The sequence below is a fragment of the Acrocarpospora pleiomorpha genome, assembly GCF_009687885.1.
Taxonomy (GTDB): Bacteria; Actinomycetota; Actinomycetes; order Streptosporangiales; family Streptosporangiaceae; genus Acrocarpospora; species Acrocarpospora pleiomorpha.
On sequence record NZ_BLAF01000011.1, the window covers coordinates 1 to 115,343 of the forward strand.

The 115,343-nt window shown below is 67.8% G+C and carries 77 protein-coding genes and 2 pseudogenes (1 of these 79 running past the window's edge); 41 read left to right on the plus strand and 38 right to left on the minus strand.

Annotated features, from left to right (window positions below; genetic code table 11):
• Positions 1-322 (plus strand): response regulator transcription factor (locus Aple_RS10730; protein ID WP_218038242.1); only part of this gene is annotated, 322 nt, incomplete at its 5' end.
• Here Aple_RS10730 and Aple_RS10735 read toward each other — a convergent pair.
• A complete protein-coding gene (locus Aple_RS10735) occupies positions 315-2,318 on the minus strand; it encodes a beta-galactosidase (protein ID WP_170321396.1) in 2,004 nt (667 codons plus the stop codon). The two genes, Aple_RS10730 and Aple_RS10735, sit on opposite strands and share 8 nt — an antisense overlap.
• 166 nt (positions 2,319-2,484) lie before the next feature.
• Between Aple_RS10735 and Aple_RS10740 the strand changes: the two genes are divergently transcribed.
• Positions 2,485-3,678: an ROK family protein gene (locus Aple_RS10740; RefSeq protein WP_155344384.1), complete on the plus strand. Its 1,194-nt coding sequence runs from the start codon at positions 2,485-2,487 to the stop codon at positions 3,676-3,678.
• A 146-nt stretch (positions 3,679-3,824) separates the two neighbouring features.
• Positions 3,825-4,052, plus strand: a complete 228-nt coding sequence (locus Aple_RS10745; protein WP_155344385.1) for a hypothetical protein — start codon at positions 3,825-3,827, stop codon at positions 4,050-4,052.
• Between the two features lie 68 nt (positions 4,053-4,120).
• On the opposite strand, the gene Aple_RS10750 is transcribed toward Aple_RS10745, so the two are convergent.
• The 8 genes from Aple_RS10750 to Aple_RS10785 all read right to left on the minus strand — a co-directional run bounded on the left by Aple_RS10750 (position 4,121) and on the right by Aple_RS10785 (position 14,663).
• Positions 4,121-5,611 carry a ricin-type beta-trefoil lectin domain protein gene (locus Aple_RS10750; RefSeq protein WP_155344386.1) on the minus strand — a complete coding sequence of 497 codons (1,491 nt, stop codon included), beginning with the start codon at positions 5,609-5,611 and terminating at the stop codon, positions 4,121-4,123.
• Between the two features lie 143 nt (positions 5,612-5,754).
• Complete coding sequence (locus Aple_RS10755; protein ID WP_155344387.1) at positions 5,755-7,032, minus strand: esterase-like activity of phytase family protein; 1,278 nt, start codon at positions 7,030-7,032, stop codon at positions 5,755-5,757.
• A gap of 90 nt (positions 7,033-7,122) precedes the next feature.
• Positions 7,123-7,746 carry a nucleoside/nucleotide kinase family protein gene (locus Aple_RS10760; protein ID WP_155344388.1) on the minus strand — a complete coding sequence of 208 codons (624 nt, stop codon included), beginning with the start codon at positions 7,744-7,746 and terminating at the stop codon, positions 7,123-7,125.
• Positions 7,747-7,753: 7 nt separating this feature from the next.
• The gene (rox, locus tag Aple_RS10765; protein WP_155344389.1) at positions 7,754-9,184 is read right to left on the minus strand and encodes a rifampin monooxygenase; all 1,431 of its coding nucleotides are present in this window, start codon (positions 9,182-9,184) and stop codon (positions 7,754-7,756) included.
• A gap of 236 nt (positions 9,185-9,420) precedes the next feature.
• Positions 9,421-9,861 (minus strand): N-acetyltransferase, encoded by a 441-nt coding sequence (locus Aple_RS10770; RefSeq protein ID WP_246264351.1) that lies wholly within the window; start codon positions 9,859-9,861, stop codon positions 9,421-9,423.
• Positions 9,862-9,906: 45 nt separating this feature from the next.
• On the minus strand, positions 9,907-12,813 hold the full coding sequence (locus Aple_RS10775; RefSeq protein ID WP_155344391.1) for a CHAT domain-containing protein: 2,907 nt from the start codon (positions 12,811-12,813) through the stop codon (positions 9,907-9,909).
• Between the two features lie 72 nt (positions 12,814-12,885).
• Positions 12,886-13,788 carry a serine hydrolase gene (locus tag Aple_RS10780; RefSeq protein ID WP_155344392.1) on the minus strand — a complete coding sequence of 301 codons (903 nt, stop codon included), beginning with the start codon at positions 13,786-13,788 and terminating at the stop codon, positions 12,886-12,888.
• Positions 13,785-14,663 carry a LysR family transcriptional regulator gene (locus tag Aple_RS10785; RefSeq protein ID WP_155344393.1) on the minus strand — a complete coding sequence of 293 codons (879 nt, stop codon included), beginning with the start codon at positions 14,661-14,663 and terminating at the stop codon, positions 13,785-13,787. Before Aple_RS10785 ends, Aple_RS10780 begins: the two co-directional genes overlap by 4 nt.
• A gap of 175 nt (positions 14,664-14,838) precedes the next feature.
• On the opposite strand from Aple_RS10785, the gene Aple_RS10790 reads away from it, so the two are divergent.
• Positions 14,839-17,034: a transglycosylase domain-containing protein gene (locus Aple_RS10790; RefSeq protein ID WP_155344394.1), complete on the plus strand. Its 2,196-nt coding sequence runs from the start codon at positions 14,839-14,841 to the stop codon at positions 17,032-17,034.
• Positions 17,035-17,215: 181 nt separating this feature from the next.
• Here Aple_RS10790 and Aple_RS10795 read toward each other — a convergent pair whose 3' ends face one another.
• Entirely contained in the window at positions 17,216-18,061 is an 846-nt protein-coding gene (locus Aple_RS10795) for a helix-turn-helix domain-containing protein (protein WP_155344395.1), read from the minus strand.
• 117 nt (positions 18,062-18,178) lie between these two features.
• Between Aple_RS10795 and Aple_RS10800 the strand changes: the two genes are divergently transcribed.
• The 5 genes from Aple_RS10800 (at position 18,179) to Aple_RS10820 (ending at position 24,190) form a co-directional block, all read left to right on the plus strand.
• Complete coding sequence (locus Aple_RS10800) at positions 18,179-18,772, plus strand: MmyB family transcriptional regulator (protein ID WP_155344396.1); 594 nt, start codon at positions 18,179-18,181, stop codon at positions 18,770-18,772.
• Positions 18,773-18,825: 53 nt separating this feature from the next.
• Entirely contained in the window at positions 18,826-19,938 is a 1,113-nt protein-coding gene (locus Aple_RS10805; protein WP_155344397.1) for a sensor histidine kinase, read from the plus strand.
• 30 nt (positions 19,939-19,968) lie between these two features.
• The gene (locus tag Aple_RS10810; RefSeq protein ID WP_155344398.1) at positions 19,969-20,817 is read left to right on the plus strand and encodes a helix-turn-helix domain-containing protein; all 849 of its coding nucleotides are present in this window, start codon (positions 19,969-19,971) and stop codon (positions 20,815-20,817) included.
• Between the two features lie 160 nt (positions 20,818-20,977).
• On the plus strand, positions 20,978-22,036 hold the full coding sequence (locus Aple_RS10815) for a hypothetical protein (RefSeq protein ID WP_155344399.1): 1,059 nt from the start codon (positions 20,978-20,980) through the stop codon (positions 22,034-22,036).
• A gap of 195 nt (positions 22,037-22,231) precedes the next feature.
• Positions 22,232-24,190, plus strand: a complete 1,959-nt coding sequence (locus tag Aple_RS10820) for an ABC1 kinase family protein (RefSeq protein ID WP_155344400.1) — start codon at positions 22,232-22,234, stop codon at positions 24,188-24,190.
• Here the strand turns inward: Aple_RS10820 and Aple_RS56710 are convergent, their stop codons facing one another.
• Both Aple_RS56710 and Aple_RS10825 read right to left on the minus strand, forming a co-directional pair.
• Entirely contained in the window at positions 24,191-24,382 is a 192-nt protein-coding gene (locus tag Aple_RS56710; RefSeq protein ID WP_507767571.1) for a hypothetical protein, read from the minus strand.
• Positions 24,291-24,821, minus strand: coding sequence for a response regulator (locus tag Aple_RS10825; RefSeq protein ID WP_507767570.1), 531 nt, complete (start codon positions 24,819-24,821; stop codon positions 24,291-24,293). The genes Aple_RS56710 and Aple_RS10825 overlap by 92 nt, the downstream gene beginning before the upstream one ends.
• Positions 24,822-25,503: 682 nt before the next feature.
• On the opposite strand from Aple_RS10825, the gene Aple_RS10830 reads away from it, so the two are divergent.
• From Aple_RS10830 to Aple_RS53165, 4 genes are all read left to right on the plus strand, one after another.
• Positions 25,504-28,764 (plus strand): hypothetical protein, encoded by a 3,261-nt coding sequence (locus Aple_RS10830; RefSeq protein ID WP_155344401.1) that lies wholly within the window; start codon positions 25,504-25,506, stop codon positions 28,762-28,764.
• Between the two features lie 763 nt (positions 28,765-29,527).
• Complete coding sequence (locus Aple_RS54340; protein ID WP_246264353.1) at positions 29,528-29,725, plus strand: hypothetical protein; 198 nt, start codon at positions 29,528-29,530, stop codon at positions 29,723-29,725.
• Between the two features lie 617 nt (positions 29,726-30,342).
• The gene (locus Aple_RS53160) at positions 30,343-31,119 is read left to right on the plus strand and encodes a DDE-type integrase/transposase/recombinase (protein WP_246264355.1); all 777 of its coding nucleotides are present in this window, start codon (positions 30,343-30,345) and stop codon (positions 31,117-31,119) included.
• Positions 31,116-31,547 carry an integrase core domain-containing protein gene (locus Aple_RS53165; protein WP_246264356.1) on the plus strand — a complete coding sequence of 144 codons (432 nt, stop codon included), beginning with the start codon at positions 31,116-31,118 and terminating at the stop codon, positions 31,545-31,547. Before Aple_RS53160 ends, Aple_RS53165 begins: the two co-directional genes overlap by 4 nt.
• Positions 31,548-31,991: 444 nt before the next feature.
• Here Aple_RS53165 and Aple_RS10845 read toward each other — a convergent pair whose 3' ends face one another.
• Positions 31,992-33,119, minus strand: coding sequence for a hypothetical protein (locus tag Aple_RS10845; RefSeq protein ID WP_155344402.1), 1,128 nt, complete (start codon positions 33,117-33,119; stop codon positions 31,992-31,994).
• Between the two features lie 757 nt (positions 33,120-33,876).
• On the opposite strand from Aple_RS10845, the gene Aple_RS10850 reads away from it, so the two are divergent.
• Positions 33,877-36,936 carry a hypothetical protein gene (locus Aple_RS10850; protein WP_155344403.1) on the plus strand — a complete coding sequence of 1,020 codons (3,060 nt, stop codon included), beginning with the start codon at positions 33,877-33,879 and terminating at the stop codon, positions 36,934-36,936.
• 167 nt (positions 36,937-37,103) lie between these two features.
• On the opposite strand, the pseudogene Aple_RS56230 reads toward Aple_RS10850, so the two are convergent.
• The 9 genes and pseudogenes from Aple_RS56230 to Aple_RS10895 all read right to left on the minus strand — a co-directional run.
• Positions 37,104-37,211: pseudogene (locus tag Aple_RS56230) on the minus strand (DUF397 domain-containing protein); the annotation flags it as partial.
• Positions 37,212-37,388: 177 nt separating this feature from the next.
• Positions 37,389-39,281 carry a DNA helicase RecQ gene (gene recQ, locus Aple_RS10860; protein WP_218038251.1) on the minus strand — a complete coding sequence of 631 codons (1,893 nt, stop codon included), beginning with the start codon at positions 39,279-39,281 and terminating at the stop codon, positions 37,389-37,391.
• Positions 39,282-39,570: 289 nt separating this feature from the next.
• Positions 39,571-41,586 (minus strand): bifunctional aldolase/short-chain dehydrogenase, encoded by a 2,016-nt coding sequence (locus Aple_RS10865; RefSeq protein ID WP_155344404.1) that lies wholly within the window; start codon positions 41,584-41,586, stop codon positions 39,571-39,573.
• Between the two features lie 223 nt (positions 41,587-41,809).
• Complete coding sequence (gene rhaI / locus Aple_RS10870; RefSeq protein ID WP_155344405.1) at positions 41,810-42,964, minus strand: L-rhamnose isomerase; 1,155 nt, start codon at positions 42,962-42,964, stop codon at positions 41,810-41,812.
• A 7-nt stretch (positions 42,965-42,971) separates the two neighbouring features.
• Positions 42,972-43,289, minus strand: coding sequence for an L-rhamnose mutarotase (locus tag Aple_RS10875; protein ID WP_155344406.1), 318 nt, complete (start codon positions 43,287-43,289; stop codon positions 42,972-42,974).
• Positions 43,290-43,329: 40 nt separating this feature from the next.
• Positions 43,330-44,412, minus strand: a complete 1,083-nt coding sequence (rhaS, locus tag Aple_RS10880; protein ID WP_155344407.1) for a rhamnose ABC transporter substrate-binding protein — start codon at positions 44,410-44,412, stop codon at positions 43,330-43,332.
• The gene (locus Aple_RS10885; protein ID WP_155344408.1) at positions 44,409-45,485 is read right to left on the minus strand and encodes an ABC transporter permease; all 1,077 of its coding nucleotides are present in this window, start codon (positions 45,483-45,485) and stop codon (positions 44,409-44,411) included. Before Aple_RS10885 ends, rhaS begins: the two co-directional genes overlap by 4 nt.
• Before the next feature lie 187 nt (positions 45,486-45,672).
• Positions 45,673-46,713 carry an ABC transporter permease gene (locus Aple_RS10890; RefSeq protein WP_246264357.1) on the minus strand — a complete coding sequence of 347 codons (1,041 nt, stop codon included), beginning with the start codon at positions 46,711-46,713 and terminating at the stop codon, positions 45,673-45,675.
• 64 nt (positions 46,714-46,777) lie between these two features.
• Complete coding sequence (locus tag Aple_RS10895) at positions 46,778-48,283, minus strand: sugar ABC transporter ATP-binding protein (RefSeq protein WP_155344410.1); 1,506 nt, start codon at positions 48,281-48,283, stop codon at positions 46,778-46,780.
• 175 nt (positions 48,284-48,458) lie between these two features.
• Between Aple_RS10895 and Aple_RS10900 the strand changes: the two genes are divergently transcribed.
• On the plus strand, positions 48,459-49,439 hold the full coding sequence (locus tag Aple_RS10900; protein ID WP_308805501.1) for a LacI family DNA-binding transcriptional regulator: 981 nt from the start codon (positions 48,459-48,461) through the stop codon (positions 49,437-49,439).
• Entirely contained in the window at positions 49,436-50,878 is a 1,443-nt protein-coding gene (locus Aple_RS10905) for a rhamnulokinase (RefSeq protein WP_373869576.1), read from the plus strand. The genes Aple_RS10900 and Aple_RS10905 overlap by 4 nt, the downstream gene beginning before the upstream one ends.
• A 207-nt stretch (positions 50,879-51,085) precedes the next feature.
• Here Aple_RS10905 and iolD read toward each other — a convergent pair whose 3' ends face one another.
• From iolD to Aple_RS10935, 6 genes are all read right to left on the minus strand, one after another.
• Positions 51,086-52,888 carry a 3D-(3,5/4)-trihydroxycyclohexane-1,2-dione acylhydrolase (decyclizing) gene (gene iolD / locus Aple_RS10910; RefSeq protein WP_155344413.1) on the minus strand — a complete coding sequence of 601 codons (1,803 nt, stop codon included), beginning with the start codon at positions 52,886-52,888 and terminating at the stop codon, positions 51,086-51,088.
• Positions 52,885-53,697, minus strand: a complete 813-nt coding sequence (gene iolB / locus Aple_RS10915; protein WP_155344414.1) for a 5-deoxy-glucuronate isomerase — start codon at positions 53,695-53,697, stop codon at positions 52,885-52,887. Before iolB ends, iolD begins: the two co-directional genes overlap by 4 nt.
• A complete protein-coding gene (locus tag Aple_RS10920) occupies positions 53,694-54,575 on the minus strand; it encodes a Cgl0159 family (beta/alpha)8-fold protein (RefSeq protein WP_155344415.1) in 882 nt (293 codons plus the stop codon). The genes iolB and Aple_RS10920 overlap by 4 nt, the downstream gene beginning before the upstream one ends.
• A complete protein-coding gene (gene iolC / locus Aple_RS10925; protein WP_218038244.1) occupies positions 54,568-55,512 on the minus strand; it encodes a 5-dehydro-2-deoxygluconokinase in 945 nt (314 codons plus the stop codon). The genes Aple_RS10920 and iolC overlap by 8 nt, the downstream gene beginning before the upstream one ends.
• A gap of 31 nt (positions 55,513-55,543) precedes the next feature.
• On the minus strand, positions 55,544-56,098 hold the full coding sequence (locus Aple_RS10930; RefSeq protein WP_246264359.1) for a sugar phosphate isomerase/epimerase family protein: 555 nt from the start codon (positions 56,096-56,098) through the stop codon (positions 55,544-55,546).
• A gap of 555 nt (positions 56,099-56,653) precedes the next feature.
• On the minus strand, positions 56,654-57,625 hold the full coding sequence (locus tag Aple_RS10935; protein WP_155344417.1) for a Gfo/Idh/MocA family protein: 972 nt from the start codon (positions 57,623-57,625) through the stop codon (positions 56,654-56,656).
• Between the two features lie 286 nt (positions 57,626-57,911).
• Between Aple_RS10935 and Aple_RS10940 the strand changes: the two are divergent.
• Positions 57,912-58,695 (plus strand): annotated as a pseudogene (locus Aple_RS10940) (transposase family protein).
• A gap of 42 nt (positions 58,696-58,737) precedes the next feature.
• On the plus strand, positions 58,738-59,340 hold the full coding sequence (locus tag Aple_RS10945) for a DUF6461 domain-containing protein (RefSeq protein ID WP_155344418.1): 603 nt from the start codon (positions 58,738-58,740) through the stop codon (positions 59,338-59,340).
• Between the two features lie 276 nt (positions 59,341-59,616).
• On the opposite strand, the gene Aple_RS10950 is transcribed toward Aple_RS10945, so the two are convergent.
• A complete protein-coding gene (locus Aple_RS10950; RefSeq protein ID WP_155344419.1) occupies positions 59,617-60,222 on the minus strand; it encodes an HAD family hydrolase in 606 nt (201 codons plus the stop codon).
• 292 nt (positions 60,223-60,514) lie between these two features.
• Positions 60,515-62,749, minus strand: a complete 2,235-nt coding sequence (locus Aple_RS10955; protein ID WP_155344420.1) for a terpene synthase family protein — start codon at positions 62,747-62,749, stop codon at positions 60,515-60,517.
• A 297-nt stretch (positions 62,750-63,046) separates the two neighbouring features.
• Here Aple_RS10955 and Aple_RS10960 point away from each other — a divergent pair, with 297 nt between their 5' ends.
• Positions 63,047-63,580, plus strand: a complete 534-nt coding sequence (locus tag Aple_RS10960) for a TIGR03086 family metal-binding protein (protein ID WP_246264361.1) — start codon at positions 63,047-63,049, stop codon at positions 63,578-63,580.
• A 150-nt stretch (positions 63,581-63,730) separates the two neighbouring features.
• On the opposite strand, the gene Aple_RS10965 is transcribed toward Aple_RS10960, so the two are convergent.
• On the minus strand, positions 63,731-64,396 hold the full coding sequence (locus Aple_RS10965) for a GntR family transcriptional regulator (RefSeq protein ID WP_246264374.1): 666 nt from the start codon (positions 64,394-64,396) through the stop codon (positions 63,731-63,733).
• 145 nt (positions 64,397-64,541) lie between these two features.
• On the opposite strand from Aple_RS10965, the gene Aple_RS10970 reads away from it, so the two are divergent.
• The 8 genes from Aple_RS10970 to Aple_RS11005 are packed head-to-tail and all read left to right on the plus strand — an operon-like array spanning position 64,542 to position 71,571.
• On the plus strand, positions 64,542-65,327 hold the full coding sequence (locus Aple_RS10970; RefSeq protein ID WP_155344423.1) for an HpcH/HpaI aldolase family protein: 786 nt from the start codon (positions 64,542-64,544) through the stop codon (positions 65,325-65,327).
• Complete coding sequence (locus Aple_RS10975) at positions 65,324-66,280, plus strand: C-terminal binding protein (protein WP_155344424.1); 957 nt, start codon at positions 65,324-65,326, stop codon at positions 66,278-66,280. The genes Aple_RS10970 and Aple_RS10975 overlap by 4 nt, the downstream gene beginning before the upstream one ends.
• A 24-nt stretch (positions 66,281-66,304) precedes the next feature.
• Complete coding sequence (locus Aple_RS10980) at positions 66,305-67,456, plus strand: ABC transporter substrate-binding protein (protein ID WP_155344425.1); 1,152 nt, start codon at positions 66,305-66,307, stop codon at positions 67,454-67,456.
• Between the two features lie 19 nt (positions 67,457-67,475).
• On the plus strand, positions 67,476-68,363 hold the full coding sequence (locus tag Aple_RS10985; RefSeq protein WP_155344426.1) for a branched-chain amino acid ABC transporter permease: 888 nt from the start codon (positions 67,476-67,478) through the stop codon (positions 68,361-68,363).
• A complete protein-coding gene (locus tag Aple_RS10990) occupies positions 68,360-69,223 on the plus strand; it encodes a branched-chain amino acid ABC transporter permease (RefSeq protein ID WP_155344427.1) in 864 nt (287 codons plus the stop codon). The genes Aple_RS10985 and Aple_RS10990 overlap by 4 nt, the downstream gene beginning before the upstream one ends.
• Positions 69,220-70,014 (plus strand): ABC transporter ATP-binding protein, encoded by a 795-nt coding sequence (locus Aple_RS10995; protein ID WP_170321397.1) that lies wholly within the window; start codon positions 69,220-69,222, stop codon positions 70,012-70,014. The genes Aple_RS10990 and Aple_RS10995 overlap by 4 nt, the downstream gene beginning before the upstream one ends.
• The gene (locus Aple_RS11000) at positions 70,007-70,711 is read left to right on the plus strand and encodes an ABC transporter ATP-binding protein (RefSeq protein WP_155344428.1); all 705 of its coding nucleotides are present in this window, start codon (positions 70,007-70,009) and stop codon (positions 70,709-70,711) included. Before Aple_RS10995 ends, Aple_RS11000 begins: the two co-directional genes overlap by 8 nt.
• 14 nt (positions 70,712-70,725) lie before the next feature.
• Positions 70,726-71,571, plus strand: coding sequence for an amidohydrolase family protein (locus Aple_RS11005; protein WP_155344429.1), 846 nt, complete (start codon positions 70,726-70,728; stop codon positions 71,569-71,571).
• Positions 71,572-71,643: 72 nt separating this feature from the next.
• Here the strand turns inward: Aple_RS11005 and Aple_RS55500 are convergent, their stop codons facing one another.
• Both Aple_RS55500 and Aple_RS54355 read right to left on the minus strand, forming a co-directional pair.
• Entirely contained in the window at positions 71,644-73,806 is a 2,163-nt protein-coding gene (locus Aple_RS55500) for an RICIN domain-containing protein (protein ID WP_155344430.1), read from the minus strand.
• A gap of 9 nt (positions 73,807-73,815) precedes the next feature.
• Positions 73,816-75,192: a chitinase gene (locus tag Aple_RS54355; RefSeq protein ID WP_155344431.1), complete on the minus strand. Its 1,377-nt coding sequence runs from the start codon at positions 75,190-75,192 to the stop codon at positions 73,816-73,818.
• A 245-nt stretch (positions 75,193-75,437) separates the two neighbouring features.
• Here Aple_RS54355 and Aple_RS11020 point away from each other — a divergent pair, with 245 nt between their 5' ends.
• From Aple_RS11020 to Aple_RS11030, 3 genes are read left to right on the plus strand one after another with little or no spacing between them, the layout of a single operon-like run.
• Positions 75,438-77,189 carry an ABC transporter ATP-binding protein gene (locus Aple_RS11020; protein ID WP_155344432.1) on the plus strand — a complete coding sequence of 584 codons (1,752 nt, stop codon included), beginning with the start codon at positions 75,438-75,440 and terminating at the stop codon, positions 77,187-77,189.
• The gene (locus Aple_RS11025; protein WP_155344433.1) at positions 77,186-78,952 is read left to right on the plus strand and encodes an ABC transporter ATP-binding protein; all 1,767 of its coding nucleotides are present in this window, start codon (positions 77,186-77,188) and stop codon (positions 78,950-78,952) included. Before Aple_RS11020 ends, Aple_RS11025 begins: the two co-directional genes overlap by 4 nt.
• Positions 78,953-78,979: 27 nt before the next feature.
• A complete protein-coding gene (locus tag Aple_RS11030) occupies positions 78,980-80,050 on the plus strand; it encodes an ABC transporter substrate-binding protein (protein WP_155344434.1) in 1,071 nt (356 codons plus the stop codon).
• A gap of 105 nt (positions 80,051-80,155) precedes the next feature.
• Here the strand turns inward: Aple_RS11030 and Aple_RS11035 are convergent, their stop codons facing one another.
• Positions 80,156-80,359: an MbtH family protein gene (locus Aple_RS11035; RefSeq protein WP_155344435.1), complete on the minus strand. Its 204-nt coding sequence runs from the start codon at positions 80,357-80,359 to the stop codon at positions 80,156-80,158.
• A gap of 14 nt (positions 80,360-80,373) precedes the next feature.
• A complete protein-coding gene (locus Aple_RS11040) occupies positions 80,374-102,555 on the minus strand; it encodes a non-ribosomal peptide synthase/polyketide synthase (RefSeq protein WP_155344436.1) in 22,182 nt (7,393 codons plus the stop codon).
• A 227-nt stretch (positions 102,556-102,782) separates the two neighbouring features.
• On the opposite strand from Aple_RS11040, the gene Aple_RS11045 reads away from it, so the two are divergent.
• From Aple_RS11045 to Aple_RS11055, 3 genes are all read left to right on the plus strand, one after another.
• Entirely contained in the window at positions 102,783-103,757 is a 975-nt protein-coding gene (locus tag Aple_RS11045; RefSeq protein WP_246264362.1) for a FecCD family ABC transporter permease, read from the plus strand.
• 146 nt (positions 103,758-103,903) lie between these two features.
• Positions 103,904-104,917 (plus strand): FecCD family ABC transporter permease, encoded by a 1,014-nt coding sequence (locus Aple_RS11050; RefSeq protein WP_246264375.1) that lies wholly within the window; start codon positions 103,904-103,906, stop codon positions 104,915-104,917.
• 5 nt (positions 104,918-104,922) lie between these two features.
• Positions 104,923-105,756, plus strand: a complete 834-nt coding sequence (locus tag Aple_RS11055; RefSeq protein ID WP_155344439.1) for an ABC transporter ATP-binding protein — start codon at positions 104,923-104,925, stop codon at positions 105,754-105,756.
• Between the two features lie 138 nt (positions 105,757-105,894).
• On the opposite strand, the gene Aple_RS11060 is transcribed toward Aple_RS11055, so the two are convergent.
• The gene (locus Aple_RS11060) at positions 105,895-106,083 is read right to left on the minus strand and encodes a hypothetical protein (RefSeq protein ID WP_155344440.1); all 189 of its coding nucleotides are present in this window, start codon (positions 106,081-106,083) and stop codon (positions 105,895-105,897) included.
• Between the two features lie 237 nt (positions 106,084-106,320).
• On the opposite strand from Aple_RS11060, the gene Aple_RS11065 reads away from it, so the two are divergent.
• The gene (locus Aple_RS11065; RefSeq protein ID WP_155344441.1) at positions 106,321-106,881 is read left to right on the plus strand and encodes an RICIN domain-containing protein; all 561 of its coding nucleotides are present in this window, start codon (positions 106,321-106,323) and stop codon (positions 106,879-106,881) included.
• Positions 106,882-106,886: 5 nt separating this feature from the next.
• Here Aple_RS11065 and Aple_RS11070 read toward each other — a convergent pair whose 3' ends face one another.
• Entirely contained in the window at positions 106,887-107,351 is a 465-nt protein-coding gene (locus tag Aple_RS11070) for a nuclear transport factor 2 family protein (RefSeq protein WP_155344442.1), read from the minus strand.
• A 96-nt stretch (positions 107,352-107,447) separates the two neighbouring features.
• Between Aple_RS11070 and Aple_RS11075 the strand changes: the two genes are divergently transcribed.
• The gene (locus Aple_RS11075; protein WP_155344443.1) at positions 107,448-107,843 is read left to right on the plus strand and encodes a VOC family protein; all 396 of its coding nucleotides are present in this window, start codon (positions 107,448-107,450) and stop codon (positions 107,841-107,843) included.
• A 13-nt stretch (positions 107,844-107,856) separates the two neighbouring features.
• Here the strand turns inward: Aple_RS11075 and Aple_RS11080 are convergent, their stop codons facing one another.
• Complete coding sequence (locus Aple_RS11080; RefSeq protein ID WP_246264364.1) at positions 107,857-108,786, minus strand: methionyl-tRNA formyltransferase; 930 nt, start codon at positions 108,784-108,786, stop codon at positions 107,857-107,859.
• 98 nt (positions 108,787-108,884) lie between these two features.
• On the opposite strand from Aple_RS11080, the gene Aple_RS11085 reads away from it, so the two are divergent.
• From Aple_RS11085 to Aple_RS11110, 6 genes are all read left to right on the plus strand, one after another.
• Complete coding sequence (locus Aple_RS11085; protein WP_155344445.1) at positions 108,885-110,198, plus strand: lysine N(6)-hydroxylase/L-ornithine N(5)-oxygenase family protein; 1,314 nt, start codon at positions 108,885-108,887, stop codon at positions 110,196-110,198.
• 250 nt (positions 110,199-110,448) lie between these two features.
• Positions 110,449-111,231 (plus strand): IclR family transcriptional regulator, encoded by a 783-nt coding sequence (locus tag Aple_RS11090; protein ID WP_155344446.1) that lies wholly within the window; start codon positions 110,449-110,451, stop codon positions 111,229-111,231.
• A 17-nt stretch (positions 111,232-111,248) separates the two neighbouring features.
• Positions 111,249-112,637, plus strand: a complete 1,389-nt coding sequence (locus Aple_RS11095; RefSeq protein ID WP_155344447.1) for an aldehyde dehydrogenase family protein — start codon at positions 111,249-111,251, stop codon at positions 112,635-112,637.
• Positions 112,634-114,103, plus strand: coding sequence for a sugar ABC transporter ATP-binding protein (locus Aple_RS11100; RefSeq protein ID WP_155344448.1), 1,470 nt, complete (start codon positions 112,634-112,636; stop codon positions 114,101-114,103). The genes Aple_RS11095 and Aple_RS11100 overlap by 4 nt, the downstream gene beginning before the upstream one ends.
• Positions 114,100-115,050, plus strand: a complete 951-nt coding sequence (locus Aple_RS11105) for an ABC transporter permease (RefSeq protein ID WP_155344449.1) — start codon at positions 114,100-114,102, stop codon at positions 115,048-115,050. Before Aple_RS11100 ends, Aple_RS11105 begins: the two co-directional genes overlap by 4 nt.
• An 18-nt stretch (positions 115,051-115,068) precedes the next feature.
• Positions 115,069-115,343, plus strand: partial view of a substrate-binding domain-containing protein gene (locus Aple_RS11110; RefSeq protein WP_155344450.1) — the beginning only. Its footprint extends 703 nt past the window's final position; 275 of the gene's 978 nt are visible here — the first part of the coding sequence; the start codon lies at positions 115,069-115,071; its stop codon lies beyond the right edge, outside the window.

Below are 115,343 nucleotides of genomic sequence, written 5' to 3' on the forward strand. Positions count from 1 at the left end.
GCGCAACGAGGCCGCCGCCCACCTGACCGTCGCGCACGCCCTCTTCGAGGAGCTGCGGGCGCTCCCGTTCCTGGAGCGGTGCGCGCAGGAGCTGACGGCCTGCGGCCGGTCGCCGGTGGTGACGCCCGGGGACCGGCACGAAGGCCTCACCGCTCAGGAGAACGTGGTGGCCAGGCTCGCGGTGGCGGGCCTGGGCAACAAGCAGATCGCCAGAGAGATGATGCTGAGCGTGAAGACCGTCGAGTACCACATGACCAACATCCTGGCCAAACTCGGCATCCCTTCCCGCGCGGCCCTCGCCGCCCGGCTGAAGCTCACTTGATCCTGAACTCGCCACCGATCCGATCGAGGTCGGCGGGATGGTCGGCGATGAGAATCTCGGCGCCGACCTTCACGCCCGCGGGGACGGCCGAGTCGAGGTAGCCGTTCACGCCCTTGACCAGGAAGTCGTCGAGTTCGCCGCCGACCAGCCTGACGATGGCCGCCCCGCCGCGCGCGGTGATGAGCTCGATCGAGCGGCCGTCGAGTTCGATCAGGACGGCCCCCTCGTGGTCGCTCATGGTGAGCACGGTCAGGTAGGAGACGTCCAGCTCCGGGTGGGTACGGAGGAAGGCGTCCGCGTGGCCGTCCACCACCCTGACGCGCGGCTCAGGGAGATCGCAGGAGGCGCCGGTGAGGGCTTCGGCGAGGATGCGGCAAGGGCGGAGGAACTCGTCCAGGGCCGGGGCCGGGCCGTCAACCTCCACCTGGTTGCCCGCTTCGATGTGGGCGGCCAGCAGGCGCTGCACCTGGCGGTGCATGAAGGCGCCGCCGGGCACGGTGAGGCGCGGATGCGCGGACAGATCGGTGGCGCTTTCGAGCTCCACGACCCGGTAGTCGCGGCCCGCCGCGCGCATCCGGTCGTGGAAGGCGCGCAGCGAGCGGCCCAGTTGAGGGCCGTCCCCCGGTCCCGACCAGGCGGCGATGCCCGCGTAGGGCAGGTAGAGGCCGTAGCTCGCGCTGGTCTCCGGCACGCATTCCAGGAACTCGGCGCCGTGCTGGGCGAGGAAGTCGGCCAGGGAGCGCACCGCGTGGGCCTTCGGGGTGACCGTGCCGTCCTCGGCGATGGGGGCAGAATCCGGATACGGGGAGTCGTGCACCGAGTCCAGGCCCTCCAGCCAGCCGGAGGTCCCGACGCCCGTGTACACGTTGAACCCGGTCGCGCCCGCCGCCATCGCCAGCAGGGACTGGTGGAAGCTGGTCGTGGCGTCGGCGTAGGCCGGGTCGTACAGCTCGGAGAAGCCCCAGTTCTCCTCCAGGTTGGGGCCGGGGGCGCGCTTGGCGGCCAGCACGTATCTGGCCTGGGAGTCGGGGTTGGCGGAGACGACGCCCATCCAGTTGGTGAAGCCGTAGTTGATGCCGTCCCAGAGTTCGGGGCGGACCCGGGCCAGCCAGTCGTCGAAGGAGTGGTGGTGCTCGGCGGGCGGGTTCAGGTTGACCACCACCGGCACCCGGCAGTTCACCGCGGCCGCCCAGCGGTGGTAGACCTCGGCCAGGTATTCGGCGTGGAACCGCCCCCAGTCGGCGTAGCCCTGCTGCTCCTCCGAACGCGCGGGCGCGCTCCACTCGCGGGGCGGCTGGATCTCCTGCCAGTCCGCTATCGCGGTGCCGTGGACGCGGTTGTACTCCTGCGGGGTGCCGTACCAGGCCCGCAGGCGGGACCGGAAGAAGCCGAGGCCCGAGGCGCTGTAGTCGTAGGCGGACAGCGGCAGCGCGCCGCTGGTGAAGATGCCCTCGTTGGCGATCTGCATGAGGATGACCGGGCCCTCCGGCCAGGTCGCCGCCTCCAGCACCTCCTTGCCGGTGGCGGCCAGCCACTGCGTCACCAGCGGGTCGAACACCGGCCCGAGCGGCGCGGGCAGCGGCTCCCCCAGCCAGGCGGACGCCTCGCCGCGCGCGTCCAGCAGCGGCTCGATGGCCGGGTTGGTGCGCGGGCAGACCCAGTCGGGCAGGCCGCCGTAGTTGGTCTCGGCGTGGATGAACGGGCCGGGCTTGGCGACGACCCGCAGCCCGAGCTCATGGCACAGGGAGAGGAATCCGACCACGTCCCGGCTGGGATGGGTCTGCCCGGAGAAGTCCGGCGGGCCGTCGGGGGTGGGCTGGTGGTGGCGCCAGGGCAGGTAGCAGCTGATCACTTGGATGCCGAGATCGTCCCGGATCGCGCGCAGCCGGTCGGCCCACACCGCCGGGTCGTCCCGGTAGTAGGGATAGTCGGCGGTGACGAGCGCCTCGGGCTCGCCTTCGATGACGGTCACCCCGTCGCGGACCTCGATGGTCACGCTCACTCCGTTTCGTCGTGGATCAACGCGTTATCAAGATTGCCCTAATACATAGTATATATCTTGAAAAAAGTCACCATTAGATCTCCTCATACCAGGTGAAGACCCCAGATGACTTATTTCAAAGCCTGAGCTAACGTGGGCCCAGACATGGGGGAGGAAGATCATGGCAAGGCCCGAGCGCAGGACGGTACGCGACCTCCGGAAGGGGAACCGGGCGGTGCTGCTGCGCGCGCTCTACTTCGTGGGGCCCACCAGCCGCCACGAACTCACCGCGCTGACCGGACTGAGCGCCGCGACGGTCAGCAACGTGACCGGAGACCTGCTCTCCGACAACGTCATCGTCGAGGCCGGCCTGGTCGACTCCGACGGCGGCCGCCCCCGGGTGCTGCTGCGGGTCAACCCGGTGTACGGCTACGCGATCGGCGTCGACGTCGGCGAGACGCACGTCCGGGTGGAGCTGTTCGACCTCGACATGAACGAGAAGGCCAAGGCCGAGTTCGCGCTGCGTCCCGGCGGGCACGAGGTCGAACTGGTGGTCGGGCACATCCTGGCCGGGATCGAGGCGGTGCTGGCCGACGGCGGGGTCGCCCCTGAGCAGGTCCTCGGCATCGGCATCGGCGTGCCGGGCATCGTCGAGAGCGGTCCCGACGCGCTGATCCACGCCCAGACCTTCGGGTGGGACTCGGTGCCGCTGGCCGCGCTGCTGCGGGAGGGGACCTCGCTCCCGCTGTACGTCGACAACGGCGCGAAGACGATGGGTCAGGCCGAGCTCTGGTTCGGCGCCGGGCGAGGATCGCGGAACGCGGTCATCGCCCTGATCGGGTCGGGTGTGGGGGCGAGCATCATCACCGACGGGGTCACCTACCGAGGGGCCAACAGCAGCGCCGGTGAGTGGGGGCATACGAAGATCGCGCTGGGCGGGCGGACCTGCCGGTGCGGGGGGCGCGGGTGCCTGGAGGCGTACATCGGGGCGGAGGCGATCCTGGAGCGTGCCGGGCTGCCCCTGGACACGGCCACCGAGCAGGCTCAGCTGGCCGAACTCGTGCGGTCGGGATCTCCGGTGATCGACGAGACGGTGGAATACCTGGGCGCGGGCCTGGCCAACCTGATCAACCTCTTCAACCCCGAGCGCATCGTCGTCGGCGGCTGGGCGGGCCTCACCCTCGGCCACCACCTGCTGACCAAAATCAAGAAGGCCGCCGCCGAGAACTGCCTCACCCAGCCCTTCTCCACGGCCTCCATCGTGCTGGGCCGCCTCGGCCCCGACGCGGTCGCCCTCGGCGCGGCCACCCTCGTGATCGAGGAATTCCTGCTCAACAACACCGCCTCCCCCGCCCGCGCGGCGGCCGCCCTTTAGCAGCGCGCGGACAGATACGGCTATTTTCGGACGCCCGCGCGATACGGCCCGTCAAGCGGTGCGGTGGTCGCCCACCCCGTCGGAGTCACCTGGTACGGTCAGTGGCCCACCCCGACGCCAAGCCGCCGCGACCCCAAGGAGCCACGTTGACGATCGACAACCTTGACCTCGCCGACAGCGCCCGCGCTCTGGCCGACAGCGAGCCCGCCGGCACCCTCGAACACGCCGCCGCGGCCTCGGTGGCCATCACCTGCGCCACCACCCGGGACGCCGACCAGGCCAGAACCGCGCTCGCGGGCATCTCCCCCGAGAACGTCCGCCAGGCGGCCCTGGCCCTGTTCGACCGGCTCTCCGCCCAGGCGCAGGCGCACTGACCCCGCCCGGCCGCCCGGCCGGGGCGGTAGTCGTGCACCGCCCCAACCGGATTCATCGGGGTTTCAGGTCAGCCGCGCCGCCACTTCTGGTTGGCGCCGCCCGAGCAGTCCCACTGCTGGAGCGGGGTGCCGGTGCCGCCCCAGCCGGTGACGTCCACGCACTTGTTCGACTGCGGGTTGACCAGGTCGCCCGCGCCGGTCAGCACGAACTGCTGGGCCGGGTTGCCGCTGCAGGTGGCCAGCTGGATCGCGGCGCCGTTGGCGGTGGAACCCCAGGCCACGTCCATGCAGAGCCCGAAGGCGCGGATGGTGCCGTCGCCTGGGAAGGTCCAGTTCTGGGCGTTGGTGCCGTTGCAGGTCCACAGCTGCAGCCGCTGCCCGTCCGCGCCGTTGGAGTTGGGCACGTCGATGCACTTGTCCTGCCACCCGATCAGGCGGCTGGTCCCGCCGCCCCCTGAGGTGGTCAGGGTCAGGCCGTACGCGCCGAGGATCTCGTTGACCGGCTGGTAGAACGTGGTGCCGCCGGTCGAGCAGTTGCCGGAGCCGCCGGAGGTGACGCCCTGGGCCTGGTTGCCCGAGATCCACGAGCCGCCCGAGTCGCCCGGCTGCGCGCAGGCGGTGGTCTGGGTGAGGCCGTGCACCAGCTGGCCCGAGTAGCTCACGGTGACGTTCTTGGCCTGGATGACCCCGCAGCGCCAGCCGGTGGTCCGCCCGGACCGGCAGATGGACGCGCCGACGACGGCCTCCTGCGAACCGGCGACGGTGACGTTGCCGCCGCTGTAGTTGTTCACCCACGGGCGCGGCGTCCAGTTGCCGTTGGTCCGCACCCAGGCGTAGTCGTTGCCGGGGAAGGATGATCCGGCGAAGGTGCCCTGGCTGACGTTGTTGTAGCCGAGCGTGGGGCTGCCGGTGCCGCCGCAGTGTCCGGCGGTGACGAAGCCGCCGTTGACCGAGAAGCCGATGGAGCAGAGGGTGTTGCCGTTGATGACGTACTGGTCGCCGCCGCGGATGTCGTACAGGGGCTGCGGGGCTTCGCCGGTCGTCACCCGCGCGGTGGCCGCGTCCAGACCGGCGGCCTTGACGAACCGCTCCCCCGATTCACGGTCGGCCGCCGTCACCGCGATGGTGTTGGTGGCGACGTCGACGTGCCAGGTGTGCACGCCCTTGCCCGCCGCTCCGAAGGACCGGTCGAGCGTGGCCTTGGCCTCGGCGAGCTGCTTCTCGCTCCGCGCGACCTGGACGGGCGCGCCGCCCGCCGCGCGGACGAGCTGGGCGTCCTGCTCGTTGAGCACGCCGACCTTGAGGCGGCCTTCGGCGACGCCGTACCAGGCGCCGCCGAACCGGTCGCCCAGGCGGGAACGGAGTTGCCGCTCCACGACGGAGGCTCCGGCTTCGTGCGCTTGCCGGACTCGGGCCTGAGGTTCCGACAGGCCGAGGTCTCTCTGCAGCGCGTCCTGCGCGGGAGTGGGGGTCGGTCCTGACTCGGCGGTCGCGCTCGCCGCGGGCACGGCGAATGCGAATGCCAGCACGGCCGCGCTGGTCAACACGGTTTTTCTCACGACTGGTCCTCTTGAGGGTAGGGGACGGGACGAGGCGTGAGAGCGCTCTCAGGAAAGAAACTTTTCATTTATGACAGTCGAAGTCAATACAGTCAGCCAGGGGGTGTGGGCCCTGCGCACGCGCAGGGCCCTGGGGCCTGGGTTCAGCGCAGGGGCTTGGGGAGGCGGATGGTGACGATCCGGGTCTTCACCCCGGAGTCGATCAGGCGGCCGTCCGTGCCGAACTCGCCGAGGCCGAAGTCGTTGTCGTTGACGACCACCAGGGTGCGGGGGTCGAGCAGGGCGATGCCCTCGACCTTGCCGGGGAGGGTGGGGGCCACCACGGAGAGGTCGACGACGAGGGACTTGGGGGCGGGCCTGACGGCGGACAGGTCGGAGAGCGCTTCCAGGGAGGGCGTGGTGTCCGCCCTGTCGTAGCGGCCGCCGAGGAGGTTCTTGGCCTTGGCCAGGTTGATCTGGTAGATCCGGGCGACGTTGTCGGTGCGCTCGTCGACGAGCAGGCGGTCGCCGCCCACGTGGACAAGACCGGAGATCTTCATCTGGCTCTGGTCGCCGTTGACCTTCGGGTCGAAGGTGGTGACATCCTCGAACTGGTAGGCGTACTCGCCGGTGACCCGGCCGCGCCGGATGTCGAAGGTGAGGATGCGGGCGACGCGTGACTTGTCGCCGACGGCCTTGGTGGGGTTCTGGAGCGGGCTCTGCACGGCGAGGTAGAGCGTGTTGCCGTTGATGGCCAGGCCCTCGAATCCGCGGTTCTGGGGGCGAGTGGCGAGGATGCCGGGAAGCACGTGCCTGACGGGGTAGTCGGCGCCGGTCAGGTTCAGCCCGGCCGGGACGTACCGGGCGATCACCACGCCCCTGGCGGAGACGTGCAGCAGCGACGGGCTGTACTCGTCGACCAGCCAGAAGTCCCCGTTCCTGGCCCGCACGATGTCCTCGGTGTCCACCCCGCTCGGGTTGTACGGCAGCGCGGTCTGGCCGTCCCAGGTGTACGGAAGCTCGTCGTGGCCCTGCTGGTTGGAGATGCCCGTGACCGGCTTGCCGGAACGGCCGACGAGCGGGATGTACTTCTTGATCTCCACACCGAACCGGGTCGCCACCTGGACGATCGCCGGCGCGAACTCGGGGATGGGGAACGTGCGGCGCTTCTCGCCGTTGACGGTGAGCTGGCCGTTGGGGCCGCGGTCGGTGACCATCCAGAAGTCACCCCTGCGGGCCGCCGGGAAGAGCCCGCTGCCGACGCCGCCCAGGTTGATGCCGCGGTCGTCCTTGATCGACCGCTGGAGTTCGCCCAGCGGCATGGTCGGGAAGGTCACGTCCTTGATCACGACCGGCTCGCGGGCGGGCTGGGCCGTGGCCGTACCGGGGATGGCGAGCGTCGCGGCGGCCAGGGCCAGACCGGCGAGGGCGGGACGGAACATCGGCGTGCCTCTCGTTCATTCAGGATGAGCGAGCCTGAACCTATCGACGGCGGGAGACCTCCAGTTGAAGCAGCGGTGAACGCTGACCCGTCACGCCTCTTCGATCAGCGCGGGGTGGCGGGGGCGGTCCATGCTGACCGCCACGTCGGCGACGCTCGCCGGGGCCACCTCCTCCTCGTAGCGCAGGAAGGCGGGGATCGTCCACGCGTCGGTCGCCCGCCGCTCCAAGGCCGCCGGTGACAGCCGCAGGTGGACGGTGAAGTCCAGTGGCAGCCAGCGGCCCAGGAGCAGCGTTCCGTCCAGGAGCAGGATCGCGCCAGGTGGCAGCACTGTGTACGGAGCACGGGTGGCGCGGTCCTTGACCGAGTCCCACAGCGTGGGCAGGACCTTGCCGGAGCCGCCCGGGTCCAGCGGGGTCAGGACCTCGCGGGTCAGGCCGTTCACGTCGAGCCAGTCGTCGTAGTAGGCGCCGGGATCCTGCTTGCCGTACTCGAAGCGCAGGGAGGCGGGGCGCAGGAAGTCCCAGGAGGAGACGCGCAGCGTCTCGCGACCGCGGGTGCGCAGCGGCTCCACCAGGGCGTCGGCCAAGTCGGCGGGGTGGGCGGCGGGGGCGCCGTCTATGGCTACCCGGACCCACTCTTGGCGGGGGTATGCGGCGATCCGATCGGCGAGGTCCTCGATGAGGCGTTCGGTGGTGATCGGTCGTGCGCGCATGTCCTCATCATGCCTGGTGCGCCCGGCCGAACCAGCGGGGCAGGTGGGCGCGCAGGTCTTGCTGATCCTCCCCGGCCCACGCCACATGGCCGTCGGGGCGCAGCAGTACGGCCGCCACGTCCAGCTCCTCGCTGCCGTCGGCGACGTGGTCGATCCGATCCGCCCAGCCGTCCACCGACAGCCCGCCGGTCCTGTCGAGGAGGAGACCGCGGCCCGCGTGCATCTGTTCGTAGAGGCGCCCCCGCTTCAGCGGCATGTCACGCAGCCTGCGGCCGAGCAGGCGGTGCCCCTCGCCGAAGTCGTACCGGACCGAGATCGAGGTGATCTTCTCGATCAGGTAGCGGTTCACCTCCTCGAAGTCCATCAGCTCCGACAGCAGCCGGCGCACCGCCTGAGGACCCGGTTTGAGGGTTGTCAGCTCGGCCTGGGCCCGGGTGCTGTTCAGCACGTCGGCGGCCACCGGGCGGCGTTCGACGCCGTAGGTGTCCAGCAGGTCCTCCGGCGCCCAGCCGTTCACCGCGGCGGCCAGCTTCCAGCCCAGGTTGAACGCGTCCTGGACGCCGAGGTTGAGACCCTGCCCGCCCAGCGGCGGGTGGACGTGCGCCGCGTCGCCGGCCAGCAGCACCCGGCCCGCCCGGTAACGCTCGGCCAGCCGGGTGGCGTCGCCGAACCGCGACAGCCAGCGCGGCGCGTGCACGCCGAAGTCGGTGCCGCCGACCTCGCGCAGCCGTCGCCTGATCTCCTCCAGGGTCGGCGGGGCCGCGCCGTCCTCGGCCACCCGCTCGGCGGGCACCACGACACGGAACACCCCGTCCCCGACCGGCCCGACGCCGTAGCCGAGCTGGGTCTCGCGGATCTCGGCGACGACGGCGGCGATCGTCGCCGGGTCCTCGGTCGCCTCCATCTCGCCCGTCAGCCATTCGCGCTGGGCGGGCTCGCCGGGGAAGCCGATGCCGAGCAGCTTCCGTACGGTGCTGCGACCGCCGTCGCACCCGACGAGATAACGCGAGCGCAGCCGGGTGCCGTCGGCCAGCTCGGCGGTCACCCCCTCGTCGTCCTGGGTCAGCCCGGCCAGTTCGGCGCCGCGCCGCAGGTCGGCGCCCAGCTCGACGGCGCGCTCGGTCAGCAGGCGATCGATGACGGGCTGCGGCATGCCCAGGATGTAGGAGTGCGCGGTGTCCAGCCGGTCGGGCCACGGCTTGCTGATCCCGGCGAAGGAGCCGGCGCGCTCGTACGTCTTCCCGTGCGCCAGGAACCGGTCCAGCAGGCCGCGCTGGTCCAGAAGCTCGATGCTGCGTACGTGCAGGCCGAGCGCGCGGACGACCTTGGTCGGTTCGGGCTCCTTGTCCAGGACGACCGCGTTCACCCCGTGCAGCCGGAGCTCCGCGGCCAGCATGACACCGGTCGGCCCGGCCCCGACGACGATCACGTCGATCATGAAAATCCCCCATCTACCAGCAGTTTTCTGGTCTCGGCCGGACATTCTGCAGTACCACCCGGGCCTTGCCGCAAGCCCTGGGGTGCGCTATAGATTGAGAGTGGCGGGGAGCGGTTATCTTGGCCGCACAGATTCCCCCGGACCCCGTATTTCAGGCGCAGCTCAACTGCGCAGACCTTGACCTTGGGATATCGCGGTGACCACGAGCCGGCGCTTCCATGTAGCAGCGCTCGGGGTCAGCGTGGGGCGTACTCGATCTTCTCGAACGGCCAGTCGGCGGCGAGCCATGCGGATACCGCTGTGTACAGCGGCTTGTCGAGTTGGGCGCGCGAGGCGGTGACCCAGGAGTGGACGCGGGTGACCTGGGGGTCGTCCTTGGCCGGGTAGATGTAGACGCAGCCGATCACGGTGTCGTCCAGGACCGTGAAAGTGAAACCGCGCCGCTCGGCGAAGTCCTTGGCGTGGCGTTCCAGGTCGCTCAGGTTCTCGGTGATCGGCATGCCGTCGGCGGGCGGCCACGTGCGGTTCTCGAAGCCGGGGGTGGCGCGGATGTGGCCGATGCTCGACGTCCACGCGGCATGGTCGGCTTCGTTGTACTGGGGTCCGAGGGGCTCCAGGCGGAAGGCGGGGGTCACCAGTTCGCGTGGCACGGCGAAGTCGTCGGGAACGAAAGGCATGGTCGCCAGCCTATGCTTCGGCGCTGGAGGGAGCCTGAGCTGGTTTCAAATGCCGCTGTGGATGTATGCCGCCCAGAGTCCGGGGCTCGCGGTGGCGGTGTCGCGGAGGCGGCGGGTGGCCAGGTGCAGGGCGAGGGCGGCCTGGCCGGTGTCCGGTGGGGTGGTCCCGTGGTCGGTGAGCCGGTCGTAGACGTCCGCGGCGACCTGCGTGGCGATCCTGTCGTTGATCGGCCATAGCGTGCCGATGACGTGCGGGTATCCGGCCAGCTGGAACGCCGCCGTGATGTGCACGGCTTCGTCGGCGAGACGCTGGTTACTCGCCGTCGTACTGCACGCCGACAGGTACGCCAGGCGAGCCCGGTTCAGCCGCAGCAGCGAGATGGCGCTCACGGTGAGCGGACGGGTGCGGTGATCGTGCAGCAGGAGCCTGCTCGCGGCCGGGGTGTCCCAGTCGCTGACCCCGTGGCAGGCCAGATGCACGATGGCATGCTCGGACAGGGCGGCGGTCACCGCGTCGTACGTGGCTTCGGGACCGTCCAGGACGAGCGAACCCGGCAGCAGCCGCGCCAGCTGCAGGGCTTCGGTCCGGGCGCCCGGCAGGTCCGGAGCCTCCGGCGTGCCCGGCATGCAGACGATCAGCGTGGACGCGTCGGCGGACTCTCCCGACGCGGAGTGGCGGGCGTAACGCAGGGCGCGGATCGTCGGCGTGTACGAGGAGATGACCCGATCCATCACCGTCAGCGGCACGCGGTCGTGGTGCCCGGCGGCGTGCAGCGGCAGGAAGGCCAGTTCCCGCTGCGGGCACCACCACACCCGCGGCCACTCCTGCCCCGGCTCCGGCGGGCCGGTGATGCCGAGATCCGCCAGCACCGGCTCGGCGATGTGGTCCCAGAGCCAGCCCAGGACGGCGTGGATCTCCCGCTGCCCCTCGACCCGCTCCCGGAGCGAGCCGCCCCCGGCCGCGGCGGTGGCGGCGAGGAAACGCTTGACCTGGTCGATCATGTCCTGCGGCGTGAGCGTACCGAGTTCGACGACCCGGACCGGCCGGTCGGGGTCATCGGTGAGGATGAGCGCGTCGCAGCGCAGCCAGCTGACGTTGATCATGACGATCGGCCCGTCGGCGGCCTGCGCGCGGAGCTGGTCGATGGTCGGCGGCAGCAGGAACCGCTCCAGGCCGGGCAGCGCGCGGATCCGCGCCAGCATGTCCTCCCAGTCCCGCGCGGAGCGCCGCCGCTGTATGGCGACCTCCTGCGCGGACTCCTGCGAGTCCGGGGTGAGCAGCCCGGCGTCGGTGAGGATCCGGCCGAGCAGGTCCAGCTGGCCGTACTCCACCACCGCGTCGGTCAGCGTGGTGTGGTCGGCGAGTTCGAGTTCCTCGCGCAGCCGCTCGAACGGCGGAGCCATCTCAGGCGCGAAGGCGCGCAGCTCGGCGAGGTCGGTGCGGGCGCCGATGAACTCGCCGAGCAGTACGCCCCGGCCCTGTTCCAGCAGTTCCAGCGCCCGCTCCGGCCGCCCGGCCGCGATCGCGGTGGAGGCCGCTTCGGCGGCCAGCCCGATCGCCTCGCTCAGGCCGTGCTCCCGATCGGCGCGGGCCAGCGAGCGCGGGGTGATCCGGGTGAGCAGGGAAAGCGCCGTCTCGTAGGCGGCGAGCGCGGTCTCGAACATGCCGGCTTGCATGGCGGCGCTGCCCAGCCGGCGGTTGGCCATCAGCCGCATGCCCTCCGAGGAGCCCGCGGCATCGGCCGCCTCCTCGAAAACCTCAACCGCCTCCGGATCCCCCATGGCGGACAAGGCGCTGCCGAGATTGAACAGGTACATGGCGCGGCTGGGGTGCTCCTCCGGCGTGAGGGCCACGGCCTCCCGGCCCAGCGCGACGGCTTCGGTCAGCGCCGCCTCGTCGTCGTCCTGCTCGGACCAGATCCGCAGCGCGTACCCGTGATTGGACAGGTACCTGGCCCGGTTGGGGTCGGTGGCGGAGGTGATCGCGACCGATTCACGGCCGAGCTCGACGGCTTCGGCCAGCACGTTCTTGTCCTTGATGGCCTCGAACAGCAGGCGCTGCGCGACCGCGAGGTTGGCCAGGCAGAGCGCACGGTCGAGGTGGCCCGGCGGAGCCACGCCGACCGCCTGCCGGCCGTAGTCGACGGCCTCGGAGAGCGTCTGTATCTGCTTGGTGCGCTCGAACAGGGCCTGTAGGTAGAAGCCGAGGTTGGACAGGTACACGACCCGGTTGCGATCGTCTTCCGCGGCCGCGGCGACGGCTCGGCGGCCGAACTCGACGGCCTCCTTGAGCTGGGCGAGTTCTCCGGTCTGCTTGGACAGCTCCTTGAGGTCGACTCCCAGGCCGGTCAGGAGATCGGGGTCGCCCTCGGGCGAGGCGTCCAGGAGCTCCCGGCCGACCTCGACGGCCAGCGCGAGCGCCTCCACCTCCCGCAGCCGCTCGTACAGCTCCAGCATGATCTCCTTGAGATCGCCCAGCATGGCGAGCCGCCGCGGATGATCGTCCGGTACGGCATGCAGGAACAACCGCACCGCCTCACGCAGCGCGGCGGCGTCAAGGGACGTCTCGTACTGATCGAGAAGTTCGAGCCCATGCCCCCAGGATTCGAGATCGACGTCCGCGTCCGGCCGGAACGACTTCTCGTAGAACTCCCGCATCTGGGCGGGCACGAGCGCGGGATCGGCGTCGTGGACGGGTGTCAGCAGCACCATCGCGGCCTCAAGCTCCGCCTCGTCCTCGGGCAGCGCCTGGGACCGCAGCCAGTACACCATGCCGGTCGCGCGAGCCACCGGCAGGTCCTGGCTGGGATCGTCGACCACGCTCAGCAGAGCCGCCACCTCGGCGAGCGCGTCCGCGCCCAGCACCGGACCGGGACCACCACCGGCTTCGACCGCCCTGACCCGCGCCTCGATACCGGCCAGCAACATCTTCCGCGCGAGCCTGGCCCGCATTCCCCGCCACATCATGTCCCAGGCATTTCACCACGAATGCCTGCCGTTCTCATTCGGGTTATCCCTACAGCATTACCGGTGCCGTAGGTGATCGCGGAGTGTGCGGGCGACCTCCGCCATGAGCGCCTCGGCCCCGGGCTGGCTGATGGCCGGGACGCGCGACTCGGTGAGCACGGCGACTCCGAAGGTCTGGCCGTCGGCGTGCTCGACGACTCCGACCTCGTGGCGGAGGTTGAGCAGCGTCCCGGTCTTGGACGACCACCTCGACGCGTCGGAGCTGAAATCGGGCGCCAGCCGATGCCGCAGGACGTTCTCGCCCATGAGGGTCCGCACCCGTTCGGCGACGCCCGCGTCGATCGGGGACGGCGTCCACAGCGCCTGCAGGAGGTCGAGGAACGCGCGCGCGGTCCCCGAGTTCGCGCGGGTCACGTCTAGCTGCGGGACCCGGTGGCCCCGGCCTGCCGTACCCGCTTCGATGGCGAGGACGTGGGCGAGGTGGCTGTCGGCGGGGTCGAGGCGTTCCACCGGGGTCTCGACCAGTTCCTGCATGGTGTGGCGTACGGTGATGCCGCGCAGGCCCAGTCCGAGCAGGATCGCCGAGACCTCGGCCGGTGGGGTGAGGGCGAACAGGGCGTCCGCCGCCGTGCTGTCGCTCACGGCGGTGCTGAGGTAGAGCAGGTCGTCGACGGCGATGTGGGCCGGGTGCCGGAACTTGCTCAGCCCGGTCGGCCCCGGCGTGGTGATCCCGCCTGGTCGTACGAGAATGCTCGTGGCGCCGTCGAGTTCGCCTCTGCGGATACGGTCGAGTGTCGCGACGGCGAGCGGGACCTTGACGAGCGAGGCGACCGGGAACTCGAGGTCCGGCTCGATGCCGAGTTCGTCGCCCGAGCGCAGGTCCCGGACCAGGAACGAGCCGCGCAGCCCGGCGTCGTCGAGCGTACGCCGGAGTTCGCGGATCAGTTTCTGCGTGCTCACGCCGTCTCCTGGGAGTCCGCTCCGAGGCAGCGGGCGATCGCGTGCCACAGCCGGTCCCGGATACGCTCCGCGTCGTCCCCCGCGACGTCGAAGCCGCGGACGAGCGGGATCTCGCCGAGGGGACGCCAGTGCAGCCCCAGTTCGCTGGCCTGCCCCGGCGAGCACAGCAGGAGGTCCGCGAAGGCGAAGACCTCCGCTGTCGCGGCGGTGAGCGTGGCCGAGACGCCGACCTGCGCGGGCTGGAGACCGACGGCGTCCCGGATGCGGAACATCCGGTCGCGGATGTGCGGGACGTCGTCCTCGGGCTGGAGCCAGATCCGGCTCCGTCGCGATGACCGCGCGGCGCGGCCGGCGCGGAGGGTTTCGACGTAGACGGTTCGCACTGGGAGGTCCGCGGTGCCGGCGAGGCCGAGCCGTACCGACCAGGTCGCGTCGCTGGGCGGGACGGCCACCAGCGCGGCGCGGACTTCGCGGGAGCGGACGAGTTCCGCCCGCTCGGCCGGTGGGGCGGCATGGAAGTCGAGGTAGACACCGTTCTGGCGGGCCTCGGCGGCGAGCCGGGCGAGGTCGCGAACGGCGCAGACCTCGGGTACGGCGAGGCGGAGGGGATTGAGCCTGGCCTGCTCCGCCTCGTGCTCCATGTCGTCGGCCAGGCGGACCAGGCGCTTCGCCGACGGAAGCAGGTCGCGGCCGAACTGGGTGAGTATGGCTCCGCGCGACGACCGGTCGAACAACCGCTCGCCGAGATGTTTCTCCAGGGCGGCGATCCGCCGGCTCGCGACCGACTGCGGGACCCGGGTGGCCGCCGCGCCCTCGGTGAAGCTGCCCCGCTCGCTCACGTTGACGAACGCCCGCCAGGCTCCGAGGAGGTCCATGAGGGGAAACTTTATGCCATTTCAGCATGGACCCCCCTATATCTGTCTTTGACGGCATTGGGCGGTGGCGCGAGACTTCCCGCCGTATCTGATCCTTGAGGGGAAGGTTCCGGTCAATGTCCATTCACGCCGCGTTCTCGGCACTCATGTCGCTCCCGCTGACGAGCGAAATCTGATGGCGGACCGGCGGCGGACCCGCTCGTCGGCGGGTAGAAGCGTGCTGGGCCTGGCCGGAGCGGCGGTGGCGGCCGGGCTGGTGGCCGCCGGGCTCGGGCTCCCGGCCGTGGGCGGCACCGGCGCGGCGATCGTGGCCGCCTCCGACGAGCTGAACCTCAACCCCGCCGAGCTCATCGAACCCCCGCTGGCGGAGAAGACGACGATCCTGGACGCCCGGGGTAGGCGCATCGCCCAGTTCTACGACCAATACCGCGAGGTCGTCCCGCTCGACCAGGTGGCCGAGGTGATGAAGACCGCGATCATCTCGATCGAGGACTCCCGCTTCTACGAGCACGGCGCGATCGATCTGGAGGGCACGCTGCGTGCGCTGGCCAGGAACCTGCAGTCGGGCGGGGTGAGCGAGGGCGGTTCCAGCATCACCCAGCAGTACGTCAAGCAGGTGCTGCTGAACGCCGCCACCACCAGGGAGGACCAGGAGAAGGCGCTGGAGGCCAGCTACGGCCGCAAGCTCAACGAGCTGCGCTACGCGATGGCGGTGGAGGAGAAGTACACCAAGGACCAGATCCTGGAGAAATACCTGAACATCGCCTACTTCGGCGCCGGGGCCAACGGCGTACAGGCCGCGGCCAAACGGTTCTTCGGGGTCTCGGCGGCCCGGCTGAACCTGCCGCAGGCGGCCACCCTGGCGGCTGCGGTGCAGCTGCCGACCAGCACCGATCCCGAGGGTGGCCGGGAGAACCGCGCGCGACTGCTGGAGCGGCGCAATGTCGTGTTGGACCGGATGGCCGAACTCGGCAAGATCACCACGGCGAAAGCGGCCAAGGCCAAGACCGCCAAGCTCGGCTACAAGGGCGTCCCGCAGCCCGGGGGGTGCGAGGCCAGCCCGTACCCCTATTTCTGCCTGTACGTCTACAACGAGGTGCTCAATGACCCGAGCTTCGGCAAGACGAGGGCGCTGCGGGAGCGGTCGCTCAAACGCGACGGCCTGACGATCAAGACGACGCTGGACCCCCGGATGCAGGCTGCGGCCGAGCAGGGCATCGGCGACTGGGTCGGCCCCACCGACAACGCGGTCGCCGCCCAGGCGCTGGTCGAGCCCGGCACCGGCAAGATCAAGGCCATGGCCGCCAGCCGCAAGTACGGAAACTCCGCCCGTCGGCGCGAAATTTCGTACAACATCGTCGCCGACACCCACCACGGCGGCATCGGCGGCTTCCAGGCGGGCTCGACGTTCAAGACCTTCACCCTGCTCACCGCGCTGAAGCAGGGCATGAAGGCCGACGACGGCTTCACCGTGGGCAACAGCTACCGCGCCCCCGACTACGCCGCCTTCACCGACTGCGCAGGAGGACAGGTCGGCGACCCGACGCACCCTGTCACCAACGACGAGGGCTCCCCCGGCTTCAAGACGCTGCGGACCGGCACCTGGGGCTCGGTCAACACCTTCTTCATGGAGCTGGAGCGCCGGGTCGGGCTGTGCGAGACCGTGCAGACCGCCCAGTCGCTGGGCATCAAGCGCGCCGACGGCAAGAAACTCCAGGAGTACGAGACCTTCACCCTCGGCATCAATGAGATGGACCCGGTCACCGTCGCCACCGCGTACGCCGCCCTCGGCGCGCGCGGGACCTACTGCGCACCCCTGGCCATCACCCAGGTCACCGGCCGCGACGGCAAGCCGACCGACTACCGGCCGAAGTGCCGCCAGGCCCTGGAACCACAGGTCGCCGACGCCACCGCGGACATTCTCTCGGGCGTGTTCACCCAGGGGACGATGAGCTCCGTCGGCGGAATCGGCCGTGACGCGGCCGGGAAGACCGGCACCAACGACGACCAGTCCAGCGCGTGGTTCGCCGGCTTCACCCCGGACCTGGCCGGCGCGGTGAGCATCGGCGACCCCCGGGGCGCCATCGCGCACAAGCTCAACAACGTCACCATCGGCGGCAGGTACTACAGCGCCGTCTTCGGAGCCACCGTCCCCGGCCCGATCTGGCGAGACACCATGATCGCCGCCTTGCGGGGGGTCGAGCCCACCGCCTTCACCCCGATGAACTCCGAGCGCTTCGACGGCTGCGGCCGATACTGCGCACCCCTTCCACCGGTCACAGAGGAGGAACCCGACGACACGGCGACAGACCCGACCGAACCTGTCGAAGACTCCACCGAACCCGAGCCGGACCCCGTTGTGCTCCAATAGCGCCCGTCACGCCGCAGCCAGGCGGCGAAAGGTGTCAGCTTCTCGCGCAGGCTCCGTTCAACCTCGTGTGTGAGATCCCGCCGTGAGATGAGCGCCGTTCAACGTGCCGGTGCCTGGTGCGCAGACACGCGACCGCGGCCTGAGCCGGTCTCACGTCACGCACAGAGCTTCCCCCCGGAAGTCAGAAAGCTTCCCGGCAGAGCGTGTCGAGCGCGTACGCGGAGTGGGTGTCGAGGGGGGCCTGGAGGGTGATCAGTTGCTGCCCGGGTGCCCCGGCGAGGGAGAATATGTCGCAGTCGACTGTCAGCTCCCCGACGAGCTCATGGCGGAAGCGTCTGGTGTGGCTGTGTTCGGCCTGGACGTCATAACGGGCCCAGGCATGGCGGAAGTCAGCGCTTCGCTCGGACAGTTCGTCGATCAGTTGGGCCACGCGGGAGTCGTGGAGGTTCCGGCCGGCGGTGGCGCGAAAGTGGGCGACTCTGGATTGCGCGGTGGACTCCCAGTCGCCGTAGAACTCCCGTACGGCAGGATCGAGGAAGACCGCGCGAAGCGTGTTGTCGCCAACCCTCGGCTTCTGCCCCAGCCCTCGCCCGTAGAAGGCCCTGGCCGGCGGGTTCATGGCCAGCACGTCCATGCGCTGATTCATGACAAAGGCCGGCGTCTGAGGCCAGCTGTGCATCAGCCGGATCAGATGCGGGCTGACCTGGTCCACGGCGCCGTCCGGAGGGCACGACTCCGGAGCGGCCGGCAGGTCTCCGCGCGCCAGCGCGTAAAGGTGTGCCAGGGCGTCCACGCCGAGACCGAACACCTCCGCCAGGGCGCCGATCACCTGGTCGGACGGATTGCGTTCGCGTCCCTGTTCGAGACGGATGTAGTAGTCGGTGCTGACTCCGGCCAGCATCGCCACCTCCTCCCGCCGCAGGCCGGGTGTCCGGCGGAATCCGACGTCCAGCAGGTCGACCTGGGCAGGGGTGGTGGCCTCGCGCCGGGCCCGGAGGAACTCGCCGAGCATCCTCTTTTTGTCCATATATGGACCATATGACGTTTATGCCCGGCTTGACTGGGTGTGCCACTGTCAGGGTCCCGGGTGCGTGGGAGTGCCGCGGCCACCCTGCGCGAGCGGATCCGGCCTACGTTTGGCGGCATGAACAGCAGCAAGATTCTCGGCGACTTCCTCCGGGACCGCCGCTCTGGAGGCGGGTATGGGCCTCGCTGGCGAGATTGGGCCGACCCGTGCCTGCAACGGCTGATCGACGGCTGGTACGGCGTGCCCGTCCTGCTCTGCGACCCCTTGATGAACGTGTGCGCCGCCAACGATCTGGGCGCCGCGCTGCTAAGCGGGCTGCGGCACACCGACAACCTGTTCAAGCTGATCTTCCTGGACCCGGCGGCGAGGGACTTTTTCACCGAGTGGCCCCACATCGCCGCCGCCGCGACCGACGTTCTGCACTCCATCGCCGCCCAGGGCCATCATCCCGGCCTGACCGCTCTGCTCGGCGAACTCGCCGAGCAGAGCCAGGAATTCCGGCGGATGTGGGCCGGGCACGACGTGTCCTCCGACGCTCGGCGGGTCAAGCGCCTGCGCCACCCCGCGGTCGGCGAACTCACCCTCTTCTGCGACGTACTCGACGTCGTACGCCTGCCCGGGCATCACGTCCTCGCCCTGCAGGCCGAACCCGGCAGCCCTTCCGAGCAGGCGCTCGCTCTCCTGGGCAGCCTCGCCGCCACGGCCAACTGAACGAGGCGCGGGCCTCGCGAACCGCAAGACCCACTTCCTTCCGGAGGTAAATCGTGACCATCGTCCACCCGCTCCGATCCATCCGTGCGCGTTGCACCGCGGCCATCTCGCTGCTGGTCCTGGTCGTCCTGGTCATGCTGGACACGGCCGTCCTGTCCATCCGCCGCTCCTTGAGCGCCGGCGCGACCACCGGTCTGCTCCGGGGGCACAACCTGGAACTCCTCCTGACCGGCTTCGGCCTGGTCCTGACCGCCGGCGCGGCCACCTGGTGGGCCGTTGGCCGCGTACTCCGTCCCGTCCGAGCCATCCGTACCCACATAGACAAGATCACCGCGAATGATCTGGGCCGCCGCCTGCCCGTCCCGCCCGGGGACGACGAGATCGCCGAGCTGGCCCGCGCCGCCAACCACACCTTCGCCCGTCTGGAGGAGGCGATCGCCCAGCAGCGCGGCTTCGCCGCCATGGCCTCCCACGAGCTGCGCAATCCGATCGCCGGGCTGCGCGCCGAACTCGAGGACGCTCTCGAACACCCCGAGGACCCCGGCCCGGGCCACAGCTTGCGTACGGCCCTGACCACCGTCGACCGCCTGGACACCATCGTCGCCGACCTGCTCGCTCAGGCCCGCCTGGACGACGCCGGCATCGCCGCCCCGCACGAGCTCATCGACCTCACCGAGCTCCTCATCCAGGAGACGGCCCGCATGAACAAGACCATCCACGGCATCCCGGTCAGGCTCCGCGTCGAGGGCGAGTTGTGGGTCTTCGGGTCGCGCATCCAGCTCATCCGCGCCCTGACCAACCTTCTCGGCAACGCCCGCCGGCACGCCGTCTCCGCAGTCGGCCTCACCCTCACCACGGCCGGCGACCAGGCGGTCATCGCCGTCACCGACGACGGCCCCGGCATTCCCCTCGCCGACCGCCAGCGCGTCTTCGAACGCTTCACCCGCCTGGAGGACGCCCGCCGCCTGGACGCGGGCGGCAGTGGCCTCGGTCTGGCCATCACCCGTGACATCGCCCACAGCCACGGCGGCAGCCTGAACTTGGAGGACTCCGCGGTAGGCGCCCGATTCGTCCTGCGGATTCCGCAACTCGGCACATCCCGTCTCACCCCGGCAGGCCCCATTGCCGAGCCGTACACGGACGAGGGCCTCCCAGCTCTGCAGTAAGTCCAACAATTCGGGACATATGGTGATGAAATGGACAACGGCAGTAGTAACCTCCTCGGCGACTTCCTACGCGCCAGGCGTGAAGCCACCAGTCCAGCACAGGTGGGCTTCCTGCACGCCCCCTCGCGCCGTACCCCAGGGCTTCGGCGAGAGGAGGTGGCCATGCTCTCCGGAGTCAGTACCTCGTACTACATCCGGCTGGAACAGGGACGCGAACGCAATCCCTCCGCCCAGGTGCTGAGCGCCCTGGCCCGGGTGCTGCGCCTGGACCCCGACGCCGCCGCCTACCTCTACTCGCTCGCCCACCCCTGGGCACGTCCCCAAGCGGAGACCGGCGCCGCGGAGCAGGTCAGCCCCAGCCTGCTGCGCCTGGTCAACCTGCCCCGGCACGCGCCCGCACTGGTGCTGGGCCGCCGCTTCGACGTACTGGCCGTCAACCCCTTGGCCGAGGTCTTGTACGAGGGCATGACCAACCTCGACAACTGCCTGCGCATGATCTACCTCAGCCCGGGAGCGGCCGATTTCTACCCCGATTGGGAGAAGGCCGCCCGTGCCAAGACGGCCCAGCTACGCACTGCCGTGGCCGGCGACCCCGACGATCCGTACCTGCGCGGCCTGGTGGCCGAACTCACCGCCCACAGCCAGGAGTTCCGTCGCATCTGGCCCCTGCACGAGGTTCAGGTACGCGGCAACGAGCTCAAGGAGCTACGTCATCCCCGGATGGGCCACCTCACCTTGTCCTGGGAGGTACTCTCAGTCAGCGGCACCGGCCAGAAATTCGTCTCCCTGGCCGCCGAGCCCGGCAGCCACTCCGAACAGGCCCTACGGGAACTGGCGGACACACTCGCCCACCAGACCACTCCGTCACTGCACAGATGAGGCCGCTTGAGCCGCGTGTGTATAGCAGGACGCCCGCGTTCAACCACCTCCACGCAGAGCGGACGGCATGGCGATCGATGTCGCGCGACAGGTCCGGATCTCTCCATCGCCTCCCCTGCCGCATGCAAACTTTTCCCCTGAACGGCGCGTCTCACCCTTTGTGGGAATACTGTTTCGCGGCACCGCTGCAGCCGTCGCCTTTTTCGTCGCTGCGGGGCCGGCCGCCGCCCACGCCGTGGCGCCGGCCGGTCAGTGGAGTGTCGTCCATGACGACCGCCGTGACTCCTACGACGCGGTGACGGTGACGCCGGGTGGGGCGGTCTGGGTCGCCGGGACGAGGCGCCCGGATCGCGGCGGCACCGAGTCGCTCCTGCTCAAGGGCGGCCGCTCCACCTTCAAGCGTGTCACCGGGCCGGGCTTCCGGGTGAAGCGGCTGACGTCGGCGTCCGACACCAGGGTCTGGGCGTTCGGCGCGTCGCGGTACGCCCGGTGGGATGGCAAGCGCTGGCAGGTCAAGCCATGGCGTTATGGCCGAGTGGATCGGGCGTACTCCATCGGCAGGAATCTGTGGGTCATCGAGAACTCGAATGCGTTCCCCGCGGCCGGTGCCGCCGGGTGGAAGGCGCGGTCCACGCTGCGGCGCCTGGACGGGTCGGTGTGGCGCAAGGTCCACACGCCGATCGTGGTCAAAGGACTCGACGGCAAGTGGGCGGCGGGCTCGGTGCGGGGCACGGCGGCTCTGGCCCGCTGGACCGGCACGGCCTGGCGCGCGGTCGCACTTCCAGCGATTCCGTCCGCACGCTCGGGCCAGATCTCGGAGCTGACGGATGTCGCGGTCGACGGTGAGACCGGCCGCGTGATGGCCGTCGGCTGGGTCGCCTGGCCGTGCGGCAACTCCTTCTGCGGTGAGACTTTGCTGCTGTCCGGCTATCTGGGCGGCTTTAACTTCGAGGTCCGTGGTGAACCGGGCATCCAGCCGCGCGCCCAGGCGGAGCCCGACGGCAGAGGCGGGGCCTGGGTCGTCTACGACGCCAAGGGCGGAGGCAGCGGGTTTCTGCACATCGGCACCGATAGTGTCGAGCCGGGCGCCTTTCCAACTCCGCCGAACCAGAACGCGTCCGTCCGTGACCTCGCCATCCAGCCGGAGAGCGGTTCCGCCTGGGCGGTCGGCGCGGCATCTTCTGGCCGCAGCGGTTTGATCTGGGCCTACCGCCGCTGAGTCGGCTGGACATCGAGGCCACTCCCGTACGGGCGGATGATCTGTTCGATCTGGCCATGATCGTGGTCGGCGAGCGGGGCCAGCCAGATATCGACCCATATGTCTGGCAGACACATAACATGAGGGCCATGGACCACGTCGAGCTCACCCCAGAGCTGCCCGAGACCGCACCACGGCCGCTCTTCAGCCACTGACATGCCCGACCTGCTGTCCATCGTCGCCCCGTTTCTGAACGCGCTGATCATCGCGCTCATCGCCAGGAAGGCGCTGGGCGTGCCCGTGGGCTGGCCGCGCTCCATCGCCATGGGCCTGTTCACGGGCGCGAGCATCGTGTGGGCCGTCATCTACGTCAGTGAGCTGACCGGCATCTACGTCGACGGCCGGGCCAACGCCCCGCTCGGGGTGATCTTCGCCGTCGCCACGCTGATCACGGCATGGGTCATCGTGCTCGGCCTGATCGCCCTGGTCCTGCTCGAACTCTTCATCCCGACGGGCACCCTGCCCTCGCCGCTGGCGCTGCTGCGCGGGTGGAATGCGCGCAGGAAACGGGCGCGGCGCTACACCCAGGTCATACGGATCGCGGCCAAGCACGGGCTGAGCGGCTACCTGGGCGGGCGCCGCAAGGCCCGCGAAGGGCAGAGCGCGATCGCCCGCTCCCTGCGCGCCGCGCTGAACGAGGGCGGCGTCACCTTCGTCAAACTCGGCCAGATGCTCTCCACCAGGCGCGACCTCATCCCCGAGGTCTTCGCCGACCAACTCGCCACCCTGCAGACCAGGGCCGGGCCCGAGCCGTGGCCGCAGATCGAGCAGGCCATCGAGGAGGAACTCGGCAGGCCGCTGGGCGAGGTCTTCCGCTCCGTCGACCCCGATCCGCTCGCCTCCGCCTCGGTGGCGCAGGTGCACGCCGCGGAACTCCTGGACGGCACGCCCGTCGTGCTCAAGGTGCAGCGCCCCGGCGCACGCAAGCAGGTCACCTCCGACGTCGAGATCATCATCAGGCTCGCCCGGTGGCTGGAGCGCGCCACGCCGTGGGGCAGGTCGCTGCGCGTGACCCGGCTGGCGGAGGGCTTCGCCGCCTCCCTCCACGAGGAGCTCGACTACACCGTCGAGCTCGACAACCTGCGCACCATCGCGGCCACCATGGACGGCGGCGTAAGCGTGCCCACCGCCCACGACCTGCACTCCACCGGCAGACTCCTGGTCATGGACCGGCTGGAGGGCACCCCGGTCGGCGACGCGGGCGCGCTGCTGGCCGCCCTGCCCGCCGCCACCCGGACGGACCTCGCCGAACGCCTGCTCGGCGAGGTGCTCAGGCAGCTCGTACGCACGGGCGTCTTCCACGCCGACCTGCACCCCGGAAACATCCTGATCACCCCGGACGGCGGTCTCGGCCTGCTCGACTTCGGCTCGGTCGGCCGTCTCGACCAGCCGACCCGCAACGCGCTCGGCATGCTGCTGCTGGCCATCGACAACAACGACGCGATCGTCGCCACCGACTCCCTCATCGAGATGCTGGACCGGCCGGACGGGCTGGTGGAGCGGGACCTCGAACGCGACCTCGGCCAGCTCATGGTCCGCTACCGCGTCGGCTTCGGCAGGGGCGGCAGCTCGGGCATGTTCGCCGCGCTGTTCAAGCTGATCCACGCGTACGGCTTCGCTGTGCCGCCGCAGATCGCGGGCGCCTTCCGCGCGCTGGCCGCACTGGACGGCACCCTCGCCCTGGTCAGCCCCGACCTCGACGTGGTGGGCGCGGTCAGGCGGCAGGGCAGGGAGATGATGCGTGAGGCCACCGAGCCCCAGGCGGTGCGGGCCGACCTGGAGAGCCGCCTGGCGGCCTATCTTCCGCTCCTGCAACGGCTGCCCAGACGGATCAACAAGCTGACCGAGGACCTGGAGCAGGGCAGGATCTCGATCAACATCAGGCCGCTCGCCGACGACCGCGACCGCAGCTTCCTGACCGGCCTCGTGCACCAGGTGGTGATCGCCATACTCGCCGCCACCGCGACGCTGGGCGCGATCGTGCTCATGGTGGCCGACGCCGGCCCGACGGTCGCCCCCGGCGTGCGACTGTTCGCGCTGGTGGGCAGCGCGCTGCTACTGGTCGGCTTCGTCCTCGCGCTGCGCTCACTCGCCCTGGTCTTCCACCGCCGCTAATCAGGTGCCGGTGCTGTGTCTTCGGATCAGTCTGGTGAGACCAGTCCGAAGCGGCAGGCGATGATGACCAACTGGACCCGGTCGCGAGCGTCGAGCTTGGTCAGCAGACGCGCGGGTTTTGGCCGTTCCCTGGCCGATGTGCAGGCGGTGGGCGATCTCGGCGTTGAACAGACCCTGGGCGATCAGGATCAGTACCTGCCGTTCGCGCTCGATCACGCAGGCGGCGAAGTCGGAGATCAGCCGCCGGGTGACGCGGGGGGAGCGCCTCTCCGGCGGCGACCACACGGATGGCGGTCAGCAGGTCCTGCGGCGGGGCGTCCTTGAGCAGGAATCCGCCGGCGCCGCCGCGTAGCGTCACGTAGACATATTCGCCCAGGTCGAAGATGGTGAGCATCACCACCCGGGCCAGCCCGGAAGCGGTGATGCGCCAGGTGGCCTCCAGGCCGTCCATCTCCAGCATGCGGACGTCCATAAGCACCACATCGGGCTGGGTCAGGCCGGCCACTTCCATCGCCTGAGCGCCGGTGGCCGCCTGCCCGACCACGCTCTGGTCGCCCGTGGTTGCCACGATGCCGCACAACCCGGCCCGCACCAGCGCCTGGTCATCGGCCACCAACACCCGTACGGTCACACCCCGCCCTCCCCACAGGGGGCGTCGCGCCGCGACTTCGAACCTACGACACCAGGTTTAGGAATCAGCTCATTATCAAGCAATCAGTATGCCGCTGACCTGCTGAAATACGCGCACTGGCGTCGAAGGCGTAGGGCTGTGGGACGGCATTGGGACCGAGTCGCCTCGCCTGCTCGATGGTAGTCCAGGGGCGAACATCGTTCGCCCACCGGTCCAAGGCGGTCCGATGGGGATTTTCCCGGTTTCTGATCGGCCGCCCGTGGTTGGCGCGGACAATGCCTAGTATGACGGTGCGTCGGTGGGTGCTGGCCGCCACGGCTGTGGCGGTGGCCGTTTTAGCTGTGGTATTCGTGGTTCTAGGGTGGGAACGAGCCGATAAGGTTGCCTCCCTGGCTTCAGCACTGGCTGGGGTGGCGGCTGTAGGGGTGGCGTTGTGGGCCGCGTGGCCAATGGCCTCTGGTGGAGGGGGCCTTCGTGTCTTGAACACCGGTCGGGCCACGGTACGGGGCGACGGACGTGCTAACACCGGCTTTTCGGGACGGGCTGATGCGCTGCCCAGTCAGGTGAGAGTGGAACAAACGGGAAACGCCGACGCAGGCAGTGGCGGGAATGCCAACTCTGGCGTTGAGCTTACCTGAATGTCCTCCTATCTGAGCGGCGCAGTCCAGGAAGGCGTTCTTCGGTGAAAAGCACCGTTCGTTATACCGGCGATGCCTCCGGCGGATGGGGCAGCTACGTCAACACCGGTAGCCACTATGGGGATGTGCACTTGGCGGTCATGCCGCCGGCGCAATCAGCCTATCGCGAGCAGGTTGAGCAAATCTTTCCCTGGCGGTTGGTAGGGCGTGAGGCGGAACTGGCCGAGCTGACCGCCTTCTGCATGGATGACCATAATCCCGCCTATGTGTGGTGGCAGGGGCCAGCATGGGCGGGCAAGTCAGCGCTGATGGCCACCTTCGTACTGAATCCTCCGCCTGGGATACGGGTGGTGTCATTCTTCATCACCGCGCGTTATGCCGGGCACAGCAACCGCAATGCGTTTCTTGATGTGGTAATTGAGCAGCTAGCTGAGCTGTTAGGGCAGCCAATGCCACCGTTGTTGACCGAGGCCACCCAGCGGGGATGGTTCGGGCGGTTACTGAAAGACGCGGCGCGGCTATGTTGTGAGCGCGGTGAGCGACTAGTGCTTCTGGTCGATGGGCTAGATGAGGATCGAGGGGTGACGGTTGGCCCAGGAGCGCACAGTATCGCGGCGTTACTGCCCGCTGTGCCTCCCGAAGGGCTGCGTGTCATCGTTGCTGGACGTTCGAATCCTCCGGTGCCATCCGATGTGCCCGCACGGCACCCCCTACGCGATCGGGAAATCGTGCGAGTCTTGAGCCTGTCACCTGAAGCGCAAGTCATTCGGGACGATGCCGAGCGAGAGCTAGATCATCTCCTATATGGGGGTCAGAGCGACCGAAATCTCTTGGGGTTGTTGGTCGCTGCGGGCGGAGGGCTGAGTAGTAGCGATCTTGCCGAGCTGACGGAGCAGGCTACCTCAGAGGTGGACCGGCATTTGCGGGCAGTGTCGGGACGGACGTTCAGCAGTAGAGATAGTAGATGGCGTCCCCTGGAGGGTGCTCAAGTCTTCGTCTTGGCGCACGAGGAACTCAACGCCACTGCGGTCGCTGCATTCGGTGAGGCAAATCTGGGTGAGTACAGGGATATGATCCACGCCTGGGCTGACCGCTATCGTGATCAGGGCTGGCCATCCGGGACACCGGAATACCTTCTGCGTGGCTATCATCAGCTTCTCTACGCGAGTGGTGATCTGTCACGGATGGTGGCTTGTGCCGCAGATCAAGCGCGTCTAGATCGCATGCTGGATATGAGCGGAGGGGACGCTGCGGCTCTGGCAGAGATCCTCGCCTGCCAGAGCACCATCTGTCAGCAGGAGAGGCCAGACGTCTATGCGATGTTGCTACTCGCTCGTACTCGGGAGTTCCTGGCCGACCGCAACGCAAACATCCCGGTTCAGCTGCCGTCAGTTTGGGCCGAGCTCGGCAACCCTATCCGCGCGGAAGCTCTGGCCCGCTCTATCACCAACCCGGACTCGCAAGCTAAGGCACTGAACGCCCTCGCCAGGGCCTTGATTAAGGCAGGGCAGTTGGACCACGCCAAGCAAGTCGCCCAACAAGCCGATGCGCTAATCCGCTCTATCACAGATCAGAGGTCCAAAGCCCAGGTATTGAGTGCCCTAATTGTCCCCCTTACGCAGGTCGGACTGCTCGACCGCGCTAATCAGGTAGCCCAACAGGCCGAGACAATCGCCCGCTCCCTCACCAGTCCCTACCACCAAGTCCAGGCATTACGCGGTTTGATCTGCGCTCTGGCCGAGGCGGGGCGGCCTGACCGCGCCGAAGCACTCGCCCGCTCCATCACGGACCTTGGCTCCCAGCCTCGGACAATACTCGATCTGGCGAATACTCTGACCAATAGTGGGCAGTTCGATCGAGCTGAAGCCCTTGCCCACTCCATTTCTGACCGTGGCTTGCAAGCCTGGGCGCTCCGTGAGTTGACGGGGGCACTGGCCGCGGCTGGGCAGTTCGACCGCGCCGAGGCACTCGCCCAGTCCATCGCTGACGACTTTCACCAATGTCGTGCGTTAAGAGCGCTGGCCAAAGCCCTAGGTAAAGACGGGCAACTCGATCGGGTAAAAGATGTCGCCCGGCAGGCAACGAAGCTCACCTATTCCATTCGATTCCCCTTAGACTCTCGAGCCCGAGAACTACGCGACCTAGCACGTGTACTCATGGAGGCCGGGCATTTCGATGCTGCCGAAGCACTCGCCCGCTCCATTACTGACTCTCGCTTCCAAGCTCAGGCGCTGCATGACCTAATCGGGGCGTTGACTCCAATTGAGCAGTTCGACCGCGCCGAGGTACTTGCCCAATCCATTGCCGATCCCACTTATCAAGCCCGGGCACTGCGAATCCTGGCGAGCGCTTTAGGTAAAGCGAGGCAGCTCGATCGAGCTACCCAAGTGGCCGAACAGGCCCAAACAATCGCTTGTCATATCAGTGATCCGGAATCCCAAGCTCGGGCACTACGTGACCTAGTGGGCGCTTTTGCTAAGGCTGAGCAGTTCGATCGCGCCGAAGCGATCGCCCAATCCATTGCCGATCCCACCCACCAAGCCCGGGCACTACGAATTCTAGCCAGCGCCTTGGATGAGGCTGGGCAGTTCGACCGCGCTAAGCAAATCGCACAACGGGCCCAAACGATACCGCAACCTAGCACCGACGCCGCTTCCCAAGCGGAAACACTGACCGTCAGAGCCAGAGTTCTGGCTAGAGCCGGCGAACTCGACTACGCTAGAAAAGTCGCCCGACAGGCCGAAAGAGTAGCCCGCTCTATCGCCAGCCCGGACTTGCACTCGAAAACCATGACCACCTTGGTCAGAGCCCTGGCCGAGACAGAGCAGTTCGACCATGCTGAAGTATTTGCCCGGTCTATCACCAACCCGAACTGTCAGGCTAAGGCACTAACCGCCCTGGCTATGAGCCTAAGCAAGGCTGGGCGACTCGACCATGCTGTGCAATTCGCGCAACAGGCCGAGAAAATCGCTCGCTCCATTACTGACGTTAAACTGCAATCTGTGATATTTCGTGACCTGGCCGGTGTTTTTGCACAGAGTGGGCAACTCGCCCAGGCTGAAGCACTCGCCAAATTCATAGTAGATCCACATATTCTTGCTGAGGCGATTACCGTGATCGTCGCTCACGCGAGTACTAGCAGGGGTCATCAGTTGCTTGCTTGGGCGCTCACAAAAGTTAGGTCGGACATGCTTTTGATGGGCATTGCAAAGGGCGATCCGTCGACTATTGTGCAAATGGCAGAAATGATGCGACCCAAGTTAACTCCTAACGAAGATAGCGATATCGATCGGGTGTCCAGATAGGACGACCTATCGAGGAAAACTCGAAGGGCGTCGTCACCTCCTACCGCGTTATTTGGATGACCGGGCGGAGATGGACACGATCATTCAAGCGGGAAGCTCAGGCCGACACGTTCCGCAGCTCACTTGCTATTGCAGCACGAAAGGGAGAGGCATTCAGTCTGGTCACGGGGGAACCGATCTCCTGGGCCCGTACCGAGACGCCACCGATGAGCTGGTACGAATTCGCCTGCAAGTACGTCGATATGAAGTGGAAGGGTGCGTCAGCCAACTATCGGGCCGTGATCGCCAGAGCGTTGACTGCGGCAACTCCCGCGATGTACTCGAGGCGCCGGGATAAGCCTGCCGACCAGGTCTTGCGAGCTGCGATGTACCGGCGTGCCTCAACACGCAAAGCGCGATCAGGCCGAAGGCGAAATGCAGGAGGCCTTGAGGTGGCTCGCTGCGAACACCAAGCCCGTGTCAGCCCTGACGGAGCCTGCCACTATGCGCGCACTCCTGGACGCAGCAACCTCCAAGGTGGACGGCAAGCGATCCGCTCCCAGTACCGTTCGCAAGCATCGAATGCTCATCTCCAACGCGCTGGACTATGCCGTGGAACTCGAACTCCTAGAGGAGAATCCGCTCCACAAGCTGAAATGGAAGCTCCCTAAGAGCTCGCATGAAGTAGACCGGAAGTCGGTGGTCAACCACGCACAGGCTCGGGCGCTTCTGGAGGCTGTAGGCTCAGAAGCCGAGCGGGAAGCGTCTGGCTACGTTCTTCGCCGTGATCTACTACGCGGGGCTGCGGCCGGAAGAGGTGGTCAATCTGAGACGCCGTAACGTCACGCTCCCCGAACTCGTCTTTAACGAGGAGACGGGCAAGATGGAAGAGCCGCCGGATGACTGGGGAGAGCTGCATTTCGCAAAGGCCGCTCCCTACGCAGGGTGCGAATGGACTGACGATGGGGCGCCACGCGAATAACGCGGACTGAAGCATCGAGCCGACGGTGATTCACGTACCGTTCCCACACCCCCGCCGCTAACCCGGCTACTCCGCGCACATCTCGCCGACGTCGGAACCGACTCAGACGGCCGACTCTTCTGGGGCGTATGTGGCGGGGAACTCCCCGGAATCACCTACCGCCGAGCGTGGACGAAAGCCCGGGAACACGCCCTTGGAGACGAGGCTGGTACGCAGCTGGCCAAGCGTCCTTACGACCTGCGGCATGCGTGCGTCTCCACCTGGTTCAACGCGGGCGTCCCGGCCACCCAGGTAGCCGAATGGGCGGGGCACAGCTTGGAGGTGCTCCTACGGATCTACGCGAAGTGCATCGTTGGCCAGGACGAACTCTCACGACGCAGGATCGCCCAGGCCCTCGCCGAGCGTTCCCCGTGGGAACGCATTGGGAACGATCAGCCGTAGACGATCATTAATGGCCGCACACAACCGGACATGAGGAAGAGCCCGTGACTACTGTCTTTGCAGGTCACGGGCTCTTTCAGTGGGTGCCCCCGGTAGTGTGCTGGTTCAGGACATAGGAAACGGGTGTCTCAAGACATAGGAAACCCCGGTGGAGCGTGTCTCCAGTCATAGGAAACATGGGCGTTCGACAGTCGGCTCGTGTCCAAAGCCAGACTCGTCATCACCGCCGTCATCGTCAGGGCCGCTCGCAGGCAGAGGTCGCCCGCTCCTACGCAGTGTCCAAGGGCTGGGTGTCCAAGCTCGTCGCCCGCTACCGCGAGCAGGGCGAAGCGGCGTTCGAGCCACGCTCCCGACGGCCGAAGACCTCACCCACCGCGATCGAGGCCAGCGCCCTCGAGTTGATCGCCCGGCTCCGTAAACAGCTGTCTGACCAGGGCCTGGACGCCGGACCCGACACGATCGCCCGGCACCTGGAGCACCACCACCAGTTGCGGGTGTCACCAGCCACGATCAGCCGCTACCCGACCCGCCACGGACTGGTCACCCCCGAGCCGAAGAAACGGCCACGCTCCTCCTACATCCGCTTCCAAGCCGAACTTCCCAATGAGACCTGGCAGGCCGACTTCACCCACTACCGCCTTACCGACGGCGGCGACGCCGAGATCCTCACCTGGCTGGATGACCACTCCCGCTACGCCCTGTCGGTGACCGCCTGGCCCCGCGTCACCGGCCCCATCGTCCGCGACACCTTCCGCCAGGCCGTCACCGCCCACGGCGTCCCCGCCTCCACCCTCACCGACAACGGCATGGTCTTCACCACCCGCCTGGCCAGCGGCCGCGGCGGCCGCAACGCCTTCGAACACGAACTCCGCCGCCTGCACGTAGCCCAGAAGAACTCCACCCCAACCACCCCACCACCTGCGGAAAAGTCGAACGATTCCAGCAGACCATGAAGAAGTGGCTGCGCGCCCACCCCGCCCAGCCGGCCACCGCCGCCGACCTGCAGGCCATCCTCGACCGCTTCGCCGACGACTACAACCACCGCCGCCCGCACCGTTCCCTGCCGCACCGCGCCATCCCCGCAGCGGTCTACCAGACCCGACCTAAAGCACTCCCCGCGGGCAGCCGCGACCGCGACACCCATACCAGGGTTCGCCATGACCGCATCGACGAATCCGGTGTCGTCACCTTGCGAATCGGCGGCCGGCTCCACCACATCGGCGTCGGACGAACCCACGCCCGAACCCACGTCATCCTGCTCGTCGCCGACCTCCACGTCCGGGTCGTCGCCGCCACCACCGCAGAACTCCTCCGCGAGCTGATCATCGACCCCACCCGCGACTACCAACCCCAAAACAGAAAGAAACCCCCGAACCCGTAGGTTCGAGGGTTTCCGATGTCTTGAGACATCACAAGGGGCCCCGGTAGGAATCGAACCTACGACACCAGGTTTAGGAATCACCGCTTCTCCAACGGTCGCTCAGTGCGCTGACCTGCGCGTACATAGTCGCGGGAGCCTCGCGACAAGCCTCGTGGGACGGCATTGGGACCGGGTTGCACCACCACGGTGGAGCGAGATCGACACGGTCCGTGCCTGGATCGCCTGGAATGATGGCTGGCGTTCACCCGTAGTCCAGATTCGACTGTAGTGGGGCTCGGTCTTGACACTCGGCGTGGCGCGGGCCGCTCGGCCCAGAGGAGGAGCGGCGAGTAACTTGAGTTATCCGGTGGCAAATGGACCCGTACCCCTGAGGAACGGAAGCCAGGTGGCAGATTGTACGTCGTTCGTGTGCAGCGGTTACGCCGGTCTCGCAGAACCTTCGTCTTAGGGGGTCGCGGACGTCTCGTTCGAGGTCTGCAGCACGCTGAGGAACTCCTGGAGCACTGCGTTGATGTATGGGCGTGGCGGTAGGTCGTCCATGTCGATCCGGCTGGGGCTGGAGCGGATCTGCCGGTGCAGGACGTCGTCGCTCGGGTTGCGGTATTCGGTGAGCTTCTTGGCATACCTGACATCGGTCGTGCTCCACCTGTGATTGGCAACGACCTGAGCGAAGGTCGTGTACCCGAACACCGGCGGCATGTGGTCGAGGGTTGCGCGGAGCAGCATGTGGCAGGCGTAGGGCTGATCAGCCGCGTAGTTGCTATTGAGCTCCCGGGCCAGGCTCGCCAGTTTGTCTAGGCTCCAGCGGCAGGCGGAGTCCAGTTCCTCCAGTTCCCCGATAAGATCGAGGCGGACGTAGGTCGCCTCCGACTCAAGCGGGGCGGTCAGTTGGTCGAGCTGGCCCATCGCTGATGCGGGCGCGTTGAGGGCTACTGTGTGGACGCCCCAGCTAGCAATGATCTCGCTGACCCTCGCGACGTACTCCTGCAGATCGGTCGCCTGCCGATACTTGAGGACCTCGCGGGAGATGTCACGAGTCCAAGAACCGCCGGGGGTGCGCGAGGAAGAACCTGCCCAGGTCGCAGGCTCGCCGCCCAGGATGTCCGGCAACCCGGCGAGGAAACCGGGCGGCAGGTCCCGGATCGTCAATCCGAGCTCGACCGCCTCCAGCCTCGGCCGCGCAGATTCCGTGGGAGTTGGCGCCGACTGCAGAAGTCTCGCAATCATTTCGTGCAGCACGAGTATGAATGGGTCCGCGATGAGCGGACGCAGCTCGGGTACAGGCAGGGCCGCCGCAACGGTCAACCTGATGGTGTCGGCTTCAGCGATGTGATGTTGGGGCGCGGGTGTGAATCCGTAGGACGGACCGGTTAGGCCCGTGAAACCGACCCGCGGCAGAGATTTGATGATCTGCTGGGCATCGAGATCCCGGCTATCGAGCTGGTGCTGTACGTAGTACCAGCTCGGCCAGGTCCCCGCGTTCACGTATGGCTGGGCGATCGTGCACAGTAGGAAGATCTGGTCGTCGGTCAGCTCGGAATGAAGATCGCTCACGATGCCATTCTCGCCCACGGGGCCTCGATGTGCGGCCACGTCGCGTTACTCTAACCAGCGACCGTCGTCGGGTCTCATTTGATGATGAGACCCCGAAACCCGATTCATCGCGGCGACGGCCGCCGAAGGCGCAGCCATCTCCACATGGTGCCTACCTCCAGATCGGTCCGGCCAACCGCTGGCCATCAGGCGGGATCCGGGAGATGAACTGAACGGTCAGAAGACTATTCGCGCGCGTGGCAATGCGGTCCGCTACCGCCCTATGCGCCGACCTTGATAACGAATAGAGACGTTTTTGTGGATCTTGCGGTTAATCACCGGACACGAAGAAGAGCCTCTTACTCGTATTCACGCAGGTGAGGGCTCTTCGGTGAGTGCCTTCGGTAGAAACCGAACCTGGGACGCCAGGTTAGGAAACCAGGCGAGCTTGCTCATGCTGTCGCGGGTCAGAGAACTGCAACGCTGGTGATGGAGTCAGATTCAGCGTAGGTTAACTAGTCGCTGAATCATGTACGCGTCCGGCTGCAGGCCGATGCCCGGCTTGCCTCCAGAAGCGAAGGACAGAAAGACGAGATACTGGGCCCTCCGAGACTCACCAGCCGATCTACGAGGCAGTGTGATGGAGTTGGGCTCCGAGGAAGTCTGCGGGACGTATCAAGCGCTATCTCTCCTCGGTAGCGGTATCTACCCTGGAGTGCTCAAACGGATGCAAGCCGGTGCTGTATGAGGCATGATGTCCTGAGGACGAATCAAGTTGATCACTGAGGGATAGTGCATGTCTGGCCGCGATCAATCGCGCGCATTCATCAGGTTTCAACTGAGCCAGATGCGATCGCGAAATGAGCATCATCGCTTCGAGGACCTCTGCCGGGCATTTGCACGGCAGCATATAACGGGCAATATAATTCCAGCAACAGGGCCGGTGTCCGCAGGCGGAGATCAGGCGCGCGATTTCGAAACCTTTCACACCTATCTGAGAAGCCAAGTTCGTGATCTCGGGATCTTTCTAGGAATTGATGGTGGCGATAGAATCGCCTTTTGTTGCACGCTTCAGACTCAGAAGATAAAGGCCAAAATAAGCACTGACGTGAAAACCATCTGCACGTCAGGCGCGAGGACAGAAGTCATCATCTTCTTCACAGAGGTTGAGGTCTCAGCGGCTGTACGTCATGCACTAATTGATGACGCGCGAGACAAATATGATGTAAAGCTAGAAGTAATCGATGGGAACGCGCTCAGTGAATTACTGGACGAACATAGTGCGTTCTGGATAGCCAATGAATACCTTGACATCCCCTCGCAATTCGGCCCGCCTGCGCCCCCCAATGCCCCCGAATGGTATGGTGCCGACCTTGCCCGTTGGGCTGCGCGGAAAGACCCTGCAGGTACTACGGGTGACCTTATGGACCTTACCGGATGCTTGAGATTGGCTGTAAGGACGCCAGCACTGCACGGCGATATAGAGATGTGGATATCCCGTATTGAGGTATTTCTGGCGAGTAACGAAAGACGACTGCGTCAGCGGGCCAGGTACGAGATAGCGGTAGCACGGCTGCGAGGGTTGAAGAATATGCGGCCCGCTGACGGCCTGGTGCGTGACTTCTTTCGCGACGACCTGGGTCATGCTACGCCCTCGGAGTTTGAAGATGCGGCGACTATGTTGAACTATTGTTCTTCGGCTTGGGTGTTCGACTCAACAGATCTCCCGCTGGAGGAGATCTCAACTATTGGCCGTCTACTATCCGAGCAGGTCGACCTACGAATCCAGAACGAAGATGACATTAATCGACGCGCCTATCTTCTTGATGTAAAGGGGCAGATCCGACTTCGCGTAGATGTGGCCTCTCTTGATGGAGTCTCGCAGTTAGATAGAGATTTGGCACCGCCGTACATGACCACGGAGGAATGTTTGTCCCTGGTTAGGTCTGGAGTGCTAAAGGTGCAGAATAAACCATCAGACCCAGAAGGCGCTCTGAGAGCGTGGGAAGAACTTCTCTCTATTGTTTCAGATGCGCCATTCTTTCCACTAGTTGAGTTTGCGGATCATGTTTCGCTAGTATCGTCGGAACTGGCTGCCCAGCCCGGATGGCGCGAATTTACACGTAAGCTTGATCAGGCTGTAGCCGTAGTGGCAGGAAATTCAGTAGCCGCGCAGCAGGCTATCAATCGCGCATCTGCCCTCAAGGCTTCCATGGATCTGATAGGTGCCCTCAACGAACTTAACCGCGCTCGTCTGTCTCTCATGACAGGCGATACACAAGCGGAAGCGCTGACGGCCTTGCTAGATGCAGCCAATATCTATGAAGAGCTGGGCCTGCTGTATGCGGCCAAATATTATGCACTTGCAGCTCACGTGATTACATGCACCAATGACAGTGAATTTCTCAGCGGACATGCCGTCCAAAGCATCGTTGCTGTTGCACAGTGTGACTACATGGCATCGAATTGGCTGTCATTCTTAACAGCCTTACCTCTGGCCGTCGATGCTCATTGCGAATTTCGGGCAGATCCAACGAATCTGGAAGTCTGGGCCGATATAGCCTCCTTGGTATACAGCGCGGAATTGGTTTATAGGTTCTCTTCACTGGCCTCTCATCCGCAGGCAACTGCTGTGGCATCTGAATATCTTGCAGATGCAGGCCGCCCCCGGATGGGGCCTGATGGGAGCGCGCTTGAGGTATTTTGGCCAGAGGCCACGCAGGAAGTAATGTTCGAATCTATATCGTCGGAATTGGGGAGGCCGGCATTTGCTGATTCTGGAAAAGTTCGCCAGATAGCCTTCTCGTGTCTAGGGATAAAATGGTTAGTCAGATGTCAAAATTCTTACGATGATGTGGTTGTAGCTGAGCGATTTGCATCGCTCGTCCAGATCGTAGCAGTGGAAATTGCTACACATGATTTAGTTCTTCTTGAGACAACGCTATGCGTTGACGTTGCTGTAGCGAGTGCGCGGCCGGGTGAGGAGATTTCTGTTTTTCCGCCGCTCGAGTTCGAGGCCGGCGAAGATGGTAGTAGTGTGTGGAGTCTAACTCTACATACCTTTAGTGAATCGCATGCTGCTGATTTCTTCTCCATGGTTCGGCAATCGCTTGCTGCCATCATTGTTTTAATCGAGTCGGTTTCGTTGGCTCCAAGTGGTCAATTTGAAATGGCGCTCGAGGGGATATTTGAAGGCAAGGATCTCATGGCCGCGGCTGCGCCACATGTCTCATATGACAAAGCCTACCGATGGCTGATATCGAAAGAGCGATTCGATAGGGCACGTAGGGATTCATTCGAGCCTATTGGATCTGAAGATTTCGGGATCTGTCGACTGCGATCAGAGGTTAGTGCCAGGGACAGTATGGGGCCCGGTTACGAGCCTTCCGTGTCTCAGAGGAAGATTGCGGATCGATATGAGGCATATCAGCGAATGCTGCGCCACACTATTCCACGTTTGACTGAATCGGTGGAGTTCGTCGAGGTGTTGGAATCCCTACGCGTAGAAGGGTGGAAGGACTGGCACATACTCCAAGCCATTGTAAATCAGATGGTGAATTATCGTATTCAAGTCGCGGATAAGAATGGGGAAGATATTCTGGAGCTGCAAAGTTTATTCGGATCCGCTCAGGAGGAAGATCCAACCCATCCTGCTCTCCCAGTGAATGAGGTCTCAGTAGAGGCCCTGCAGAAATTTCTTCAGGTATCTGTGGGTGCAACGTGCATGGGCTGGGGACTGACTGTTCCACCTAATGCGAGAAGTGGGGATCTGCTACATCTACTGGCCAGTCGCTATCGTTACTGGTCTGACGATGTACAGCACGTGGACCCGTTTCTGCGCCCGCAAGAACGCTAATTGTGGTGGCCAGCAGCACTACGTCTGAGTGCGAAGGCGGCAATTGGGTGCGGTATGTCCAGTCGTTGCAGTCGGACATGATAGAGAGGCTTTTATTCGACTGAGATTCGTTCGGATGCCGCTTTGCTGCTGATGGGCTCGCTCGACCTTTTAGGTTCAGTGCGACCCTAGAAGTCGAATTCGTTGGCCTTGATGCCTTTGAGAAAGGAATTCCATACACTACGGGCGACTACCAGAGGTTCCTGACTAGGAGATTCGGTATCGCGTATTCCTACCCGACCGTCAGATAGTAGCGCCCCGTGGCCTGAGTTTTACCAGGTCACGGGCGCTTTCGTTGGGTGCCCCCGGTAGGAATCGATCTACGACACCAGGTTTAGGAAACCTGTGCTCGCCAGGCTGTGCGGGCTCAGCGGAATCCGCCTCGAACTCCACGCGACAGGGTCACGTCGTTTCTACTCAGATTCTGGGAGTTCGGTGTTTGGGTCGGGTTGTTGGGGGTGAAGGACGTCGAGGACTTCTTGGCCGTACTTGGCTAGTTTGTTTTCGCCTATGCCGCTTATTTGGCCTAGTTCGGTGAGGGTGGTGGGGGTGCGGGTGGCTATTTCGCGGAGGGTGGCGTCGTGGAAGATGATGTAGGCGGGGAGGCCTTGTTCTTTTGCGGTGGTGCCGCGCCAGGTGCGGAGGTTTTCGAAGATGGCCTGGGCGGATTCGGAGAGGTCGGAGGCTTGGAGGCGGGTGGTGGGGGTCTTCGGGTCGGACTTTGAGGAGGAGCGGGAGGGTTTGCGTTCGGGTTCGCGGCGGAGGAGGACTTGGTGGTTGCCGCGGAGGACGTCGGCGCTGGCGTCGGTGAGGATCAGGGTGCCGTAGTCGCCTTCTACGGTGAGGAGGCCTTGGGCCAGGAGTTGGCGGATCACGCCGCGCCATTCGGATTCGCGGAGTTCGGTGCCGATGCCGAAGACGGTGAGGGAGGCGTGGTCGTGCTGGAGGACCTTGTCGGTTTTGCGGCCTAGGAGGATGTCGACTATCTGGCCGGCGCCGAATTTCTGGCGGCGTTCGCGGTGGAGGCGGAGGACGGTGGAGAGGAGTTTCTGGGCGGGGATGGTGCCGTCCCAGGATTCCGGTGGGGTTTTGCAGGTGTCGCAGTTTCCGCAGGGGGAGCTTTTCTGGCCGAAATAGTCGAGGAGCCGGACTCGGCGGCAGTCGATCGTTTCGCAGAGGGCGAGCATGGCGTCGAGGTGGGTGCCGAGGCGGCGGCGGTGGGTGTCGTCGCCTTCGGAGGTTTCGATCATGCGGCGCTGCTGGACGACGTCCTGGAGGCCGTAGGCGAGCCAGGCGGTGGACGGTTGGCCGTCGCGGCCGGCGCGGCCGGTTTCCTGGTAGTAGCCTTCGACGGATTTGGGCAGGTCGAGGTGGGCGACGAAGCGGACGTCTGGCTTGTCGATGCCCATGCCGAAGGCGATCGTGGCCACCATGACGAGGCCGTCTTCGCGGAGGAAGCGGGCTTGGTTGGCGGCGCGGGTCCGGGCGTCCAGGCCCGCGTGGTACGGCAACGCGGGGATGTTGTTCTGGGTCAGGAATTCGGAGATCTTGTCGACGGAGGCCCTGGACAGGCAGTAGACGATGCCCGCGTCGCCCGCGTGCTCGTTGCGCAGGAGGTCGAGGAGCTGGCGTCGGGGCTCGTTCTTCGGGGAGATGCGGTATTCGATGTTCGGGCGGTCGAAGCTCGCGACGAAGTGGCGGGCGTTCTCCAGGTTCAGGCGGGCGGCGATCTCCGCGTGTGTGGCCGGGGTGGCGGTCGCGGTCAGCGCGACCCTGGGCACGGTGGGCCAGCGCTCGTGGAGCGTGGACAGAGCCAGGTAGTCCGGCCGGAAATCGTGCCCCCACTGGGCAACGCAGTGCGCTTCGTCGATGGCGAAGAGTGAGATCTTCCCCCGTTCCAGCAGTCGCAGTGTCGCGTCCACACGCAGGCGCTCGGGCGCGAGATACAGCAGGTCGATCTCACCCGCGACGAAGCACGTCTCGACCGCCTGACGTTCGTCGATCCCCTGCGTGGAGTTGAGGAAGCCCGCTCGCACACCGAGCGCCGTCAGGGCGTCGACCTGATCCTGCATCAGCGCGATGAGGGGCGATATCACCACCCCCACGCCGTCCCTGACCAGCGCCGGGATCTGATAGCAGAGCGACTTTCCACCACCGGTCGGCATCAGCACGAGCGCGTCCCCACCGGTGACGACATGCTCGATGATCTCCTGTTGTCCCTCCCGGAAGGAGTCGTAGCCGAAGATCTTCCGCAGCACGTGGGTGGCGGCACTCGCCGTGGGATCCGACGCCTCGACGTCTTCCACGGACACGCCCTCGGGGGAAATCACCCGCCTACCCTACGAGACCGCCACCGCACCCGGATCCAACCTGTGGATAACCGTCCCGCAGCTTTCCCATCACCCCACGAAGTTCACATATCAACCCCTGGGATGCGGGATCACGCCAGCCGCAATCCGTCCCGCATGCGGGTGAACGGCTGGCGCCACCGTTGAGTACGCAGCGAAGCGACCCCGGAGCGCCGATCCAAGATCATATCCCTCCGTGGTGCGGGTCGGGAAATCGGGTCATGCCACATGGTCGGCGCAGACCCGCCTAGCGGAGGAAGGCCGCGGAAACTCCGGCGTCCACAGGGATGTGGAGGCCGGTGGTATGGGTCAGCTGGGTGAGGAGGAAGACGGCTTGGGCTATGTGTTCGGGGAGGACTTCCTTCTTGAGGAGGGTGCGTTGGGCGTAGTACTCGCCCAGGCGGTCTTCGGGGATGCCGTAGACGGCGGCGCGGTTGGCACCCCAGCCGGAGGCGAAGATGCCGGAGCCGCGTACGACGCCGTCGGGGTTGATGCCATTGACGCGGATGGCGTGTTCTCCCAGTTCGGCGGCGAGGAGGCGGACCTGGTGGGCCTGGTCGGCTTTGGCGGCGCCGTACGCGAGGTTGTTGGGGCCGGCGAAGACGGCGTTCTTGGAGGAGATGTAGATGATGTCGCCGCCCATGGCTTGGGCGATCATGACGCGGGCGGTTTCGCGGGAGACGAGGAAGGAGCCTCGGGGCATTACCTGGTGCTGGAGGTCCCAGTCGGCGGCGGTGGTGTCGAGGAGGGAGCGGGACAGGGAGAGGCCGGCGTTGTTGACGACCAGGTCGATGCCGCCGAAGGCGAGGACGGCGATGCGGACGGCGGCGGTGATCTCCTCCTCTGAGGTGACGTCCACCTGGACGGCTATCGCGGATTCGCCTAGTTCCGCCGCTACTTTCTCGGCGGCGGTGAGGTCGCGGTCGGCGATGATGACGCAGGCGCCCTCGGCGGAGAGGCGGCGGGCGGTGGCGGCGCCGATGCCGGAGCCACCGCCGGTCACGAAGGCGATTCTGGTGGCGAGGGGGCGGGGTGGGGGTATACGGCGGAGTTTGGCCTCTTCGAGGTCCCAGTATTCGATGCGGAATTTCTCCGATTCGTCGATGGGGGCGTACGAGGAGACGGATTCGGCGCCGCGCATGACGTTGATGGCGTTGACGTAGAACTCGCCGGCGACGCGGGCGGTCTGTTTGTCGCGGCCGAAGGAGAACATGCCGACGCCGGGGATCAAGACGATGGCGGGGTCGGCGCCGCGCATCGGCGGGGAGGCCGGCGTGGCGTGGCGTTGGTAGTAGGCGGCGTACGCGTCGCGGTAGGCGGCGTGCAGCTCGCGGAGGCGGGCGATCGCCTCGTCGAGGGGGGCGTCGGGGGGCAGGTCCAGGACCAGGGGGGCGACCTTGGTGCGGAGGAAGTGGTCGGGGCAGGAGGTGCCGAGGGCGGCCAGGCGGGGGTGTTCGGCCCGGGACAGGAAGTCGAGGACCTCAGAATTGTCGGTGAGGTGGCCTACCATCGGGGCGTCGGTGCTGGCCAGTCCTCTGACCAGCGGAAACAACGCGGCCGCACGTTCGCGTCTGGTCGCTTCGGGGAGGGGGTCGAAGAGCGTGGGACCGAAGGGTTCTGGGCGGCCGTGCTGGGTCAGGTATGTGCTCGCGGTCTGGATGATCTCCAGAGAGTTGTGCTGGCACTGGGCGGAGGTGTCGCCCCAGGCGGTGATGCCGTGGCCGCCGAGAATGACTCCGATGGTGTCCGGGTTGTCGCGGCGAATGGCGGCGATGTCCAGGCCGAGCTGGAACCCCGGGCGTCGCCAGGGTACCCAGGCCACCCGGTCGCCGAAGATCGTCCGAGTCAGGGCCGGTCCGTCGGCGGCGGTGGCGATGGCTATTCCCGCGTCGGGATGCAGGTGGTCGACGTGAGGCGCGTCCACCAGTCCGTGCATCGCCGTGTCTATGGACGGTGCCGCGCCACCCAGACCATGCCGGCAGAAGTCGAAGGCGGCGACCATCTCGTCCTCACGCTCGACCCCTGGAAACACATCGACCAGTGCCCGCAATCGATCAAGCCGCAACACGGCCAACCCGGATTCCGTAAGCGTCCCGAGATCGCCACCTGATCCTTTGACCCACATCAAGTCGACCTCACCACCGGTGACCGGGTCGGTCGCCGTCCCCTTGGCGGACGCGTTCCCGCCCGCGTAGTTGGTATTGCGGGGATCCGCCCCAAGTTCATGGGCTCGTCTCAGCAGTTCCTCAACGGCGGGGTTCATCCCGTCTCCTTACTTGATCATTAAATAGAGAATCGAGCGACATCGCCCTGGACAGAGGGGACCGAACGGTGGGTCCCGCCGGGAGAGGACGGCATCGGTCGGCACTTCCAACCCGAAAGGGGGCGATGGTGCCGAATCCCGGTCGGATGAGTGGCGCCGACCCCACTCATCCGACCGAGAAGCTCCAGCCTGTCTGGGCACGGCACTCATCTGGTCGAGATAGTCAGGCACCCCAACCTGCCTGGGTGCCACCTACCCGCTCTGTGACGATTTTCTCGGGATATCCGGAGGCGGCATAGGCGGCCATGGGGTCGGGGGCGAGGGACATTTCCTGGCGGAGGTCGGCCAGGAGGGGGCGGACGTCGGTGTTGTAGGCGTCCATGAGGACGGCGTTGGCGGCCAGGACGTCGCCGGAGGTTTGCGCTGCGGCGAGGGCGGCGCGGTCGACGAGGAGGGCTTTGGCGGTGGCTTCCTGGACGTTCATGACGGAGCGGATCTGGCCGGGGATCTTGGGTTCGATGTTGTGGCACTGGTCGAGCATGAAGGCGATGCCGGAGGTGTAGCCGCCGCCGCGGATCACCTCGTACATGATGCGGAAGAGCTGGAAGGGGTCGGCGGCGCCGACCATCAGGTCGTCGTCGGCGTAGAAGCGGGAGTTGAAGTCGAAGCCGCCGAGTTTTCCCTCGCGGAGCAGGAAGGCGACGATGAACTCGATGTTGGTGCCGGGCGCGTGGTGGCCGGTGTCGACGACGACCTGGGCTTGGGGGCCGAGGCGGAGGCAGTGGGCGTAGGCGGTGCCCCAGTCGGGGACGTCGGTGGCGTAGAAAGCGGGTTCGAAGAATTTGTATTCGAGGAGGAATCGCTGGGAAGGGCCGAGGCGGGCGTAGACCTCGGTGAGGGCCTCGGCCAGACGGTCCTGGCGGGCGCGGATGTCGTCCTGGCCCGGGTAGTTGATGCCGTCGGAGAACCAGAGTTTGAGCGTGTCGGAGCCGGCGGCGTCCATGATGTCGACGCAGTCGAGCAGGTGCTGGATGGCTTTGCGGCGAACCCGGGCGTCGGGGTGGGTGACGCTGCCGAGCATGTAGTCGTCGTCCTGGAAGACGTTGGAGTTGATCGCGCCGATGCCTACGCCGAGCTCGCGGGCGTGCCGGGCCAGGTCGGCGTAGTCGTCGACGCGGTCCCACGGGATGTGCAGGGCGACCGTGGGCGCGACGCCGGTGAACAGGTGCACCTGCGCCGCGTCGGCGATCTTCTCGTACGGGTCGCGCGGCACGCCACGCTGGGCGAACACCTTGAACCGGGTGCCCGAATTCCCGTACGCCCAGGAAGGAGTCTCGATGTGCTGCGCTCTCAACTGGGCCTTTATGTCCACAGTCATCCCCGATTCAGTCAAGGTGGAACACCTCGGTCAGTGGTCGCATGTCCTCGTCCGGCCGCCCGTCGAGGGCTTCGAAGTACGGCGCCATCTCGGCCTGCCAGCGGGCGTTGACCGACGTCGCCGCCATCCCCGAGCGGGCGAGCGCGAAGTCGTCGGTCTCCAGGTAGCCGACCAGCAGGCCGTCGTCGCGGAGGAAGAGGGAGTAGTTACGCCACCCGGTCGCGCGGAGCGCGTCGAGCATGTCGGGCCACACGGCGGCGTGGCGTTCGCGGTATTCGGCCAGCCGCTCAGGCCGCACCTTCAGCAGGAAGCAGACGCGTTCCATGAGGTCCTTTCGCGAGCCTGAGCGCGGGCCATGAGAATCGTCAGAAGTCGAAGTCGTCGATGTTGTCCTTGGTGAACACCGTGGGTTTGCCGAGCAGGATTTCGCCCTTCGCGCCGATGGTGTATTCGCCGAGCTTCCCGGCCTTGAACTTCTCTCCTTCGGCGCCGCTGATCTGGCCGGAGGCGAGCGCGGCGGCGGCGTACGACGCGAGGTAGCCGAGGTCACCGGGGCTCCACAGTTCGAAGCCGTCGATGGTGCCGTCCTTGACGAACTTGCGCAGCTGGTTGGGGGTGCCGAGGCCGGTCAGTTTGACCTTGCCCTTGAACGAGGAGTCGGACAGGTAACGCGCGGCGGCGGCGATGCCGACGGTGGTCGGGGAGATGATGCCGGCCAGGTCGGGGTAGGCGCGGAGCAGGCCCTGGGTCTCGGTGAAGGACTTCTGGTCCTCGTCGTTGCCGTAGGCGACCTTGACGAGTTCCATGTCCTTGTATTCGGGTTTGGTCAGCTCGTCCTTCATGAACTCGATCCAGGTGTTCTGGTTGGTCGCGTTCGGGGTCGCCGAGAGGATGGCGATCTTGCCCTTGTGGCCGATCTGCTCGGCCAGCAGCTGCACTTCGGTGCGGCCGAGGTCTTCGGCGCTGGCCTGGTTGACGAACAGGTCGCGGCCTTCCGGCGCGGTGTCGGAGTCGTAGCTGACGACCTTGATCCCGGCGTCCTTGGCCTGCCTGAGGGCGGGCACGACGGCGTTGGGGTCGTTGGCGGAGATGACGATGGCGTCCTGTTTCTGCTGGATCAAGGTGTTGATGTAGGAGACCTGGGAGGAGGCGCTGGCCTCGGAGGGGCCGACCTCCTTGCCTTCGCCGCCGAACTCCTTGGCCGCTTCGATACCGCCCCCGTTGGCGATCGTGAAGTACGGGTTGTTGACCTGCTTGGGCAGGAAGGCGATCTTCAGTCCGGGTTTGATGGGGGCGTTCGGATCGGCGGCCGCCGAAGAGGCGGGCGCGGCGGCCGAGGCGGACGACTGCTGGGCCACATCGTCCCTGGTGGTCCCGCCACAGGCGGTCGCCAGCAGGGCAAGACCGGCTACGAGCGCCAGGGGGCGCCACACGTTTCGCGTAGTCATGGTGCCGATTTCCCTTCGAGTGGTGGTGAGGTACGCCGCCGCCAGACCGCCCCGAGATTCGGCGCCAGCACGGACGCGACGAGCAGCAGGCCCGTCACGAAATTGAGGACTTCGTTGGCAACGTCGGCGAGGATGAGCGCGTTGCGCACCACGCCGAGCAGCAGCACCGCCATCAGCACGCCGGGGAGGGTGCCGCGCCCTCCGAAGATCGACACCCCGCCGAGCAGGACGGCCGCGATAACGGCCAACTCCAGGCCTGCGCCGTTGTCGGCCCGGGCGGAGGCGTAACGGAAAGTGAAGATCAGGGAGGCGAGGGCGGCCATCGCGCCGGATGCGACGAACAACCAGAATCGGATGCGTTTGACCCGGACCCCGGAGAAGAATGCCGCCTCTTCGTTGGAGCCAAGGGCGACGATGGACCGGCCGAGTGAGGTGAAGTGCAGGATCACCACGAACAGGACGGCCAGCACCGCCACCAGCAGCGTCGCAACCGGGATCGGGCCCAGGGTGGATCCGGCCAGGCTGGTGTAGGCGGGCGGGAGATCGGCTACCGCCTGATCGCCGAGGATCACGTAGGCCAGGCCGCGGTAGAGGGCGAACGTGCCAATCGTGACGGCCAGCGACGGCAGTCCGAGCCTGGTCACCAGGAATCCGTTGAGCGCGCCGCACAACGCGCCCGCGACCAGACAGATCGGCATGATCGCTTCGATCGGCAGCCCGGCGTTCCACAGCCATCCCAGAACCGCGCACGACAGGCCGAGCGTGGAGGCCACCGACAGGTCGATCTCGGCGGCGACGATGACCAATGTCATGGTCAGCGCCATCAGCGCGATCTCGGTCACGTCCAGCAGGAGAAAGGACACGTTCGAGCTGTTGGCGAAGCCGTCCACACCGAGCGAGGCCCAGGTCACCACCGCGACGAACAGGATCAGGATGAGACCCTCCCACCGGTGGAACAGGGCAGCCGGAGAAAAGGAGGCCGAGATCCCGCTGCCTCCGGAGCCGGCGGCCAGGGCAACAGCGGGGAGCGCGGAACCAGCCGGGGCAGCCGAGTCTGGGGAATCAGCAGGCATCGCCATATATCCGGAAGCGGGAGGCACGGAGTCAGCCGGAGCGGCGGAATCAGTGAGACTCGCGTCATGTCCGGAACCGGAAGGCGCGGAATCAGCCGGGGCGGCCGAGTCTGCGGAATCAGCGGGCATCGCCATATATCCAGAAGTGGGAGGCGCGGAGTCAGCTGGGGCGGTGGAGTCTGTGGGATCAGGTGGCATCGCGTTGTCTCCTTCGGCGGAGAGTGGCGGCGACGCGGAGCGCGAGGAGACGGTCCAGGACGATGGCCGCGATGATCAATGCGCCGTTGATGGCGGTTTGGGCAAGGGCGTCGACGCGGAGTACGGCCAGGGCGCTGCCGATTCCTGTGAGGAGGAGGGCGCCGAGGGCAGCGCCGTATACCGTGCCGCTGCCGCCGAAGATGGCCACACCGCCGACGACGACCGCGGCGATGACGTCGAGTTCCTTGCCGGTGGCGGCTGCGGCGTCGACGGTGCCGAATCTGGCCGCCCACATGGCTCCGGCGAGTCCGGCAAGGGCTCCGCTCGCGACGAAGGCCGTGATGATGCGCTTTCGCACCGGGATTCCGGCTAGTACGGCCGCCGCCGGGTTGGACCCGATCGCGTACAGCTCGCGGCCGGAGCGCAGGTTGCGCAACATCCAGCCGACGGCCAGGAGCACCACGATGGCGGCCAGCGCGAGCAGCGGAAACCCGAGGAACGACCCGGAACCTAGCGAGAGGAACGATTCGGGCATGTCGGCTGCGTTGACCTGGAGGCCGCCCGCCCAGGCGTAGTCGATGCCCCGGAAGGCGTACAAGGTGCCGAGGGTGGCGACCAGGGCCGGAACCTTGGCCGCGCCGACGAGCAGGCCGTTGATCGCGCCGCAGGCCGCGCCGAGCAGGACGCACCCGGCGACGACCACCACGATCGGCAGGCCAGGATTCTCGGCCAGGATCAGAGCGCCCCCGAACGCGGACAACCCGACCACCGAACTGACCGACAAATCCACGTTTCTGGTGATCACCACGAGTGTCTGGCCAACCGCCAGCATCGCGATGATGGAGGAGTTGAGCAGGATGTCGCGGAGACTGTCCAGTCCCAGGAACTCCGGATTGACCGCCCCAGTAACGCCGAACAGCACGGCGAGGGCGATCACGATGCCCAACTCCCGAACGCGAGCCACCCGATCGACCAGCCCACGCCCGCCATTCCGGAGCACGGCCCCAGACCGTTTCGCGGTAATGGTCACGCCCCTCCCCCTCCAAAACCGCACGATCCACGACTCGGCACCCCGCATGCCCGCGACAAATCCGTCATGACGGAGTCCTTCCGGTGGCGGCGGCCATGACTGTTTCCTCGGTCGCGGATTCGCGAGGGATCTCTGCCACCAGGCGGCCCTCGTGCATGACCAGGACGCGGTCGGCCATGCCGAGCACCTCCGGGAGTTCGGAGGAGATCATCAGGACCGCGATTCCGCCCACGGCCAGTTCGGACAGCAACCGGTGGACCTCCGCCTTCGTGCCCACGTCGATTCCCCGCGTCGGCTCGTCCACGATCAGCACGGACGGCCGTCTGGCCAGCCACTTCGCCAGCACGACCTTCTGCTGGTTGCCGCCGGACAGCACGTCCACCGCGTCGGCGAGGCTCCGGTGCCTGAGCTGGAGCCGCTGCGCCCAGTCGGAGGCGCGCAGCCGTTCCGCGGCCCGGGAGATCAGCGGGCCGTGCCGTACTTCGGTGAGACCCGGCAGGGCGATGTTGCGTTCGATCGACAGGTCCATGATCAGGCCCTGCTGGCGGCGGTCTTCAGGGACCAGGGCGAGGCCGAGGGCCATCGAGGCGGTCGGGCTGCCGGGGCGCAGGCGGCGTCCGGCGATCTCGACGGAACCGGCGTCCCAGCGGTCGATGCCGAAGACCGCGCGGGCGACCTCGCTGCGGCCCGCGCCGACCAGGCCGGCCAGGGCGACGATCTCGCCGCGCCTGACGTCGAAGGAGATGTCGGTGAAAACGCCCTCGCGGGTCAGCCGCCGCACCTGGAGCGCCACCTCGCCGGGGACGGCGTCCTGCTTGGGGAACAGCGCGTCGAGGTCCCGGCCGACCATGCGCCGGACCAGGTCGTCGGGGGTGATGTCGGCGATGCGGTCGTCGGCGACGTACCCGCCGTCCCTGAGTGTGGTCACTTGCTGGCAGAGGTCGAAGATCTCGTCGAGCCGGTGCGAGATGAACAGGATCGCGCAGCCCTGGTCGCGGAGCGAGCGGGCCACTCCGAACAGCCGGGTGACCTCGGTGCCGGACAGCGCGGCGGTCGGCTCGTCCATGATCAGCACGCGGGCGTCCCGGGAGAGCGCCTTGGCGATCTCGACCAGCTGCTGGTCGGCGATGGACAGGCCGCGGGCGGGCTGTTCGGGGTCGAGCGGCACGCCGAGCCGGGCGAACAGGGCGCTGGCCTGGGCCCGCATGGCCCGCCGGTCGATCCGGCCGAGGCGGCCGCGTGGCTGGCGGCCCATGAAGATGTTCTCGGCCACCGACAGGTCGGGGAAGAGCGTCGGCTCCTGGTAGATCACCGCCACCCCGGCGGCCTGCGCGTCGGCGGGGCCGTGGAACTCGACCGGCTCGCCGTCCAGCAGGAGCTGGCCCGCGTCCGGCCGGTGCACCCCGGAAAGGATCTTCACCAGGGTGGACTTGCCCGCGCCGTTCTCGCCCGCCAGCGCGTGCGCCTCTCCGGCGGGCAGCGCCAGGGAGACCTCACGCAGCGCGCGTACCGCGCCGAAGGATTTGCTCACCCCTCGAAGCGCCAGTACGGGCGGCGGCGTGTCGCCCATGAGCCCCTCCCGACTTAGAAAAACGTTTCAAAGTTGTGGAGGAGAGTAGGTCAGTGTTTCTGGACCGTCAATAGCCGGTTAAGGTGCGATTTCTCGTGATGGACCCAGCCGACCAGGGCGTGTTCTTGCCTGCGGGACCGTTGTTACGTTTTAATCAAGCCTTATGCATAGCCCCGTGGGCATCAGGGACGTCGCCGAGCACGCAGGCGTGTCGCCGGGCACGGTCTCGAACGTGCTCAACCGGCCGGAGAAGGTGTCGGCGGCGACCCGGGAGAGGGTCGAAGCGGCGGTGCGGGAGCTCGGATTCGTCCGGCACGGCTCCGCGGCGACCCTGCGGGCCGGGCACAGCAAGACCATCGGCCTGTCCGTGATCGACATCGGCAACCCGTTCTTCACCGATGTCACGGCGGGGGTCGAGGAGGTCGCCAGCGATCTCGGTTATGCGGTGATTCTCAGCAATTCGGCGGGATCGCGGACCAAGGAGGAGCGCAACCTGCTCGTGCTGGCCGAGCAGCGGGTGCGCGGCGTGCTGATCACCCCGTCGGACGAGGATCCGACCCGGCTGGACCGGCTGCGCGAACGCGGCATCATGGTCGTCCTGGTCGACCATCCCGCGCATCGCGCCGACCAGTGCTCGGTCGCGGTCAACGACATCGCTGGCGGCACGACCGCCGTCGCCCACCTGCGCTCCGGCGGCGCGACCTCGATCGCGTACGTCACCGGCCCGCTCACCATCCGCCAGTGCATCGACCGCCGGACAGGGGCCGAGCGCGCCCTGGGCGGGGCAGAGCTGCGGGTGATCGAGATGGCCGCGATGACGCCCCGCGCGGGTCAGCAGGCGGCGGCCAAAATGATCGCGGAGGGAGACCTGCCGGACGCGATCTTCTGCGCGAACGATTTACTGGCGCTCGGCATGTTGCGCGGGCTGACGCACGCGGGGGTCCGGGTGCCGGACGACGTGGCGCTGATCGGGTACGACGACATCGATTTCGCGGCGGCGTCGGCCGTGTCGCTGAGCTCGATCCGGCAGCCGACGCATCAGCTGGGGCGGGTGGCGACCGAACTCCTGCTGGACGAATGCGATCATCCGGATACACATGCCCACCAGCAGATCATGTTCCAGCCGGAGCTGGTCATCCGGGAGTCCACCCGGTGAGCAGGTTCGCTGCGGTCGACCTGGGCGCCTCCAGCGGGCGGGTGATGACCGGCGATCTTGCCAACGGCCTGAGCCTGACCGAAATCCACAGATTCACGAACGGCCCGGTACGGGTACACGGCACGCTGCACTGGGACATCCTCGGTCTTTACCGCGAAATCTTGTACGGCCTGCGCGCCGCCGGGCCGACGGCTTCGATCGGAATCGACTCCTGGGCCATCGACTACGGGCTGATCGACGCCAGAGGGGCCTTGATCGGAAACCCGGTGCACTATCGCGACGCCCGGACCAACGGCGTGCGGGAGCGGGTGCTCGCCGAGATCGGATCTGCGGATATGTACGACATATCCGGATTACAGTTCCTGCCGTTCAACACGATCTACCAGCTACTCGCGGATCAGTTGAAGGACGCGGAGACCATGCTCCTCATCCCGGATCTGCTGAGCTATTGGCTGACGGGCGAGATCGGCGCCGAACTCACCAACGCATCCACAACCGGCCTGCTGGACGTCAGGACCCAGAGCTGGGCATATCCACTGATAGACCGACTCAGACTGCCGTCGAAACTCTTTCCGCCCCTGCGCCCACCCGGCTTCCCGACAGAGCTCGGCGGGGATGCGCCGGAGCTGACCGGGACCGGCAGGCTGAGGGCAGAGGTGGCCGAGGAGATCGGCTGGGTGGGGAAGGTGACGGCGGTCGCCTCGCATGACACCGCGTCGGCTGTGGTCGCTGTGCCTGCGACGGATCCTGATTTTGCGTATATTTCGTGCGGCACGTGGTCGCTGGCGGGGGTGGAGTTGCCTGCGCCTGTGCTCACGGCCGAGAGCCGGGAGGCTGGGTTCACGAACGAAGCCGGGATTGACGGGACTGTTCGGTATCTGCGGAATGTCATGGGATTGTGGCTGCTGCAAGAGTCGTTGCGGACGTGGGGTAATCCAGAGCTCAGTCCTCTGCTCGCCGCCGCCGCGCAGGCCCGCCCATTCGCCGCAATCGTCAATCCCGATATGCCGATATTTCTCCCGCCGGGCGACATGCCTGCCCGCATCGCGGCGGAATGCCGCCGTACCGGCCAGGAAGCGCCCGAGGATCTGCCGGGATTCGTGAGATGCGTCCTGGAAAGCCTGGCTCTCGGACACCGAATGGCCATACGTCAGGCGATCGCGCTGTCCGGGCGCCGGGTGAACGTGATTCACCTGGTCGGCGGCGGAAGCCGGAACACGTTGTTGTGCCAGCTGACTGCGGACGCCTGCGGCCTGCCCGTGGTGGCGGGCCCAACCGAGGCCACCGCGCTCGGCAACATCCTCGTGCAAGCGCGAGCTGCAGGCGAGATCGGCGGACTGCCCGAGATGCGCGCACTGGTCGCGGCAACCCAGAACCTGAAGTACTACCAACCGCGAGGCGGCGATTGGGCCGAAGCCGAAGCCCGGATTACGGGATAACTCGGCTGCTCCCGCTTGGCCCTCATCTAGGCCGAAATCAAAGCCTGGAATCAGCCGAGGCCGATCCGGATTCAGGGATAACTCCGCTGCTCCCGCTTGGCCATCCTCTGGACCAAGGCCAAAGCCCGGAATCAGCCGAGACCGAAGCCCGGAATCAAAGGTAGTTCCGCTGCTCCCGCCTTGCCTCCACTGGCCCGAGACCTGGAATCAGAGATAGATCCGCTGTTCCCGCTTGGCCTCCTCGTATCGGACCCTGGCCTCGCGAGCCTCTGGGTTCTCGGCGACCTCGGCGACCGGCACATCCCACCAAGCGCTCGCTCCGACGCCGGACCCGGGCTCCGGCCGGACGTACACAACGGTCGTTCGCGTCGCCTCCCGTGCCTTGACCAGCGCGGAGACGAGCTCGGCGCGATCTCCGGCGCGCAGCACGTCCGCCCCCAGACTGGCGGCGTTCGCGGCGAGATCCACCGGAAGCAGCTCCCCGTCCAGCCCTCCAGAAGCCCCACGAGCCCGATACGCGGTGCCAAGCCGCCGAGCCCCCACCGCCTCCGAAAGCCCCCCAATCGAGGCGAACCCATGATTGTCGACGAGCACCACGATGAGCTTGACGCCTTCCTGCACGGCGGTGGCGATCTCCTGCGCCATCATCAGGTACGACCCATCCCCCACCAGCACGAACACCTCGCGCTCCGGTGCGGCGAGCTTCACCCCGAGACCGCCCGCGATCTCGTAGCCCATGCACGAGTAGCCGTACTCGACGTGATAGGAGTGCGGCCCGGCCGCTCGCCAGGCCCGATGCAGGTCGCCGGGCATGGACCCGGCCGCGTTGACGACGACGCCGTCCTCCCCCACCGCGTCGTTGACCGCGTCCAGCACGACGGCCTGCGTGAACCCTTCCAGCACGGCGCGCTCCGGCCGCGCGAACGTCCACGCGGCACGCCAGCCATCCGGCCCAAGCACCCGCAACGCCTCACGCGCGTCCGCGACGAGCATGGTGCCCGCGTGTTTGGCAGCATCGAAGGCGGCCACGTTCACGTTCAGGAATCTGGCCTGGCCGAAGAGCGTACGGGAGGCGGTGGTGAAGTCGCTGTAGCGGGTGCCGATGCCGATGACCAGGTCGGCTTCACGGGCGAGCGCGTTGGCGGCGGCGGTTCCGGTGTGTCCGATCGCGCCGACGTTGCACGGATGGTCGTGGCGCAGGGACCCTTTGCCCGCCTGGGTTTCGGCGACCGGCACGCCGTACTCCTCGGCGAATTCGGCGAGTTCGGCGCACGCGCCGCTGTAGATGACCCCGCCACCGGCGACGATGAGCGGCCGGCTCGAGCTCCTGAGCAGGGTGCGGGCCCGTTCCAGCGCGGCCGGTTCCGGCACCGGCCGGGCGACATGCCAGACGCGCCGGGCGAACAGTTCCTCCGGCCAGTCCCACGCCTCGGCTTGCACGTCCTGCGGCAACGCCAGCGTGACCGCGCCGGTCTCGGCCGGATCGGTGAGAACCCGCATCGCCGCCAGCAGCGCCGACGGCAGCTGCTCCGGCCGGTTGATGCGATCGAAGAACCGGGACACCGGCCGCAGCGCGTCGTTGACGCTAACGTCAAAGGACCGTGGATCCTCCAGTTCCTGCAGGACCGGGTTGGCGACCCTGGTCGCGAAGACGTCGCCGGGCAGCAGCAGCACGGGAATACGATTGATCGTCGCCAGCGCCGCGCCCGTGACCATGTTGGTCGCCCCGGGCCCGATCGACGTCGTGCACGCGAACGTGGACAGCCGATCCAACGTCCGCGCGTACCCCACCGCCGTATGCACCATGGCCTGCTCGTTCCTGGCCAGATAGTACGGCAGCGCGTCGCCGGTCCCCGCCCCCCGCTCGGCCAGCGCCTGCCCGATCCCCGCCACATTCCCATGCCCGAAAATTCCGAACACGCCCGCGATCAGCCGGCGTTCCACGCCATCGCGTTCGGACCACTGGTTCGCCAGGAATCGCAGGAGCGCCTGCGCCACGGTGAGTCTCATCGAGCCGCCTTCGTCATCGGCACCCGCGGGTCGACCGCCTGATCGGCCCACGACGCCCGGATCCACGCATGCCGCGGATCATCACAGAACGCCATGGACCTCTCGTCAGCGGGACCGGCAAGCACATTCAGGTAATACAGGTCATACCCGGGCGCGGCCATCGACGGCCCGTGATACCCATGCGGGACAAGCACCACATCCCCGGACGAAACCTCGGCCAGCACCTCGTGGGTGCCGTACACCCGCTGATATCCGGGCCCGCCCTCGAAGTAGTAGATCTCCTCCAGAACCGCCTCGCACTCGGACAGCTCATCGTGTTTGTGCGGCGGGTACGACGACCAGTTGCCCTCCGGCGTCAGCACCTCCACGGCCACCAGCCGATCGCAGTCGAACGCGCCGGGCGCGCAGAAATTGTTCACCTGCCGGCTGGCCTGACCCGCTCCGCGCACTTCGACGGGAACGTCCGCGGCGGGGCCATACCGGACGGGGAAACGCCGGGTCGCGCGCGCGGACGGCAACGCGACCCGCCCCTGCCCGGTGATCGTGACACTGGTCTCGATCGGCAGGTACGCGAAGTCGCTCACCGCGGCGAACACCGACTCCCGACCGTGCAGCGAGATGCGCGCCCCGTCCGCGACCACGTCGAACGACCCCGAAAGCGGAAGGACCAGCATCTCCTGGTCGCCGGTCTCGAACTCCACGGGACCGTCGGCGATCCGCAGGGCGCAGTAGGTCCAACCGGCGGATTCCGGTGTGATCTCCACCGCCCAGGGGCCCGCGCCGGCCGTACCGAACGGGATATAGGTCACGTCTCCTCCAGCAGGCCCGCGGCCGTGTCGACGGCGGCGGTCACGTCGTCATCGGGCGGGTAGAGCAGGGCGCGTCCGACGACGAGCCCGCGTACCTGCGGCAATCGCAACGCTTTGCTCCAGGACGCGTACACCTCGTCGGGCGCGTGCACGGGATCCCCGCCGAGCAGCAGCGTCGGCAGGGTGGTGGCCGTCATGATCTGCTCCATATGCGGCACCACCGGCACTTTCAGCCAGGTTCGCGCGGAAGTGGCGCCGAGTGCCTGGCCCACGGAGATCGCACGGATCATCCCTTCTGGCGATAGATCGTGCTTCACCACGCCGTCCACCAGCTGGGACCAGAACGGCTCGACCATCGCCATCAGTCCGCGTTCCGCCAGTTCGGTGACCGCCTGAGCGCAATTGGCCAGCGTGTCGGCGGTCGCCCGATCCTCGACCCCAATCCGGCAGAGCATCTTGCCGCCGTCGAAACCCATCTCCGCGATCGCCTGAGCTGTATAAGCCGTGAACCGGTCATCGAACTCGAACGCGGTGCCCTGCAGCCCGCCCCGGTTCATCGACCCAATGACGATCTTGTCGTCCAGCAGCCCGAGCAGCAGCAGGTCCTCCAGCACGTCGGGCGTGCCGAGCACCCCGTCCACGCCGGGCCGGGACAGCGCGGTCGCCAGCCGATCGAGCAGTTCCACCCGATTCGCCATCGCGGTCGGACGCGCCCCGACCCCGATCATCCCCCGAGCCGGATGGTCGGCCGCGATGATCAGCAACTGCCGCCCGGTGGCGCGCAACGGACGCCGCCGCCGGGCGGACGCCGCCTCCGCCACCCGCTGGGGCTGCCAGGCGCGCAGGTCCAGCAGGTCGCGGTAGTCCTGGTCACGCATGTGAGGCCTCTCCGAGGGCGTGCTCGATTTCCGCGACGGTCGGCATGGCGGGAGCGCACGCGAGCCGGCCGGCCACGATGGATCCGGCCGCGTTCGCGTACCGGAGGGTTTTGGCCAGCGGCCAGCCCGACAGCAGCCCATGGCAGAGCGCGCCGCCGAACGCGTCGCCCGCGCCCAGCCCGTTGACGACCTCGACCGGCACCGGCGGCACCTCGACCACCTCGTCCGCGGTCATCCCCAGCACCCCACCGCCGCCCTGCTTGACCACCGCGAGCGTCACCCCCGCCGCCAGCAGCGCCACCCCCGCCTGGTACGGCTCCCGCGTGCCGGTCGCCACCTCGACCTCGTCGAGATTGCCGACGGCGACGGTCACGTGCCGGAGCGCGTCCTTCACCCGTTCTTGGGCGTCTTTGAGGCAGCTCCAGAACATTGGCCGGTAGTCCAGGTCGAGGACGGTGTGGGTCCGGCGGCCTCGGGCACCCCAGGCGGCAAAGTGCGCGTCGAGGGATGGCTGCTCGGACAACCCGGTCATGGTGGTCCAGAACAGGTCAGCCGAGGCGATCTCCGCGAGGTCCAGTTCGTGTGGGTGGATCTCTAGGTCGGGGGCTTTGGGGAATCGGTAGAAATAGAGCGGGAAATGGTCGGGCGGGTGGATCTCGCAGAAGGTCACCGGGGTCGGCAGGTGGGCGACCGGGGTGACGTGCCGGTCGTCCACACCGTACTCGCGGAGCGCGTCGTGGATGAACTCGCCGAAGGGGTCCGCGCCGGTCCTGGTGATCACCGCGCTCGACCGGCCCAGCCGCGCGGCGGCCACGGCGACGTTGGTAGGACTTCCGCCCAGGTATTTCCCGAAGGTCTCGACATGACGCAGCGAAACGCCCACTTGGAGCGGGTAGACGTCCACCCCGACTCGGCCCATGGTCAGCACTTCGGTCACGGCCTGCTCCGCGGCGAATTCGGGCTGGCGGTCATGGCAGGGCTCGGAGGTAGTCGAGGCTGGTGCGGACGTCGGTGATGGGGCCTTCGCCTGGGGGTGGGGTGGTGGTGAGGATGACGTCCTGTTCCATGACGTACCAGCCGTCGTAGGAGGATTTGGTGAGGCTGGCGATGATGCCGGCGATGTCCACGTCGCCCTCGCCTAGCGGGCGATATATCCCGATTTTTACGGCTTCGGTGTAGCTGAGGGTGCCTGCTTGGACCTGAGCGGCGAGGGTGGCGTTCACGTCTTTGAGGTGGGCGTGGGCGATTCGGTGGGGTTCGCGGAGGGCCAGGTCCAGGGGGTCGGTGCCGCCGATGAGGAGGTGGCCGGTGTCGAGGCAGAGTTTGACGCCGCAGCCGTCGAGGACACGGCGGACTTCGGCGGCGTTTTCCACCATCGTGCCGACGTGCGGATGCAGGGTGACCTGGCGCGGGAGCTCGGCGGTGATCCGGTCCAGGTTGCCGAGCAGGGTGCGCCAGCCGTCGGCGTCGAGGGCGGGCCTGGTGTCGTACCCCTCCGCGCCGGTGACAGCGGCGAGCACCACAACCGTCTCCTCCGCGAAGCCGTCGGTGAGATCCTTTAGCCCCCGGAGGGGATCATGTCCGGGCTCATGCAAAACCACAGGGACGAAACCACCAATTGCCCTCATATCATGATTTTTCAGGATATCGGGTGATAGGAAGCCGTCCGGACCGAGTTCGGTGGCGGTGATACCAAGGGCGCGCATCTCAGTGAGGACCCGCTCAGCGTCAAGTTGGTGACCCCATCCGGGGACCTCGCAAACACCCCAGGAAATCGGCGCAGCTGCGATCTTCATATGACCACCCCGGACATGCACCTAAAAGTCGACGCGACCACAATCTTCATACAACCACCTCGAACACTCCCCCGAAGATCACCGCAACCGCGGTCCTCGTGCACCACCTCGAACAAACTCCCGGAGATCAACACAGCAGCAATCCTCATACGACCACCTCGAACACACCCCGAAGACCACCGCGATCGCGGTCCATCTCGAACGAGCCCACGGAGATCGGCACGGCAGCAATCCTCATACGACCACCTCGAACATGCCCTAGAGAGGGCGCGGCAATGGTCGTCATGTGATCACCTCGGACAGGCGGACCGGGCGGTCCTGGTTTCTGGAGAGATCGGCTGCTTCGGCGACGTACAGGGCGGCCAGTGCGTCATCCACCGAGCAGGGGCTTTGCCCCGTTTCCCGCACCGCTGCCAGGAAGGCGATCAGCTCCGCCTTGTACGCGGGCTCGAACCTGCTCTGGAATCCCGGCCACGGATTCCCCGGCGGTTGCAGCCCTTCGGTGCTGGTCAGCGGTACTCGGGGGTCGAGGCCGACGGCTCGGGTCGCGATCGTTCCGGCGAGTTCCATCCGGACGTCGTACCCGGCGCCGTTGTAGCGGGAACCCTGCAGGGTGGCGAGCGTGCCGTCGTCCAGCGTGAGGACGGCCGCGCTGTTGTCGACGTCGCCGAACTCGGCGAAGAAAGAATCGCCCCGATTCGATCCGGTCGCGTAGACGGTCTCGACCTCGCGCCCGGTGACCCAGCGCAGAGCGTCGAAGTCATGGATATGACAATCCCGGAATATCCCCCCAGAATTCGCGATGTACGCGGCCGGAGGCGGTGCCGGATCTCCGGTGATCATGTGAACTCGATCCAGCCGCCCCAGCTCCCCCTTGAGCAACGCCTCCCGCGCCGCCTGATATCCGGCGTCGAAGCGCCGCTGAAACCCGATATGCACCAGCACACCACTGCGCTGTACGGCCTCCCGGACCTTCAACGTCTCCGGCACGTCCGGCGCGGCAGGTTTCTCGCAGAACGCCGGAACCCCCCGGGCGCACGCCTCGATCAGCAACTCCGCGTGCGACCCGGTAGGCGTCGCGATCACCACCGCGTCGGCGTCGAACGGATCCCCCGTCCTCGCGTTCAACGCGATAGCTGTACGGTCGGCCAGTTCCCCGTTCTCATCATGGACGACCAGGTCTTCGACGAGCTCGGCCAGCGTTCCCGCATGAAACGCACCGATCCGGCCAAGACCCAGCAAACCCACACGCATGACGAAACTCCTTGTCCGGGGCTTCCAGTTCTAGTTCAATTTCCAGAAAGGAGTCAACAGTTTGTCCTGACATATGGACGTACCAGGTCAGAGGCCACCCCGGAGAGTCCAGGTATATGGACGTACCCGCCAGGCGGATCCCCTCCCGGCGGGTCCTGACAAACGGAGCTCTTTCCATCGTGAAGGCACTGGTCAGGATGGGTCTGCGGAAAGCGGTGGCAGATGAGAGGAGGATCCCGATAAGACAGCAGTCAACCAAGATCCGATGCCCCGACCGGGAGCCTCGTTGCTGTCTTACCGTGCCTCGATTCCACTGTCCAACCACACCCTGATTCGCCTGGCCGAACTCATCCGCACCCGGCACGCCGAACGCCGCTCCAGGTGGCGAAAGTTAGACCCAGCGGAGCAGGCGCTACTGGTCCTGGCCCACTTGCGCAATGGCGACACCTACGCCCGCCTGGCCGCCGGTTTCGCCGTGGGGACCACCACGGCCTGGCGCTATGTTCGCGAAGCCGTCGATCTCCTGGCCGCCCTGGCCGACGACGTGCACCCCGCCGTCGAGCGCGCATCCCGGCTGGCCTACACCATCCTGGACGGCACTCTCATCCCGATCGACCGCCTCGCCGACGAGGGGCCGTATTACAGCGGCAAACACAAGCGGCATGGAATGAACGTGCAACTGCTGGCCGACCCCCATGGGCCGACTGGTGTGGGCCTCGCCCGCGCTGCCGGGCGCCGTGCACGACGTGAGCGCCGCTCGGAAGGTCGGCCTGATCGACGCCTTGACCAGCGCCGGCGTGAAGACCTTTGCGGACAAGGGTTATCAAGGCGCGGGCGGCACGATTCGGACGCCGTTCAAGCGGCATCGCCATCGGCCCTGGTTGTCACGCGGGCAGCGGGACGTCAACCGCGCTCACGCCCGTATCCGTGCCATCGGTGAGCGTGCCGTCGCGACCTTGAAGGGCTGGAAGGTGCTGACCAGGCTGCGCTGTTGCCCGCATCGAGCGACCGCGCTTGTGCAGGCGATCCTTGTGCTGCAGCTCGTGGAAGAAGGCCGCTACTCAGGATGAAATGGCTCTTATTGTGTCGGTGGGTGCTGCGAGCATGACGGGATGATCGCGACTCCTGACGACTACTCCTGGTTCTCCCGCGAGCGCTTCCCCGGCCTGGCGGATGCCTACTGCTTCACCTACGTCCGCGGCCTGACGCCTGAGGAACTGATGACCCGGCTCGGCGTCCGGGTTGAAGACTGCTCTCGCATGACGCTTGATGAGCTGATCCGGCGGCAAACCTTCGGTGCCGTCGCTGTTGGAGACTGGGTACTCCTCGTCGAGGCCCACGGCGGGCTTGGCGTCACCGAAGAGATCATTATGCCGCTGTCGGCGGGCACCCGCCTCGTCTCCCACTTCTACCTCGAAGTAGACGGCATGGACTACTTCCACTGGATCGACGACGCAAAGATCCGGTTCGAGTTCCTGCACCAGGAAGGCTATTCCCACTGGATCAAAGACGGGAAGATCCAGTTCATGTTCAGGCATCATGAAAACTACTCAGAGGAGATGCCGGACGAACTCGCAGAGACCTTGGAGCGGATCGACTCCCCCGTCTACCCGATCGCCGACCCCCACGAAGGGCCGGCGTTCCTGTTGGCCGAGCGCGTCACCGGGATCACGATGACGCCGCAGTTGCTGGAGGAGTCCACCTACCTGTGCTGAGGCGTTCCCAGATCGAGGTGAGCAGAACCCACCGTCCACGACTCCCGCGGGTTGGCTGTGGACGGTGGATCGCTTCGCTGCACGCTCCTGCAGGCTCCACGGGGGCACCGTTCTCCGCGGGCCTGCCGTACCAGGCCATCAGGATGAAAAAGCCTCATGGACGTACCCGCCAGGCGAATCTTCTCCCTGGCGGGTCCTGGCATATGGACGTGCCCGCCGGTCAAATCTTCTCCCGGCGCGGGTTCTCCGGCGATCGGCCCGGATCGTGCTCCTCGGTCAGTTCCCGCGCAAGAGGTCGTCGAGATCGGCGCGCAGGCGCGCGGCGTCGGTGAACAGGAGCGCGTGCATTCCCACCGTCTCGGCGGCGGTCACGTTGGGCGGCCGGTCGTCGATGAAGACGCACTCCGCGGGCCGGGCGTCGAGGGCGGACAAAACTGCCTTGTAGATCTCCGGGCTGGGCTTGGAGATGGCCATCCTGCTGCTGAAGAAGCGGTGCTCCAGGTCGGCCATCCAGGGCACGTCGTCGAGAGCGTCGGCCAGTTCGTGCGGCGCGTTGGACAGCAGGGCCACGCTCAAGCCCTGGCTCTTCAGATCGGCGACCAGCTCGACGGTCGCCATGTCCGGGTTCAGCCAGCTGGTGATGTCGAGCCGGATCAGCTCGCCGGCCACCTCGGCGGTGAAGTCGGCTTCGAGGGTCTTCTCCACGGCCGACCAGAAGCCCCCCGCGGTCATCAACCCTCGGTCGTAGGGGTCACGATGTTCCCAGTAGGCCGCCCAGAAGCGGTCAGACTCGACACCGGCGACGGCAACCATGCCATCCCGGGCCGAATGCGGCTGATGCCGCCCTACTACTCCGGCGAAGTCAAAGATGATCCAGCGCATAACGGGCAATTATCCCCACCATCCCTCATCCCACAGCCAACACCAAACGTTGATCACCGAATCTCGCGGAGAACAAACGCCACCGACTCCTGAGTTCGCTCCAGGAAGCCATCCCGGAGGCGGCCGGACAAGCTCTTGACGCTAACCGCCGGCCAAAAGACCCCGCCCTCGTGGCGCCGGTGCGGCGAGAACCGCCACCAGCATGAACGGCGCCGACGTGAACGCCGCCGGGTAACGGCGAGGGACCCGGCGACCTCCAACGATCATGGCCGGCGATGTCCTTCGGGAGGGATCACCTGGGTGCGCTTGCCGGGAGGTGGGCGCGTAGGGCCGACGTGCCCAATCCGGTGGGTAGGTGGTTTGGGGTGGTGCGGTGGTCGGGGGTCTCGTGGAGTCGTTTGAGTTCGGCTTCGGTGTAGCGGGCGCAGCGTAGGTGCCATTCGAGGATGCCCGACATCCACTCCTTGAGATCGTCGGCCTGCTGGGTGAGGGCGGCTTGGGCCTCGGGTGTCAGGTCGGGGCGGGTGGCCAGCAGGGCGGGGAGTTCGTGGTCGGCCAGGTGTTCGAACTGGCGCATCCGGGCGGTCATCAGATCGGCCACGACGTCGCGGGCGGTGAGGCGGTCCACGTTGAGGAACTTCTCGACGACCAGGACCAGGTTGTGCGCCTCCCCCTCGTATTCGATCTCCTTCTGGTAGGAGAACAGGTCGTTGGTGAAGGCGGCGTAGTCCAGGGCGGCCGTCTCCAGCTCGCGGAGGACCCGGTGCTGGTAGATCTCCTGCGGGACCACGTCCATGCTGCCCATTCTGGCGAGGGCGCTGGTCATCTCGGAGCCGAAGGTGCTGCGGCGCATTTCGACGTAGTCGATCGGGTCGGGGATGCGGTTCTGGGCCTGGTTGGCCAGCTCCCACTCCCAGGCCGCGAGCATCTTCTCCACGGCGACACGGAACAGCTGACGGCCCTGGCGAGTCATCGGCCCTGCCGTGCGCCGCCAGAGATCCTGGAGGGCACGTTCGAGCGGGCTGCCGGGAACCAGAACGGCCTGGTCGTCGTCGAGGGGCATGAACTGGGTCAGGCGTTCGGTGCAGAGTCGCGCCCCGAGCAGGTCGCGGCTCGCTCCGAACACAGCCGGGTAGTAGTCGTCGCCATAGGTCCCCCAGGCCAGCCAGTCGGCGGACAGGTCGACCTGTTCGGAGTTCCCGCTCGCGTTGATCATCGCGGCGCAGTGCGCGAAGTCGAACCCGCGGAAGCGCCGCTCATCCCAGAGCCCGCCGATCTCCACCCCGGGGACGGAGTCGAAGAAACCCATCTCCCGGGCCCACCCGACCCCATGCCGGCGGGCCGTCTCCAGATGCGGGCTCATCCTGACCGGGTAGGGCATGTGGAAGCCGGGCAGCGGAAGGTGCCCGACCGGCTGGAACGGCACGTGCGAGTGCTGCTTCGCCCAGCCGCGCAGGCCCTGCTTCCCGGTCGCGACCACCTGCCGCAGGCTTCCGGTGCCCAGCCCGGTCGGGCCGAGCGGCAGCCCTTCGGGAACCGCTCCCTCGTTCATGTACCGGCTGGATCGCACGTGCCACTCGTGACCGCCGGACTGCCAGTCCTGTAGCCCCTTCACATACGCGGCGACGGCGGCCTGCTCGTGCGGCGGGACGCCGTGGACGGCCAGCAACCCGGGCACCTCGGTGAGCGCGGTGTTCTCGAACTGCTGCAGCCGGGAGGTGAGCAGATCGTTGACGAGTTCGGCCGCCTCCTGCGTGGGCACGCCGAAGAACCGCTCGAACACCAGCACCGCGTTGGAGTTCTCCCCCTCCTCCTGGACCTCACGCTGGTAGGAGAACAGGTCGTTGCGCAGGTGCACGGCGTCGGAGAACGTGTCGGACAGCACGGTGATCGGCCGTTCCCCGGCGAGGACGTCGGGGAGTTCGGCGGCGACATACTCCACCAGGTTGGCGGACCAGGGCGCGCCGCCGACGCGGCGGCGCATCTGCACATATTCGATGGGATTGGCGATCCGCCCGCGGTCGATGTTCTCCAGTTCCCACATCGACTCGGCCATCAGGTTGTGGGTGCTGGTGACGAACCGCCGCCGCCAGCCCTCCGACATGGCCGGGACGGTCCGCTCCCACAGGTCCTTCAGCCCGGCTTCGGCGGGATTGCTCACCTCTGGCGGCGAGTCGGACATGAACAGTTCCAGCTGATCGAGGTACGCCTGCGCTCCCTCCATGTCGCGGGAGTGCTTAAACTCCTCCAGGAAGTGGTCGTCGAAGAAGAACACCCACACATACCAGTCGGTGATCAGGTCCAGGGTCGGCCCGTCGCAGTCGGGGTGGGTGTAGCCGCACATGAGCGCGTAGTCCATCCTGGCCAGCGCGGTCTCGTCCCAGACCAGCCCGCCCCCGGGTTTGGGCGCGTCCAGCATGCCCATCTCCTTGGCCCAGGCCATGCTGTGCGCGCGGGAACGTTCCACATGTGCGTTGAGCCTGGCCGGATACGGCACGTAGAAGTCGGGCAGCGTGAATGCCTGCATCGTTACGACCCCCCAGGTCTGAACTCCCGATTACCAACCCCGGACCACGAGTTTACCCGTACTCGCAGTGACGACCCTCGCACTCAAAGTGCGCGAGCGCAAGCGCCGGAACCCAACCCCCAGGCCACAACCACGTACCGTGACCCCAGAAGCCACAAAGCCACCACGACCTCTGGAAAGCCCAAACCGCGGGGATCTCCCGCAGGTTTGTCCAGGTATATGGCAATCACGAGGTTTTGAGAGAAGCGTCTGGGGAGGGGATGCATTATGGATATTCCAGAACTTCATCAGCGCGCCATGGACGGCTTCGGAGAGCGTGTGCACGCCGTCGGCGAGGACCAGTGGGGCCTCAGCACGCCCTGCTCCGACTGGAACGTGCGCATGCTCGTCAACCACATCGCGGGCGAGAACATGTGGACGGCCCCGCTGATGGCCGGGCAGACGATCGCCGACATGGGCGACTCCTTCGAGGGCGACCTGCTCGGCCCGGACCCGGTCAAGTCGTTCGACGCGTCCGCCGAGGAGGCCGTCATGGCCGTGCACGAGCCGGGCGCGATGGAGCGCACCGTGCACCTGTCCTTCGGCGACGTCCCCGGCTCCGAGTACGCGACGCAGCTCTTCGCCGACATCCTCATCCACAGCTGGGACCTGGCCAAGGCCACCGGCGGCGACCAGCGGCTCGACCCCGGGCTGGTCTCCGCCTGCGCGTCCTGGTTCGCCGAAGAGGAGAACGCCTACCGCTCGGCCGGGCTGATCGCGCCCCGGGTGGGCGTAACCGGCGACGCCGACCAGCAGACGCGCCTGCTCGCCGCGTTCGGCCGCCGCGCCTGAGACCCGCGACGGCGAAGCCACCTGCGACCGGCTGCCCGTGCCCAGCTTGGCTGGACGAAAAAAGGGGACGAACTGGGTTGGTGGGTGGAGCGCACCCTGCCCGCCGCCCGAGAATCGCTCGGGTGGCGGGCAGGGTGGGATCATCCTGCGTCAGGATGGGTATCCGGCGACAGAGGGAAAGCTCATTCCGAGTCCTCCCGCGATGTGGCTCTCCAGGAGCGGCAGTAGCTGGCTGAGATCCCGGCGTTCCACGGCGCGCTGGTATTCGGCGAGGAGTTCCTCGTGCCGTTCGACGAGCCCTTCACGGCCTCGTTCGAGAGCGCCGTTGGAATGCAAAGCGAGTTCGATCTGGTCGCAGATCTGGGCGTAGTTGGCGACAAGTCGCCCGTTGCCCGAGGCTGCCACGAGCGCCTCATGAAACTGACGGTCCGCGGCGACCATCGCGACCGAGTCCTGGTCGTTGACAGCTTCTCGAAGTCTTGACAGCGCGCTTTCCATTCCGCTGCTGCTGGCCGCCGAACTGACGGACAGCCGGCAGGCCAGCCCTTCGAGCGCGAGCCGGACTCCGGCGAGGTCGGCCAGGTCCTGCGGGGTGAAGCTGGCCACGATGTACGACTTGTTGGGCGATTTCACTACGAGTCCGGACTGTTCCAGGGCGCGTAGCGCCTCTCGGACGGGAGCCCGGCTCACCTGCATCTGGGCGGCCAGCACCGAGTCACGGACGGCCTCTCCCGCGGGCAGCTCCCGAGCGAGTATCGCGAGGCGAAGCCGGTTGCGGATCTCGTCCACGAGGCTGCTCGCACGCACAACCTGCATCGTCACAGTGGTCTCCTCACCCCGAACATCTTGACGACTGTCGACAGTCGACGTTACAGTCACGTTTCGTCATCTGGCGACTGTCGACAATTTTACCAGCCCGGCGCAGCGGACATCCCGCCCCGGGCCGACATGGAGGCGATTCATGCCCCGTCCGCCGCAACGCGACTCACTGCGCGAAGCCCTGCATCGAGGTCCCGTCCTGGGGAGCTTCGTCAGCCTCGGTCATCCCGCGAGCGTCGAAATCCTCGCCTCCCGTGGATTCCAGACGCTGTGCATCGATGCCGAGCACGCGGCCCTCGGCCCCGCCGAGGTCGAATCCCTGATCCGAGCAGCCGACGCCGCCGGCGTGCCGAGCCTCGTGCGGGTCTCCGGCGTGGGTGCCGAGATCAACCGTGCCCTGGACTCGGGGGCTTGCGGTGTGGTCGTCCCCCGCGTCGAGACGGCGAGCCAGGCCGCCGCCGCGGTCGCGGCCGTGCGGTATCCGCCCGCCGGCTCCCGAGGGGCGGGGCCAGGGCGCGCCTCCGCGTACGGCATGTCCCTCGCCGGCTACATCGCCTCAGCCAACGACGAGACGCTCCTGATCGTCCAAGTCGAGACGCAGCTGGGCCTGGACAACGTGGCGGAGATCGCCGCGGTCGACGGCATCGACGTCCTCTTCGTCGGCCCTGGAGATCTGGCGGTGTCACTCGGCGAGCCGGGTGGCTCCGCGGCGCACTCCGCCGCCGTCGAAAAAATCGTCGACGCCGCGCGGGCCGCCGGAGTCCGCAGCGGGATCTTCTGCCTCGACAGTGAGCAAGTCGAACGCTGGGCCTCCGCCGGCGTCCACCTCTTCCTTCTCGGCGGAGACCTGTTGTTCCTCGGCTCGACCGCGTCAACCGCGTTCGACGCCGCCGCCGAGAAGCTCGCCTCGATCGCGGCGGCACGATGAACGGGCTCGTCATTCGCACCGACGGCCTGCTCACCGTCGAACCCGAGGATGTGCAGGTCCTGCTCGACGCCGACCTGCAGTACCGCGAGGTCACGTGCCTCACGGAAGACGAGCTGATCGAGCACTGCGGAGCCGCCCACGGCCTGCTCGTCCTGCGTGAGCCGATCACCGATCGCGTCCTTGCCGCCCTCCCGGACTGCAAGGTCGTGGCCCGGTTCGGAGTCGGGGTGGACACCGTCGACCTCGACGCCGCGACACGCCGCGGCGTCCGCGTCGTCAACGTCCCCGATGCCAACGCGCCCGAGGTCGCCGCCCACGCGATCGCGATGATCATGGCGCTGGTACGGCGCCTGCCGCATTTCGACCGTGCCGTCCGGTCCGGTGTCTGGAGCTATCTGCAAAGCGGGCGAGGCATGCGCAGGCTCGACCGCCTCGTGCTGGGCGTCGTCGGCTTCGGCCGCACCGGACGCCGGGTCGCCGACAGCGCTCGCGCGCTGGGCTTCTCCGTGATCGTCCACGACCCGTACGCGGCGCCCGGAGCTCTGGCACAGGCAGGGCACACAGCCGTGAGCTTCAACGAGCTCACGACCGCCGCGGACGTCATCTCGCTCCACCTCCCGCTGACGCCCGAGACGGAAAACCTGGTCAGCGCCCACGTCATCGAGGAGATGAAGACCGGCGCGATCGTGGTCAACGTCTCGCGCGGCAGACTCGTCGACGAATCGGCCCTCAGCGCGGCGCTCGCCTCGGGGCACCTGTCGGGCGCCGGTCTGGACACGCTCGCCGCTGAGCCGGTAGAGCCCGGCTCGCCGTTGCTCGCCCTCGACAACGTCATCCTGACCCCCCACGCGGGCCACTACTCAACCGAGTCGTACCGGGAGACCGTGCACCGCGCCTTCGCGGACGTCGCCCGGGTTCTTCGTGGCGAAGCGCCCCGTAACCCCCTCAACTAACGGCTCAATTCAAAGGAGAAAGCAGTGAGGCGTGCACGAATTCCGGTGGCGCTCGCCAGCGCCCTGATCATGCTGAGCGCATGCGCCTCCAACGGGGGCGACTCGGGGTCGGACGACGGTGTGCTGCGTATCGGGCTCATCAACCCGGTCACCGGTGCGGCATCCTTCGCCGGCATACCCGTACAACGGGGCACCCAGATCGCGGTGGATGAGATCAACTCGTCGGGATACCTCGGCAACGGCCGGCGCCTGGAGCTGACCAGCGACGACTCCGCCGGTGACCCGGCGAAGGCCATCGCGCAGTTCCGCGGGTACGACAGTGCCGGCTACCTCGCGGTGGTCTGCTGCACGGTCTCCACCGAGGCCGGGTCGCTGGGACCGTTGATCAAGAAGGCCGGACTCCCGACCGTGGTCAACGGGGCCACCCTCCCTGGGCTCAGCGCGCCCCCGTACCTCTACCGCACCATCGCCCTGCCCTCCAGCCCGGGCGGCATGTACGACCAGCTCATCGACGCCGCGGCCGCGCAGTACGCGCCGAAGACCGCCGTGCTCGCCGTGACCGCCGACAACGGCGGCCAGGTCGACGACGGCAAGATATGGGCCGCCGCCCTCGAACGCAACGGCGTCGACATCCTCCAGACCATCGACACGTTCACCTCGGACACGGACTTCTCCGCCACGGCGACCAAGGTCATCAACGCCAAGCCCGACGTCCTGGTCGAAAGCATGCTGGGCTCCAAGTCGGCCCTGCTCACCAAGGCTCTGCGCGATCGCGGATTCCAAGGCCGCATCCTGTCCAGCTACGGCGTGGCGACCGCGCCGATCTTCAAGGCCGGCGGGTCGGCGATGGCGGGAACCATCTTCCCCATCCCCTTCACCCCGCTCGCGGACAATGACGCCACCCGCAAGTTCGTCAACCTGTTCAAGCAGGCGTACGGGGTCGAACCCGACCTGTTCGCCGCACAGGGGTACAACGCCGTACGGTTCATCGCCGAAGGCATCAAGAAGACGGGAACCACCGACCGGGCCACCCTGGCCAAGGCGCTCTCGGAGATCCAGTCGTTCCAGTCCGTATCAGGCAGCACCTACACCATGCAGAACGGCCAGGCGGTTCTGTCCGACAAGGTGGGGTTCCTGCAATGGAACGCCGACGGCACCCAGCGGCTCTGGCCGTAACGCCAAACCAGGGGCACGCATGGACCTCTTCATCCAGCAGTTGATCAACGGCGTCGCGCTCGGCGCCCTCTACGCCCTCTTCGCCATCGGATTCGGCTTGATATTCGCCAAGATGGGCATCCTGAACGTCGCTCATGGCACCTTCGCCACGTGGGGCGTCATCGCCGCCTACGAACTGCTCGCCCATGCCGACGTCCCGTTCGCCGTCGCCGTCGTGGCGGCCGTCCTCGCGTCCGCCGCCACCGGCCTCGTCGCCGAACTCTGCGCCTTCCGCCCGCTGCGCCACAAGAACGCCGGGATGCTCGGCAGCATCATCGTCGCGATCGGCGTCTGGATCATCCTGCTGAACCTGGCCGAGGCCGTTCTCGGCCCGGACCCCGTCGCGCTGCCGGAGGACGCCTTTCCCAGCCGAGCCCTCTACCTGTGGGGGTTCCAGATCCCGCCCATCTACCTGTTGAACATCATCACGCTCGCCGTCGTCTCCCTGGGACTGGGCAGCTTCCTGCAACGCACCCGCTTCGGTGCGGCCATCCGCACCGTGGGTATCCAGCCGCAATCGGCGGCGATCGTGGGAGTGAACACCCGGCTGGTGTTCGCCGTGACCGCCGTGCTCGCCGCGGGGGTCGCGGGTCTCGCCGGCATCCTCACCGCCGTGACCACCAACAACGTGTCGTTCACCGTGGGCGAGGGTTTGCTCCTCAAGGGCTTCGCCGCCGTCGTCATCGGCGGATTCGGCAACCTCCGCGGCGCGGTCCTCGGTGGACTCGCCATCGGCGTCATCGAAATCATGACCCTCCAGTACCTGTCATCGACCTTCCGAGAGGCCATCACCTTCGGTCTGCTCCTCCTCTTCCTGGTCGTCAGGCCACAAGGCCTCTTCGGCGAGGTCCAGGTGACGCGAGCATGAACACCGCGTCCCTGATCTCGACACTCGAGTTCGGCGTCGTCTTCGGCCTGCTGGCGCTCAGCATGTTCGCCTCGCTCAACACCGGCGTGCTGAGCATGGCCAGCGTGTCGTTCGCCGCCTGCGGCGCGTTCCTGTGCGGCCGCCTCGCCGCCACAACCGCCATGCCCGGGTGGGCCCTGCTGATCGCGGGGTCGGTTCTCGGTGCTGTGGTGGCAGGGGTGGTCAGCCTGTTCATCCTGCATCTCAGCAGCCACTACATCGCCATGGTGACCATCGCGGTCCTGCTCATGACCAGGGTCGCCGTGCTCAACCTGCCCGCTGTCACGGGCGGGGTCAACGGCATGTCGATACCGGTCGAGCTTGGTTACCCGTACATACTGGCCACCCTGGCCATCTGCGTCTGGACGTTTTCCCGGCTCCGGCGCTCGCGTTACGGTCTGGCAGCCGAGACCGTCCGCGAAGACACCGTCGTCGCCGCGACACTGGGCATCAACACGCGCTGGATTCAGACGGTGAGTTTCATCATCAGCGGGTTCATCGGTGGCGCCGCCGGCGTCCTGCTCGCCTCCCTCTACGCGTACGTCGACGCCGACACCTTCTTCCTCAACCTGGCCTTCGTGGGCCTGGCCGCCGTGGTGCTCGGCGGAGGCTTCCACTGGCTCGGAGCCCTCGTCGGCGGTGTGGTCTTCACGCTCATCCCCGAGCTGTTGCGAGGAATGGTCGACCAAGCCGATCAGATCATCAACGGCGTGATCCTCGTCGTCATCATGATCTTCCTTCCGCGCGGCCTGATCGACCCCGCTCGCCGGCGTCCACGCACAGTTCACGCCGGCAGCGACCGCGAGGAGGACCACACGTGAACCAGTCAACCGTCCAAGACTCCCCGCCGGCGATCCGCACCGCCGGACTCACCAGGCAGTTCGGCGGCCTCCACGCCGTCGACGACGTCCACCTCACCGTGCCGAGCGGAGCCATCTTCGGCATCGTCGGCCCCAACGGCGCGGGCAAGACAACCTTCCTCAACCTGGTCAACGGCATCATCCGCCGCACCCGCGGGGACATCGAGCTGCTGGGAACGCGGACCAGCGCCTTCGCCACCCACCAGGTGGCCCGGCTCGGCGTCGCACGCACCTTCCAAACGATCAAGCTTATCCCCGGCCTCAACGTCGTCGAGTCCGTCGTCGCCGGCCGGTACCGGGTGCGCCGCGACACCGTCCTGTCCGCCGTGCTCAGCCTGCCCGGCGAGCGACGCGCGCGCCGGGAGAACGAATCACGGGCACGCGAACTCCTCCAGCTCGTCGGGCTCGACGTCCCTCCCGATCGGCCCGCGACCTCCTTGTCGTACGGGGAACAGAGACGCCTGGAGATCGCCCGGGCCCTCGCCACCGAACCCACACTGCTCCTGCTGGACGAGCCGACGGCCGGGATGAACGCCCGGGAATCCACCGCACTCGGCGAGCTGATGCTCGCCCTGCGCGACAGGGGCCTCACCCTCGTCATGGTCGAGCACAACATGAGCCTGGTCCGCAAGTACTGCACCCTGTCCGCGGTGCTGAACTCCGGAACCCTGCTGACCACCGGCCCACCCGACAGCTGCCTCGACGATCCCCGCGTCCAGGAGGCCTACTTCGGGAGAGCCGAACATGCTTGACGTCAACGACCTCTGGGTGTCGTACGGCGGCATCTCCGCCGTACGGGGCATCCGCGTCACCGTCGAACCCGGATCGCTCGTCGCCCTGATCGGATCCAACGGCGCGGGTAAGTCCACCACGCTCAACGCCATCGCCGGGTTGACCAGGCCACGGTCGGGAACCGTGACGTTCCGCGGCGAGAACGTCACCGGATGGACCACCCACAACCTCGTCAGAGCCGGCCTGGTCCTCGTGCCGGAAGGCCGCATGGTCGCCGCCCCGCTCTCGGTGCGGGAAAACCTCCAGCAGGCCCGCTACTCCAAGAGGCTCTCCTCCGGCGAGTTCACCGACCGCTACGACCAGGCGATGACCCTGTTCCCCGTGCTGGGAAAACGCTCCTCCCAGGTCGCCGGCTCGCTGTCCGGAGGAGAGCAGCAGATGCTCGCCCTGGCCCGCGCGCTGCTCACCGGACCTGATCTGCTGCTGCTCGACGAACCATCCATGGGACTCGCCCCCGTCATGGTCGACGCCGTCTTCGACGCGATCCGAACAATCCACACCGACGGCATGACGATCCTGCTCGTCGAGCAGAACGCCGAACTCGCCATGGACCTCTGCGACCAGGCGATCGTCATGCAGCGCGGCGAGCTGATCACCAGCGGGCAACCTGACGACCTGCTCTCCGACGGCTCCCTCCGATCCATGTTCCTCTCCTGAAGTTAGAGGGTTTGATGACCGACATCGTCGACTTCCGCCTCCGGCCACCAGTAGGCGGGTTCCTCACCAACGACCTGATGTACACGGTTCCCGCGCGGACGGCGCACATCGCCGAAGTGTGCGGCATGGGCGCGCCGACAGCCGTCCTGCACTCACGCAGCCTCCAGGACACCATCGCCGAAATGGACGCCGCGGGCGTGGCCCTCGGCGTGGTGCCGGGGCGGCGGGGATCAGAACAGGGCGACGTCCCCAACGAGGACATCGTGAAACTCGTCACCGACCACCCGGACCGTTTCGTCGGCTACGCCGGCGTCGACCTCACCGACCCGGCGACCGCCGCGCAGCAGGCGCAGGAAGCGCTCCGGACCCCGGCCTTCCGCGGCCTCATGCTCGAGCCCGGCCTGGCGACCCCGGTTCTCGCGCCCGACGACCCCCGCCTGGATCCTCTCTACGAGGTCGCGACCTCCCGCCGAGCGCCGGTGGCCATCATGTTCGGCGGGAACGCGGGTCCAGATGTCGGGTTCACCAGCCCGCTGGCCATCGACAACCTCGCCAGGCGCCACCCCGGGCTTCGCATCATCCTCGTTCACGGAGGGTGGCCCTGGGTGCCGCAGGTCATCCACGTGGCGTACCGGCGGCGGAACATCTACCTTGAGCCTGACATCTATCTGTTCGGGATGGCCGGATGGCGAGACTACGTCGACGCCGGCAACACGTACCTGAAGGACCGCCTGCTCTTTGCCAGCGACTTCCCGTACCTGCCGCTCCAGGCATCGGTTCGCCGGTTCGAGGAGATGTTCGACAAGCGCGTCCTCCCGCGCCTGCTGGGCGAGAACGCCCGGGAGCTCCTCACCGCCTGACGCGATGGAAGCGCGCCCTGCCCGCCGCCCGAGGATTGCTCGGGCGGCGGGCAGGGTGGGATCAAGCCCCGGTCAGGGGTAGTTGACCAGGTTCGCGACGTTGGTGGATGAATTCGAGGGTCCACCGGTCGTGTTGATGATGTTCCGGATCGTCCCGACCCCGCCGAGCGACACGGTCACCATGTTGTGGAACCGTACGCCGGGAGTGTTCGGCACTTCGAAGGCGCGCGCCGCGATGACGCCGGGATTGACGTTGAAGTAGCAGTAACTCCCCAGACCCCACGCTTCGTGCGTGGTCACCGTGTTGGCCACCTTGTAGGCGGCGTAGCCCTGCGTGCTCCCGTTCATCCAGGCGGCCTGGTTCGGCGGGTCGTAGGGCATCTCGTTCTGGTAGAAGTACGTCCGACCGCCGTTCCCGTTCCACACCGTCTGGTACTGCTGGTAGTGCTCGACGAACAGGCCGTACATCGTGACGTCGTTGCCGTTCACGGTCAGCCCGTTCGCCGCCGTGTTGGAGTTCCATCCGATGCCGCTGCCGTGGTCGCCGCGCCAGATCCAGGTGTGGTCGCCGATCACGTTGTGGCTGTTGACGACCAGGCTCTGGGTGGCCTTGCCGACCGCCGCGCCGCCGACCCGGAAGTACACGTCGTGCAGCGAGGTCGGGTTCGCCGCGTGCGAGGCCGCGGATCCGGCCGGTCCGACCTGCATGAGCATCGGCGAGTTGGTCGTGCCCGCGTCGAACAGGATTCCGGCGACCTTGACCCCGTCCACGTCGGCGACGGTCATCGCGGTGACGCCGTTGTCGGGGATGAACGTGGCCAGACCCAGCCCGAGCACCACGGTGTTCGCCCGGGTCACCCTGATCGTGTCATTGAGGTGGTAAACGCCCGGGGTGACCAGCAGGTCCTGGCCCGCGGCCAGCGCGGCGTTGATGTTGGCCGCGGTGTGCCCCGGCTTGACGACGAAGAACTGGCTGATCGGCAGCGAGCTGCCCGCCGGATTCCCGCCGCTCCAGCTGGTGCCGGTCGAGTTGGTCCGCAACGCCGGGACGAACACCTGGTAGGCGCCCGCCTGGTCGATGTAGAGGAACGGTTTCTCCCGGACCACCGGCGTGGTGGCCACCCGCGTATACGGCGGAGTCGGGAAGTTCCCGCTCGGAGCGTTGGTCGCGCCCACGAACACCATGTTCCAGTTGGACCCCGTCCAGCTGCCCATCTCGGTGTTCCGCGTCAGCCACTGCTGCTGCGACCCCGACCGCACCTGGCCGTCGATCTTGGTGTCCGCGAACAGGCCGCCGCTCGACCAGCCGCCGTCGTCCAGCTGCAGGTTCCCGCGCAGATGCATCCGCCGGTACGGCGCCGCCTGCGAAACCGCCCACCGATCATTCCCGCCGGGCGGATTGACCGACATGTTCTCCACCCCACGCCAGAAGTTCTGCGTGGCATTGCCCTGGAACCAGTCAGCCTCAGCATGCACAGGCCCATTTATCGTGACATTGTCCGGCGACAACCCCAGCCCGAGCACCTGGGTGTAGAACCCGACGTTCACATCCACGTTGTACGACCCCGGCCGGAACAGCAGCGCGAACCGGTTGCCGCCGAACTGGTTGGTCTGCTGCTGATTGAACACGGTGTTCAACCGGCTCTGGATGGTCGAGGCGGGCATCGACGGGTCGAAGATGCTCACGTTCGGCCCGAGATCCGGGTTGGGCCCCGGCGGGGGCGGGCCGCCGCCGAAGGTGAACGACTGGGCGGCGGTGCCGTTGCACGTGTACTGCTGGAACTGCACGCTGTCTCCCGTGGCCGCGCCCGGCACGTCGAGGCATTTGCCGCTGTGCCGGTTGACGAAATGGTAGGAGCCGCCCGGCTCCTCCACCGCCTGCCACTGCTGGTTGTTGCCCCCGCCGTACGCCCAGAGCTGGATGGGCGCGCTGTCGGCGGCGGAGACGTTCGTGACGTCCCAAGCCTGGGCGGCGTTGAGCGCGCTGTTGACGCGGAAGTAGCCGCCGCTGGTGGCCTGGAACTGCCAGGACTGCGCGGTAGAGCCGTTGCACGAGTACTGCTGGACCGCGGTCCCGTTGGCGGACGCCGCCGCGCGGGCGTCGACGCACTTGCCGCTGCCCCGGTTCACCACCGTGGTGAAACCGGCCGGCGGGGCCGCCTGAGCCGGGCTGGACAGCCCGACCAGCGACCCCGCGACCAGCACCAGAGCGGTCAGGGCGCTCCTGATGGACATCCGGGCTCCTTAGAAACCGGCCGTGATGCGAGTGAAGTCCCAGTTGGCCTGGGGGGTGCCGCTACAGGTGTCGTTGAGCCCACCGGAGCACGGCCGGTCCCGGTTGACCGACCAGTACGCGAACCGGGTCAGCCCGTGGGAGTTGGCCCAGTCCCGGATCTGGGTCCAGATCCCGGTCGTGGTGATCTCGCCCTGGTCGGAGCTGCCGTTCATGCCTGAGATGCCCATGTGCGCGTACGCCTGCGCGTCGGTCCAGCCCCACGCCGACTTGAGCGCGTTCTTCAAGCCCTCGGAGGCGTTGACGGTGGCTTGGTACATGTTGCCGTGCCCGCCGAAGTTGAACGGCATGATCGTGTAGTTGTCGATCGGCACGTTCAGCGCCCGCGCCTGGTTGATCAGCCGGATGCCGTCGCCGGTGGGGCCGTTGAGGCCGGTGCCGAAGGTAACCGCGATCTTCACGTTCGGGTTGTTCTGCTTGACGATCTTCAGGCCGTTGAGGATGCGGTCCTGGACGGTGTAGTTGGAGAACTCGTCGGTGTTCTCGATGTCGAAGTCGACCACGGCCGGGCCGACCGCGTTGATGACCTGCTGCACGGCTCCGGCGTACGCGGCGGGGGTGGAACAGTTGGGGCCGAGCTTGTTGCCCGACCAGCCGCCGAAGGAGACCTGCACGCTGCCGCCGGCCGCCTTGATGGAGTTGATCGTGGACTGGTCGACGCCGCCGGTCAGCGGCCTGCTGCCGTCCCAGCGCGGCACGCAGCCGCCGCCGGACAGGATGAACGCCATGGTGAAGGAGCGGACGCCGGTCTGGCTCATCACCGTGGCGGCGTTGGGCGGGCTGCCCCAGCCCATGTAGAGGTAGGGCGCGCCCGGCATCTTGCCCGGCGGGGGCGGCGGGGGCGGGTTGGTGCCGGTGGGCAGCGTCCAGCGCTGGTTGGCGCTGGCGAAGCAGTCCCAGATCTGGAGGGGGGTGCCGTCGGCCGAGCTCGGGCCGGTGGCGTCCAGGCACTTGCCGAGCGCGCGGAGGGTGCCGTCGCTCTGCGGGGTCCAGATCTGGGCGGCGGTGCCGTTGCAGTCCCAGATCTGCACCTTGGTGCCGTTGGCGCTGCTCGCGGCGTTCACGTCCAGGCACTTGCCGAGGGCGCGGATGGTGCCGTCGGTGCCGGTCGTCCAGGATTGGGCGGCGGTGCCGTTGCAGGTGTAGAGCTGGACCTGGGTCCCGTTGGCCGAGTTGGCGGCGGCGACGTCCACGCATTTGCCGCCGTATCCGGTGATCTGACCGGTCGCCGCCGAGGCGGGCGTGACACCGGTCGCGACGAGGGCGAGCGCGACGGCTCCGGCCGCCAGGACTCGCGCTAATCGGGGGCGCTGAAGGGGCATGTTCATCTCTCCCGCTTGTTCACTTCTTAAATTAACCCGGATATAACTCCTCTCAGGCTTGCCCTGTCAATAGGAAAGTTTCCTAATGAATGTAGGGATCTCGGCCCGTCGGCGGAGGTACGCTGACGACCGTTCCGGGCGAGGAGTAGGCGTGAGCATGCCCATGAGCAGATGGAGGGGATGCCCTGGTTAGGCCAGACTTAGTTAGTGTAGCCTTACCTAAAATTGTCGGGTGATCCGGAGGATTTTAGGTGGGTGGGGGTCGGGAGGTCCTGTGGCGCGCGGTCCGCGGGCAGCGGCGCGACGTTCTCGTGGGGTCACTGCTGGGGGCGGGCCATCAGGCCGGTGAGGTGGCGGTTCCGGTCCTCATCGGCGTCGTCATCGACCAGGCCGTCGCTTCGGGTGATCTGACCGCTCTCCTGGGCTGGCTCGCCGCGCTCGCCGCCGTATATGTCGGCCTTTCCTATAGTTTCCGGTACGGCGCTCGGGCCGGAGAACGCGCCGCCGAGCAGGCGGGCCACGAGCTCCGGCTGGAGCTCGTGCGGCGGGTGCTCGATCCGCGCGGCGGAGCCGAACACGGCCGCTTACCTGGGGCGTTGACCACGATCGCGACCGAGGACGCGAAAAGGGTCGGAGCCGTGAACATGGCCGCGATCATGGGAATCGGCGCGCTCTTCGGTGTCCTGGTAGGCGCGGTGGTGCTGCTCCGGATCTCGTTGCCGCTCGGCCTGCTGGTGCTTTTGGGTACGCCCCTGCTGTTGCTGGCCGGACATTTCCTGAGCAAACCGCTGGAACGCCGCAGCGAAGCCGAACAGGAACGAGCTGCGCACGCGTCCGGCGTCGCCGCCGATCTGGTGACCGGGTTGCGGGTGCTCAAAGGCATCGGCGCGGAGTCGGCCGCCGTCGCCCGCTACCAGCGAACCAGCCGGGAATCGCTGGTGGCCACCCTGCGCGCGGCCCGCGCTGAGGCCTGGCAGTCCGGCATGGTTCTCGCCCTGACCGGCGGATTCATCGCGGTCGTCGCCCTGATCGGCGGCCGCCTCGCCCTGCAGGGCGACATCAGCCTGGGCCAGCTGGTGTCGGCGGTCGGACTCGCGGCGTTCCTGCTCGGCCCCCTCGAAGTCTTCTCCTGGGTCAACGCCGAACTCGCCCAGGGACGCGCGTCGGCGACCCGGATCGCCGGCGTGCTCACCACTCCCCCGGCCGTCGCCCCCAGAGTTTCCCTCCTCACCGGTGATGAATCGCGCGATGGACTCCCTGAAACTGGCGCGCTTTCCCCTGACAGACTCCGTATCGGAAGTGGCGTGCTCCCCCAACCGGTGCGCGGTGAACTGCGCCTGCGTGGCGTTCGCTGTGATGGGTTGACGCTCGACCTGCACGTCTCCCCCGGCGAGATTCTGGGGGTGGTCGCCACGGATCCGGCCCATGCCACCACGCTGCTGCGCTGCCTCGGACGCCAGACCGACCCGGACGCCGGAGTGATCGAACTCGACGGCGTGCCGCTCACCGGCGTGGACCCCGCCGATCTCCGGCTGGAGGTTCTCGTCGCCGAGCACGACGCCGACCTGTTCGAGGGAACCCTGCGCAGCAATGTGGCCGCCGGCGACGGCGCGCTCGAACGTGTGCTGGTCGCCGCCGGTGTGGACGAGGTCGCGCGTGGCCTGCCGCTCGGTGTGGACGCGCCGGTGATCGAGCGCGGGCGATCGTTGTCGGGCGGGCAACGCCAGCGGGTCGCGCTCGCCCGGGCGCTCGCCGCCGACCGGGCGGTCCTCGTGCTGCACGATCCGACCACGGCGGTCGACACCGTGACCGAGGCGCGGATCGCGGGCGGACTGCGGGAGATCCGGCAGGGCCGTACCACGATCGTGGTCACCACCAGCCCCGCCCTGCTGGCGATCACCGACCGGGTGGTGCTCCTGGACGCCGGCCGCGTCGCCGACGCGGCCCCGCACGCCGATCTGGTACGGCGGAACGCCGTCTACCGCGCGGCGGTGCTCGCATGACCGACATGAACTCCGGCTCGGACCGTGAGCTGCTGCCCACGGCCACGCCCGCGCGAACCAGGGCGGCGGTCCTCGAACTGGTACGGCCGCATCGAGGTCTGGCCATCTTCGGCTTCGCCGTCATGATCGGGGCCACCGCGATCGGGCTGCTCACCCAGCCGCTGCTTGGCCACATCGTGGACCTGGTCGCGTCGCGGAGCGCGCTCGACTCGCTGACCGCTCCGGTGATCCTGCTCGTCGCCGTCGCCGTCGTGCAGGGCGGCGCGACCGGGCTCGGGCTGTCGCTGGTCGCCCGGCTCGGCGAGACCGTGCTGGCCCGGCTGCGGGAACGTTTCGTCGGGCGGGCGCTGCGGCTGCCGCTGGAGCAGGTGGAGAAGGCCGGTTCCGGCGATCTCACCGCCCGGGTCACCGGCGACGTCTCGCAGGTCGCCGAGGCGATGCGGACCGCGCTGCCGGAACTGGCCAGGTCGGTGCTGGCGATCGTGCTCACCATGGTCGCGCTGGCCGTGGTGGACTGGCGGTTCCTGCTGGCCGCGCTGCTGGCGGTGCCGTTCCAGGCGTACACCGCGCGGTGGTACGTGCGCAAGGCCGTACCGCTCTACGCGCGGCAGCGGATCGCGGGCGGCGCGCAGCAGCAGCAGTTGCTGGAGAGCATCGGCGGCGCGGCGACCGTGCGGGCCTTCCGGATGGAGGACGAGCACCTCGAGCGGGTCACCGAACGTTCCCAGCGTGCCGTCGACCTCACCATGCGCGGCGTCTGGCTGGTGCTGCGCTTCTACAGCCGCCTGCACGTCGCCGAGTACATCGGCCTGGCCGCCGTCCTGATCGCCGGTTTCCTCATGGTCCGCGGCGGCCTGGTCTCCATCGGTACGGCTACCGCCGCCGCCCTCTACTTCCACGGCCTGTTCGGCCCGGTCAACACCGCCCTCGTGCTGATCGACGAGGCCCAGTCCGCGGCCGCCAGCCTGGCCCGCCTGGTGGGTGTCATCGACCAGCCCGAACTGCGGGAGCCTGCGCCCGAAGCCACGGCCACGCCGGAGGAGGCGGTCGCGGTGGCGGGGCTGGGGCACGCGTACGAGCCGGGGCGGCCGGTCCTGCACGGCATCGATCTCTCGATCGGGCGGGGGGAACGGGTGGCGCTGGTCGGCGCGAGCGGCGCGGGCAAGACCACACTGGCCCGGCTGATCGCGGGCGTGCACGTCCCCGCGACCGGTTCGGTGCGGTTCGGCGCGCGCGAGCGGGTGGCGATGATCACCCAGGACGTGCACGTGTTCGCCGGGTCGCTCGCCGACGACCTGCGGCTGGCCCGGCCGGACGCCACCGACGCGGAGTTGCGTGAGGCGCTCACCCGGGTGGACGCGCTGACCTGGGCGGAGACGCTGCCCGAAGGCCTGGACACGATCGTCGGCGAAGGCGGTCACCGGCTCACCGCCACGCAGGTCCAGCAGGTCGCGCTGGCCCGCCTGATCCTCACCGATCCGCCGATCGCGGTGCTGGACGAGGCCACCGCCGAAGCGGGCAGCGCCGGAGCCCGCGTCCTGGAGAAGGCCATCGATCAGGCCATCGAGGGACGGACCGCGCTGATCGTCGCTCATCGCCTCAGTCAGGCCGCCGCCACCGACCGCGTCGTCGTCATGGACGACGGCCGGATCGTGCAAATCGGCCACCACAACGACCTGCACACCACGGACGGCCCTTACGCCGCCCTCTGGAACACCTGGACAGGCCACCGCCCGACCGACAGTTCACCTGATCGTCACTGACGAATCCCAACCTGCGAAGGACCCCTCATGTTTCGCTCCCTGAAGGGTGGTCGGCCCGTAGCCGTGGTCGCCGCCGCCCTGCTGTTCCTTGCCACCGCGTGCGGTTCCGGGCAAGAGGCCGCGGCTCCGTCCACGCCCGCGGCTTCCGCTCCCGCCGAGTCCGCGCCGGCCAGCGTCTTCCCGGTGACGATCGACCACAAGTACGGCACCACGACCATCCCGGCCGCCCCGACCCGGGTGTTCACGGTCGGCCTGACCGACCAGGACGCGGTGCTGGCGCTGGGCACGGTCCCGGTGGGGACCACCGACTGGTTCGGCGGATTCCCCGGCGCGATCGGGCCGTGGGCGAAGGACGAGCTGGGCAGCTCACCCGTACCGACCCTGCTGGAGGACACCGGCACCGGGCCTCAAGTCGAGAAGATCGCCGCGCTCAAGCCTGACCTGATCCTCGCCTTGTACGCGGGGATCACCAAGGAGCAGTACGAAACCCTGTCGAAGTTCGCCCCCGTCGTCGCCCAGCCGAAGGAGTTCAACGACTACGGCATCCCGTGGCAGGACCAGACCCTGCTCACGGGCAAGGCGCTCGGCAAGGACGCCGAAGCCAAAGCGCTGATCGAGGGTGTGGAGGCCAAGTTCGCCGCGGCCAAGGCCGAACACCCCGAGTTCGCGGGGGCCACCGCCGTGGTGGCCACCCCGTACGAGGGCTTCTTCGTGTACGGCAGCCAGGACTCGCGGTCGCGGACGCTGAGCTCACTCGGGTTCACCATGCCGTCCGACCTGGACAAGGTCATCGGCAACCAGTTCGGGACGAGCATCAGCCGGGAACGCGCCGATCTGCTCGACCAGAAGGTGACCGTGTGGACGGTGCCGGACCTTGCCAAGGATGTTGAGACGCTGCACAAGGACAAGCTCTACGGGGACATGACGGTTGTGGCCGAGGGGCGTGAGGTGTTCGTGGGCGAGTCCACCAGCTATGGGGTGGCGTTCTCGTTCGTGACGGTGCTCAGTTTGCCGTACGTGATCGACCGGCTGGTGCCTCAGCTGGCGGCGGCGGTGGACGGCGACCCCGCGACGAAGGTGGAGCAGCCGACGTCGTAGTTCTGTTTATCGCGATAGGGGCCGGGTCTGATGATCCGGCCCTTTCGCGTGGGTCTGTCTCCGCGCGCCAGGGCCGGGAACTGGTGTCCCGGCCCTGGCCGCGTCTCAGGATTCGATCAAGCTCTTGGGGCGGAGGTCCGTCCAGTTCGCCTCGATGTAGTCGAGGCAGTCCTGGCGTGCTCCGGGGCCGTGGACGACTGTCCATCCGGCCGGAACGTCAACGAAGTCGGGCCACAGGCTGTGCTGGCCTTCATCGTTGACCAGGACGGTGTAGACGCCGTCGGGATCCTCGAAGGGGTTGGTGCTCATGAGGGGTTTCCTTCCTAGTCGATCTGGGTGGAATGGTTCACCAGGGCTTCGAGTGCCCGGAACCAGGACTGTGCGAGGTCTGTGACCGCCTCCTCGGAAAGCACGCGGGACGCGTAGGTCCAGGTGACGGCCAGTTCCGGGCCGGATGCCAGGTCTTCGGTGAGGGCGTTGACCGTGAGGGCGTGCGACATCGGCAGGCCGGGGTGGTCGCCGAGTTCGACGGCCTCGGGAGCCCACGACCAGTCGGTCCCTTCGGGGATCCCGAAGCGGCCCAGGTAGTTGAACTGGATCCACGGCTGATCGAACCGAGCCAGTTCGGGGCCGGTTCGCGGGTTGAGGTGACGCAGCAGACCATGCCCGGCGCCTTCCGATGGAAGCGCGGCGAGCCCGTCCCTGACCCGGGTGACCGCCTGGCCGAGCGGAAGCCCGGCGATGTCCAGCCGCACGGGCACCACGCTGGTGAACCAGCCGACCGTCCTGGACAGGTCGGCGTCCCCGGTCCGCCCGTGAGCCTCCAGGTCCACCAGAACGTCCTGAACCCCCCGCCACTCCATGACCGCCCGTGCCAGCGCGGTCAGCAGCACATCGTTGACGGTTCCGCCGAGTTCGGCGGGGACCCGGCTGAGCAGCGGTTCCGTCCAGCGGGCAGGCAGCGTCAGGCTGACGTGACGAGCGGTGCCCGCGACATCAACGGACGGATCCAGCGACAGATCATGACCCGGCCGACCTTCAGGAATGGGCGCACCATCCGGAACCGCGGGCCGGCCGGACAGGACTGATACCCACAGGGCCAGCTCGTCCTCGGTTGACGGGTCGGTGGCTCGTTCGAGGAGGTTCTGGGACCAGCGGGAGAAGGGGGTTTCCACTGGCTCCAGGGGTGTGCCGTGCCAGGCGGCGGCCAGATCGGGCAGGAGAACGCGCCAGGAGACGCCGTCGACCGCGAAGTGGTGGATGAGCAGGAAGAGGCGTCCCGGGCAGGCGGGGCCCATGTCGTACCAGACGGCGCGGACCATGTCGCCTGTGTCGGGGTTGAGGGTTGCCATGGCTTGTTCCGCGTGGGCGATGATGACCTCGGCGGACAGGGATTCGCAGGGGATTCGGGTGAGCCAGGTGGCCGCGTCCGTGGTTTCGGGTACGCGGAGGGTCCACGTGTCCGAGCGGTCGAGGCGGGCACGGAGCATGTCGTGGCGGTCGGCCAGGGCTTGCAGCATGGCGACCAGGCGGGATTCGTCGAGATCCGGTGGAGTCTGGACGAGAGCGGACTGGTGGTAGCCGTCGATCGGGCCGCCTCGTTCCCGGAGGGCGTGCATGATCGGCGTCAGCGGGACGATCTGTTCGGTTTCGCGGGCGGCGACACCGGCGATAGCGGCGACCGTGCGGTGCCGAAAGACCTGTCGCGGGGTGAGCTGGAAACCGGCGGATCTCGCCCGGCTGATCAGCCGCATGGCGAGGATGCTGTCTCCGCCGTGGGCGAAGAAGTCATCGTCGGCGCCGATGGCAGGCAGGCCGAGAATCTCAGCGAAGACCGCCGCCAAAGCCTGTTCTGTCTCCCCTTCGGCCGGTCGCCCGGCGAGGGTGAAGTCGGGCGCGGGCAGTGCGTTGCGGTCGAGTTTGCCGTTGGGCAGCAGCGGGAGCGCCTCCAGTGCCACCACGGCGGCCGGGACCATGTAATCGGGCAGCACGGCGGCGGCCGTCACCCGCAATTCCGCCGGATTGACGGTGTGGTCATCCGCCGGGACCACGTAGGCGACCAGATGCCGCACACCCGGGCGGTCCTCCCGGGCGACCACCACGGCCTGTGCGACCTGCCCGGCCTGTTCGAGGACGGCCTCGATCTCGGCGGGTTCGATGCGGAATCCACGGATCTTGAGCTGGTCATCGGCCCGGCCGCCGTATTCAAGCTGACCGTCCGCGTTCCAGCGGGCCAGATCTCCCGTGCGATACATCCGGTGGCCGGCCGGCCCGTACGGATCGGCGGTGAAACGCTCGGCGGTCAGGCCGGCCCGGCCGAGATAGCCACGCGCCAGACCAGGTCCGGACAGGTAGAGCTCGCCGGTCACCCCAGGCGGAACCGGGCGCAGCGCGTCGTCCAGCACGTATGCCCGGGTGTTGCCGACCGGGCGGCCGACAATCGGGTGATCGCTGTCGGAAACCCGGGCGATCAACGCGTCCACGGTGGCCTCGGTTGGGCCGTACAGGTTGACGGCATCGGTGGAGCGGAGACCGGCCAGCTCCGACCAGAGCGAAACGGGGACGGCCTCGCCGCCGACGCCGACGATCGCGAGCGGGCATTCGCCGTCCCGGATCAGTCCCGATTCGGCCATCTGAGCGAGGAAGGACGGGGTGACCTCGATGAAGTCGATCTTCTGGGCGCGAATGGCGGCGGCCAGCAGGTCCGGATCGCGGCGGGTTTCGTCGTCCATGACGTGCAGGGCGTGACCGTCCAGAAGCCAGAGCTGCGGCTGCCAGGACGCGTCGAAGGAGAACGACCAGGCGTGCCCGACCCGCAGATGACGCCGGCCGGTACGGCGTTTGGCCACATCATGGAGCATGCGACGGTGGCTGTGGAACAGGTTGATCACACCGCCGTGGCTGATCACGACGCCCTTGGGCTTGCCGGTCGACCCCGAGGTGTAGATGACGTATGCCGGGTTCCGGGGATCGATCGGGACGTCGAGATCGCCTCCGTCGAGCGCCGCGGTTTCCACGGTGTCCAGGTGGATCTGCGGCACATCGCCGGGCAGCGCGGTGTCAGCGGTGGTGAGGGCAAGTGAGGGCCGGGCGTCGTCGAGCATGTCACGGACACGTCCGCTTGGCAGGTCCGCGTCCACCGGCAGGTAGGCGGCACCCGACTTGAGCACGGCGAGGATGGCGAGAATGTAGTCGGCGGTGCGGGGTAGAGAGAGCGCGACGATCTCCTCCGGACCGGCCCCGTGCTCGACCAGCAGCCTGGCCAGCCTGTTGGCCCGCTCGTTCAGTTCGGCGAACGTCCAGGTGACCGGCCCCGCCACGACGGCGATCGCGTCCGGCGAGGCCGCGACCTGCGCCTCGAAGACGGCTGGAACGGTGCTGACCTCGCCGGGGACGGCGGTGTCGTTCCACACCTCCAGGATGGTGTGGCGATCATCCCGGGTAAGGATGTCGACGCTCCCGACCGGCTGCTCCGGGTCGGCGATCATCGCCTCGAAGACGCGGACCATGGAGTCGCCCAAGCGCTTGGCCGTGGCCCGGTCGAACAGGTCCGGCCGGTATTCGGCGGTCAGCGACAGCCGCTCCCCCGGCTCGACCGCCCACGTGAACGGGTAGTGGGTGGAGTCCTGATGATCGCGCACGCTCAGCCGCAGGCCCTCCTCCGGCTCTCCGGCGTCCGGATAGGACTCGAAGACCATCAGCGTGTCGAACAATTCACCGAACCCGGCCTGCCGTTGGATGTCGGCGAGGCCCAGGTGCTGATGCTCGATCAGCGCGGACTGCTCGTTCTGGATCCGCTCCAGGTAGCCGGAGATCGGCTCGCTCTCCCGGAGCCGGACCCTGACCGGGACAGTGTTGATGAACAGGCCGATCATCGCCTCCACACCGGGCAGCTCCGGCGGCCGCCCGGCCACGGTCGCACCGAACACGACGTCATCACGTCTGGTGAATCTGGAGAGCACGATGCTCCATGCTCCTTGAAAGAGCGTGTTGAGGGTGAGGCCGCGGCTCCTCGCGAGCGTGACGAGGGCGCCGGTCAGTTCGCGGCCGAGCAACGTGGTGATCGTCTCGGGCACCGCAGGAACGCGGTTCGGGTCAGCGGGCACCAGGTGCGTGGGCCCATCCAGCCCTGCGAGCGCACGCCCCCACGCGGTTTCCGAAGCCTGGACGTCCTGGCGGGCAAGCCACCTGAGGTAATCCCGATAGGGCGGTACGTCGACCGGCCGGGTGCCCGCATACAGTTCGGCGAGTTCCCGCATGAGCGGTGGCATCGACCAGCCGTCCAGCAACAGATGCTGGTGGGAGAACACGAGCCGGTGCCGCTCCGGTCCGACCCGCGCCAGCAGCATTCGCAACAACGGCGCCGCCTCCGGCCGGAACCGGCGACGCTCCTGCGCGAGATGGTCCTCCCATCGCTCATCCACCTGGGCATCATCGGGTGACCCTGCCGACGCGGCGGATTCCGGGAGATCGATCTGCCGCCAGGGCAGTGTGGCATCACGCGCGATGACGGCGACCGGCCGCCCGGTCGACAGATACCGGAAACCTGCCCGCAGGTTCTCATGCCGGTCGAGCAGCTTCTGTCCGGCCGCGCGCAGCCGGTCGGGATCGAGCGGACCTTCGATGTCATACGACACCTGCACGGTGTACACGTCCGGTCCCGAGTCCAATGAGGCGTGGAAAAGCAGCCCGGCCTGCAGCGGGGAGACCGGCAGGACGTCGGCTCCCACGGGCACCTCGGCGCGTTCCTCCGCCGAGAGTTCGATGAGCGCTCCCTGACCGTCGCCCTCGGAATCGCTGAGCGCTGTCGCGACTTCCGCCAGCGCGGCGGCGGTCCGATACCGGAAGACGTCCTTCGGCGTGATCACGAGCCCGGCGCTCCGGATGCGGCTCACCAGCTGCATGGCGACGATGCTGTCCCCGCCGAGGGCGAAGAAGTCGTCTGCTACGCCCACCCGCTCCAGCCCCAGCATGCCGGCGATCAGCTCAACCATGAGCTGCTCACGCGGTGTGCTGGGCAGCGTCATGGTGACCTCAGCGGTGAAGTCCACCAGAGGGAGTGCCTTACGGTCGAGCTTCCCGTTCACGGTAACCGGCACGGATTCGAGCTGCACGAATGCCGCCGGCACCATGTGCTCCGGCAGAACCTCCGCCGCATGGGCCCGGAGATCGGATCTGAGATCGGCACCGGCGGGCCGATCCTCGCCTTCCGTACCGGTATCCGGGCGACGGCCGTCGCCCGCGCCGGGCTCGGACTTGGGCACGACGTACGCGATCAAGCGCTGGTCCTGGGCGATGACGGTGGCGTGTGCGACGCCCTCATGCTGGCCCAGCACGCTTTCGATCTCCCCGAGTTCGATGCGGAAGCCCCGGATCTTCACCTGATCGTCGGCGCGGCCGAGGAAATCGAGCGAGCCGTCCGGGTTCCATCGGGCGAGGTCCCCGGTCCGGTACATCCGTGTTCCGGCGGGGCCGTAGGGGTCGGCGATGAATCGTTCTGCGGTGAGGCCGGGGCGGGCCAGGTAGCCGCGTGCGAGTTGCACCCCGGCCAGGTAGAGCTCGCCCACGGCTCCGGGTGGGACCGGCCGGAGGCCGGCGTCCAGGATGTACGTCCTGGTGTTCCAGACGGGCTTGCCGATTGGCACGTCGGTGGAACCCGGGTGGATCTCGATGGCGGTCACGTCCACGGCGGCCTCGGTCGGGCCGTAGAGGTTGTGCAGTCCGGCGTCGAGAACCTGGTGGAATCTCGCGGCGAGCGCGGCCGGGAGGGCTTCGCCGCTGCACATCACCTGCCGCAGTGTCGAGCAATCGCGTGCGGTGGGTTCCGCAAGGAACGCCCGCAGCATCGACGGCACGAAATGGGTGGTGGTGATCGCTTCGGCCTGGATGAGGCCGGCCAGGTAGGCGGGGTCGCGATGGCCGTCGGGACGAGCGACGACCAGGGCCGCGCCTGTGATCAACGGCCAGAAGAACTCCCAGACGGACACGTCGAAGCTGGACGGCGTCTTCTGCAGCACCCGGTCGCCTGCCGTCAGCCGGTATGTGTCCTGCATCCAGAGCAGCCGGTTGACGATGCCTTCCTGCGGGACGACCACGCCCTTCGGACGCCCTGTCGAACCCGACGTGTAGATGACGTAAGCGGGGTGCCGCGGATCATATGTCTCCGGCAGGTCGCCCAGCGGACCCTCCGGGATTCCATCGCGGAGCACGCATACCGGGCCGGAGTCCCGCAGCATGAACGCCAGGCGCTCCTCCGGATAGTCGGGATCCAGCGGGAGATAGGCCGCTCCCGCCCGATGTGTGGCCAGCAGGGCGACCACCAGGTCGACCGACCGGGGCAACGCGACGGCGACGGTACGCTCCGGCCCGGCGCCCATGCCCGCCAGCACCCGGGCAGCCGTCTCCACCCGCTGGTCGAGCTCCGCGTACGTCAGCCGCTGGTCCTCGAAAACGAGAGCCGGCGCATCCGGCGTCCTGGCCGCTTGCGCCCGGAACAGTTCGGGGAGCGTGGTATCCGGCACCGGCCGCTCGGTGTCGTTCCATCCGGTCAGCACCAGCTCGCGTTCGCCGTCGACAAGCACGTCCAGGCCGTTGACCGGCCGATCCGGATCGGTTACCACCTGCTCCAGCAACTTCACCAATCGCCGGGCCATCCGCTCCGCGGTTGCCTCGTCGAACAGATCGGAGCTGAACTCGATCCAGCCCTCCAGGGCATCGCCTCGCTCGATGAAGTCGAAGCTGAGATCGAACTTGGCCGTCTCCTGACCCAGCGGCTCAGATGCGACCCCCAGCCCCGGCAGATCCAGCGTGCCGTCCTGATCGCTCAGATAGACAACCATCACCTGGAACAACGGATGCCGGGCCAGCGACCTGACCGGATTCACCACCTCAACCAGCCGCTCGAACGGCAGATCCTGATGCTCATAAGCGGCCAGATCCGTCTCCCGGACCCGCCCCAGCAACTCCGCGAACGTCGGCGCCCCGGACACATCGGTCCGCAGCACGAGCGAGTTGATGAAGAAACCGATCAGATCTTCCAGATTCTCCTCACCCCGCCCGGAGATCGGCGTGCCGAGAGGAATGTCGTCACCCGCGCCGAGCCGGTGCAGCAGCACCGCCACCGCGGCCTGCGTGACCATGAACATACTCACGCCATGCGCCCGGGCCAGCGCCCGCAACCCCCCGACCAAAGCAGGCTCGACGGTCAGCCCGACCGCACCACCCCGATAGCTCGCCTCACTCGGACGCGGCCGATCCACCGGCAACGGCAGCTCATCGGGAAGCCCCGCCAGCGCCCGCCGCCAGTAGTCCAGCTGGACCTCCTGCACGCTCTCCAGCGAATCCCGATGCCACTGGGTGTAGTCGACGTACTGCACCGGCAACGGCGCCCAGCCGGGCGCCCGCCCCTCACGCCGCGCCTGATACGCCTCGGCCAGATCCCGCCGCAACGGCAGATCCGACCACTCATCCGCCGCGATGTGATGCACCACCAGCAACAACACATGCTCCCGCAGCCCGACCCGGAACACACACGCCCGAATCGGCACTTCACGGTCCAGCTCGAAACCACGCCCAGCCGCCGCAGCCAGCATCCCGGCCAGATCACTCTCCGCGACATCATCCACGTTGAGGGCGACGTGCGCCTGCTGGGGTGTGAGCACATGCTGATACGCCTGTCCGTCCCGATCGGGAAACACCGTCCGCAGGCTCTCGTGCCGCGCCACCAGATCCTGAAGCGCGGCGTCCAAGGCGGCCACATTTAGTTCGCCGGTCAGCCGCCACGCCATCGGGATGTTGTACGTGGAGTCAGGTCCTTCCAGCCGATGCAGCACCCACAGCCGCTGCTGCGCGAACGACAACGCCGGGAACTCGGGCCGTACCGCGAGGGGAGCGGGCGCGGGCCTGACCTCGCCCGCCTGCCGCAGCCGGACGGTGAGCCGTTCCGGAGTCGGCGCCTCGAACACCTCGCGCAGCGAAACCTCCGCGCCCAGCACCGCCCGGATCCGGCTCACCAGCCGCATCGCCAGCAGCGAATGACCGCCGAGCGCGAAGAAGTCCTCCTCGACCCCGACCCGCTCCGCACCGAGCACGGCGGCGAACAGCTCGCACATGATCTCCTCACGAGCGTTACTGGGCCGCCGCCCGGCGGTGGAACCGGACGAATCCGGGGTCGGCAGAGACGTGCGGTCCAGCTTTCCGCTGATCGATCGCGGGAGCTTGGCGAGTTCGACGAAGGCTCCTGGCACCAGGTGCTCGGGCACGCGCGCCGCGACGTATGCGCGTAGTTCGGCGGCGTCGATGCGGGTTCCGACTACATACGCGACCAGTCGCCGTACACCTGGGGTGTCTTCGCGGATGATGACGGCGGCCTGAGCGACAGTGGGGTGGCCGCGCAGGACGGCCTCGATCTCGCCGGGTTCGATCCGGAAGCCGCGGAGTTTGACCTGGTCGTCGGCCCGGCCGAGGAAGTCCAGGGCACCGTCGGAGCGCCGGCGGGCCAGGTCGCCGGTGCGGTAGAGGCGTCCGCCCGGCTCGCCGAAGGGGTCGGCGACGAAACGTTCCGCGGTCAGCGCGGGGCGGCCGAGATACCCGCGCGCGAGCCCTTCGCCGGACAGGTAGAGCTCACCGGGAACACCGACAGGGACGGGCTGCAGGGTCGCGTCCAGGACATGGGCCCGGGTGTTGGCGATCGGCGCCGCCCATTGACGAGGGCCGTGCCAGCCGTAGGCGTCGACGGCACATTCGGTCGGGCCGTACAGATCGTGCACGACAGTGTTCGGGAGGGCGCACAGTCTGGCCCAGAGTTCGGGCGAGGTGGCCTCACCGCCGACGGCGAGGACCTTCGGCAGGTAACCGTCCAGGAAGCCGTGGTGGACGAGTTCTTGCAGGTATGTGGGGGTGAGATCGATGAAGCCGATCTCGTGGTCCGCGACGTAGTCGAGCAGCGCCGCCGGGTCGGTCATCGTGCGTTCGTCCAGCACGTGGAGTTCGTGGCCGGCGAGGAGCCAGAGCAGCGGCTCCCACGAACCGTCGAAACTGAACGACGCCGCATGCATCGCCCGAATGGTCCCCGGCCCGGCTGGATCGATGAGGTCGGCCCGGTGCGACCCGAATAGGTTGCTGAGCCCGCGATGCGTCCCGACGACGCCCTTGGGCATTCCGGTCGAACCCGACGTGTAGATGACATACGCGGCGGAATCCGGCGGCACGGATACGGGCGCGAGTCCCCCACCATGCTCTAGATCGTCGAGCGTGACGATGCCGGGCAGGTCGAGGTCCGCCGTGCTGAGAACGCATACCGCACCGGTGTCGTCGAGCATGTATCGCAGGCGTTCCACTGGATAGGCAGGGTCCAATGGCAGATACGCCGCACCTGCGGCGAGCACGCCGAGAATGGCTGGAACCATCTCCGACCTGGGCAAAGCCAGGCCGACCACATCCTCGAAGCCGATCCCCCGTTGCTTGAGCATGCGGGCGATGCTGTCAGCCCGCACCGACAATTCCGCGAAGGTCAAACGCCGGCTGCCGGTCACGAGAGCGGTCTGATGCGGTTTGTTCCAGGCGGCTTCGGCGAACAATTCCGGCACACTGCGCCGCTCGATCGGCCGCTCGGTGTCGTTCCAGCTGTTCAGGCGCTCTTCGGCGGTGAGCACCGAGAATCGGCTGATGGGAATTTCGGTTTCCGCCGCCAGGAGTCCGAGCAGGGCGACGGCGCGCTCGGCGAGCGCCTGCGCGGTACCCGAATCGCACCGATCGGTCGCGTACTCCAGCAGCAGGGTGATTTCGGAGACATGGTCGACGAAGGTGAAGTCGAGGTCGAATTTGGCGGTCTCGATCCGGGTCGGCCACCACTCGGTGGATAGGCCCAGCACGTCGGGGTCGCCGTCCGGGCGGTAGTGATAGCCCAGCATCACCTGAAATAAGGGGTTACGTCCGGGCACGCGGGGCGGGTTGATCGTCTCGACCAGGCGCTCGAAGGGCAGGTCCTGATGCTCGAACGCGGCTAGATCCGCATCCCTGACCCGGGCCACCAGCTGGGCGAACGTCGGATCGCCGGACACATCGGCGCGCAGGACCAGCGTGTTGACGAAGAAGCCGACCAGGTCGTCCAGGTTCTCGTCGGTTCGACCGGCGATGGGAGCGCCAAGGGGGATGTCTTCTCCCGCGCCCATTCGGTGCAGCAGCGCGGCGACGCCCGCCTGGAGCAGCATGAACATGCTCGTCCCGGTTTCGGCGCAGAGCTCCCGCAGCACGCGAGCCGTGTCGGCGGGCACTTCCGCCCGAACCAGCCCACCACGTCCATCCGGATCCGCCGACCTGGGCCGGTCGAGCGGCAGCGGAATCTCCTCGGGCAGCCCGTCCAGCACGCGCGTCCAGAACCCGAGTTGCCGTTCACCGTCGTCCGCCAGTAGATCGTTCTGCCAGAGCGTGTAGTCGGCGTACTGCACCGGTAGCGGCGCCCACCCCGGCCGGCCGCCGCCCTTTCTGGCCTGGTACGCGACGTCCAGATCAGCCAGGAACGGCCGATCCGACCATTCGTCGGTGGCGATGTGGTGCAACACGATCGCGACCACGTGATCGTCGGCCGCGACCCGGAACACATCCGCCCGAACCGGCATCTCCCCGGCCAGGTCGAACGGCCGCTGAACCGCTTCCCGCACCCGTTCGTCCAGCAACTCCGGCGCACAGTTCTGGACCGCGAAGCCTGGCTCACCATCCAAGATCATCTGGTACGGCTCGCCTTCGTGTTCCACGAAGACCGTCCGCAGCGCCTCATGCCGCACGGCGACATCGGCCAGTGCCTGCCGCAACGCGTCCAGGTCCAGTTCCCCGCGAAGCCGTACAACCAGCGGGAAATGATATGCGTCGCCGCCGCTGAGCCGCTCGGCCAGCCACAACCGGCGCTGCGCGGCCGACACCGGAATGCGCTCAGGCCGGTCGGCGACCGCCACCACGGGCGGGCGCGCGGGCTTGCCCGCGTCCGCGCGTTCGGCCAGCAGCGCGGGCGTGGGCGCTTCGAACAGGTCACGGATGGCCAGTTCGGCTCCGAGCTCGACCCTGGCCCTGCTGATCAGCCGCGTCGCGAGCAGTGAATGCCCGCCGAGATCGAAGAAACTGTCCTCCGCCCCGGCCGCCGGAAGCGCGAGCACCTCCGCGAAGAGCCGGCAAAGCACCTCTTCTCGCGGGGTACGCGGTCCGCGCCCGTTTGACGCCACGACGGGTTCTGCGTCCGGTAGGGCCGAGATGTCGAGCTTCCCGTTGTCGTTCATCGGAAGGCGGTCGAGTACGACGAAAGCCCCGGGAACCATGTAGTCGGGCAGTTCCTGCCGCAATTCCTCCCGGACTCGGGCCACCAGCCCTCCGGCCTGCCGCCCCGCCACCGGGGCGTTCGCGTACGGAGGAGTGCCGCCTCCTTGCCGATACAGCCCCGAAGTGAGGCGAACCTCGCCGCGGATGAAGACCGCCTCGAACCGCCCGGCTTCTCCCGACCAGGTGGTGAGCACCTGATACCCCTCCGCGGCGGCGACTTCCCGCAGCTCCTGGGGCTCAATCCCCGAAATGGTGACACCACGCTCGGTACTAATCCGCCCATCCGGGACGCCGGTCAGACGCAGCGCGTTTTTGTCGGTGGCGGCGTGCACGATGTCCGCGTGTTCAACCAGCTCAGGCCGCCAGGCCCGCAGAAGCGCCGCCAGCTGATGCTGCCACTGTGGTGGCTGCTGGTTCTCTTCTTCGGTCGCCGGCGCCGGTTCGTGGAGTTCGAGGAGGGTCTGCCAGTCGAGGGTGGGTTCGTCCCCCAGGCGGAGGTCGGGCGTGTCGTCGTAGAGGACGACGTCGTAGCGGTAGCGGGTGAGCTCGTTGTGGTGGCGGCCGCCCTTGGTGCGCAGGTCCACGGCGTGGCCGAGGGTGGTGAAGTAGTCGGGGTCGACCAGGAGTTCCTTCTCCAGGGCGAGGCCGCGGTCGGCGGCCCGGCTGACCTGGTCCGGGGAGGTGTCCGGGGTCGCGCGGGCGAGCTGGATGGCCGTGTGGAAGGTGCGGGCCGAGCGCAGGTCGCGGACGTCGCCGACGAACAGGGCGCCGCCCCGGGCGAGCAGGGGCATCACGCCGGAGATGACCTCGGTCAGGTGGTCGATGCTGGGGAAGTACTGGATGACCGAGTTGATGATGATCGTGTCGAAGTAGCCGACCGGCAGGCCGTCGGTGGCGTTGGCGGGCTGGCAGCGCAGCGTGACCTTGGCGGCCAGTTCGGGGTCGCGGCGCAGGTCTTCGCCGATCTTGCGGATCACCGGCGCGGCCAGGTCGGTCGCCCAGTACGTCTCCGCGTCCGGGGCCAGCTGGGACAGGAGGAGGCCGGAGCCGACGCCGATCTCCAGGATGCGGCGGGGGCGCAACGCCCTGATCCGGGCGACGGTCTGGGCCCGCCATTCCCGCATGTGCTCGATCGGGATCGGGGTTCCGTCGTAGCTGCTGTCCCAGCCCGCGAAGTCCTCGGTGAAGACGGCGGTGCCGATCTGCTCGTACTCGTCGGAGTAGATCTCCTGCCATTCGCCGATCTGGGCGAGTTCGGCGGATTCCCGCTCGTCGCCGGTGAGTTCGGCGGGCACCAGGTAGGCGACCAGCCGCTGGCCGCCCGCCGGGTCGTCGCGGGCGATGACGGCGGCCTGGGCGACCCCCGGTCGACGGGTGAGCACGGTCTCGATCTCGCCGGGTTCCACTCGGTGGCCGCGGATCTTGACCTGGTCGTCGGTGCGGCCCAGGAAGTCGAGGCTGCCGTCCGGGCGGCGGCGGACCAGGTCGCCGGTGCGGTAGAGGCGTTCGCCGGGCTCGCCGTACGGGTCGGCGACGAAACGTTCGGCGGTCAGGGCCGGGCGGCCGAGGTAGCCGCGCGCCAGGCCGATGCCCGCGATGTACAGCTCGCCGGGGACGCCGTCGGGGACCGGGCGCAGCCAGCCGTCCAGGATGTGCGCGCGGGTGCCCCGGATGGGGCGGCCGACGGTGGAGGTGGCGCTGTCGTGGGTGCCGCCGCCGAGGGTATTGATCGTGTATTCGGTGGGGCCGTACAGGTTGTAGCCGTAGGTGCCTTCGGTGTCGCGGAGCCTGGTCCACACGGTTTCCGGCACGGCCTCGCCGCCGAGCAGCACGAGCGGCGGGCGGTGGCCCTCCAGCAGTCCTTCCTCGATGAGCAGGTGGGCGTAGGTCGGGGTGACGTTGACGACGTCCACCCGGTGCGCCTCGCAGTAGGCGACCAGGGCTTGCGCGTCGCGGCGGAGCTCCTCGTCGCACACGTGCACCTCATGGCCCTCGACCAGCCAGAGCAGCTCTTCCCACGACATGTCGAACGCGAACGACACGGTGTGCGCGATCCGCAGCCGCCGCCCGCCCGCCGACGCGACCGCCGGATCGAAGATCTCCCGCTGATGGTTGAGCTGCATGTTCGTCAGCCCGCGGTATGGCGTGACGACGCCCTTCGGCCGTCCCGTGGAACCGGAGGTGTAGATCACGTACGCCGGGTGTTCCAGGCTGAACGCCGGACGGTCGGCCTCGGTGATCGGCCCGGCGGGCAGCGCGGCCAGGTCGGCTTCGATCTCGTCGAGCAGGACCCTGGGCATGTCCCCGGCCAGCCGCGCCGACACCGCGCCGGTGGACAGCAGGAACTGGGGTCGCGCGTCGGCCAGCATCGCGGCCAGCCGGTCGTCGGGATAGTCCAGCTCCAGCGGCAGGTAGGCGGCTCCGGTGCGGAGCACGGCGAACAGCGCCGCCACCATGTCGATGGATCGCGGCAGGCCGAGCGCGACGATCCGCTCCGGCCCGGCGCCGCGGGCCAGCATCAGCCGGGCCAGGCGGTTGATCCTCGCGTCCAGTTCGGCGTAGGTGACCGTACGGTCGCCGAAGACGAGCGCGAGAGCGTCGGGGGTGCGAGTGGCCTGGACGGCCAGCAGGTCGGCGATGGTCTCCTCGGGGACGGGCACGCGGCTGGGCGCCCATTCGAGCTCCAGCGCGGTCCGCTCGGCGGGGAGCAGGGGGTCGAGGCTGCCGACGGGGGCGTTCAGATCGCCGGCCAGCCGCTCCAGGAGGAGGGCGAACCGGTCGAGCAACGTTTGTGCCCGGGCGTGGTCGATCAGGTCGGGGCGGTGGGTGAGGGTCACCCTGATCCGGTGGCCGGGGGTCACGATCAGGTTGATCGGGTAGTGGGTGGCGTCCACGTTGGCGACGGCGGTCGCGCCATACCGGTCGTGGAGGTCGGTGAGACGGTCCTCGGTGTCGCCGTCGCGCAGCACGAAGAGGGTGTCGAACAGCCGCCGATGACCGGTCTCAGCCTGCAGCACGCCCAGGCCGAGGTATTCGTACGGCATGAGGGCCAGGCGTTCGCCCTGGATCCGGCGCAGCAGCGCGAGCACCGATTCGGCCGGATCGAAGGCGACGCGAGCCGGGACGGTGTTGAGGAACATGCCGATGACGTTCTCGACCTCGGGCACCTCGCTCGGGCGGCCCGCGACCGTGGTGCCGAACACCACGTCGGTTCGGCCGGTCGCGCTCGCGAGCACCAGCCCCCAGGCGGCGTTGAGCAGCGTGTTGAGGGTAAGGCCGTTGCCCCGGGTCGCCGCGCGCAGCCGGTCGGCGAGCACGGCGGGCAGTTCGGTGTCGAGGCTCTCCGGGATGACGGGGTTCTCGCCCGCGTCGGCGAGCAGGGTGGGTTCGGCGAGGCCATCGAGGGCGGCTCGCCAGGCCTGGGTGGCGACGGTCGTGTCCTGGGCCGCCAGCCAGGTGAGGTAGTCGCGGTAGCTGCCCGGCGGGGGGAGGGCGCGGTCGTCGCCGGTGGCGTAGAGGGCGAAGAGCTGGGCGAAGAAGAGCCAGGCCGACCAGCCGTCCCACAGCAGCAGATGCCGGCCGACGACCAGCCTGTCGCCGCGGCCGTCACCCAGCCGGATCAGGAGGAGCCGGAACAGCAGCGGCCGGGACAGGTCGAACCGGCGGGTGCGCTCTTCGGCGATCACCTCGGCCATCCGGGCGTCCCGCTCCTGCGGGGGCAGGCCGGACAGGTCGACGACGTGCAGGGGGATCTCCGGGTCGGCCACGATGAACTGCACCGGCTGGCGCAGGCCTTCGCTGGTGAATCCGGCGCGCAGGCTGGGGTTGCGGTCGAGCAGCAGCCGGACGGCGCGGCGCAGGCGGCCCGCGTCGAGCGGGGTGGCGAAGTCGAAGGACTCGTGGACGGTGTAGACGTCCAGGGCGCTGTCGTCGTAGGTGGCGTGGAAGAACAAGCCCTCCTGGAGGGGCGCCAGCGGCCAGATGTCGTCCACCGCGCCGAGCCGGCGCACGCGCTCGACTTCCTCAGCCGTGAGGGCGAACGTGTCGGCGGTGGGCGCGACCTCCGACGCGTTGGGGGCGGTGGCCGCGAGGGCGGCCGGGGTGCGGTGTTCGAAGACGTCGCGGGGGCTCAGATCGAGTCCGGCGCGGCGGGCGCGGCTGGAGACGCCGATCGAGGTGATGCTGTCGCCGCCGAGCAGGAAGAAGTCGTCGTCCGCGCCGACCTCGGGCAGCTTCAGCACGGCGGCGAAGATCTCGGTGAGCAGGTGTTCGCGTGCGCCGCTCGGAGCCCGGCTCCCGGCCTTGACGGCTTGGGGCGCGGGCAGGGCGTCCCGGTCGAGCTTTCCGCTGGGGCTCAGCGGCAGGTCGTCGAGCCACACATACGCGGTGGGGACCATGGCGGGGGGCAGCGCGGCTTCCAGGGCCTCCCGCAGTGCCTCCTCGGGTTGTTCTCCGGCGGCCGGAACCAGGTAGGCGACGAGGGACGAACCGTGCACGGTCACCGCGGCGCGGACGACCTCGGGCAGCCGGACCAGGGCGGCTTCGATCTCGCCGAGTTCGATCCTGTTCCCGCGCAGCTTGATCTGCCGGTCGGTGCGTCCCAGGTAGTCGATGGTGCCGTCATCCCGGCGGCTGACCAGGTCGCCGGTCCGGTACATGCGGCTGCCCGGTTCGCCGTAGGGGTCGGCGACGAAACGTTCCGCCGTAAGGCCCGGGCGGGCGTGATAGCCACGAGCGAGCTGTACGCCACTGAGGTAGAGCTCGCCCGGAACTCCGGCGGGGACGGGACGCAGGCACAGATCCAGGACACGGAGCCCGGTGTTCCAGACCGGGCGTCCGATCGGGACCACCGCGCCTTGCAGGTCCGCCGATGCCTCGCATGGGTGATAGGTCACGTCCACGGCTGCTTCGGTCGGGCCATACAGGTTGTGCAGGGGGGTGCCCGTGAGCGTCAGCCAGCGAGTGGCGGCGGAGTCGAGCAGCGCCTCACCGCTGCTGAACACGCGGCGGAGGCTCGCGGCCCAGCTGGGATCGGCGGTGATCTCTTCGGCCGCCAGGAACGCCTCCAGCATCGACGGCACGAAGTGCATCGTGGTGACGTTCTGCTCGCGGATGAGCCCGGCGAGGTAGGCGGGATCCTGATGCCCGCCCGGCTTGGCGAACACCACGGCCGCGCCTTCGCACAACGCCCAGAAGAACTCCCAGACGCTCACATCGAACCCGGCCGGAGTCTTCTGAAGAACGCGATCGTCGGCGGTGAGCCGATACTCGCTCTGCATCCACGCCAGCCGATTGACGATCGCCCGATGCGTGACGGCAACGCCCTTGGGCCGTCCAGTCGACCCCGAGGTGTAGATCAGGTAGGCGGGATGGTCCGGCTTGGCCACCTCGGCCTCAACCGCGGACAGTTCGGGGGTCACCGCTTTCCCTCCCGATCCGACCGCGACTTTCGCTCCGGCTCCGGTATTGGCGTCGGCTTCAGCTCCGGCTTCGTCCGAAGAGTCCAGTTCGGTCGATTCGAAGTCGAACGCAGGATGGTTCGGCCGGGAGACTTCGACCTCAAATACGTGAGTGTTCGAGCCCGCAGCTTCAGCTTCGGAGTTCCCGCTGTCGGCCTCGGCGCTGATCTGGCCGCGGCAGTCGGGGGCCTCTGGCGTGACGGATTCGAGGAGGTCGGGGGTGTCGATGACCAGGCGGGTGAGGCCGGTGGTTTCGGGGAGGCGGGGGATCGCGGCCGAGGTCGTCACGATGGTGCGGGCGCCGGAGTCGGCGAGCATGTAGGCGACCCGGTCGGCGGGATAGTCGAGGTCCAGGGGAAGGTAGGCCGCGCCGGATTTCAGGACCGCGAGGAGGGCGATCATCAGGTCGGCCGATCTGGGGACGGCTACCGCGACGACTTGTTCGGGGCGGGCTCCGGTGTTTCGCAGGTGGTCGGCGAGGGTCTCGGCGCGGGTGTCGAGGTCAGCGTAGGTGAGGTGTTCGCCTTCGTAGATCACGGCGGTGGCGTGGGGGGTTCTGGCCGCCTGGGATTCGAATGCGGCCGCCAGCGTGGTTTCTGGAATGTCCACGCGCGTCCCGGCCGGGTGTGCGGCGGCGAGTTCGTCGGTGGAGAGCAGGTCGAGGGTGGCCACCGTCTGGGCCGGGTCTGTGGCGAGTGCGCGGAGGATGCGTACCAGGCGGTCGGCGATGCCGTGGACCGTGGCGGGAGCGAGTCGCTGGGCGTGGTACTTGAGGACCAGGTCGAGGCGGCGGCCCGGCTTCACGATGAGAGCCAGCGGATAGTGCACGGTGTCGTGGAAAGCGTGGCCGGTGATCCGGACAGTTCCCGACGGGTCGGTGAGGTCGGCTTCGGCCGGATAGTTCTCGAAGACCACGAGGCTGTCGAACAGGTCGCCGCCGCCGGTGTGCCCGGCGAGCCGATGGAGTTCGGCCAGGCCGAGGTGCTGGTGGTCGAGCAGGGCGGCCTGCTCCTCCTGGAGGCGTTCGAGCAGCTCGCCCAAGGTCGAGGCGGGACGCCAGCGGAAACGCGTGGGCAGCGTGTTGATGAACAGGCCGACCATGGATTCGACGCCTTCGACTTCGGCGTCGCGGCCGGAGACCGTGGTGCCGAACACCACGTCCTCCCGGCCCGCCGACCGGCCGACCAGCAACCCCCAGGCCGCCTGGACCACGGTGCCGAGCGTGACCCCGTGTTCCCTCGCCCGGCCCGCGAGGCGGGCGGTGACGTCCTCGCCCAGCTCCACACGTACCTGACCGGGCACCGGGGCTCCGGCGACGATCGGGCTGGTGATCAGACGGGTCGGCTCGTCGATCCCGGCGAGGGCGCCCTTCCAGACCTCGCGGGCGGCATCCTTGTCCCGCTCCCCCAGCCGCCGCAGGTGGACCAGGTAGGGCGTGACCTCCGGCAGCTCCGCGGAGGTCCCGTAGAGCGCCATCAGCTCCCGGTGCAGGACCGGCAACGACCAGCCGTCCGCGACGATGTGGTGGAAGGTCAGCACGAGCCGGCTCTGGCCGGGGTCGACCCGCACCAGCGCGAATCGGACGAGCGGCGGGCGACCGAGATCGAAAGGCGTGGCCCGCTCCTCCGCCACCACCGCCTCCACCGCGGCTCCCGAGACCTCACGCCAGGGAAGTTCCAGCCCGGCGGCGATGATCTGCACCGGCAGCCCATCGGGGCGGAGCCGGAAGCAGGCGCGCAGCGGAGCATGCCGTTCCAGCAGTCTCTGGGCGGCGCGTCGCAGCGTCGGCCCGTCCACCGCGCCGGACAGCTCGATGACCTGTTGCACGACGTAGGCGTCCGCGTCCGCCCCGTCGACCAGCGAGTGGAAGAAGAAGCCCTCCTGGAGAGGGCTCAGCGGCAGCAGTTCCTCCACCGTCACCGGGTGATCGCCCTGCACGCGCGCGAGTTCCTCGTCCGGCAGTTCCACCAGTGGCTCGACGGCCTCTTCGACGTCGATCCGGTCCACCGCGACCGAGGCCAGCGCGGCCACCGTTCGATGCCGGAACACGTCCCGGGAGGTCAGCCGGAGCCCGGCCTCGCGAGCCCCGACCAGCAGCCGGATTGCGGTGATGCTGTCCCCGCCGAGGGCGAAGAAGTCGTCGTCGATCGTGGCCGCGTCCACGCCGAGCACCTGCGCGTACAACCGGCAGAGCAGCTCCTCACGCGGATCCCGCGCGGCACGACCGGAACTCAGCGCCCCATAGTCGGGAGCCGGAAGCGCCGACGCGTCGATCTTGCCGCTCGACGTGACCGGAATGCGATCGATCGGAACGAAAGCGGCAGGAACCATGTAGTCCGGCAGCCATTCCGCGGCGTGTGCCCGCAGAGTCCGCATCAAGGCGGAGACATCACGGAACGGCGCGGGAGTGTTGGCCAGCCGCACGGCACCATTCAGCCGATAGGGGGCGAACCCGGCCGCCGAATCCTCAGCGGACCCGTTCGAGTCCTGAGCGGACCCCTTCGGAGCCTGAGCGAGTTCCTTCGGACCCTGAGCGGGCTCCTCCGGATCCTGAAGTGGCGCCTCCAAATCCTGAGAGGGCTCCTTGGTGAAGATCGCGTCGAGGCTGCCGTCGTCGGCGTGGCCGGTCCAGGTGAGGATCAGCCGGTAACCGAGCCGGTCGGCGAGGGTGTGCAGGGCTTCGGGGTCCGCGCCTGGTATGGCCGTGGCCGATCGGCTGTCGTCCTGGATGGAGGCGAGAGCCGCCAGGTCGTCGGTCAGCCGGACGTTGGGGATGCCGGTGACCCGCAGGTAGGAAGGGTCGGTCGTGAGACGGGGTTCGAGGGCGGGGAGGCCGCCCAGGGTGGTCCAGGTGATTTCGGAGGCGTAGGCAGGGGCGGCGTAGCCGGGTGGTCCGTCCTGCGCGCCGGAGATGAGCCCGGAGGGGGAGGCGTAGGCAGGTGGTCCGTCCTGCGCAGTAGGAGCGAGCCCGAAGGAAGTGGCGTAGCCAGGAGGTCCGTCCTGCGCGCTGGGGGTGAGCCCGGAAGAAGTGGCGTAGCCGGGTGGTCCGTCCTGCGCAGTAGGAGTGAGCCCGGACGAGGCAGTAGGGGTGAGCCCGGCGTAACCAGGAGGTCCGTCCGGCGTGATGGGGGTGAGACCGGTGGAGGTGGGGCGGAGGAGCGCGTCGTAGCGGTAGCGGGTGAGTTCGTTGTGGTGGGCGCCGCGCTTGATTCGGATGTCGGCGGTGAAGCCGGGGAGGGTGGCGAAGTAGTCGGGGTCGAGGAGGAGTTCGCCTTCCCAGGACACCGAGCGGTCGATGGCGGAGCGGAGTGCCTGCTTGTCGGCGGGGGTTCCGGCCCGGCGGGATTCGACGGCGGCGCGGAGGCAGTGGAGCAGGCGGAGGTTGCGGATGTCGCCGATGAACAGGGCTCCGCCGGGGGTCAGCAGGGTGGCCGCCTGGCGGATGACGTCGGTCAGGTAGTCGGCGCTCGGGAAATACTGCGCGACCGAGTTGATCACGATCGTGTCGAAGGAACCTGCGGGGAGCCCGGTCACGTCATGTGCGGGCTGGGCCCGGAGTTCGATCCTGTCGGCCAGGTCGAGGGGCAGCTGGGCGCGCAGGGTGTTGACGGCTTCGGCGGAGAGGTCGGTGCCCCAGTAGGAGTCGCATGCCGGGGCGATGCGGGACAGCAGGAGGCCGCTGCCGACGCCGATCTCCAGGACGCGGCGGGGGCGGAGCTCGGTGATGCGGGCGACGGTGGCGTCACGCCATTCGCGCATCTCCTCGACGGGGATGGGCAGCCCGTCGTACATGCTGTTCCAGCCGGCGAAGTTCTCCTGGTAGCTCTCGGTTCCGGCCGCCTGGTAGAGGAGTTCGTGCAGGTCCTTCCAGGCGCCGACTTGGTCGCTCGCGTCGCCGGCGTGCAGGGCGGGCACGACGTACGCGGCGAGGCGGCGGTCGCCGGGGCGGTCCTCGCGGACCACGACGGCGGCCTGGTCGACGGCCGGGTGGGTGCGCAGCACGGATTCGATCTCGCCGGGCTCGATGCGGAAACCGCGGATCTTCACCTGGGAGTCGGCCCGGCCGAGGAACTCCAGCCGCCCGTCCTGCCGCCAGCGGACCAGGTCCCCGGTCCGGTAGAGGCGCTCCCCCGGCTCGCCGAAGGGGTCGGCGACGAAACGTTCCGCGGTGAGGCCGGGCCGCCCGAGGTAACCACGGGCCAGGCCCGCGCCGCCCAGGTAGAGCTCCCCGGTGACTCCGGCGGGAACCGGCTTGAGCCGCGCGTCCAGCACGTACGCCCGGGTGCCCGGGTCGGGGATGCCGATGGGCACGATCGATCCGGGAGCGATGTCGGGGTCGCAGAGGCCGAGGGTGGAGTTGGTGGTGGCCTCGGTCGGGCCGTAGGCGTTGAACATCATGCGGCCGCGGGCGTACCGGGCGACGAGTTCGGGCGAGACGCGTTCGGTTCCGGCGAGCAGGGTGGCCGCCGGCGGCAGGCGTACGCCGTCGGGCATCGCGTCGAGCAACGCCGGGGGGAGGATCATGAACGTGATGCCGTTGGCGTTCGCGTAGTCGGCGAGCGGGGCGCCCGGGACGCGGCGTTCGGAGGGGACGACGACGAGGCGTCCGCCGGAGAGCAGGCCCAGGCAGAGATCCCAGAAGGCGACGTCGAAACCGGGCGAGGCGAACTGCAGGACCCTGCTGTGCGGGCCGATGCCGAACCGTTCGCTCTGGGTGGCGACGAGTTTGGCGACACCGGCGTGGGAGAGCACGACGCCCTTGGGGCGGCCGGTGGAGCCGGAGGTGTAGATGACGTAGGCGGCGTTCCCGGCACGCAACGGGCCGCGGTCGGCCTCGGCGGGATCGTGGGACGGGCGGTTCTCCAGCTCACGCAGCGACTCCGGCGCGTCGAGCACCAGGACGGGCAGCCCGTCCACACACGGAAGCTCGCCCGCCATGTCCGCGGTCGTGACCAGGCAGGTCGGCGTGGCGTCGCCGAGCATGTAGGCGATCCGGTCCGCGGGATAGTCGGTGTCCAGCGGCAGGTACGCGGCCCCGGACTTCAGCACGGCCACCTCGGCCACGATCAGCTCGGCCGACCGGGGTACGGCGAGCGCGACGACCCGCTCCGGCCCCGCCCCGCGCGCGATCAGCGCGTGCGCGAGCCGGTTGGCCCGCTCGTCCAGCTCCGCGTAGGTGAGCCTGGTCTCCTCGAAGACCAGAGCGACCTCGTCCGGCCGCAGCCGCACCTGCGTGGCGAACATGTCCGGCCAGGTGAGCGTCGGCACGGAATGTCCGGTGGCGTTCCAGTCGAGCAGGATCCGGCGCCGCTCTTCGAGGCTCAGCAGCTCCAGCTCCCCGATCGGCGACTCGGGTCGATCCTGCCCGTCGGCCAGCAGCCGGGCGTAGTGCCCGAGCATGTGATCGATGGCGGATGCCTCCAGCAGATCTGGCCGGCACTTCACCTGGACCTGGCCGGATTCGACCTCCAGCGGGAGATCCAGCACCCCGAGCCCTCGAACGCCGCCCTCGCCCGCTTTCAGGACAAGTCCGGCGTCTCCCGGCGTGGCCGTGGCGACCTGGGCGGACAAGTCGGCGAAGGTCGTTTCCGGGGTGACGCGCAGGTGCAGGGGCCTGCCGTCCTGGTCGATCGTGAGATCGGTGCCGCCGCCGTAACGGTGCAGCAGGGCCGCATACGCTGCGAGCGCTTCCTCCCTCTTCGGGGTACGGATGAGCTGCCGACGCCAGAACTCCATCGATTCCTCGATACCGGACACCGAAGACCAAGCCTCCCAAACTGTATGAACAGGCCCCAATCAGGCCCGGATCCGTGCCGCGTACTAAGGTAAGCATTACCTAAGTGGATGGGAAGTCCCTAAGCATAGAAATAAGGCGTGCCTAACCTAAAATCATGAAGGTGGCGACGACACGGTTGACTCGGTACAAGGGGCTTGGCCCGGCCCTGTTAGTGGTGGGCCTAGGCATGTCTCTCATCGTGCTCTGCTTGCTCTCGCTCGCGCTCGGAGCCCTCAGCGTGCCTGTTGACCAGGTCGTTCAGGCCCTGCTCGGGACTCCGGGCGATCAGACCGTGGAGAACGTGATCTGGTCGGTGCGGGTGCCGCGCACACTGCTCGGCCTCACGGCGGGGGTCGCGCTGGGGTTGTCCGGGGCACTCATGCAAGCGCTCACCCGCAACCCACTCGCCGACCCCGGCCTGCTGGGCGTGACCGCGGGGGCGTCGTTCGCGATCGTCGGCTCGGTCGCCCTGCTGGGGATCGGCTCCCTCCTGGGTTTCATCTGGTTCGCTCTGGCCGGAGCGCTGATCGCGAGTGTGGTCGTCTACTTGCTGGCCGGATTGGGCCGGTCGGGGCTGACGCCGGTGAAGCTCGCCCTCGCGGGGATCGCGGTCACCTCGTTGCTCTTCTCGATCACGAACGCCATCGTGCTGGTCGACCCGGAGGCGCTCAACCGTTACCGGTTCTGGTCGGCGGGTTCGCTCGCCGGGCAGACGGGGGACGTTGTCGGGCAGATCCTCCCGTTCGTCATCGCGGGGACAATCCTCGCCCTGGCCTGCGCGCCCGCGCTCAACAGCCTGGCGCTAGGGGACGATGTGGCCGTCTCGCTGGGGCGCAAGGTGGGCCTGATCCGCGTGCAGGGCGTGATCGCGATCATGCTGCTCACCGGCGCGGCGGTGGCCGTGATCGGGCCCGTGGTGTTCATCGGGCTGGTCGTTCCCCATGTGGCCCGCGTGCTGGCACAGCAGGCCGGGCTCGGCCCTGATCACCGATGGCTGCTGCCGCTGTCGGCGATGCTCGCTCCCTGCCTGTTACTGGCCGCCGACATCCTCGGCCGGACGCTCGCCAGGCCCACCGAAATCCAGGCGGGCGTCCTTATCGCCTTCATAGGCGGCCCGTTCTTCATCGCCCTGGTCCGCCGACGCCGCCTCGCGGAGATCTGAACATGACCCACCCCCCATCGGCCGATCCCCCGATCCAAGCGTCCGAGTCCCGATCCCGCGGCCCACAGACGTTGGAGGCGGCACCGCCCGGATCCCAGACACCCGGTGTCCAGCGCCTTGGCGACCGGCGGCATTTCCGGCTGGCGATGCCTCCGGTGTCCGGCACATTGCGGCTCCGGTTGGTCACGGTATGCCTGACGCTCACCGCCGCGACCTTCGTCGCGTTCTGCTGGCTGCTCTCCGTTGGCGACTACCCGATCACGCTGCCCGAGGTCGTCCAGGCACTGGCCGGTTACGGCGACGCCGGCACCATGGTCGTCGTCCGCGAGCTCCGGCTCCCGCGCGCGGCGGCCGGGCTGCTCGTCGGCCTCGCGTTCGGCATCTCCGGAGCGCTGTTCCAGACCATGGCCCGCAATCCGATGGCCAGCCCGGACGTGATCGGCCTCATCCAGGGTTCCGGCACCGCCGTCGTCGCCAGCATCATGCTCGGCTGGACCGGCGGGCTGGCCACCCAGACCATCGGCCTGGCCGGAGCGCTCGCCACCGCCGTCATCGTCTACCTGCTCGCCTGGAAACGCGGCACCACCGGTTACCGGATCATCCTGGTCGGGATAGGTGTGTCCTGGATGTGCACCAGCGCCACCGACTATTTGATCGCACGCGGCGGCCAGTTCCAAGCGCAGGCCGCGGTCGGCTGGCTGGTCGGCAACCTCAACGGCCGCGACTGGGGTCAGGTCGTCCCGCTCGCGCTCGCGTGCGCCGTCCTGGTCCCGGTCGCGCTGCTGCTCGGAAGGCTGTTGCGTACGCTACAGCTCGGGGACGACGTGGCCGCCGGGCTCGGCACACCGGTCCAGCTGACCCGGCTCGGGCTGATGCTGACCGGGGTCGGGCTGATCGCCTTCGGCACGGCGGCGAGCGGGCCCATCGCGTTCGTGGCACTCGCCGCCCCGCAGATCGCGCAGCGGCTGGCCGGGACGGCGTGGCCGCCCACGTTGGCCTCCGGTCTGACCGGCGCGCTGGTGGTGCTGGTCTCCGACGTGGTGGCCGCCCGGCTGATCCCCGGCGGGGAACTGCCGGTCGGTATTGTCACCGGCGTGCTCGGCGCGCCGGTTCTGCTCTGGTTGCTCATCCGCGCCAACCGCGCGGGATCAGGAGGCTGAACGGCATGCACGACCCAGACCTGCGGGCCAGCGCTCTGCATCTGGCCTACGACGACCGCCCGGTCGTCGAGAACCTGGACCTCGCCGTCCCGCCGGGCCGGATCACGGCCATCGTGGGCGCGAACGCCTGCGGCAAGTCCACCCTGCTCCGCGCGCTCGCCCGCCTGCTGGCGCCCCGCCAGGGCACGGTACGGCTGGACGGCCGCGCCCTCCAGTCCATCCCGACCAGAGAGCTCGCCCAGCGCATGGGCATCCTCCCGCAGGCTCCGATCGCGCCCGAGGGCATCACGGTCATCGATCTGGTCACGCGTGGCCGCTCCCCACATCAGACCTGGTGGCGGCAGTGGTCGAAAGCCGACCAGGAGGCCGTGCAGAACGCGCTGAACGCCACCGGAGTCGCCGACCTGGCCGACCGCGCGGTCGACGAGCTCTCCGGCGGCCAGCGCCAGCGTGCCTGGATCGCGATGGCCGTCGCCCAGGGCACGCCCGTCCTCCTTCTCGACGAACCCACCACATTCCTGGACATGGCCCACCAAGTAGACGTCCTGGACCTGATCACCGACCTCAACCGCCGCGAGAACCGCACCATCGTCATGGTCCTGCACGACCTCAACCAGGCCTGCCGCTACGCCGACCACGTGATCGCCATGAAGTCCGGCCGAATCATCGCCGAAGGCACCCCGGCCGACGTCATCACCCCGGAAACGGTCGAAGAGGTCTTCGACTTACGCTGCCAGATCACCGCAGACCCGGTCAGCGGCACCCCTCTGATCATCCCGATCGGCCGCCACCACACCGGCGAGAACGACCTGATCCCCCACCGATGGGCGACGCGATAGCAGATCGTCGACTTGCTCGCCGTTATCCGGCGCCGTTCACGCACGCCGTGCTTCTCACCGCACCGGCGCCAAAAGGACCCTGCGTCGTTCTGCCAGGAGACGACGACCTGATGGTCGAGAAACGCTGGCGTCCGAAAGCTACGCCTGCGGCGTTCTGATCGGAAATGACGACGTCAGGCAGCGGCGCGGCAGGAGCACGGGCGTCGTTGGGCAACCCGCCCGCTGGCGCGCCTGGCTGGACCCGACGAACGTCGAGGTCAGCTCGATCGCGGCGGCGGCTCCAGCCAGCAACCCGGCCACCGCCGAGGGCGGCTCGCTGCCCGGCACCTCGTATCCGGCCGATTTCCCGCCTGGGTGGCGTCACCGGAAGGGACAGGGGGACTGTCCGGTGTTCTAGGCAGGGCCGGTTGGAGGGGATGCGCACCTCCGCAGGTTTCAGTGAATACGAGGAGAAATCCCCAGCGGTAATTTGGCGTAGATGCGCGGTGATGCCCTGGCTTCACTACGGGGCACGGCTGGAACGACCCGCCGAAGATCACACTGGGGGCACCTATGCGCATCGGCATGTCCGCCACCCTGGCGGCGCTCGCCCTCGCCGCCATCCTCTCCGCCATCGGCAGCACGCCCGCCACGGCGACCGCGGCATCCGGCAGCCGGGATCGCATCGCGTCCGTGCTACTTCCGCCGATGTCTCCGTATAGATACATGATCAAGGGGGATCGGTTCGCGGTCACTACCAAGGTCAGTGCGGATGCGATCCGATTGACGCTCTGGAAGATGCCGTCGGTGGGGAATCCGTTCAACGTGCACGGGCTGTGGTTCTTCGCTCCGGTGCCGCAGCGTCCGGGGACGTACTACCTGGAGAACCGTGACGGGGGCTGCTTGGACATCATTGACGGCGTCTCTACCGCTGTCGGTGCCGATCTGGCCCTTCGGCCGTGCGATGGCACCCGGAGTCAGCAATGGTCTACCCCATATCGGGGCAGTCGCTGGGCGTTGAAGAACCAGTGGAGCGGCCTGTACGGAGCGGTCAAGCTTCCGATCGCCGAGAACAAGGTGCTGACCCAGCAGCGGACCGGTTCCTTCGAGGAGCTCTACTTCCATATGCCCTTCTTCTCATCCTGACCCCCTCACAGACCCAGGTCGCTTAGGCCGGGGTGGTCGTCGGGGCGGCGGCCGAGGGTCCAGTGATACTTGCGATCGGCTTCCGTGATCGGGAGGTCGTTGATGCAGGCGTAGCGGCGCATCATCAGGCCATCGTCGTCGAACTCCCAGTTCTCGTTGCCGTACGAGCGATACCACTGGCCGGAGTCGTCATGGCATTCGTACGCGAAGCGGACCGCGATGCGATTGCCGGTAAAAGCCCACAGCTCCTTGATGAGCCGGTAGTCCAGCTCCCTGTTCCACTTCCTGGTCAGGAAGGCGATGATCTCCTCGCGGCCGTTGAGGAACTCGGCGCGGTTGCGCCACCAACTGTCGACGGTATAGCCGAGCGCCACCTTCTCGGGGTCTCGGGTGTTCCAGGCGTCCTCAGCCAGGCGGACCTTCTCCATCGCGCTCTCCCGAGTGAAGGGCGGCCGTACCGACGAGGTCATGACTTCCTCCAGCAAGAAAGGCGCGGCGACCACCGCTGACGGCGTTGTTCCGCAACATCGGTCTACACACCCCCAACGGCGTTCTAGGATCTGGCCGTGATCGCCGAGCTGGAATGCGTCGTCCTGGACTGCCCCGATCCGATGGAACTCGCCACGTTCTACCAGTCGCTGCTCGGCGGGGCCGTCAACCAGCCCGATCGGCGGTGGTCACTCGACGACGACTGGGCAACGCTGCACGCACCGTCCGGTCTCGTGATCGCCTTCCAGCGAGCGGCGGACTACCAGCCTCCGCGGTGGCCGGACCCGCTCCGGCCTCAGCAGTTCCATCTGGACTTCGGCGTCCCGGACCTGGACCGAGCACACGACCAGGTGCTGTCCTGGGGCGCGACTGTCCTGGATGAAGGTCTTGCTGGACGAAGCTGGCGTATCTACGCGGACCCGGCAAGTCATCCTTTCTGCCTGGTCCGCCAGAAAAAGCGGGCCACCGGATAGCCAAACCCCCGGCTTACGGATGGCCGGTCAGATAGCCCCCCATGGTCTTGAAGTAATCGGTGGCGGCGTGTTCGGTCCCGTCCTCTGTTCTGACGCGCTTCACCAGCAGACCCGGGCTCCGGCCGTTGCGTGCGTCGGCCCCCGCGACGATGACCACCCCGTCCCCCTCGCGGATGAAGATACGGCCAGGCGTCCCTCCGTACCGAGCCTGGGAGACGGCGGCGGAGATGATGCGCAGACGCTCGCCCCGGCAGAACGTGTACGCGTTCGGATAAGGGTCGGATTGCGCCCGAATAAGGCGTTCCAGATCCTCGGCGGGCCACGTCCAATCGATCCGGCTGTCCTCGATCGCCCGCTTGTGAAAGAAACTGGCGGCACTCCGATCCTGAGGAGTCCATACCGCATCACCGGAATCGATCAGCTCAAGCGCGTCATGAACGATCGGCGCGATCAGATCCACAGTACGGAAGAACAAATCGGTCGCGGTATCACCGGGCCCGACCGGCACCGCACGCTGCACCAGAATGTCCCCCGCGTCAAGCTCGGCGTTCATCCGATGCGCCGTCACCCCCACCTCCTTCTCCCCATTGATAAGCGCCCAGATCAACGGCGAGAACCCCGCATACGCGGGCAGCAGCGAGTCATGCACATTCAGCGTCCCATGCACCGGCAGATCAAAAATCTCCGCCGGTAACCAGGTACGCCAGTTGTTGGCGACGATGAGATCAGGCGCGAGCTCACGGATCACCTCGACGAGATCAGTGGGCCGGTTCCTGAGCAGCGCCGGCACGCCGCTCTCCGCCGCCAGATCCGCCACCGAATCGTCCCAGATCTTCTCGTACGCGTGCTCGCTCCGCGGATGCGTCACCGCCAGGACCACCTCATGCCGGGAGTCCAGCAGAGCCTGCAGCGTGCGGTGTCCCCAGGTCTGATAGCCGAACATAACTACCCGCATGGTGTGGTTTCCTCTCCATCGCGCCCTTGTTGCAAGGTAAGGCTAACCTTATCTACCATACGAGCGATGAAGGAGGCGATGTCGCGGTGACCACGCTGCGCACCGGGCCGGAAGCTGTTTACGACGTGCTGGGGATCGGCTTCGGGCCGTCCAATCTGGCGTTGTCCATCGCGATCGAGGAGCACAACAACACATCCGCAGACGTGATCACCGCCGGTTTCCTGGAGCGGCAGCCGCAGTTCGGCTGGCACAAGGGCATGTTGCTCGACGACGCGACCATGCAGGTGTCGTTTCCGAAGGACCTGGTCACCATGCGGAACCCGGCCAGCGACTTCAGCTTCCTGTGCTACCTGCGGGAACGTGGCCGTTTGGTGGACTTTCTCAACCAGAAGACGCTGTTCCCGTTACGCGCCGAGTTCCATGACTACTTCGAGTGGGCGGCGGCCCGGATGCGGCACCTGGTGGAGTATTCGGCGGAAGTCCTGCAGGTCGAGCCGGTAAGGGCCGAAGGCGGCGAGATCCGCTGGTTCGACGTCACCAGCCGCGATCCCGACAACCCGGACCGCACGGTGGTGCGCCGCGCCAGGAACATCTCCGTGGCGGTCGGCCTGGAGCCCCACCTGCCGCCGGGAACCGTACTCTCCGAGAGGGTCTGCCACACCAGCGAGCTGATCCCCCGGGTCGCCGAGATGGCCGGCGCGCCGGTCCGCCGGGCGCTCGTCCTGGGCGCCGGGCAGAGCGCGGCCGAGGCGGTCGACTACCTGCACCGCGTCTTCGCCGACGCCGAGGTCTGCGCGGTCTTCGCCAAGTACGGCTACACGCCCGCCGACGACACCCCCTTCGCCAACCGCATCTTCGACCCGGAAGCGGTGGACGTCTACTACACCTCCCCGCCCGAGGTGAAGCAGTCCCTGCTGGAGTACCACCGCAGCACCAACTACTCGGTGGTCGACTCCGAACTGATCCAATCCCTGTACGCGACCATGTACCGCGAGCAGGTCCACGGCCGGCGACGCCTGCGCATGCTGAACGTCTCCCGCATCAGGGACGTACGCGAACACGACGGGCGACTCGCCGTCACCGTGGAGTATCTGCCGACCGGCGAGCACGAGGTCCTCGACGCCGACCTGCTGGTGCACGCCACCGGTTACCGCCCGCAGGACATCGGCACCCTGCTCGGCGAGACCACCAAGCTCTGCCTGCGCGACGACGAGGACGCGATCCGGGTGGGCCGCGACCACCGCGTCCAGGTCGCCCCCCAGGTCACCGCCGGAATCTACCTGCAGGGCGGCACCGAGCACTCCCACGGCCTCACCTCGACGCTGCTCTCCACCACCGCCATCCGCTCGGGCGAGATCCGCGACTCCTTGCTCGCCCAGCGCAGCCTCACCGCGAACTAGCGCGGCACCGCGCGTCAGACACACTGCAAAATAGACAAACTAAGGTGCAAAACCTAACGCATACTATGCAAGCTACTTCTCAGTAGCACACGCTTCGCGCCACAAATTGCGCAATACGCCACTAAAAGGCGCTCCACGACAGCAACAGGGCGTTTCCTGCCGCGCGCCCTGAAGTCTTGACACCATCAACCGCTGATGGAACTCTCGCAATTATGTTGCAGGAATATGAAAATAGATTCGAGTAACTCGAATGCGAAGCGGCAGAAAGTCGTCGAGTGTTGACAAGGCTTTCGAAATCGTTGCCGCCGTGTCCGAGGCGGGCCGGGGCGGAATCACGCTCGGCGCCCTGGCCGCCCGGGCCGGCGTGGCGGTGAGCACAGCTCACCGATATGTCACTTCATTGCTGGAACTGCGCGTTCTGGATCGTGACGCGGCGGGCTGTTACCGCCTCGGCGTAACCTTGATCATGCTGGCCGGTCAGTACCTCGACGAGGACGGCCTGCGCGCGGTCGCGCAGCCGTACCTGGCGGAACTGGTCGAGCTCAGCGGCGAGACCGTGCACCTGGGCATCCCGGTGGGCCACCAGATCGTCTACATCGACAAGGTGGAGAGCGCCAAGTCGGTGCGCCTGGTGTCCCGGATCGGCAACCGCGCCCCCTTGCACTGCACCGCGATGGGCAAGGCCGTGCTCGCCCTGCTCGACACCCCGACCATCGACGAAGTCCTGTCCGGGCACCTCGATCTCCGCACGCCGCGCACCCTGACCGGCGACGACCTGCTCGCCGAACTGGAACTGATCCGCCGCCAGGGCTTCGCGATCGACGACGAGGAGAACGAGGAAGGCGTGCGCTGCGTCGGCCTCCCGATCCGCAACTCCGCGGGTCAGCCGGTCGGCGCGTTCAGCGTGTCGGCCCCCGCGGGCCGGTTCAGCATCGACGACTGCCACCGCCTGGCCCCCCGCGCCCTCACCATGGCCGCCGACATCAGCCACCGCCTCGGCTACGGCCCCACCAAGAACGGCCTCCGGCCATGACCGACAGGAGTCCCCACATGCCTATCGCCGTCCTCAACCCCGGCACCGGAGAGCACCTCGGCGAGGTGCCGGATCTGGACGCGCGGGAGGTGGCCGCCGTGGTCGAGGCGGCGCAGGAGGGCCAGCGCGCGATGGCGGCCCTGCCCGCGCACCGCCGCGCCGAACTGCTGCTCACGATCGCCGGCCGGATCGAGGCCGAGAAGGACGACCTCGCTGAGCTGCTCGCGGCCGAGAACGGCAAGCCGATCCCGCAGACGAGGGGCGAGGTGGAGGCCGCGATCCGGATCTTCCGCGGCTACGCGGGCGAGGCCACCCGGCTGTTCGGCCGCCAGATCCCGCTGGATGCCGTACCCGGCCTGGAAAGGCACCTCGCCGTGACCACCCGCGAGCCGCTCGGGGTGGTCGCCGCGCTGGTGCCGTTCAACTACCCGGTCGAGCTGTACGCGCACAAGGCCGCCGCCGCCCTGGCCGCCGGAAACGCGGTCGTGGTGCAGCCGCCCGCCAAATGCCCGCTGGCGCTGACCAGGGTCGCCGAACTGATCGCCACCGTTGGCCTGCCGGAGCACGCGCACCAGCTGGTCACCGGTGGTGTCGCGGTCTCCCAGTCACTGGCCACCCTGCCGGGGATCGCCGCGATCAGTCTTACCGGCAGCACCGCCGCAGGACGCGCGATCGCAACCCTGGCCGCTGGCACATTGAAGAAGGTCTTCCTCGAGCTCGGCGGCAACGACGCGCTCATCGTCTGCGACGACGCCGACCCCGAGGAGGCCGCCAAGGCGGTCGTGCTCGGCCGCCTCGCCCGCGGCAACGGCCAGATCTGCTGCGCGGTCAAGCGCGTGTACGCCCAGGACGGCATCCACGACGCATTCCTGGCCTCCCTGCTGGACCAGACGGCCAAACTCGTCGTCGGCGACCAGCTCCAGGAATCCACCGACGTCGGCCCCCTGATCACCGAAGACGCCGCCGAACGCGTATCCGCTGCCGTCGACCGCCTGATCGTCGACGGCGCCAACCTCGTCGCGGGCGGCTCCCGACGCGGCGCGTTCGTCGACCCGGTCGTCCTCACCGACGTCCCCGCGGAAAGCGCCGCCTTCGCCGAGGAGATCTTCGGCCCGGTCGCCCCCGTGGCCCGCTTCACCGACCCCATGGAAGCCGTCCGCCTGGCCAACCAATCCCCGTACGGCCTGCACGCCGCCGTCTTCACCCGTGACGTCTCCCGCGCGTTCACCCTGGCCAGGCACCTGGACGTCGGCGGCGTGGTGATCAACGGCTCCACCGCCCTGCGCGCCGAGAACCTCCCGTTCGGCGGCACCAAGGACACCGGCGGCTACCGCGAGGGCCTGCACGAGACGGTCCTCGACTTCACCCGGCAGAAGTCGATCATCGTCATGGAGGCGTTCGGATGAGCCTCGAACTCAGGGGCGTACGGCAAAGCTACGGCGACGTGGAAGTCCTGCACGGCGTGGACCTCACCGGTCGGCCGGGCGAGGTGCTCGCCGTGGTCGGCGCGAACGGCGCCGGAAAGTCCACGCTGATCCGCATCCTGGCGGGCGCCCAGCGGATGACCTCGGGCGAGCTGCGCATCGACGGCGAGCGGGTCGACCTGCGCTCCCCGCACGACGCGCACGCGCGCGGCATCCGCACGGTCTACCAGGAGCTGTCCATCGTCGGCGGGCTGTCGGTGACCGAGAACCTGCTGATGGGCGCGTTCCCCCGGCGACGCGGCGGCCTGATCGACTGGCCGGAGGCGCACCGGAGGGCGCGGGAACTGCTGGACGGCGCCGGTTTCGGGGCGATCGACCCGCGCGTGCTCGCGGGCCGCCTCTCGGTGGCCAGGCAGCAGATGGTGGAGATCGCCAAGGCGCTGGCCGGTGAGGTCAAGGTGCTGGTGCTCGACGAACCGTCGGCGGTGCTGGCAGGCAGCGACCTGGAGTCCCTGTTCGCGCTGATCCGGCGACTGCGGGAACGCGGCGTGCTGGTCGTCTACGTCTCGCACCGCCTGGCCGAGGTCATGGAACTCGCCGACTCGATCGTGGTCATCAAGGACGGCCTCATCATCGCCACCACGGAACCGGCGAAGACCAGCGAATCCGAACTGATCGGCCTGATGGCCGGCCGTCGCCTGGAACAGATCTACCCCGCCCGCCGCGAACCCCCCGCCGAGACAAGACTCGAAATTTCCGGACTTTCCCGGAGGGGTGAGTTCGAGGACATCTCGTTCGAGCTGCGTGCCGGGGAGATCGTCGGACTGTTCGGCCTGGTCGGTTCGGGCCGCAGCGAGATGGCCAGGTGCGTGTTCGGCGCGGAACCCGCGACGAAGGGAAACGGCGCTTACCGCTCCCCCGCCGAGGCGATCGCCGCCGGGCTCGCCCTGGTCACCGAGGACCGCAAACGTTCCGGCCTGATCCTCGGCATGACCGTGCTGGACAACATCGCGCTCGCCACGATGCGCGAGAACCGGCGCGGACCCTTGATCGACGCCGCCGGACGGAAACGCCGCGTCACCGAGATGATCGACCGGCTCAGCATCCAGCCCGGCCGGTGCGCCACCATGCCGGTGGGCTCGCTCAGCGGCGGTAACCAGCAGAAGGCCGTACTGGCGAAATGGCTGCTGGCCGGGCCGCGCGTGCTGATCCTGGACGAACCCACCCGGGGCGTCGACATGGCCACCCGGGTGGACATCTACCGCATGGTCGACGACCTGGCCCGGCAGGGTCTCGCCGTGCTGCTCATCTCCTCCGACCTCACCGAGGTGCTCGGCGCGACCGACCGGGTGCTGGTGATGCGCGAGGGCCGGCTGGCCGGTGACCTGCGCTCGGAGACCACCACCGAGGACGAGATCCTCGCGCACGCGATCGGACAGGCCGCATGACCGGGCACATCGCCAGAATCCGCAACGGGCGGGACATCTTCGTCACGGCGGCGTTCGTGTCGCTGATCGTGCTGCTGGTGGCGGTGGCCGCGCTCACCTCCGACACCTTCCTCACCCAGACCAACCTCACCAACCTGCTCAAGCAGATGGTCACCACCGGACTGCTGGCGTTCGGCATGCTGGTGGTCATCCTCACCGGCGGCATCGACCTGTCGGTGGGCTCGATCGTGGCCTTCTCCGGCATCCTCACCGCGGGCCTGGTGACCGGCTTGCCCATCCCGGTGGCCATGCTCGCCGGCGTGCTCTCCGGCGTCGGCTTCGGGCTGATCAACGGCGTCCTGGTGTCCCGGTTCGGGCTGGCCGCCTTCGTGGTCACGCTGGCCTCGCTCACCACCATCCGCGGCCTCGCCTTCGTCTACTCCGAGGTGCCGATCGCGCCTGAGGACCCGGCGTTCTTCACCCTCGGCTCGGCGATGGCCGGTCCCATCCCGGTCAGCACGCTCATCATGCTGGCCGTCTTCGCGGCCGGCGGGGTGTTCCTGACCCGCACCCCGGCCGGGCGTTCCATCGTGGCGATCGGTGGCAACGCCGAGACGGTCCGGCTCGCGGGCATCAACGTGCCCCGGCACGTGACGCTCGCGTACACGATCAGCGGCGCCTGCGCCGGCCTGGCCGGGGTCATCCTGGCCAGCCGCGTCGGAATCGCCCAGCCGAGCGTGGGCGTGGCGTTCGAGCTGGACGCCATCGCCGCGTGCGTGATCGGCGGCGCCAGCCTGGCCGGCGGGCGCGGTTCCACCCGCGCCACCTTCGGCGGCGTCCTCGTGCTGGTCCTGATCAACAACCTGCTCAACCTGTACGGCGTCCAGAGCTTCTGGCAGCAAGTGCTCAAGGGGTTGATCATCATCGCCGTCATCCTCGTCCAGCGCACCAACCGGGTGCGCGGCTGACCCCTGGGAGAAGTCACCATGATCACGAGAAGATTGTTATTGGCGGGCGCACTCGCCCTGGTCATCACCGGCTGCTCGTCCGGACCTGACCCGGCCGCTCCCGCGGCGTCGGCGTCCGGTGACGGCAAATACACCATCGGCGTCGCCAACTTCATGCTCGGCGGGCCGTACTTCAGCGGGATGGACAAGGCCATCGCCGCGCAGGCACAGAAGAAGGGCAACGTCGAGATCATCAGCACGGACGCGAACGGGGACGCGGCCAAGCTCGCCTCCAACGTGGAGGACCTGCTGAG

Coding starts and splice junctions, on each gene's coding strand:
- Aple_RS10740 (WP_155344384.1), top strand. CDS start 2,485: ATGGCAAGGCCCGAGCGCAGGACGGTACGCGACCTCCGGAAGGGGAAC.
- Aple_RS10755 (WP_155344387.1), bottom strand. CDS start 7,032: ATGTTCCGTCCCGCCCTCGCCGGTCTGGCCCTGGCCGCCGCGACGCTC.
- Aple_RS10760 (WP_155344388.1), bottom strand. CDS start 7,746: ATGCGCGCACGACCGATCACCACCGAACGCCTCATCGAGGACCTCGCC.
- rox (WP_155344389.1), bottom strand. CDS start 9,184: ATGATCGACGTGATCGTCGTCGGGGCCGGGCCGACCGGTGTCATGCTG.
- Aple_RS10770 (WP_246264351.1), bottom strand. CDS start 9,861: ATGCCTTTCGTTCCCGACGACTTCGCCGTGCCACGCGAACTGGTGACC.
- Aple_RS10775 (WP_155344391.1), bottom strand. CDS start 12,813: ATGCGGGCCAGGCTCGCGCGGAAGATGTTGCTGGCCGGTATCGAGGCG.
- Aple_RS10785 (WP_155344393.1), bottom strand. CDS start 14,663: ATGGACCTCCTCGGAGCCTGGCGGGCGTTCGTCAACGTGAGCGAGCGG.
- Aple_RS10790 (WP_155344394.1), top strand. CDS start 14,839: ATGGCGGACCGGCGGCGGACCCGCTCGTCGGCGGGTAGAAGCGTGCTG.
- Aple_RS10795 (WP_155344395.1), bottom strand. CDS start 18,061: ATGGACAAAAAGAGGATGCTCGGCGAGTTCCTCCGGGCCCGGCGCGAG.
- Aple_RS10800 (WP_155344396.1), top strand. CDS start 18,179: ATGAACAGCAGCAAGATTCTCGGCGACTTCCTCCGGGACCGCCGCTCT.
- Aple_RS10810 (WP_155344398.1), top strand. CDS start 19,969: ATGGACAACGGCAGTAGTAACCTCCTCGGCGACTTCCTACGCGCCAGG.
- Aple_RS10820 (WP_155344400.1), top strand. CDS start 22,232: ATGCCCGACCTGCTGTCCATCGTCGCCCCGTTTCTGAACGCGCTGATC.
- Aple_RS53160 (WP_246264355.1), top strand. CDS start 30,343: ATGGGCGTTCGACAGTCGGCTCGTGTCCAAAGCCAGACTCGTCATCAC.
- Aple_RS53165 (WP_246264356.1), top strand. CDS start 31,116: ATGAAGAAGTGGCTGCGCGCCCACCCCGCCCAGCCGGCCACCGCCGCC.
- Aple_RS10850 (WP_155344403.1), top strand. CDS start 33,877: ATGTCTGGCCGCGATCAATCGCGCGCATTCATCAGGTTTCAACTGAGC.
- Aple_RS10865 (WP_155344404.1), bottom strand. CDS start 41,586: ATGAACCCCGCCGTTGAGGAACTGCTGAGACGAGCCCATGAACTTGGG.
- rhaI (WP_155344405.1), bottom strand. CDS start 42,964: ATGACTGTGGACATAAAGGCCCAGTTGAGAGCGCAGCACATCGAGACT.
- Aple_RS10875 (WP_155344406.1), bottom strand. CDS start 43,289: ATGGAACGCGTCTGCTTCCTGCTGAAGGTGCGGCCTGAGCGGCTGGCC.
- rhaS (WP_155344407.1), bottom strand. CDS start 44,412: ATGACTACGCGAAACGTGTGGCGCCCCCTGGCGCTCGTAGCCGGTCTT.
- Aple_RS10885 (WP_155344408.1), bottom strand. CDS start 45,485: ATGCCTGCTGATTCCCCAGACTCGGCTGCCCCGGCTGGTTCCGCGCTC.
- Aple_RS10895 (WP_155344410.1), bottom strand. CDS start 48,283: ATGGGCGACACGCCGCCGCCCGTACTGGCGCTTCGAGGGGTGAGCAAA.
- iolD (WP_155344413.1), bottom strand. CDS start 52,888: ATGAGACTCACCGTGGCGCAGGCGCTCCTGCGATTCCTGGCGAACCAG.
- Aple_RS10920 (WP_155344415.1), bottom strand. CDS start 54,575: ATGCGTGACCAGGACTACCGCGACCTGCTGGACCTGCGCGCCTGGCAG.
- Aple_RS10935 (WP_155344417.1), bottom strand. CDS start 57,625: ATGCGTGTGGGTTTGCTGGGTCTTGGCCGGATCGGTGCGTTTCATGCG.
- Aple_RS10945 (WP_155344418.1), top strand. CDS start 58,738: ATGATCGCGACTCCTGACGACTACTCCTGGTTCTCCCGCGAGCGCTTC.
- Aple_RS10950 (WP_155344419.1), bottom strand. CDS start 60,222: ATGCGCTGGATCATCTTTGACTTCGCCGGAGTAGTAGGGCGGCATCAG.
- Aple_RS10955 (WP_155344420.1), bottom strand. CDS start 62,749: ATGCAGGCATTCACGCTGCCCGACTTCTACGTGCCGTATCCGGCCAGG.
- Aple_RS10960 (WP_246264361.1), top strand. CDS start 63,047: ATGGACGGCTTCGGAGAGCGTGTGCACGCCGTCGGCGAGGACCAGTGG.
- Aple_RS10965 (WP_246264374.1), bottom strand. CDS start 64,396: ATGCAGGTTGTGCGTGCGAGCAGCCTCGTGGACGAGATCCGCAACCGG.
- Aple_RS10970 (WP_155344423.1), top strand. CDS start 64,542: ATGCCCCGTCCGCCGCAACGCGACTCACTGCGCGAAGCCCTGCATCGA.
- Aple_RS10975 (WP_155344424.1), top strand. CDS start 65,324: ATGAACGGGCTCGTCATTCGCACCGACGGCCTGCTCACCGTCGAACCC.
- Aple_RS10985 (WP_155344426.1), top strand. CDS start 67,476: ATGGACCTCTTCATCCAGCAGTTGATCAACGGCGTCGCGCTCGGCGCC.
- Aple_RS10990 (WP_155344427.1), top strand. CDS start 68,360: ATGAACACCGCGTCCCTGATCTCGACACTCGAGTTCGGCGTCGTCTTC.
- Aple_RS11000 (WP_155344428.1), top strand. CDS start 70,007: ATGCTTGACGTCAACGACCTCTGGGTGTCGTACGGCGGCATCTCCGCC.
- Aple_RS11005 (WP_155344429.1), top strand. CDS start 70,726: ATGACCGACATCGTCGACTTCCGCCTCCGGCCACCAGTAGGCGGGTTC.
- Aple_RS55500 (WP_155344430.1), bottom strand. CDS start 73,806: ATGTCCATCAGGAGCGCCCTGACCGCTCTGGTGCTGGTCGCGGGGTCG.
- Aple_RS54355 (WP_155344431.1), bottom strand. CDS start 75,192: ATGAACATGCCCCTTCAGCGCCCCCGATTAGCGCGAGTCCTGGCGGCC.
- Aple_RS11025 (WP_155344433.1), top strand. CDS start 77,186: ATGACCGACATGAACTCCGGCTCGGACCGTGAGCTGCTGCCCACGGCC.
- Aple_RS11030 (WP_155344434.1), top strand. CDS start 78,980: ATGTTTCGCTCCCTGAAGGGTGGTCGGCCCGTAGCCGTGGTCGCCGCC.
- Aple_RS11035 (WP_155344435.1), bottom strand. CDS start 80,359: ATGAGCACCAACCCCTTCGAGGATCCCGACGGCGTCTACACCGTCCTG.
- Aple_RS11040 (WP_155344436.1), bottom strand. CDS start 102,555: ATGGAGTTCTGGCGTCGGCAGCTCATCCGTACCCCGAAGAGGGAGGAA.
- Aple_RS11045 (WP_246264362.1), top strand. CDS start 102,783: ATGTCTCTCATCGTGCTCTGCTTGCTCTCGCTCGCGCTCGGAGCCCTC.
- Aple_RS11050 (WP_246264375.1), top strand. CDS start 103,904: ATGCCTCCGGTGTCCGGCACATTGCGGCTCCGGTTGGTCACGGTATGC.
- Aple_RS11055 (WP_155344439.1), top strand. CDS start 104,923: ATGCACGACCCAGACCTGCGGGCCAGCGCTCTGCATCTGGCCTACGAC.
- Aple_RS11065 (WP_155344441.1), top strand. CDS start 106,321: ATGTCCGCCACCCTGGCGGCGCTCGCCCTCGCCGCCATCCTCTCCGCC.
- Aple_RS11070 (WP_155344442.1), bottom strand. CDS start 107,351: ATGACCTCGTCGGTACGGCCGCCCTTCACTCGGGAGAGCGCGATGGAG.
- Aple_RS11080 (WP_246264364.1), bottom strand. CDS start 108,786: ATGTTCGGCTATCAGACCTGGGGACACCGCACGCTGCAGGCTCTGCTG.
- Aple_RS11090 (WP_155344446.1), top strand. CDS start 110,449: ATGCGAAGCGGCAGAAAGTCGTCGAGTGTTGACAAGGCTTTCGAAATC.
- Aple_RS11095 (WP_155344447.1), top strand. CDS start 111,249: ATGCCTATCGCCGTCCTCAACCCCGGCACCGGAGAGCACCTCGGCGAG.
- Aple_RS11100 (WP_155344448.1), top strand. CDS start 112,634: ATGAGCCTCGAACTCAGGGGCGTACGGCAAAGCTACGGCGACGTGGAA.
- Aple_RS11105 (WP_155344449.1), top strand. CDS start 114,100: ATGACCGGGCACATCGCCAGAATCCGCAACGGGCGGGACATCTTCGTC.